Raw genomic sequence first — 97,167 nt, forward strand, 5'->3', positions numbered from 1 at the left:
TCCCACATACTCCTTCTCGAAAATTGAGAAGGGAATCGGGATCTGTCCTCTTTGCACCGCCCATTTCACACAGACAGTCGCCGGATGACAGCAGTGCGCCTCTGCGATTTCCTTCAGTTCCGGCAGTTCAAAGGTCACCACATCCCCCTCTTCCGTGTCACGCTCAGGCCTGCAGGGCGATCCCATCGGACTGAATGCGATCAGCTGGATATCATGAGCCTTGCAGTATTCAAACAGCTTCGGCTGCTGAAATGTCGGGTTGATCTCCACCTCCAGCACCGTCGGCTTAATCCGGCAAAGAGGCAGCACCTGCTCTAATTTCGTGATGGTCATATTGGACATGCCAATGCTTCTTACCAGCCCCAGATCTACCAGACGCTCCATCTGCCACCAGGTCGTCATATATTCTTCCAGCGAAAAAGGCACTGCATCCGGATTTCTTCCCTCCAGATGCGCTCCCGGCGCATGGTAATTAGGGAACGGCCAGTGTACCATATAAACATCCAGATATGAAAGCCTAAGATCACGAAGAGTCCTGGCACAGGCAACCAGCACATCGCCTTTCCCATGCATATCATTCCAGACCTTTGACATAATCGTCAGCTCCTGACGCTGAACAATCCCCTCTGCAAAAGCCTTTGCGAATACTTTCCCTATCTCGGCTTCATTTCCGTAGGAAGCCGCACAGTCAAACAGGCGGTAGCCGGCCTCAATGGCTCCATAAACCGCATCCGACACCTCCTCAGAGGTATAGCGGTCATTCCCAAAGGTTCCCATACCAATCCCCGGAATCACCATTCCGTTTGACAATTTTCTTTGCGGTACAATCTCCGGGCTTACTCGTTCCATGCTTCACCCTCTCCTTTCATACATGCTTTATACTCTCCCTTTACGGGTATGATCCTTGCTTTCCAGCTCTGACGCTCCTGTCGCTGACGCTCCAGGCTCTGATAGATCCTGCGGGCCGCACCGCCAAGATCCTGGTTATAGACCGCCACCGGGAATCGTCCGGAACCCTCAAAATCATCAATAGCCGCCAGTGCGATCCTTAAGCCCGTCCTCTTTTCCGGCGTCCCGGCCCCTCCCGGCCCCCAGATCACTTCCGCAGTCTGCTGTGCCAGCTCTCCTGTTCCGCAAAGAACCATGCCGTCCTTCATCTTCTGTGTGATCTTACGGATCTCTTCTTTGGAAAACTCCGCCATCCTCCGGTCTCTTCTCCAGGGCACATGATATACCTGCCCCCGGGGGCAGAATTTCTGGAAGCTTTCCTCCCTTTTCCGGATATTTCCTATCTCCAGATTATCCCAGCCAATATATAAATATTCCCCGTATTCTCTCTCCTGTCTTTCCAAAAGCGTGCGGATTGCATCCACATTATCTATAAATACACTATCCGCATAGGGTCCGGCCACGTCCGTATCAAAAAATACCAGATTCATGCCGATGCTCCTGAGACGCAAAAGCTTTTCCTGATCCACGCTCCGGTCATCCGGCCATACGACAGCATTGCGGATATTTTTGCTGTAAAGCCGGTACAGGCAATCCTCCAGCGTCGTATGCTCCGGCGCCTCCACATACAAAAGCAAAGCGTCATGCTCCCAGACACAGCGCTGGAACTCAGCAATAAAATGTGCAAAAAACGGGTTTCTGGACGGCGCCACCAGTGCGATCATATCTGTTGCCGTCTCATTTCCATGATTTTTCAGTGTCACGGTGGTTCCATTGCCCACCTCTCTTACGATCAGCTCCTCCTCTTCCAGAAGCTCCAGTGCCTTTCGCACGGTAATCCTGCTGACCTCGTAGTCTGCCGCCATCTGCCGTTCCGAAGGGATTTTTTCTCCATCCTGGTACACCCCTTCATAAATCTGCCGGCAAATATAATTTTTCAAATCTACATAGCGAAGTTCCGTCGATTCCAAAGGCGTCCCTCCTCATCTTAAATTTTCTTATTGGTATTGTAACATAGTACCATTTGGAAGTCAAAGAATTTTATCCCTTTGCCGTACTAAAATATTGCCTGTCCGCCGCAAGCATAGTACAATGAATTTATAACTGTAGGCGTGATATCTTTGAGGGGAGGATTTCATGATGCTAAAGAAATTGTTGGGAACGATCCTGTGTATTCTGGTTATGGTTCTTGGGGTTATATGCTATATGGAGTTTAAATCCCCGGCGTCCGGGGAACGAATCGATGATTATCTGCTTTCTGCCGGAAACGGGACCTACTGCGGCGGCACAAAAACCGGCTCCGTAGAGCTAAATATCGAGATCAAAGGCTCCGGCTTTCAGAAAATGTTTCCTACTTCCGATGATATCACGAAAAACGGCAATCATCTGATCGTGGATGACCGTTATCTCCTGCGGGTCTTCCGTGGAAAGCATCAGCTGGCAAGCGCCGCTTACGAACAGGACAGTATGCATGACCGGCAGAGCCTGAAGGTTTATTTTACAACAGCGGACGATCCCGCCCCCTCTGACCCTATCGAGATTGTTATTTCAAAAGACTCTGAAAAAAATGTAAAGGCCCGGATCGAATGTGATCTGGAAAACGATTCCAAACTTGCAGAATTTGGTACTACAACTGGTTCTGCCGTTGCCCGCGTTTCATCCTCCGGCGTTTATCTGGATCTTCAGAACTCCTATTTTGGTATCTCTGACTTTCAATCGGTCGGTTCTCTTAAGCTTGGAACCAAAGAAGAGGCAGTTGTCATGCCTCTGAACAATAATGTAGATCCCACAAAAGCTAAGGAATACGGCATGATTCTTCCTGCCGTCATTTCCCAGAGCAGCGAAAAAACCGGCACCTATGCCTATGCTGCTGATCTGCCTGACTGGCAGGATATCAGCTACCTGGCTCTAAAAAGCGCCCAGGCCGGCACCACCTGGATGGTACGCAAGGACCTTCTTTCTGACCTTACATATGTCTCCGGCTACGTAGTATATCAGGAGGACGGTGTCCTTTCCATCGTCCATGACAATGCCCTGTACAAAGCCCCGATTCCTGAGTCCCAGAAGGACACTGATTTTGAGCTTGGGACATCCGTCGATATTTTCTATGGTGATAAGATCAAACAGGATTATGGATATGACCTGGTGGATGTGACGGCTATTGCCGGGTAGGTATGATCCATCCGGCATTTTTACTAAATTTCTCCTCCGCTATTTTGGGTAAAAACTACTTTTGAAATGAACGAATCCCTTTTGTTATAATAGGAATAGAAACCGTTGCCCGCGACAAAAGGAGGAGATAGTATGCCCCAAATCAATGATTATGTAAACTTCAGCACCCATGGAATCTGTAAGATCGAAGACCAGCACTGACAGCATCGGCAGCTATATCCGCAGGAAATTAGGCATTTTCTAATATTTCCATAAACTCTTCCCCTGTAATCGTTTCTTTTCCTCAAAATCCCGAAACTGTCCTTACATTCTTCTTGATTTATAAGGACATATTAAAGACATTATCAGTAGCCGAATCCTTCCCGTCCGGTTACTATAGACATAGCAGCACCACTCGCATCAGTGGTGGCAATCACGACAACAACGAAGGGGAACATTTATCTATGAGCACGATCACACTACTTGCTACACTCGGCCAGGCATACCTGCCAAGGCTGCAGGTCCTGCTTACTTCCATTGCCGTAAATCAGACGGATACCTCTGTAGAGCTTTATCTCCTGCACAGCCGGATTCCGGAAAAAAACCTGACACCTGTCGCAAGACAGTGTCAGATTCTTGGCTTTTCCTTTTTCCCGATCCAGATTCCTGAGTCCTCCTTTGCAGACGCCCCTGTCACCAGAACCTATCCCAAAGAAATGTATTACCGCCTGCTGGCCCCCCATCTTCTCCCCGGCCATGTACACAGGATCCTGTACCTGGATCCGGATACCCTGGTAATCAATCCACTGCGCCCACTCTGGGACATGGATCTCAATGGAAACCTTTTTGCCGCTGCCGCTCATACAGGAAAGACGGAGCTGGCCAATAGTATTAACCAGCTCCGTCTTGGTACGGATCACAATTATTTTAATTCCGGAGTCCTTTTAATGGACCTGGATTCAGGGCACCGTGAAATCATCCCCGAAGACATCTTTCGTTTCGTCCGGGAACACGGAAAAGAACTCCTGCTCCCAGACCAGGATATCCTGAACTGCCTGTACGGAAACCGGATCCTGGAGCTTGACGATGCTGTCTGGAATTACGATGCCCGAAACTACAACAACTACCTGATCAGAAGCTCCGGCACCTGCACCATGGACTGGGTCATGAGCACCACCTCTATCCTGCATTTCTGCGGGAAAAGCAAGCCATGGCATTCCGGCTATATCCATCGCTTCGGCATCCTCTACAAACACTACATGCAGCTTACCCGGAGACTCGGTTTTTCTCCGGAATAATAAACTACTGAGGAGGATCCTGCTTTCCAGGCACCAGCCGTCCTGTCAGGATCCTCCTGATCTGTTCGATCAGTTTTTCTTCGCTCAGCTGCGGATTATCGGCATAATGAATCAGAATTCCCATCATTCCGCAGGCAAAAAAGCGGAGCATGACTTCCATATCGTCATAGTCAATCTTTATCTCCGGAGATTTATACCTTTCGGTCACTCCCCGGAGATACTGGATCAAAGCATCAATCAATATTCTGACCGCCCGGTCCCGTTTCCTGGACTCCATAAATTTTCTCATCTGTACGGCATTTCTCTTGAAAAAGGACACAAACACTCTGAGCGCCTTTTCCGGCTCCTCTGCCTGTATGCTCTGTTCCAGCATTTGTTTGCTCTTTTCCAGGATTGTCCATTCCAGTACTTCATCCATATCCTGAAAATGATAATAAAAGGTCTGCCTGGAGATATGACATTCTCCGATCAGCATGGTGACTGTGATCTTGTCTACATCCTGGGTCTTTACTAATTCAGAAAAAGTGTCTGATATCAGCCGCCTCATCTCGCCTTTCATAATTTACCCCATTTCCGCTCCTTATCAGAATCAAAACGCTTTTCCCCCTCATGCCAGCGTTAAATATATCATATTACACTTTTCAAGAATCCGCAAACAGGAATTTGTACTTTTATCACCACCGCCGGAGTCCCGCCGTCTCCTGTTCCATCTAAACAGGCACGACTACCGGACAGAATCCCTTAAGGCCGATCACCATCACCGGACGTCCCTGTGCGATCTCTCCCTTTTTCGCACATACCTTCATCTCCTTCTGTCCGATCATAGCCTTTCCTTTGTGTGTATAAATCGGCGTACTCGCTTCTCCTATCTCCCACAAAAGCCGCTCTTCTTTCCTGCACTGGCACCGGGCGATCAGGTATCGTTCGGCCATCTGAAGAAGACCAAACACAATGACCATGAGAAGAATGTCTTTCACATCCGACGCCAGGAAAGCCAGGCCAATACCTATGATAAGGCCGCTGTTGGTAACTCCGCCGCCGTTCCAGTTGTTCGCCCATGCATAGAAGAGATCCATATCGTGATATTTTTCCACCGCAGACCAGATAAATCCCCATACCACGAAGACCACTCCCACCGTAGTCCAGATCAATAGTCCGGTCTCATTTTTCAACTCTTCCCCATAATATGCTGTCCGCATAAACAGGACAAAGAAGCCGGTCAGAAGTCCGCATGCTGCCATCCAGACAGCCATCTTCCAATCTACATTCGTCCGGTAGATATGGTCCATCTGACATCCGGCTTTCACCGGATCCCCCATCTGCCGCACTGCTTCTGCCCTTGCCTCTTCCAGGCTCATTCCTTTCTTCTGCAGTGCTTCCATACAGTCTGCAAGATGCGCGGCATACTCTTCCCGCACCTCTCCCCGCACCTCCGGATCGTGAATACATTTCGTCAGTTTATCCAGATATTTCTTCTCGTCCATAACCTACCCTCCAATCAACTCATAGACCGCCCCGGCGTATGTCTGCCACTCTTTGATGATCCTGGCAAGATGCTTCTTTCCCTTTTCGGTAATATGGTAATACTTGCGAAGCTTGCCGTTCACTTCCTCACTGTAAGTCTCAAGATACTCCTCCTGCACCAGTCCGTGAAGCAGCGGATACAGCGTTCCCACCTTCAGGTCAAACACGTGATTAGACCGTTCTCCCAGGGTTTCTATCATCTCGTATCCATACATATCCTTTTCCGTCAGCAGCTTCAGGATCAGCATCGTACTGCTGCCGCTTCCTTTCGACCAATTTCCTGCCATAATACCCTCCTTCCTATTGAAATACGATCTATATCTTTATCTTATATATATTGTAACTCGATATATATTTTTGTCAATATATTTCCCGAAAAAAGTGCGGCATTTAGCCGCACCGTCTCCGTTTCATTTTCTCTGTACTTTTTACGCACAATCCTGACTTTTTATACTTACTTTCCTATTATCCACTTCCATCTCCGGAAGCCCTGCGAAATACCATTTTTTCTTTCGCGGAGAGTACTGGACCAATACCGGGATTCTTGCATCCTCCACAGAAAGATACACATATTGTCCTGGAAATATAAACCAATTTTTCCTGGACTCATGATCTACAAATATCAGTCTGGACTCATTATTTTTCCCTTTGATCTTTAATGTTCCCACCATATTTATCACACTCCCTTTACTGCAATCGGATATATCTCCTGGTTACTGTATTCATCTTAAAGGAAAATTGTGAATTTATCTTGACGATAACATTAAATTATTGCAAATATTTCCTTTTTTACTGCTTCCACATCTCCGGTAAAGACGATTCCGTCCATCCCGGCAGCTCTTCCGGCCTCCACATTTGCCGGCTTATCATCCAGAAAGAAGCAGGTCTCCGGTTTTAGGTCAAAATGCTCAAACAGATACCTGTAAATCCTGGCATCCGGTTTCGCCATCCGGACCGGGGCCGAAAACACTACACCGTCAAACTCCCGGACAATCTCGTAATAATCTGCATGCTCAGCAAAATATGTGGGAGCATTGGACAGAATATAGCACTTAAATCCGGTCTTCTTTAATTCCCGAACCAGCTCCCAGGTTTGAGGGATCGGCGTCAGATACCGGTACCAGTCCTGAAAGAAATGATTCACTGCCTCCTTCCAGTCCTCCGGCGCCTTCTTTATTGCCTCCTGCCGTGCGGCTTCATAATCTGCCTTTCCGGCATCCAGAGCTTCCCAGTGTTCCATTACGAGTCCGGCAAACTCCTTCCTCATCCTTTCATCTTTACAGAACTTTGATGTAATATATGCGCCATCAAAACGTCCTAGTACATTTCCAAAGTCAAAGATAATATTCTGATACTTCATGCTCTACACCTTAAAACGGTATCCCACTCCCCAGATTGTCTCAATATACTGGGGGTTGGAAGTGTCAAGTTCAACTTTTTCTCTGATCTTTTTGATGTGCACCGTAACCGTGGCAATATCCCCGATAGATTCCATATCCCAGATTTCCCGGAACAATTCCTCCTTCGTATATACATGATTCGGATGACTTGCCAGAAATGTCAGCAGATCAAATTCTTTTGTAGTAAACGTCTTTTCTTCCCCGTTGACCCACACTCTCCGGGCCGTGGTGTCTATCTTAAGGCCGCGGATCTCAATGATCTTGTTCGCCTCCATAGCACTGCCGGTCAGCCGGTCATAACGGGCCAGATGCGCCTTGACACGGGCCACCAGTTCACTGGGGCTAAAGGGTTTGGTCATATAATCGTCTGCTCCAAGACCCAGGCCCCTGATTTTATCAATATCATCCTTCTTTGCCGAAACCATAATGATCGGAGTGTTTTTCTCATTACGGATCTGACGGCAGATATCAAATCCATCCACTCCCGGCAGCATCAGATCCAGAATATACAGATCAAACTCTCCTTCCATAGCCCGTTTCAGTCCTGTTTCACCATCCGTTGCCACTTCCACCTGAAAACCGCTCAGTTCCAGATAATCTTTTTCCAGATCCGCAATGGCTTCTTCATCTTCCACGATCAATATCTTACTCATAAATCGGTACCTCCTGGTATTTTCTAAGCACGAAACACATGGTCGTTCCCGTCTCTTCTCTGCTGGTCGCCCAGATCTTGCCTCCGTGCTCCTCAATAATCTTCTTTACAATCGACAACCCAATGCCGCTGCCGCCTTTCGATGAATTTCTCGACGCATCGGTCCGATAGAACCGGTCAAAAATATTGGGCAGATCCTTGGCCGCGATCCCCTTTCCATTATCCTCCAGTTCTACCTGCACAAAATCGCCTACGTCTTTTACCCGCAGATTGATCTTTGCCTTGGGTTTATCCATATATTTCAGTGAATTATTGACAATATTGTGTATTACCCTCTTAATCTGCTCTGCATCCGCAATTACTTTTACATCCTTTTCTACATAATTGAAATATCCGAATTCTACATTTTTTGCTTCCAGCTCCAGCGACAGATCCTCCGCACAATCCTCGAAATAATCATTGACAGACAGAGTATTAAAATTATAAGGGATACGGTTGGTGTCTATCTTGGAATAAAACGTCAGCTCATTGATCAGAGTGTTCATCTCATCGGCCTTGTTATAGATTGTCCGGATATATTTTTGCATTTTTTCCGGGGTGTCCGCCACACCGTCCATGATTCCCTCCGCATAACCCTTTATGGCCGTCACCGGCGTCTTCAGATCATGAGAGATATTACTGATCAGTTCTTTACTTTCCTTATCATACCGAAGCTTTTCCTCTGCATTGTCCCGCAGTCGGACCCTCATTTCCTCCAGATCCTGGCTAAGCCGTCCCATCTCGTCATCAGCCACCGGCTTCAGTTCAAAGTCCAGATTGCCCTCCTTGATATTTTTGGCTGCTATCTGCATCTTCCGCAGTGGCTGCATGACAGACCGGTAAATCCAGAAGGTCATGACTGCCGCCGTAAAAATCAGGATAAATCCCACACAGAACAATACATCTATCAAAAATTCTCCGATCTCCGGGATTGTCTTGCGGATATCAGATACAATAAACGCACTGCCCTCACCTCCGTCCGGGAACAGGAAATCCACCTGTTTTACCAGTGCCTGTGCATCTCCGCCCAGGTAAATCCCATTTTCAGAAGTAGTTTCCGCCCCTCCGTATTCCGGCAGCTCAGAAATCACATTTCCCGCTTCTTTCATATCTGTCCCCACGTAAATGACCGTGTCACTCTTCCGTACCAGCAGATATGCATTTTTCTCCTGAAGTATCTGGTTAAATCCGTCCAGCGCCGTGGCATCGCCCATTTCCTCCGGCTGATTTGCCGCCATAGCCACTAAATCATGATATGGCTCCTCCGTCAGACTGGACAGGGTCTGCATAGAGTTTGACAGGCTCTCTACGGTAGTCCCTGAAATCTGATATGTCTTTTCTATCGCACTGATCTGATAACTTCCCACCAGATAGATCATGGCAGAGCCAAGAATAATGGGAAGCAAAAGAACTGTTAAAAATGCTATGATCAATTTTGTCCTTAGCTTCATAGGCTACATCCTCCGACAAAAGTATAGCATGAAAACGGGCGCTTCTTAACAAAGCGCCCATAAACTTTTATAAAATTTTTATAAATAGACACGGTCTTCATCTATTTTCCGAATTATATATACTTTTTCAGGACTTCCACCTTGTCCAGTTTCTCCCAGGGAAGATCAACATCTGTCCGTCCAAAGTGACCGTACGCTGCTGTTTGTTTGTAGATTGGCCTTCTCAAATCCAGCATTTTGATGATTCCTGCCGGACGCAGGTCAAAGTTTTCACGGATAATCTCTACCAGTTTCTTATCGCTAAGCTTTCCTGTCCCAAAGGTATCTACCATGATAGATGTGGGATGCGCTACGCCGATGGCATAGGAGAGCTGGATCTCACATTTCTTTGCCAGTCCTGCCGCCACCATATTTTTTGCCACGTACCGAGCCGCATATGCTGCAGAACGATCCACCTTCGTGCAGTCTTTGCCCGAGAAGGCTCCGCCGCCGTGGCGCGCCATGCCGCCATAGGTGTCCACGATCAGCTTCCGCCCGGTCAGCCCGCTGTCGCCATGCGGTCCGCCAATAACAAACCGGCCGGTTGGGTTTATGAAAAATTTGGTGTTCTCATCAGTCATACCTTCCGGGATCACAGCGTCAAACACATGCTTTTTAATATCCTCATGGATCTGCTCCTGGGAAATTTCCGGATTGTGCTGTGTAGAGAGCACTACGGCATCCAGACGGAAGGGAACTCCGCTTTCATCGTATTCTACCGTCACCTGAGTCTTACCGTCCGGACGCAGATATGGCAGCGTGCCGTTTTTGCGCACCTCTGTCAGCCTGCGTGACAGCTTGTGGGCCAGCGCGATCGGATATGGCATATACTCTGGCGTCTCATCAGATGCATAGCCAAACATCATTCCCTGGTCCCCGGCTCCAATCTCATCAAGATCAGCCTCGGACATCTGGTTCTCCTTTGCTTCCAGAGCCTTATCCACACCCATGGCAATATCTGAAGACTGCTCGTCAATAGCAGTGATCACGCCACAGGTGTCTGCATCAAATCCGAACTTACCTCTGGTATAGCCGATTTCCCTGACCGTATCACGCACAATCTTCTGGATATCCACATATGCGTTTGTGGTAATCTCACCCATAACCATTACAAGCCCTGTGGTGGTACAGGTTTCGCAGGCCACACGGCTCATCGGATCCTGCTCCATCAATGCGTCCAGGATCGCATCTGAAATCTGATCACACATTTTGTCCGGATGTCCCTCTGTTACAGATTCTGAAGTAAATAAACGTCTTTCCATAGTTTTCTTCTCCTTTTTGTCCGTCTTTCTTACGGCATCCTTTCTCCTGAATTGAGTCCTCTCCCCGGCATCGCGGCTTTCTGTCCCGACTGCTCCCGGAAGAGATACATGGCAACGAAAAAACAGCCCGCATAAGCGGACTGTTTTATATCTTCATAAACCAATCCTCTTATTGTTCGATTGCTCGCTCAGGTTGGCACCTTCCCGGATCACGGGGGTTGCCGCAGCTTCACAGATCCTTTGTATCTCCACTGCTCTGAATAAGAGAAAGTCTGCAATATGTTAAATTGTGTACGAGTAAGACTTTACACTTTTTTGCAGATATTGTCAAGATGGGGACGTACACTTTTTGCAAAAGTGTACGTCCCCATCTGCGTTTCCCCCTGTCCCTTTTTGTAATATCCCCTGTCCCCTTTAGATCTTTTTCGTGGCGACCAGACCTCCAACACAGCAGATTCCTGCGATCAGAAGTGAAGTTTCCTGTCCTGCCGCGGCAAGCAGCACGGGACAGAGCACAGATGCGATCCCGTACCCGATCATGACTGCGCCGAAGTTTGCGCCTTGATGTTTCATTCCAAAATAATCGGATACCAGCACCGGGAATACACTCACCACCCCGCCGTATACCATGCAGATAAATGCGCACAGCATCACAAATACAGCGCCTCCGGCCACGATCAACCCAAGGGAGGACAACATGGCCATCAAAAACAGCAGGTAGACCACTGCTTTCCGTCCTATCTTATCAGACAATGCCGGAGCCACTACACGTCCGATAATATTTGCAACAGATGCGATGGTCACCCCGGCCAGTGCCTGGGCCCCGGTAAGTCCCCGTTCCATACCTAGTGATTTCATCAGCGGATTAACCAGCACATACGCAGGCACCGCAAGTGCCATGGCAAGGCTGAGCCAATAATATGTCCTGGTCCGCATCATTTCACGGGCTGTATACTGACGCTGCGAAGCGCTCTGCATCTGCTCGCCGTTCTCCAGATGCTCATTCGCTCCGCTCTTCCTTTCCTGAATCTCTTCCGGCGCTTCCTCCAGGAAAAACGCACCCAGACACAGCACCGCATAGATCACAGTCACTGCCAGCATGGCAAAATGAAATCCCCGCTTCGCAAGAATCCAATCACACAGCGGATTCATAATAACCCCCGAGATCCCGATCACACCAATGGTGATACCTGTAACCAGGCCCCGCTTATCCGGAAACCATCCCTGCGGGACTGCCACCAGCATGCTGAACGCACATCCGGATCCCAGACCGCCGATGATTCCATACCCCAGCGAAACCACCCACGGCGCGTCAATCGGCGCCAGCGCCGCCATCAAAAATCCCGCACACATAAACGCACTTCCCGCAAGGATCGTCTTCTTCGCGCCGATCTTATGCTGCAGCCACCCGCCGATCATATTTCCAAAAGCAAACACGGCAATAATCAGCGTAAAGGGCAGACTCGACACCGCCGTCGAAACATCAAACTCTTTTTTCATATACGGCTGGAACACTGTCCAGATGTACGGATTGCCATGGACAAAATTCACAGCCGCCGCCATCACCAAAATAAAATACCGATTACTTTTCCACTCTTTCCCCATAAGTTACCCACATCTCATCCACATTTTCCACAGAAAACCTAATTGGGGACGGGGGATTTCCGAAAATCCCCCGTCCCCAATTAGGTTTAACTTACCTTTAATTTGAATTTCTGAATTTCTTTTTCTGTCGATACTTTCTCGATGATTCCGCCGATCGAGCGCAGCTTTTCTTCGAATCTTTCATATCCTCTCTGAATATATACGATATCATCCACAATCGTAATGCCATCTGTTGCCAGCCCCGCAATACACAGTGCCGCCCCGGCGCGAAGATCCGGCGCACTGACTCTTGCACCGCTGAAATGTTCTACGCCTTCGATGGTTGCGGAATTTCCTTCTATCTTGATGTTGGCTCCCATTCTTGCCAGCTCATCCAGATATTTAAACCGATTTTCAAAGATGCTTTCTGTTATGATACTTGTCCCCTTGCACAAAGCCAGCGTTACGCCAATCTGCGGCTGCATGTCTGTCGGGAATCCCGGGTATGGAAGCGTCTTAACGTGAGTGCTCTTTAAATTCCCCTTTGATACTACACGGACTGCATCATCAAACTCTTCCACTTCGCAGCCGATCTCCACCAATTTGGCAATCGTGGCTTCCAAATGCTTCGGAATTACATTCAGCACGGTCACATCGCCCCTTGTCGCTGCTGCCGCAAACATAAATGTTCCCGCCTCGATCTGATCCGGAATAACAGAATACTCTGTACCGTGCAGCTTCTGTACGCCGCGGATCTTAATCACATCGGTCCCCGCACCGCGGATATTTGCTCCCATACTGTTCAGGAAATTGGCTACATCAACTACATGCGGCTCCTTCGCCACATTTTCCAGAATCGTCATTCCCTCTGCCATTGCGGCTGCCATCATCACATTGATGGTCGCGCCAACACTGACCACGTCAAAGTAGATATGCTTCCCTATCAGGCGCTCTGCTTCTGTCATGATCTTGCCGTATTCAATCTCCACATCTGCTCCTAAAGCACGGAATCCTTTGATATGCTGGTCAATCGGACGGCTTCCGATATTACATCCTCCCGGAAGCGCCACCTCCGCATGCTTATATTTCCCAAGCAGGGCCCCGAGCAGATAATAGGAAGCGCGGATTTTTTTGATATAATCATATTCAATAGAAATATCGTGAATATTTTTTCCATTAATTTTCACCGTATGTCTGTCCACACGATGAACCATTGCACCAATTCCTTCAATTGCGTCCAGCAGTACATTAATATCATTCACATCCGGAAGATTGTCGATCAACACTGTATCATCTGTCATAATCGCAGCTGACAGAATCGCAAGCGCAGCATTCTTCGCACCGCCAATCTCTACTTCTCCGACCAGCGGATGTCCGCCCTTAATAATATACTGTTCCATAACACACCTCAATTAAATACTATCTATATTTTACTCTCATTTCTAAATTTTCAAATTCATATTCCACGCTATTATATCATAGAATCCACGTTTGTAAAACATTTTTTACATTTTGTAACTTATTTGTAATATCTTTCTTGATATTATTTATCTTTTTCCAGCGCATCCAGTACGGCCTGAATCGTTTCCTCCAGCCCCAGTCCATCCTCGCAGATGGTGATATCCGCATATTTTTCAAACAGTTTTACCCGCTCCTCATAAAGTGCTTTCAGGGACTGGCCATCTTTTAATACTACGCCTCGGTTTTTCGCATTATTCAATCTTCTACTTATTGTTTCGTAAGACGCCTGCAAATATACGATGCTTCCAATCTCTTTGTAATGCTCCATCGCATTTTTACAGTACACGACACTTCCTCCCGGCGAAATGACCGAATGCTCCGCACGGACTCCGGCATTGATGCGGTCTTCAATTTCCAAGAATCCCCCAATCCCGTTTTCGCGAATGATTTCTCTCAAAAGCTTTCCTTCTGTTTCCTGGATGAGAATATCCACGTCCAAAAAACGGTACCCCAGTCTTTTTGCAACAACCACTCCCACAGTACTCTTCCCTACAGCGGGCATGCCGATAAATATCACATTATCCATGCGGGTATGCTCCTTTCTGTCCTTTGCTTCGTGTATTTTATCACATCTTTTTCCTTTCGTCCATTCCAAATCCCCGTAAGCGCTAAAAGGAGTCAGGCTCTTTGTATTCTGGCCCGGCTCCTTCCTTTTGTGAGCTTTCGCTGTCTTTTTAATAAAATTTCCGCCTTCTGCTCCGGTGTTCACTTCTCCTCCTTAGGATCTCCTGGTAGGTCATCACCTGAATCAGATCCCGCATCCACGCTCCTGGCTTCTCCTCACCCTCCGAAGCCCGCTCAAAAACTCTCCGGCAGGCAAGACGCAGCTGAAGCGGATCCGGGTATTCATCATAGATCATACTCCCTTCGTACATCAACCTGTCACATTCCTCTTCCACATAAGGCGCAAGCCTCTTTGCTGTCTCCGGGTACAGGCTTTTCATATATTCCAGATCTCTTCTCGCCTGCCTCTCATCGCCATCCATGAAAGGCATAGGATATACCATATAATAGGGAAGCTTCTGTTCCATGCCGGCACACTCCTAAAATCAGTATCTACCTTAGTGTATGCCGCAATCCCTAAAGTGTGTGTTCTCCCCTGCAGTAATAAAATTTGCATATTTTTTCATGCTATGTTTAAATAAAAGAAATTATTAAAAAAAACAAGAATTCGGAGGTGCTTTATGGCACGCAGATTTCAATCATCTCCCCTTAATATTTTATATGAAGACGACCAGATCATCGTCTGTGTCAAGCCCCACGGCATCGCCACCCAGTCCCGCTCCGTAGCGGTTCCCGATATGGAACGGCTGATCAAAAATCACCTCTGCCGCTCCGCCCCGGGAAATGCCGCCTCCGCCGGCAAAGAGCCCTATCTGGCTGTGATCCACCGACTGGATCAGCCGGTCGCCGGTATCCTGGTATTCGCCAAGACCAAATCCGCCGCCAGAGAACTTTCCCGACAGCTCACCGATCCCAAGAAAGCCGCTTTCGGGAAATACTACCGGGCACTTGTAGAAAAACGCCCGGACACAGACAGCGGTATCCTGGAAGATTACCTGTGCAAAGACCCGCGGACCAACACTTCCCGTGTCTGCAGCCAGAACACCCCCGGCGCCAGGCTGGCCCGCCTGGAATTCCACATCGCTGTGGATAACTTCTTCCATTGGGGACGGGGGATTTCTGAAAATCCCCCGTCCCCAATGGAGCCGACCGAGCTACTTATCCACATTTTCACCGGCCGCCACCACCAGATCCGGGTACAGCTGGCGAATATGGGCTGTCCGATCCTCGGCGACACCAAATATAATCCACACTCTATGTGGAATATGGGGAAAAACGGCTGGCAGCAAATTTATCTTTGTGCCTACAAGCTGACCTTCCGGCACCCCACGACCGGCAAGCCGATGACTTTTGAACTGAAAGACGCCAGGGACTGCGGGTTTTAACTTCCCGCAGCCCCTGGCTTTCGTTTCATATCATATTCTTTTTATATTCTTTGCAAATCTTCTGCTATATTCTTTTGCTATACTGTCTTTTTCCCCACACGGTACTCCATCTTTTTAGCGTACAGGACGATCCTGGACACCACATCTACGATCAGGAATCCAAGTGCGATAGCCAGGCAGGTCTCCAGCAGCAGATCCATCTCCCGACCGGCCATAGCAGAATCCGCGCTCACCCAGCCGTACATCATATAGTAAAGGTTTGGTCCGGGAATCAGTGGGAAGGCAGATGCGGTCAGGAAAATGGTTGCCGGCGCCTTATTGACCCTGGACATGATAAACGCGTAAGCGGCCACGAAGATCGCCCCTGCCATGGTAGCTCCAAAATTGCTGGGCCACACCTCATAGACCACCAGATAGATCGCCCAGGTAAAAAACGCCCCGATCCCGGAGTAGATCACCTGTTTTCCCTTGATCTTGAACCACAGCGCAAATCCCACGCAGGCCACCGTACAGGAGATCAGCTGGATCCCTACGTTATGGTTCAAAACATAACCGTCAGAATCTCCTCCGCCCAGAAGCCGCATGGCGATCGCAATACCAAACGCGATGCCGGCCGCTCCCAGGATCGAGTTCATAATATTGATCAGCCCGGAAATAAAATCTCTCTGCAGCATTTCCCGGATCCCGTTGGTGGTACTGAGCGCACTGATCAGCAGCATGACGATTCCGATCATGATCCGGTCCTGATGCGTGCCGATTCCCAGAAAATCCATCCCGATGATCACTACTTCTGCCAGAAACGCCAGGATAAGGTTATAGATCAGAAGATTGCTCTCCCGTTTTCCCAGCCAGTTCCCCACAAACACGATCATCAAGGACACCAGCGCCGCTACCAGAGCGTCCATAAGCCCACAGCCAAAGAACACCGCAAACCCGGTGCCGCCCATGATCCCGGCCGCATAGGTCAGAATAAGCGGCTGCTCCTCCCGGTTCATGACCTCCAGAAACTTCTCATGAAGCTCATCCGCGTCCGGTGTATTCTGACAGACATACCGGGCCAGATTATTCAGATAATCCAGGCGGTCGTAATTGATCCCCGTCGATTCAATATGCCGGATCTGGGTCAGGAATTCTCCATCCGGCGTCTTCACTGTAATCTGAATATTACTGGGAATCGCAAACACATCATATCTCTCGAATTCGTAGCTTTTACACATACGGTACAGCGTATCATCCAGGCGGAAATTCTCCGCTCCGCTGCACAGCATAGCTTCACCGATGTCAAGAATCCCTTCCAAAATCCGTTCGTAATTCATTTCTACATCCATCCTCCAGTCTGACTTTGCCTGGTTCTACTTAGATAACACACCAGAAATATTGCATATCAAAGCCCATTTTAGAGAACAACCGGAAGAAATGCAAGAGCAATTCAAAAAAAACAGGCAGACCATTAACAACAGTCTGCCTGCATCCGCCACTCTTTTCTACAATTCTTTCATCTTCACCAGGATCTTCTGGTAAAACTCCTCCTGATCCCCTTCCTTTTTCAAATCCTCCAGGATCACACCATCCTTCAGGAGAATCAGACGGCTGCAATAGCTGGCCATCTTCGGATCATGGGTAACCATGACGATGGTCTTACCGAGTTCCTTGTTGATCTCGGTCATGGTAGAGATCACTACGTCACCGGACTTAGAATCCAGGTTTCCGGTCGGCTCGTCGGCCAGGATCAGCTCCGGGTCATTGATCAGCGCCCGGCAGATCGCCACTCTTTGCTTCTCACCGCCGGACAGCTCATAGGGCTTTTTATCCAGCAGGTGCCGGATGCCGAACTGCTCTGCGCTCTCTTCTGCCTTCTGGATGCAGTCCTTTGCCGTTCCCTTGTCCAGGATCTTCGGCAGCATGATATTTTCCCGGACCGTCAGGCTGTCCATCAGATAAAAATCCTGGAACACAAAACCAATGTCCCGGCGCCGGATGTCCGCCAGCTCGTCCTTCCACAACTCTTCCGTGTCGCTGCCTTTAAAATACAGCTTTCCGTCCGTCTGTCTGTCGATCATCCCCAATATCTTAAGGAGCGTCGTCTTTCCGCAGCCGGAACGCCCCATGATTCCTACAAACTCCTGGCGGTCCACCTGGAAATTCAGGCCCTTTAACACCTTGATCTCATCTTTTCCCTTCTGCTCCCCGGTCTTGGTATAGTTGCGGATCAGACCTTCCGCCGCCAGTACCAGTTCTCCCTGTTTTTCATCATATTTTTCATTCATCTTCTTTTTGCCCCTCCCTGACTTTTTCATCTATATTTCATTTCTATTTTTTATTCCTTCCAGTTTTTGTTCCTTCCAGATCTCTGACCAGGCTTCTCTGCATCAGCTTCAGATTCACCGCCTGTGCCAGAATATATCCTCCCCACAACAGGATACCATATTTCAGATAATTTTGAACATCCTTTATTTCATACATCCTAAGACCAAATACAGTCCCTGTCAATACAAGAGAAATCACGCCTGCCAGGATCAGCGGCACCCATACATACCGGGAAACCTCACGTTTCATAAGCCTGATCCTCTCGGCGCTGCTCATCCCAAATACCTCAAAGAACCGGTAATCCCTCCGAAGCTCCGGGAGATCCATCTTCATTTTCATCCGAAGCAGGAAGATTTCCACCGCCAGCAGCATCAGCAGCACGATACCGTTTACAATGGTTTCCATCTGCCGTTCCGTCTCTCTTTGGTGCCGGGCGTCTGCACTGATATAGGCACTCTTAACCAGCGGATCAAACGCCTCGTCGAAGGCATGGCTTTTTCGGAACTCACCCAGGATTTCATCCGCCCGTTCCTGATATTTCTCTGGAACATTGACCAGCATTAACCGGGTAGGCCACTCGTGGATGGTCACATCCGGCACCGCCTCTTCCTCAGACACCGGTTCTCCGGTCAGAAGATCCGTGGTCTTCCAGCAATCCTTTACGGATTCAAAATAGGTGTCCGAGAACACGATCAGATTCTCATACCGCCCCTGCCGGTAAGCACCGGTCAGCGCTTCCCGCTCTTCGCTTACAATCTCCCTTGGGGGATATGTCTGTTCCCTGGTGATATAATTATGTCCCATCAATGCCTGCCCGATATGTACATACGGCCTGCTGCTGCAAAGATACCAGTCCAGGGGTCTTGCCTTAGAAGCCTGATCCTGCTGGTATACCACGTGGATCTTTTCTCCCGCTTCATCCAGCATAAGATCCCGCGGCTTCTCTCCTGCCAGTTTTTTCAGTTCCCGGTAAGTACTCTCGGAGATACCGGTATTCTGTCCCTGCTGTACTACAATCACCCGGTAATCCTCCTCCGGCTGTTCTGTCGCATCCAGAGTGGTCGCACGCACCATGGGAAAGCTAAGGACCTCTGCCTCACATTCCTGCTGCAGCGCCTCAAAATAAGCCTCATCCTGGCTGTTGGCCAGATAAACATAGTCATACGGATATAAGGCTTCCGGCTCATCCGCAATCTGGCTGGATATAAATTTCACCGAAAATACCATCATCACAAATACATTCAAAAACATCAGCATGGACATGTACCGGATCATGGTACGGAACCGGCAGCGTATCCTAAATTCCTTCGTAAGCTTTGGCAGAAATGCCTCCTGGCGCTTCTGCCTCATCCTAAGCCAGATTCCCCACAGGCTCCTTATCATCAGCATTACACACAAAAGAATCCCGCAGACCAGAAGGAGTTTCTCTCCCATCCTCCTCTGTCCATAAAAAGCAAAACAAGCTGCCCCTGCAGCCACAGAGATTAGCACCGTTACCCAGGCAGATCTTCCCACTGGTTTTTCCCAGCGGACCGCCGCGCCCCGGGTATCTGTCGAGCCATACCCCTTTCCCAGCTCCATACAGGTCAGATATGCCACAAAGCAGACCAGCGCCAGCACCACCAGGGACCATCCGGCCACAAAAAAGCTGACAAATCCGGCATTTTCATACTCCGGCATCCAGGCAGCAAACCCATTTCTCAAGAAAAACAAAAGAACCGTTCCCACCATCGCCGCACAAAGATACGCTGCAGCAAAGCATCCCAGCAGTTCTGCCAGCGAAGACCAGAAAAAGGTTTTCTTCCTGATCCCCAGGGTCTTGATCAGTCCGGAGCCGGCCAGTTTCCTCTTCTGGTAAAAAGACAGAGCCGCTATGATCAAAAACAGGCCAAGAAATGCTATCGCTACCAGAAAATCCCTCATGATCTCCACCAGGCCCAGTCCCAGAAGTCCGCCGTCCTCCCCATAGTTCCCGGAAAACATCTGGTATATTCCAAAGCCCAGGAACAAAAACAATCCGGACAGCCAGACAGATAAAAACAGAAACATCATATCTTTAAACCGGTATTTCAGATCCTTCCACAGAATCTGGTAATAAAGCCGGGAATACCGGCCCGGAAAATACAGTCTCCGTCTGCGCTCCTGACGGTAAGCTTTGCGTTCCTCCCGGTCCTTATGCATCCGCCTGGTCCCTTCATCCCAGGCCTCCACCGCTCGAAGAACCAGGAAAAAAATCCCAGCTGCCACCACCAGAAAGTAGGGATAAATATATGGCAGATCCGAAAGGATCTCCCGGTTCCCAATAAAAACCCCATCCGGCGCCACCGGATTGGCGATGATCATACAGCAGGCCCCGCCCAGGACCAGCGCTATGGTGGATCCCAGCTTAAAAAGCCTTCCGGAAAAAACCGCCAGTATCGTCGCGACCGTCAACAGCTGAGCGATTGTCACAGCAAGCACGATCCCTGTAAACTGCAGTGCAAATGCCCCCGCATTTCCACCCAGCTCCTGACTTAACGGAAACTCCCGCGCCACAAGCTCTGCCGCACCGCCTTCCCGAAAGACTGCCGACAGCCAGGTAAGTCCTGTATAGGTATGCTCACCTCCCCGGATCCATGGGTAACAGTAATAGATCTGCGTTAAAAGCCCGGTCATGATAATAACAATACTCCCTTTGCTTCCACGCTTCATGATAAATCCGCCTCCACTTCCCGTACCACATTTCTCTGGATCAGCTTCATATTCATGATCTGTATCAAAATATAAGCGCCCCATACCAGGAGTCCCCATTTCAGATAGTCCGTCATATCCGACGTCTGATAGAGCCGAAGCTTCCACAAGATCCCTGTCAGCACCAGGGAAACGCCTGCCCCCAGCAGAAGAGGTATCCGTACGTACCGGGAAATCTCACGCTTCAAAAGCCCGGTCCGCTCCTTCTCTCCCATGCCAAAGGTTTCCATAAACCGGTAATCCTTCCGAAGCTCCGGCAGATCCATCTTTACCTTCATCCGAAGCAGGAAAATCCCCACCGCCAGCAACATCAGAAGCACAATGCCATTGACCAGTGTTTCCATTTGCCGCTCCATCTCTCTTTGGTGCCGGCCTTCGCCTCCGATATAGGCGCTCTTTACCAGCGGATCAAACCCCTCGTCAAAGGCATGGGCTTTTCGGAATTCACCCAGGATTTCATCCGCCCGTTCCTGATATTCCTCCGGAACGTTAACCAGTGTTAACTGAGTAGGCCACTCGTGGATGGTAACATCCGGCACCGCCTCTTCCGCTGCTACCGGCTCCCCGGTCAGAAGATCGGTGGTCTTCCAGGAATCCTTTACGGATTGAAAATAAGCGTCCGAAAACACGATCAGGTTCTCATATTTTCCCTGGCGGAAAGCTCCGATCAGTGCTTCCCGCTCCTCGCTTATGATCTCTCTTGGCGGATACGTCTCTCTTCTCGTATTCGGATTTTGAGCCATCAGTGCCTGTCCGATATGCACATAAGGTTCATCCGTCCACAGGTACCAGTCCAGCGGCTTGGCCTTCGACGCCTGATCCTGCTGGTACACCACATGGATCTGTCTTCCCGCATCGTCCAGTGTAAGATCCTCCCACGGCTCTCCCGCCAGTTCTTTCAGCTCCCGGTAGGTACTCTCAGAGATACCGATATTCTGGCCCTGCTGAACTACAATATCCGTAAACTGATTCGGCATTTCCGTATTATCCAGGGTCGTGGCCCGCACCATGGGAAAACTGTAAATCTTTGCCTGACATTCTCTCTCAAGCCGATCAAAATACTGGCCGTCCTGGCTGTTTGCCAGATAGACATAGTCATAGGGATACATGTCCTCCGGATCATCGGCGATCCGGGTGGAAATAAACTTGATGGAAAACAGGCTCAGCGCAAACACATGCACCACCATCAAAAGCGAAAGATACCTGGCCGTGGTCCGGAACCGGTAGCGCAGTCGGTAAATCCTTGGCAGTACCGGTAAAGTTTCCTTGATATTCCGCTGTATCTTCGCAAGCCTCATCCCCCACACGCCCCGGAAGGCAAGTGCTGCACACAACAGCAGGGCACAGGCCAGGATGATGCTCTCTGCCATTCTTCTTTGCTGGTAAAAATACAGAAAGATGATCCCCAGGATCCCGGCTGTCGCCGTCGACACTTTCGGAAACCTTCCCGTCAGGGGCTCCCACTTCACTACCGTGTTCCTGGTATCCGTGGATCCGCTGCTCCCACGCATCTCCAGGGAAACCGCATAGGCACATAATCCAAGAAACGCCATTCCCACAAATGTCCAGATATATACGCCGGCCCCGGCCATGCCACTGCTTTCATATCCCGGAAGCCATCTTGCAATCCCCCTGCACAGGAAGAATAGCAACACGCTTCCTGCCGCATACGCTCCCAGCACCGATGCCACCAGACAGCCCAGCAGCTCTCCGATCCTGGTCGCAAAAAGCGTACCGCTTCGAATCCCCATGGTTTCGATCAGTCCGGTACTGGCAAGCTTCCGTTTCTGATAGAAAGACAGGGTCGAAGAGACCAGGAAAAGTCCGACAAACACGATCGCCGCCAGAAAGTCCCGCATGATCTCCACCAGGCCTAAGCCCAGCATACCACCGTCCTCTCCGTAGCTTCCGGAAAAGTTTTGATAGATCCCAAGCCCCAGGAAGAGAAACAGGGCAGACAAAAACGCCGACAGGAAGAGAAACGCCATATCCTTCCAGCGGTATTTCAGATCCTTCCACAGGATCCGGTAAAACAGCCCGGAATAATGCCCCGGAAACCGGAGTCTGCGCTTCCTCTCCTTTCGGTAGGCCCGTCTCGCCTCCCGCTCCGCTTCGACTCTTCTTGCAGACTCGTCCCAGACCTCCAAAGCCCGGATCACCAGATATAAAATCCCTGCGGCGATCACCGCAAAATAAGGATAATAACAGGTAAGTGTCCCAAGAATTTCCCGATTCCCTACAAATACATCATTCGGCGCCACAATATTCCCGGCAAGGTACATCAGCGCGCCGCCGATCACGCCGGGAACCGCCGAACATATCTTAAAGCGGAAACCTGTCACACCGCCGATCACAGCGATGACAGAAAGCAGCTGCGCCACCGTCATAAGCCCCGCGATTAATGCAAACTGTACGGCGAACACCGTCAGATTGCCGCCCAGTTCAAGGCTCACCGGAAACTCCTGCTTCATAAGCTCCGTCACGCCGCCTTCCCGGAATACCGCCAAAAGATAGGTGATGCTGTTGTAGGTATGCTCCGCTCCACGGATCCAGGGATATAGATAGTAGATCTGCACCAGGATCCCTGTAAGGATAAGGATCACCGGAATTCCAAACTTTTTCCATTTTGAATTTGTCTGAGTCCTTTTTGATTTCACGGCAGATTCCCCCCTCGCTGATCTCTTACCAGCAATATACTCTCCCACTGCCTGCAGCATCAACGATTTGTCCGTGACATGCTCATTTTCTGTCTGTAACTTTTTCTCTTCCTCGGAAAAAAACAACAGCCTTACGCAGAAGCACTCTCCTCTTGCCCCGGCGTTCATCTCCCCGCCATGCTGCTCCACGATCTGGCGGATACTTTTCAGTCCATACCCGTGAAGGCCGGTCCTGCTTTTGGATGGCTTCTCCTCCCCGGCCCTGTTCCCTCTGATACTGTTTTCTATCTTTATCATAAGCAGCTGATGACTTTTTCGGATCGTCAGACGGATCCACCTGTTTTCTTCTTTCAGCGTTTCACAGGCCTCGATGGCATTGTCCAGAAGATTGCCAAACAAGGCCATCTGCTCCTGTGGCTGCAGAGGGATCCTCTCAAGCTCGGGTGTGTCTACTGTCATCTGAATCCCTTCTGTTTCCGCCCTTTTTTTCTTCTGGCTCAGCAAAAAATCCAGATCCCGTATTCCCGTAAAATGGGAAATGCCTTCATCCAGCAGCTCCCGGCTGATCTCTCCCAGATATTGCGTCAGCTCTTCCCACTCTTTTTCCTTTGCATATTTACGCAGAAGCAGAACATGCTGCTTCATGTCGTGGACCGTCCTTCTGCTCTCCTGCATTTTTTGAAACTGTTCCGCCCAGAGCTTATGCTGGAGCGCCAAAAGTTCCCTTTCCTGCTCCAGGAAACGCCACCGCAGGAATACTGCCGCCAAGGCCCCAAGTCCGCATAGGATCAACAGAATCGACATTCCTTCCAGGATCCCCCACACACTTTCCGGATCGGACTCTAACCTTGTCAGAGCAGTCTCATACCGAAACAATAGCAAGGTCAGAATTCCCCAGAGCACCAGCAAAAGATTCCGGCAGGAGACCAGCTTCTCTCTCACATCCTCCCACATGTCTGCAGCCAATATCATTATGATCACGATCCAAAGACGGGTCAGCGTATAGAGAAGAAGATTCCAGGCGATCTCCTTCTCCGGTTCCAAAGAGGACATAAAAAGGCCTTCCCGCCAGTTCCGGTAAAGCAGTGCCAGGGCTAAATCTAGAAGCGCCACGAAGCTGAAATAAATGCCTGATGCCCCCAGAACCACCCTCCATCCGGTCTTTGTCAGCTGCCCAAGCCCGGCCGAGATCACAGCCGCACAGACCAGGAGCGCGGCTACAGAAAGAAATGCCCGTTCCCTTGCCATTCCAAGCAGCACGCCCAGGCCCAGCACACAGCCCCACTGGATCACAATTTCTCTTTTCTTTCCGCTGCGTCTGGCACCTGTTATCCTGCTCAGGATGATCCATCCCATCCAGACCTCCCACGCAGACAGCAGCCACAGCAGAAAACCTACGATTTCCCCGCTCATTACAGTCCCTCCATATAACATGCGATCCGTTCCTTTATATGAGAATACTGGATCCTGCTGACCGAAAAGCGGTGGCCTCCCAAAAGATAAACCCAGCCTCTCTCCAGCTTCTCAATATGCTGTACATTCAATACATGCCCGCGGTCCAGCAGGATAAATCTTTCATCGCCTATTTCTTCCAACAGTCTGCCGATCGATATCCTTTCCCTGTAAATCTTTTCTCCCGTCACATACTCTGCGTACTTTCCGCCTTTTTTGTCTTTCTGTATATAAAGGATATCTCTGTAATAAAGCTTCTCTTTTCCACAGCCGTCTCCCACGATCCGGTAATCCTTCTTCTCCTCCAGAAGAGAGGAGATGAGCCTGTGCAAAATTTCCGGGAAACGCTCCTCCATCTGTTCCTTCAGCACATACTGCCAGGCTTCGATCACATAACTTTCCGCCGCATACTGCGGATATGCCGTCAGAAAGACCACAGCCGTATCGTCCCCGTTTTTCCGCAGCCTGTGTCCCAGCTCTATCCCGCTGATTCCCGGAAGATCTATATCTAGGATCAGAATGTCATATCTTTCTTTTACCTGTAAAAAATCCTCCCCGCAGCAGTATGTCCTGGTTTGGATCTCCGGGAACTCCTCCTTCGCTTTTTCTATGTACCCGCAGACCACTCTCTGCATACGGGGATGGTCTTCAACCACTGCAATCCTCAGCATCTTCTCTCTCCTGTAATAGTCCTTTGACTCCCCAACTATCTCTTTAAATAAAGAAACAACGCTTCTACTTCTCTGCAAAAGCGTTGTTCCTTTCCCTCATTTCTTAGTTTGCTTTATGCCTGTACTTCGTCGTCATCTGTTTCCAGCGCCTCCTGGTATTTCTCCAGGATCATGGTCTGGATCCGCTCTCTTGTTGCGGAATTGATCGGGTGTGCAATATCCCGGTACTCACCGTCCAACGCCTTCTTGCTTGGCATTGCTATGAAAAGTCCCTTCTCGCCTTCAATTACCTTGATGTCATGTACCACAAACTCTTCATCCATGGTGATAGAAACCACTGCTTTCAGTTTCCCTTCTTTTGCTACTTTTCTTACTCGTACATCTGTAATCTGCATCCTTGCTGCCCCTTTCCATCTGCGCCGAATCAGTTCCTACAGCGCATATCTCTCGTTCTTTTCTACAACTACTTTCACACCATTTTCCCCGACATAACGTGTATTTGCCCTGATGGTGTCTCTGCTCTCGACAATACAGTTTTCAATATAGCTGTTGTCTCCCAGATAGACATCATTCAGAATAATGGAATTCTTGATCACACAATTATTTCCGACAAACGTTTTCTTGAAAAGAATCGAATTTTCCACGGTTCCATTGATAATGCTTCCGCTCGCCACCAGGCTGTTCTTTACAACAGATCCCGGATTGTATTTTGCGGGAGGCAGATCGCTGACTTTGGAATAAATCTCCGGGCGCTGTTTGAAGAAATATTCCCTGACTTCGGGTCTGAGGAAATCCATGTTTGTCCGATAGTACGCATCCACCGTCGATATGTTGCTCCAGTAATCTTTTATTTTATAACCGTAAATCTTTTTCAGATTTTTATATCTGATCAGAATATCGGTTACAAAATCATATCTGTCTTCCTCTGCACAGTGCTCGATCAGGTCGATCAGGAGCCGTCTCCTGACTACATAGATCCCGGTCGATATCGTGTGCGAGTGTGCCACCATTGGCTTCTCTTCAAATTCTTCGATCCTCATGGAATCATCCATCTTGATCGTTCCAAACCGGCTGGCATCTTCTGAATCATCCAGCTCTTTGCAGACTACAGTAATATCTGCCTTCTTTGCAATATGGTATTCCAATACCTTATTATAATCCATCTTATAGACCGCGTCCCCGGATGTGATGATCACATAGGGCTCATGGCTTCTTTTTAAAAAATCCAGGTTCTGATAGATCGCATCTGCCGTCCCTCTGTACCAGTAGCCATTATCAGCCGTGATGGTAGGAGTGAATACATATAATCCTCCCTGCTTTCTTCCAAAATCCCACCACTTTGATGAATTCAGGTGTTCGTTGAGTGAACGGGCATTGTACTGTGTCAGCACCGCCACTTTCTGGATATGTGAATTGCTCATATTACTCAGCGTAAAATCAATGGCCCGATAGCTTCCGGCGATAGGCATCGCCGCAACAGCCCGCCTGCTGGTCAGTTCCCTCATCTTGTGATTGTTTCCGCCTGCCAATATGATCCCCAGTGCTCTCATACGCGCTCACCTGCCTTTATCAAAGTCTCACCGCTCTCCAGCACACCGTTCGGATAATCCTCCTTCACCGTGGCTCCGCTCAAAGCAGTGTTCTTTCCAACCTGTACCCCCGGCGGCACTATCGTATTTTCACCGATGGTCACCAGACCGAAGGAATAAATAGCCGGTTTTAATTTATTGGGAACATCGCTGCCGATACCAAGTGTGACATTTTCACCGATCTCACAGTTTTCCGCTATGATCGCCTTATCTACCACGCAGCCCTTTCCGATCACGGTATCCTTCATAATAATAGAATCCCGTACCACAGCGCCTTCTCCGATCACAACACCGGATCCGATCACACAGTTCTTCACTTCCCCGTATATTTCCGATCCGTTGCCAATGATACTCCGCTCGATCACTGCCTGTCCGGAGATATACTGAGGAGGCAGTATCCCGCTGTTGGTGTAAATCTTCCAGTATTCCTCATACAGATTAAACTCCGGCACAATATCGATCAGCTCCATGTTTGCTTCCCAATATGAGCCAAGCGTCCCCACGTCCTTCCAGTAGCCGTTATATTCATATGCAAACAGCCGCTGTCCCTTCTCATGGCAGTATGGAATAATATGTTTTCCGAAATCACAGCCCGGCTCATTCTTCAGTGCCACCAGCGCTTCCTTTAATACCGGCCAGCTGAAGATATAGATTCCCATAGACGCCAGGTTGCTTTTTGGCTCCGGCGGCTTTTCCTGGAATTCAGAAATCTGTCCGTCTTCTTCTGCTACCACCACGCCAAAACGGCTCGCTTCTTCTATCGGCACAGGCATGGCCGCAATCGTGACATCTGCCTTATGCTCTTTGTGATAATCCAGCATAACCTCATAATCCATCTTATAAATATGATCTCCGGAAAGAATCAACACATAATCCGGATGATAAGTCTCTATATAATCCAGATTCTGATAGATCGCATTCGCAGTTCCTGTATACCATTCGCTGTTGCTGCTTTTCTCATACGGCGGCAGGATCGTTACTCCCCCGAAATTACGATCCAGATCCCAGGAAATTCCGATACCGATATGTGTGTTCAGACGCAGCGGCTGATACTGTGTCAAAACGCCGACGGTGTCGATCCCAGAATTGATGCAGTTACTGAGCGGAAAATCAATAATACGGTATTTTCCGCCGAATGCAACGGCCGGTTTCGCAACCTTTGCTGTAAGGACTCCAAGTCTGCTGCCCTGTCCTCCAGCAAGCAGCATTGCAATCATCTCTTTCTTCCGCATGTCATCACCCCTTTTCAGTAATTTATTGCATCTATTATACCATAGAAATGAAAATCAGTGAACAATATTTACAAATAAATTGTTCTTTTCCTAAACTTTTTATGGAAATATCACAAAAACTTACAGCTTGGTTTTTTCTCCATATCTGTATATAATAATATGGAGAGAATATATTTTTATGACTACTACTTTTGGAAAGGTATGAAGGCTTATGTATCAGATTAATTTCAGCAAACCTGTACACATACATTTTATCGGCATCGGCGGCATCAGTATGAGCGGGCTGGCCGAGATCCTGTTAAAAGAAGGATTTACGGTCTCCGGCTCTGACAGCAAAGAATCCCCGCTGACCGACCGTCTGGAGGGCCTGGGCGCAAGGGTCTTCTATGGACAGAGGGCTTCCAACATCATCCCCGGCATAGACGCCGTTGTCTATACCGCTGCCATCCATGAAGATAATGAAGAATTTAAGGCAGCCGCGGATGCCGGGCTCCCTATGCTGAGCAGAGCTGAGCTTTTAGGGCAGTTGATGAAGAATTACGAAACACCGATCGCTGTTTCAGGCACTCACGGCAAGACCACCACCACATCCATGCTCTCCCACATCCTTCTTGCGGGAGATCTGGATCCTACCATTTCCGTAGGAGGTATCCTGAAAGCCATCGGCGGCAACATCCGGGTGGGTGATTCGGGGCTCTTTGTCACGGAAGCCTGTGAATACACCAACAGCTTCCTGCATTTCTTCCCGAAGATCGGCATCATCCTGAATATTGATGCGGATCACCTGGACTTTTTCAAAGATCTTGATGATATCCGCCGCTCCTTCCGGAAATTCGCCGAGCTTCTTCCAGAAGACGGCGCTTTGATCATCAATGCGGACATTCCGGACCTTGATGCATTTACCGAAGGTCTGAAGTGCAAAGTCATCCGTTATGGAAATGACAGCTCGCTGGATTACAGCGCCACCAATATTTTGCATGACAATGTAGGAGACGCGTCTTTCGATCTGGTAAAATCCGGTATCTTTATGGACCGCATCTCTTTGTCTGTCAACGGCGACCATAACGTGTCGAATGCGCTGGCGGCCATTGCTGCCTGCGATATCTTAGGCGTGCCTGTAGAAACCATCAAGCAGGGCTTAAAAGCATTCACCGGCACAAAGCGGCGTTTTGAATATAAGGGAGAGATAAACGGCATCACTGTCATTGACGACTATGCCCACCACCCGACAGAGATCCGGGCGGCGCTTGAAGCAGCCAGACATTATCCTCATCAGGAGATCTGGTGTGTCTTCCAGCCCCATACCTATACCCGGACAAAAGCCTTGTTCGCAGATTTCGTATCGGCACTTTCCACTACCGATCATGTAATCCTGGCAGATATTTATGCAGCCCGCGAGACAGATACGCTGGGGATCTCTTCCGGGGATATCGCGTCGGCTCTGAAAGAACAGGGTTGTGATGCCTACTACTTTTCTTCTTTCGAAGAAATCGAAAGCTTCTGTCTAAGACAATGCAAAAAAGGAGACCTGTTGATAACTATGGGTGCAGGAGACGTTGTAAATATTGGGGAGGCGCTTCTGAATCACTAGTTATCCACATTTTCCACAGGATTTTATCCACAAAAAACCTGTTTTTTGAAGCAGAAATTTCTTTTTAGAACGCCCTCCCGGTGCTATAATAGACTCCACAAAGTTTAGAAGGAGCGGCGTAAGAATTATGACGAAATTAACACTTAGAAATTGTGCACAGGATAATATTACTGTGTTGGAAAATGAATTTATCGACCATTACATGCTAAAGGCCAACGGAGAGTATGTAAAGGTTTATCTTCTCGTCCTGCGCCACCTGGGTGAGTCTTCTGGAAAGCTGTCTATTTCAGAAATGGCGGATGTCCTGGAATATACGGAAAAAGACGTGCTGCGGGCACTGAAATACTGGAAAAAGCAGGGAATCCTGGATTACAGCGAGGCCTACAGCGAAAGCAGCCACGAGGACAGCCGGGACAGCATCCCAAAAGAAGCCCCTTCTCCCCAGCGGGAGACTATGCGCCGTCCTTCCAGAGATGACAAGGACTTTAAAGAGCTGCTGTTTGTGGCCGAGCAGTATCTTGGCAAAACATTGTCGGCCACGGATGTGGACACGATCACTTACTTTTTTGATTCCCTGGAGATGTCTGCGGACCTGATCGAATATCTGATCGAATACTGTGTGGAGAACGGCCATAAAAGCATGCACTATATCCGGGCCGTAGCCCTTTCCTGGGATTCCCAGAATATACGGACCGTGGAAGAAGCCAAGGCAAACACTGTCCAGTATCATAAGAACTATTACTCTGTATTAAAGGCCTACGGCATCGGCGGACGGGCTCCCGCCTCCTCGGAGATTGCCTATATCCGCAAGTGGAGCGAAGAATACGGCTTCTCTCTGGACATTATTCTGGAAGCATGCTCGCGTACGATGAGTGCGATTCATCAGCCAAATTTTGAATACACGGATTCTATCCTGAAGAACTGGCAGGCGAAAAATGTACGTCATTTAAAGGATATTGAAGCCGTCGACGCAGATTTTCAGAAGGCCAAAGAGCAGCGGGCTGTTTCCCGGGAAAAGTCGGTAAAGGTAAACCGCCCCAATAAATTCAACAACTTCAGCGGCCGCTCCTATGACATGGACGACCTGGAGCGCCGGCTGATCCAGCAATAGAGAAGGAGAATATTCTCAATATGGCTTTAACCAATTCTCAATATGACCAATTAATGCGCATATACGAACAGCGTCAGATCGATGACGAACACCGGCTTCGGGATCATTATCAGAAAGCCTATTCCATGATCCCTGCATTAAAGGAGCTGGATCAGTCCATTTCTTCGCTGAGCGTAGAAAAGGCACGCCGTCTTCTGGACGGTGATTCCACGGCACTTTCTTCTCTGAAAGAGGATCTTCACCAGCTAATCCAAAGGAAAAAGAGCCTCCTTGAAGATCACGGGCTTTCAGAAGATTATCTGGAACTTTCTTATACCTGTCCGGACTGTAAGGATACCGGCTATATCGGCACCGAAAAATGTCACTGCTTTAAAAAGGCTATCACGGATCTTTTATACTTACAGTCAAATCTGCAGGAAATCCTGGACAAAGAGAATTTCTCTACCTTTTCTCTTGATTATTATTCCAGCAATCATATAGACCCGGTGACCGGGCGGTCTGCACTGGAAGCGGTACAGACTGCCTTAAAGGCATGCCAGGATTTTACCGTGCATTTTTCAGAGGATTTCCAGAACATCCTGCTGTATGGAGACACCGGTGTGGGAAAAACTTTTCTCTCCCACTGCATCGCAAAAGAAGTGATGGATGCAGGTTTTTCCGTAATTTACTTTACAGCAGCCGGATTATTTGATATATTTGCAAAGTGCGTGTTCGGCAGACATTCCGACGAAGAGGATGAGACGATGGATCATATCTATGGCTGTGATCTTCTGATCATTGACGATCTGGGAACGGAGCTTTCCAATTCCTTCACCACGTCACAGCTTTTTATCTGCCTGAACGAGCGCATTTTACGACAGAAACCGACGATCATATCCACCAATCTGGCACTGGAGGATATCAAAAGCATTTATTCGGAGCGGACATTCTCCCGCATCAGCAGCAATTATACGCTGCTTCGGCTTACCGGAGACGATATCCGCATCCAAAAAAAATTATTAAACCTGGGAGGTACAAAGGATGCTGCGACGCAATGATCGAAACCTGGACAACATTCCAATCGGAGCTTTAGGGCTCATTTCACTGGAAGGCTGCGAGGAAATGGGAGACAAGGTCAATGATTACCTTGTGAAATGGAGAAGAGAGGACGGACATATCCACAAAAACGATGTGGCTTTCAGCGGATATGAACGTGACACTTATCTGGTTAATGCCGGTGTTCCGCGTTTTGGCTCGGGGGAAGCCAAGGGTATCATCAAGGAATCTGTCCGCGGAATGGATCTTTACCTGATGGTAGATGTGTGTAATTACAGCCTGACCTACTCTTTGACCGGGCATACCAATCATATGTCACCGGATGACCATTATCAAAATCTGAAGCGTGTCATCGCTGCTGTCGGCGGAAAAGCCCGCCGCCTCAACGTGATCATGCCTTTCTTATATGAGAGCCGCCAGCACCGCAGAAGCAGCCGCGAGTCTCTGGACTGTGCACTGGCTCTGCAGGAACTTGTCCGCATGGGCGTAGACAACATCATTACGTTCGACGCTCACGATCCGCGTGTGCAGAATGCGATCCCGCTGAACGGCTTTGAAACAGTACGCCCGACCTATCAGTTTGTCAAAGGCCTGCTGCGCCGTTTTGACGACCTGAAGATCGACAGTCAGCACATGATGGCTATCAGCCCGGACGAGGGTGCTACCGAACGTGCAGTCTACCTGGCTAACGTACTGAACCTGGATATGGGAATGTTCTATAAGCGCCGGGATTACACCCGCATGGTCGGAGGACGTAATCCGATCGTAGCCCATGAATTCCTGGGCTCATCCGTAGAAGGCAAGGATGTGATCATTCTGGACGACATGATCTCTTCCGGAGACAGTATTCTGGATGTTGCCCGCCAGCTAAAACAGCGGAAGGCAAAACGAATCTTCGCCGCCGCTACTTTCGGCCTGTTTACCAACGGTATGGACAAGTTCGACAAAGCTTATGAAGAGGGCATCATCGATGCCATCCTGACTACCAACCTGATCTATCAGACACCGGAGCTTCTTGCGCGTCCTTATTATATCAACTGTGATATGAGCAAATATATCGCACTGATGATCGACACTCTGAACCATGACGGCTCCATCAGCAGCATCCTGTCGCCAAATGAGAGGATCCAGGAAGCCGTGGCACGGTATAACCGCGGCGAAGAAGTTTAGAAACAGCTTCCTGCCCATTAAATATCCAAGGCGCGTCACCCTGCGGGATTCATCTCGCATGGGACGCGCCTTTTTCATATCTTTCTCTATTTACTTCTATATCTCGGTCAGATGGTATGAAATCCCCATCTCATCCAGAAGCTTCATCTCCCGTTTCTGACAGGTAAAGATAAACACCTGCTTCTTATGCTCATCCAGCCATCCAAGAGTACTTTTTAGTCTCTCGTCATCGTAGTTGCCAAAAGCATCATCCAGGATCACCGGCATCTCCTCTTCCTGCAGGATACCGGCCGCCGCCATCCGAAGCGCAAACCAGATCTGCTCGGCTGTGCCCTGGCTTACCTGCTCCATAGCGATCCGCTTTCCTTCTTTTACAAGGAACATATGCAGATTATCCTCTACCCGGATCCTTTGATATGCCTGATTTGTGATCTGGCATACGATCCTGGCAGCTTCCTCATTCAGCTGTTTCTCCAGACGGAGCTTAAGTTCCTCAGACAGCTCATTCATCTTATCAATAGCCATCTGTACAGCCTGGCGCTTTTTCTCCAGCACCTGGTCTTTTTCCCCCACTACATCCATCTCCGCCAGCTGCTCCTGAAGATTTTCATACTGGATCTGCTTATCCTTCTGCTCCCGGACAGTGCGTTCCAGCTCCCATCCTAATTTTTCCACAGAGGCCCGTTCTTCCTCTGGAAGGATCTCCTCCATAATTTCCTCCGGCGACACCTGGTTCTTATCCTTGCCTACCTTCATGCGGTTCCACACATATACCGTGCAGGCAAGAAAAACCACGATCACCACGAAATAATTAAGCGGTCTTTGAAACAAAAAAATTGCCGCCACAATGGCAATAAGAAAAATGACGATCTCCAGCGGATGGATCCTCCATTTTGCCGGACGGATCTCGTCCACCAGGCGCTTATGCTCGCCCTGTTCCCGCCTGGTCCGCTCTGCCTGCCGGATCCGCTCACGAATCTGTTCTTCTTCTTCCTCCAGGCGGTGGATCTCTCTCCAGACAAAGGACGCCTCCTGTTCCACAGTTTCCCGCTGCCGCTGTCTTTCATACAGCGCCTCCCGGATTTCTTTGTCTATCGTCTTTTTTTGTTCCTCCAGACGCTGGATTGCCTGCTCGGGCCTGAGGTCTCCGTTGCCGGAGGCGCAGCAGCTGGTGGCATATTCTTTAAGCGCTGCCGCCAGGGACTGATCCGGCCGGGTCTTCAGCTGTCCGACGGATATGGTGTTGTCATACCCCGACAGATCCATCCCGCCCAGCAAAAGCTCCAGGTCCCCGTTTTCAATACTTAGGTTTTCGCCGTCATCCTCACAGACCAGCTCTGCTTTTTTATTCTGTTTATCAAAATTCCTGTCAATCCGGAATGTCTTCCCGCCACTTTCAAACCGAAGGATCCCTGAATAATATCCGGGATTTTCCCAGGGCTCGTAGATACTGTAAGTGTCGTAGACAGAAGCCCTTCCCCGGCCCCGTCCGATGCCGAACAGCATCCCCTTGATAAAAGTATGGATCGTGGACTTCCCGGACTCATTTTCCCCATAGATTATATTGATCCCGCTTTCAAAGCGAAGCTTCTGATTCTGAAATTTCCCAAAATTCCGAAGCAGCAGTCCTAGAATCTTCATATCTGTCCTCGTCCTTTGCTATTCTCTATTCCGCCCTTGTATCGATCAGCGCACGCACGCCCAGGCACAAAGCCTGATACTCCACACTGTTTTCTTCCGCTCCCAGAAAACTTTTGATGTAGCTGCCCAGAAGATTTTCTTCATTCTGCATCAGCAGCTTTTCAAATGCATATGCCGGCTTTGTCTCGTCTGACATCTCTACGATATTTCCGTAGACATCCATACCTCTAAGATCAAATCTGATCTCCGGATCCCGATACCCTGTTATCCGTACTTTATATATGTTCTGGGTACCGCCGGCTTCTATCTCGCGGCAGATCTGCTCTCTTAACTGAAAGCCGGTCATGGCTTTGTCCACCGCAATCCGGATCTGCCGGTATTCTCTCCCTGCCGAAGAGACAAACTCTGTCCTGCACCCTTTTTCATCCAGCTCTCCCTTCACATAGCCATGAGGGCCACAGTCTGCTGTATCTACCGGCTCCAGCGCTCCCGCATAGATCATCCGGTTTTCTTCCAGTACCTGCGGCTTATGGATATGTCCAAGCGCAACATAATCATATCCCTGGGCCAGAAGGGCGGCTTTATGAATAGGAATATGATTTTCATCTCCGCCGTGGGCCAGAAGGATCTCGTATTTCTGCCTCCGGCGGGGACGCTCCTGCTCGTACCTGGCTTCCCGTATCTCTCTGGAATGATAGCTCAGACCGTATACCGCCAGGTTGAGCTCCGGAAATTCCGCACACTCAAGCTTCTCTTCCTTCAGCATCGTAACGTTGCTGCTCCAGTGAAAAGTGCGGTAGTAGGAATCCTGACGGATATAGTCATGGTTCCCGGCGATCAGCACCACCTTTGTCTTTTCCAGAGAGGCGAACATCCCGCCCACCTCTTTGAGCTCTCTAAGGAGCGGCTGCCGGTGGAACAGATCCCCGGCCACCAGTAAAAGTTCTGTCTCTTCTCTTCTGCAGGTCCGGACCACCTCTGCCAGTGCGTCCCAAAGCTCACCGCTTCTCTTTTTGCTGTATGCGCTTCCTGCGTCCGGACTTGCCCCCAAATGTACGTCTGCGATGTGTATGAATCTCATCTGCGTGTTCCTCTTCCTTTTCCGTCTTGCTAGGCAGTGTTACGATAAACTGTGTCTTCAGATCATCACTCCTTGCCATAATCCTGCCGCCATGAAGCTCCACGATCTCCTTTGCGATGGCAAGCCCAAGCCCTGCGCCTCCGGTGCCGCTGGACCTGGAGCCGTCTACCCGGTAAAACTTCTCAAAGATCGTCTGCAGCATATCACCTGGTATCCGGTCTCCCCGGTTCGTAAACACGATCTCTACCTTTCCGCCCTTTTCCTGGGCCTCGATCTCGATCCTGGTATTTTCATAGCAGTAAGCGATCGCATTTCTCAAAATATTGTCAAAAACCCGGGCAAGCTTGTCCGGATCTCCATAAACCACCAGATTTTCCTCCACATTAACCTGGCAGCTTAAATGCTTTTCCTGCAGAACGCCATAGAGCTCGTCCGCCAGCTGTTCCAGCATGAAGGAAAGATTGATCTCAATGGGCTCCAGCTCAATCTGCTGAAGATTATATCTGGTAATATCAAAAAATTCATTGATCAGTTCCCCCAGCCGGATGGATTTTTCCAGGGCGATATGCGTATATTTCGCCCGCTCCTCTTCCGGCATGTCGGGATGGCTGTCCAGCATGCTAAGGTACGCCACGATAGAAGTCAGCGGCGTTTTTAAGTCATGTGCCAGAAATATGACCAGATCATTCTTTTTCTTCTCTCCTTCTTCTGCCTCTAATTCCTGACGGCGGATGGTTGCTTTGATCTCATTTAAGCGGATTTCAATCGGCTTCAGTTCCGTGATCAAATGAATCGGCTCATTGGAATCGGAGACGATGTTTTCAATCCCGTCTCCGATCTGATCTACGTATCTGGTCATTTTCGTCAGTGCGATATAGAAAAAAGCCGCAAAGAGCAGCAGGAAACCAACGATCATGTAGAACGTCTTATTATCCCCGATCAGTCTCCAGTACCAGTCAATGGCAGTCTGCTCATCCACATGCAGAGCCATCATGACATCAACAAAGATGTTGGCAAAGCTGTCGTTATAAATGCCGTCGATCACATAATTCAGCAGAAAGCCGCCTACCAGCACAGTCAAAGCCGTTACCAAAAGCGTCTGCAAAAGCATGCTGAACTTGAGTTTGCGATAATTATTCTTCAACCTTATAACCTACTCCCCATACTGTCTTGATAAAGTCTGATTTTCCGGTAGGCGCACTCATCTTCTCCCGCAGATGCCGGATGTGCACCATCACCGTATTGTTGCTGTTTTTATAATATTTTTCGTTCCACACTTTCTCAAACAACTCCTCGGAGCTGATCACCTTCCCCCGGTTCTCACACAAAAGCCAGAGGATGTCAAACTCGATCGGCGTCAATGTCAGCGGGACTTCGTTGTAAACACACTCATGGGATGTCCGGTTCAGGAATAGGCCTCCAAAGTCGATGATCTCTCCTTCTTCCTTGCCGCCGTCATTATACTGGGTATAACGTCTGAGCTGGGCTTTGACCCGGGCTACCAGCTCCAGCGGATTAAATGGCTTGGGGATATAATCATCTGCCCCCAAAGTAAGGCCTGTGATCTTATCCATATACTCCGTCTTGGCTGTCAGCATAATTACCGGAAATTTATATTTCTCCCGGATCTGTTTTAAAATCTGAAATCCGTCGATATCCGGCAGCATGATGTCCAGGATGGCCAGATCAATCTTCATGCTGTGGATACAGTCGAGCGCATCCTGACCCGTATAAAATTTGTATACATTATACTGGTCATTCTGCAGATACAGTTCAATGACGTCAGCAATCTCCTTTTCGTCATCTACTACTAAAATATTCATACTCATGTGAACCTCCTTATCCGCCCCCCGCGGGGAGAAATAATGATGTCCCCCATTTCATTCCTTTTATTATGGTCTATAAATCGCAGTTATTCACTGTACGCGGGAACGGAATCACGTCGCGGATGTTGCTCATTCCCGTCAGATACATAATGCAGCGTTCAAATCCCAGACCAAAGCCTGCATGTCTGGTCGAGCCGTATTTGCGCAGATCCAGGTAAAATCCATACTCTTCTTCCTTCATTCCCAGCTCCCTCATCCGGGTCAGAAGCTTGTCGTAATCGTCTTCCCTCTGGCTGCCGCCGATAATCTCACCGATTCCAGGCACCAGACAGTCTACTGCAGCCACAGTCTTTCCGTCATCATTTTGTTTCATATAGAATGATTTTATTTCTTTCGGGTAATCTATCACAAATACCGGTTTTTTGAACACTTCCTCTGTCAGATACCGTTCATGCTCTGTCTGCAAGTCTGCTCCCCAGGACACCTTATACTCAAACCTGTCATTTTCTTTTTCCAGGATTTCAATAGCTTCGGTGTAAGTGATCTTTGCAAACTCAGAAGACACTACATTGTTCAGCCGGTCCAGAAGACCTTTGTCCACAAAGGAATTAAAGAAATTCATTTCTTCCGGCGCATGCTCAAGCACATAGCTGATCACATATTTCAGCATGGACTCTGCCAGCATCATATCGTCCTCCAGATCCGCAAAGGCCATCTCCGGCTCGATCATCCAGAACTCTGCCGCATGTCTGGTCGTGTTAGAATTCTCTGCACGGAAGGTCGGCCCGAAGGTATAAACATTGCGGAAAGCCTGTGCATATGCTTCTGCATTCAGCTGACCGCTGACCGTCAGGCTGGTCTCTTTCCCGAAGAAGTCCTGGCTGTAATCCACCGCTCCTTCTTCTGTCTTCGGAACATTTTCCATGTCCAGTGTAGTAACCCGGAACATCTCGCCGGCCCCTTCACAGTCGCTTCCGGTGATCAGCGGTGTGTGCACATACACAAACCCTCTGTCCTGGAAAAATTTGTGAAGCGCATAAGCGGTCAGAGACCGGATGCGGAACACTGCCTGGAAGGTATTGGTCCTGGGCCGCAAATGAGAGATCGTGCGGAGAAATTCAAAGCTGTGGCGCTTTTTCTGCAGCGGATAATCCGGAGATGATGCTCCCTCCACCTCCACGCTGTCCGCCTGTATCTCAAATGGCTGTTTTGCCTGAGGCGTAGCCACCAGAGTTCCGGTCACGATAACCGCCGTTCCTACATTCAGCTTGGAAACCTCTGCAAAGTTGTCCATTTTATCGTGATAGACTACCTGCAGCGGTTCAAAAAATGTCCCGTCATTAACAACAATAAATCCAAAGGTTTTTGAATCCCGGATACTCCGGATCCATCCTCCTACCGTAACTTTCTGATCCAGGTAGGCTTCCCTGTTTTTATATAATTCTCTGATCTCTGTGAAATTCATGATTTGATCTGCTCCTTTACTTTCAAGATACTTTTCGCCCATTATAACATATTGTCCCCGATTTTTAAAGCTTGGCACGCACCATATATGAGCCCTCTTATCATTCTTTCTCCGGTTTTGTCTATTTCTCCACAATAATCTGTTAATTTTTATCAAAAGCACGCTTATTAGTCTTATTGACATTCTTTTTATTGTTTTATATAATTATTTTGTAGTTTTTTTTAATTTTTCAGATAAGGAGAAGTGTTTATGGCAAAAACAGCAATCATCACTGGCGGTTCAAGAGGAATTGGACGGGCTCTATCTTTAAAATTAGGCGAGCTCGGATATAATGTCGTAATCAATTACCGCAGCGAATCTTCAAAGGCAAAATCCGACGAGGTCGCAAAGGAACTGGAAGACACTTATCATGTAGAAACTCTGGTCGTGCGGGCAGATGTAAGCAAATATGAACAATGTGAAGCCCTGGTAAAAGCCGCGGTAGAGCGTTTTGGCGACAGGATCGACGCCCTGGTGAACAACGCCGGCATTACAAACAACTGCAATTGGATCGACATCAAACCGGAGGCTTATGAGAGCGTGATCGCCACCAACCTTATGAGTTTCCTCCACATGACCCATCTGGTTCTGCCATATATGGTAAATCACAGCAGCAAAGACGAGCAATGTGTAATCTGCAACACTTCTTCTGTCGGCGGACTGACCGGCGTGATCAATCAGGCTGATTACTGTGCTGCAAAGTCCGGCGTCATTGGCCTGACGCGCGCACTGGCACTTGAATATGCGGCAAAAGGAATCCGCGTAAATGCCATTGCCCCCGGAATGATCATGACCGACATGCTGCGCGGGGTAAATCAGGATGAACTGAATGCCCTGGCCGCCACGATTCCTGAAGGATATATCGGAGATGTCTCTGACATCGCCGGCGCTTTGGAATACATCTTTACTGCCCCATACCTGACCGGACAGATCATCTCGCCAAATGGAGGCTTCGTACTGCAGTAGACGTCCTGCCCCGTATGGAAGAGCCGTCCTTATGCCAGGAGGCTCTTCCATATTTACATTTTCCTTGATTTCCGGCTGCTGCCGTGCTATACTAACAGACGTTGCAAAGCCCATAAAAACCAAGGTCTATACGGGCTTGCCGGCGGTCACCGCCGTAAAATGTGCCGAGTGTTCGAGACCTTCCACTCGTAAAACAAAACTAAAGGAGAGAAAAAATGAAAAACAAAAACATTACTTTCATGACACAGGCAGCCATGATTGCTGCCATCTACGTGGTGCTCACTTATGTATTCGCACCCTTCTCATTTGGTGAGGTTCAGATCCGCATTGCGGAAGCCCTCACGATCCTTCCGGCATTTACACCGGCTGCAATCCCAGGACTATTTGTAGGCTGTTTCATTGGCAATACGCTTGGCGGCGCCATTCTTCCCGATATCATCTGCGGAAGCCTGGCTACCCTGATCGGCGCCTGCTTCACCTACCGGCTGCGGGAAAAAACATTTTTCCTGATGCCTCTGCCGCCCGTCATTGCCAACATGCTGATCGTACCCTTTGTTCTGCGGTACGCTTACGGCGTGGCACTGCCAATTCCGTTCATGATGCTTACCGTAGGGATCGGCGAAGTCATTTCCTGCGGCGTGTTAGGCTTCGTACTGTACAGCGCATTGAAAAAATACAAAAACAGCATCTTCCCGACCGCCGGCTGTCAGGCATAACCCGTGTGGGGACAGGGGGAAACGCAAATGGGGACGTACACTTCGTGCAAAAGTGTACGTCCCCATTTGCGTTATCCGATATATGTGCTGCCGCTGCCTGCGGTCATCTGATCCATCTCTGTATAGCTGACGCTGCTGCGCTCCCCGCTGCTTACGTTTACATAGATCACGCTTGCATCTGTATATCCCACCAGGATTACCGCATTCTGTGCATCCAGCATTGCGATTACCGGCCGGTCCTGATTGATCACATACAAGAGTTCTTCCGTGGTGCAGCCTGTCAGATCCAGGCTTTCTCCCATGACTTCTTCCATGATGGTCACCGGCGCCTCTCCCTGTGACAGACGGCTCCGGATATTTTCGATCACATCGTCTTTTCCGCTGATCGTATACTGCAGATCCCGGTTTCCACGCTCCCAGATATACTGCTGGTCCTCGGACACGACCACGCCATTGATCTCATTGGCGGCCCGGATCGCTTCTCCGGCGCTTTCATAGCTGTCCTGCAGCTCGCCATAGCCGTACACGTCGTACCGTTCGGTTTTTTCTCCGGATTCAAATGAGATCTCCTTTGGATTTTCAAACAAAATCTGTTTAGGCTTTAATACCTTAGGTTCCTTATCGGAAATGCCGTCCTCATAGGTCAGACGCATCTGCGTCCCTTTCAGTTCCGTACTGTAGGATTCCAGGTAAATGTTGCTTTCTTCCCGCTCTGTATTGTTGGTAATATAATCCGGTGAGATATTGGTATATATTTCTCCATTTTTCGACACTCTGTTCAAAGTGATCATATTATCCTCAATGGATATTCCCAGCACATACGCACCATCCGTTTGATAGGTCTCTTTTACAGTTCCCTTGCTGTCCTGAATTTCTACCTTATACATCGGTACGACAGCCTCTCCGGAAACGGTCCTTCCGGTATCAGAGGTACTGACCACTCCATATACCACATCGTCATTCATAAATCCCAGAGGGCGGATACATTCATTTTCGCCGCAGGTAACTTCCCATTCTTTACCTGTCTCCAGGTTCAGCACCTTCACGGTCCTTGCCGTATCGATATCCCCGTCTACCTGATATCCCACCAGACGACCGTCTGCAGACACGGCATACTGGTCTTCTTCCAGCCCCTCTACTACAGCCTCATTCCAGTCTTTTTCCACATCGTACTCGTACAGAGTCCCTCCTACCATGGTATACAAAACATTTCGGTCCGCACTGTAATACATAACCTTTCCCAGTTCATTTTCTGCATGCGCATAGGACTGGTCGATAGCGACAAATACTTTTTCTTCCACAGAGTTCTGCTCAATGTCATAATAATATACCGCAGCCCCTACCTGTCCTTCATGCTCGCCCCGGTTCATGTAGCCGTATACCGCAAACATGGTATTTCCCGCATCATCTATTTCCAGCAGCCATATCTTATGCTGGCGCACCAGATTCCTGGGATCTGTATTCTCCGCAGACATAAAACTGGAAACCAGAGATGCCTCATCTGTATTTTTGTTATAGTTCCACAGCTCGTTTGCCGTCACAAAGGACACAACCGACCCGTCTCCGTTTACCAGATAGGGCGTATCCGAATCCGCAATCCCCAGAAGGACCCCATTTTCGCTAAGCACCTGCTTTGTGGGATCAAAGATCTGTTCCATCGTACGGTCATAGTCCAGCAGATAAGTGGAACCGCTGTCTGCCACATGCCGTACCCGGAAATATTCCTTCGTCTGATAAAGATCCGTCTCATTTTCCTCTCCGGTGCACCGTGCCAGGAACTGGATTTCCACGGAAATAGATACGCTGTTGATCTCCTTGATCATCCAGCGTTCTCCCTGCTCCACCTGCGGATTAAGATTTCCCCAGGTCACATGGTCATAATCCGAGTGGATCGTCACATGCTGGTAGGTGGAGTTATCACTTTCCTCCCCCGGCTCCAGCGCTGATTCGATTCCTGCCGAGCTGTCCTTTGACAGTGCCCCTTCGTGAAATGTCTGGATATAGTTAAGGTTTTCCAGAATATCTTTTCCGGAGGCATCCGTCACTCTCGTATAATAGTATATATCCTCCTCACTTTCCGTAGTAAGGACGATCTCCAGCACACCTTCCCGGTCAGTCAGCCTGGATGGATCGATTTCCAGCGATACATTCTCCGCCGGATCACTCTCCTCTCCGTTTAGAAGTTCCTCCGTACCGTCCAGAGAGTAAACACACCATTTAAGCCCGGTGACTTTATTCTCATAGGCCTCGATCGCAAGATCTATTTTCCCGTTTTCAATAGGAGTGATAGTATCTCTCATAGACGGGATATCCATGCTTCCGGAATATCCGGATAATGTATTTAAGCTATAGCCCTGATAAGAAAAGGACACCTGCGGATATGTGGCTCCTCCCATATCTGCCGTCATATTATCGTTTCCGCGGTTGGTAATATATGCAAATATGATCACCGCAAGCAGAAAAACACCCGTCAGTATCCCTGCATGCTTCAGTCTTTGTTTCCACTTCATTTATACTTCCCCTTTATGATCCAGAAGACGTTTCAGCGTCGGCGACACATGCAGAAATTCTTCACATTTTTTTATGGACTCCTGATTCTCCCCGCATTTTCCGTTCTGCACCGCCCGGATCAGTATATTCTTTGGCGTGTGTTCCATGTCAATAAATTCCAGGATCTGGACATCATAGCCCTCCCGCTCCAGATACTCCGCCCGCAGCGCATCTGTTACAAGAGCCGCCATCCGTTCCCTGATCAGCCCGTATTTCAGCACCGGAGCAAGCACATCGCTTTGAATCTGCCTGTTCAACTCATGCTGACAGCAGGGCACAGACAGAATGACTTTCGCATTCCATCCCACAGCTTTTGCAAGAGCGAAATCCGTAGCCGTGTCACAGGCATGGAGCGTTACCACCATATCAACCCGATCCACGCCGGTATAATCCGCAATGTCGCCCACCAGAAATTTCAGCTTCTGGTAACCGTATTTCTCTGCCAGCTCATTGCAGTGGATAATAACCTCCCGCTTCAGGTCCAGCCCGATGATCCGGATGTCATAGCCTTTCAGCTCATGCAGATAATAGTACATGGCAAAGGTAAGATAGGACTTGCCGCACCCGAAATCCAGGATCGTCAGCTCTCTTCCCCTCTCCAGCCTGGGAAGGATATCCTCGATAAATTCCAGGAACCGGTTGATCTGGCGAAATTTATCATATCTGGCGTGCACGATCTTCCCTTCCTTTGTCATCACGCCCAGATCCACCAGAAACGGCACCACAGTTCCTTCCTCTAAGATGTAATGTTTCTTCCGGTCATGAGAAAGCTCTGCCGGTCTGATTTTGCCGGTTTGTGCTTTCTTTTTGACCGTCACCTTTCCCTTCTTGCTTACAAGTACCGTATAAAGATTTTTCTGCGTTTCCAGCTGCATCTGCTTCATATTCTCCATCTGCCGGGCCAGCGCCTCGCAGGCCTGCGGCGCCGTCAGGTTCTCATGAAAAGCCTGCCGGTTCCGGAACGTCTCAACCTGAAAGAAAAGCGTCCCCTTCTTCAGAAGCGGGCGCACCTTGACCTTCTCTGTGCCATCCTTAATCCGCGGATTGCTGAGTACCGCTGATAAAAACTCTGTATTTAGATTTTCCTGTAATAAAACTCTTAATTCATCCATATCAATCCTTATTGTAATGTTTTTTCCAGATAATCGCAATAGGGACAGGGCATTTTGCAAAAAGGGACAGGGGGAAACGCAGTTGGGGACACCCACTTTTGCAAATGGGGACGTACACTTTTGCAAAAAGTGTACGTCCCCATTTCGCCCGTCAGAACGTGATCGTCACACGGAACAGATCTCCGTCCAGATACAGCTCGAATTTTCCTCCCTGCATCTCTGTCAGAGTTTTTGCAATGGACAATCCCAGCCCGCTTCCCTCCGTGCTTCTGGAGATGTCTCCTCTGATGAAGCGCTCGGTAAGTTCATCGGCTGAAATGTTCAGCGGCTGCTGCGATATATTTTTCAGACTGAACACCGCCTTACCGTCTACGACTTTCAGATCAGCATAGACCCGGGTGCCTTCCATGGCATATTTTGCCGCATTATTATAAATATTTTCAAGCACACGCCACATCCGTCTTCCGTCTACCCGGATGATGACTTCTTCCTCCGGCAGCGTCAGTACTTCCGTCAGATTCCTGGCCTTAAATTTTTCCTCAAATTCCCCGCTGGTCTGCTGGATCATCTCCACAAAATTAATGTTCATGAATTCCAGTGTAATATTTCCGGAGCTTACCTTAGACGCCTCCACCACATCTTCTGTCAGAGTCTTCAGCCGCTGGGACTTTGCCTCCAGTATCTCAATATACCGCTGTATCTTAGGATCCTGGAAGTTTTCCTGCTTCAGAAGCTCTACATAATTGATGATGGAAGTCAGTGGTGTCTTGATATCATGGGATACATTGGTGATCAGATCGGTTTTCAGCCGTTCGCTCTTAATGCTCTTTTCCAGCGCCCGGTCCAGTCCCTCTCCGATCGAATTGATGTTTTCCGCAATATCCTTCTGTTCTTCCGAAAGCCCTGCGATATCGATCTTATAGTCCACCTGCCCGCCGGCAATCTGCTCAATCCCTTTCTGGATCTTATGCTTCCCGATAGCATCCCGGATCAGATATATGAATACCAATATTTCCGCCAGCACCATCAGTCCGAAGAAAAAGATATTTCCATAGCTGAAGAACGCCATCCAGTGGAAGAGTACTATGACAGCAAATATCAGAATCCGTTTCCACACAATGTGCATGTTCCGGAATATTGTCTTCAGGAAATGCCCCAGACTGCGGATCAGACTGTTCTTCCACAAAATTTTCGCCTTGATCCTGCGTACCAGACTTAAGTACCCGGTCAGGAACAGTGCACATGTATAGAGTGCCAACAGACCGATCATGATCATATTTCCTGTCGAAATATACGGTCCGATCTGGCTTCCTCCTGTCTGTATCATATTCCCGTATTCATCGTAGGATACCACAGATGAAACCGATATATTTGTCCCCACTAAAATGACCGGAACAAACCATGCCAGGAATATCAAGCATGCGGATATCTCTGTTTTCCAATGATCAAATGCCATCAGATGCAGCTCCTCATCCCTTCTGTTGTACCCCGCTCCTGCCGTCAGGATCACCAAGCCCAGAACAAACAGGAGAAGTGCAGCGCCGCCAGCGGCAAACACCCACACAGCTCTTCCCCCGTACTCCTCATACAGCTGGCTTTCCGTATAGAAAGAATCCTGCACCGGGTAAGACGTATCCACACTCAAAGCAAATACATAGGCATCGTCATTTCCCTGCACCTGCAGCGTACTGCGCCATTCTTCAGCGTTTACATTCTTCATATTCGTCTCAAAATCCGCAAGCCGCGGATAGATGATAGCATACTTCCCGCTTTCCCGGATTTTATTAAGAGTCGTCTCCAGATCCTCTCCCATCTGGTACTCTTCTCTGTTAGATATAATCTGCTTCGCAGTCTGATCTACGTATAAGTAAGTAAAATTAGTATCTCCTTCCTGATAGGATTCCAGAATACTCCGATACTGATCCACTTCCCAGTATATAGACAGCACCGCCGATTCTACCGTATCAAAGGCATCGCTCAAATGTCCATTCCAGGCTTCATCTTCATTAGCCACCTCCAGGATGCTTTTCCCTTCAACTGTCTTATACTCTTCCTTGCACCAGTATCCGTCATAGTTCCAGCAGTCCACATACAAAATCCTGTTATCTTTATCCTGCACGCCCTTAAAGGTATCTGTCCCTTCCGTTGAAAATGTACGTTCCTTGAGAGATAAAAGAATGTCCTCCTGCGTCATGCCACTTTCATCTGATGCCATTACAAAAGAAAGATCTCCGTTTTGAATCAGCTCTTGAAATTCGGAATAGTAATAATAATGATAAGTCCCGTCTGCCCGCCGGCAGACAACAATATTGTCCTCATAAGAGTCCTGCTCTTCCGATCCGCTGCCAGCAGTCTTGCCCCAGGAGACCAAATCTCCCAGCCGGTAGGAAAGACTTCCCGGATTTTCTGCATCTGTGCTCTCTCCCTGATTATAGTTTCCTACATTTATAATCTTTTCCGGATCATATGCTCCGTCTGTCTCAAACACTTCCCTGCGGCCAAGTGCGCTGCTGATCCCTTGCCCTGTATGCAGGACCTGATCTGCAAAAGTCTTTGTGTCTTCATATTTCTCTGCATGAGTCCCGCTAAACATCTCGCTTCGCAGGACTGGATAAGACATTAAACACATAAAACAGCATACCATGATCAGCAAAAATGCATGTTCCGCTATAATAAGGATCCCTTTCGCAATTGTTGTCTGATACCACTTCTGTTTCATAGCGTCCCCTTTCTACAACTTTTCCACTTTATATCCGACTCCCCATACAACCTTCAGATATCTGGGCTCCTTCGGATTGATCTCTATCTTTTCCCGGATGTGCCGGATATGCACAGCCACGGTATTATCTACCCCTATTGCATCTTCATTCCAGATTTTCTCATAAATCTGATCAATAGAAAAAACTTTTCCCTGATTCTTCACCAGAAACAGTAAAATATTGTATTCAATAGGAGTCAGCTTTACCGGCTCCCCGTCGACAGTTACCTCTTTTAAATCGTCATTGATAGACAGACCTCCCGTCGAATATACCGCCTTGCCCTCGTCCATTCTCGTACTGCCAAGCTGCGTATATCTGCGCATCTGGGACTTTACTCTTGCCACTAATTCCAAAGGATTAAACGGCTTTGTCACATAATCATCTGCCCCTACATTTAATCCTAATATCTTATCAGCATCTTCTGATTTTGCCGATAAAATGATAATGGGAATATTATTCTCTTCCCGGATCTTAAGTGTCGCCCGGATTCCATCCAGCCGCGGCATCATTACATCAATGATCAAAAGATCTATTTCCTCTTCTTTTAAAATCTTTAAAGCCTCTTCGCCGTCATAGGCTTTTCTGACCGTGTAGCCTTCCTGTGTCAGATATATATCAATTGCCTCCACGATCTCTTTATCATCATCACATACTAATATTTTCGACATCTCAACCACCTCCTTGTTTACTATACAAGAATAACAGGGAATTTTTAAGAGCCACACAGGAAAATTATTAAGAAATTCTGAAAATATCTCCTTCTCATTTATGTCGCAGAATGTCGTATTCTATCGAACAATTTCCTATTCTGTCTAAATTTCTTTTTCCTATATTATTTTTGGATATAATGAACAAAATGGCATGCTATCACTTTGGAATGAACAGAGAAATTACATATTTTTGAGGAGAAGCGACATGAATGAAAAAGAAATCGAACACCTTTTGCGTTCTCTGGGAATAGGCGCCACCTATCGGGGTTACCGTTATCTAAACTACGGAATCAGACTATGCCTGATCGACGAAGATTATCTTTTATCTGTCAGCAAGCTTCTATATCCGCAGATTGCAAAATACTTTCATACTACCAGCTGCAGTGTGGAGCGTGACATACGCACTGCTGTCAAGGTGTGCTGGGAACGTGGAAATATAAGCCTTCTGCAGGAGATTGCTCTGCGTCCTATCCGTATTCGCCCCACTTCCAGTGAATTTCTGGATATATTAACGGCCCATTTAAGGAAATAGTCTGAAAACAAAGCTTTTGCCCCCTCCTTCTCTGTTTCTTAAGGGCGGCTTAAGAAATTTTCTTTTTCTTTTATAGTTTTAACATACTTTAGACATATTTATCACTTATACTAAAACACAGATAGTTAAAGAAACTATCTCCCCCTCATTAAAGTACAATACCGCAGATGAATTTTTCAGCGGCATATACTTTACTCTCATTCCTTTAGATAGCTATAACAACAACGAAACCCGTTAGCCGTGATGGTTAACGGGTTTTCGCTGTATTCTACAGCCTATAAGCGTAACAGGATCCTTGTTTGAAACCTTTAGGCCGCTATCCCGGCAGCCAGTATCATCCGAAAATTTGCACAATAAAAGGACGCCGTCTGCGTCCTTTTATTTATCCAAACTTTCTATCTAAATTCTGCTGGTTTTCAAATCCTCTCTTCCATCCACTTCCAGATATCTTCATACACCTGCTGCCGGTCCTGCTCATTCAGGATCTCATGCCGGTCTCCCTCATAGAGCTTAAGAGTCACGTCTTTGATCCCGGCTTCCCTGTACTGCCCGTAGATCTTCTCCACAGTCTTCCCAAAATCACCTACCGGATCTTCCTTCCCTGATGCAAGAAGAATGGGCAAAGTCCGGGGGATTCTGATTGCTCCCTTTTTCCCGGTGATCTTTTTCATTCCCTCAAACATCTGGTAATAGCCATTAACCGTAAAAGTAAAGCTGCAAAGAGGATCCGCCTCATATACCGCACGGATCTGCGTGTCTGAGGTCACCCACTCTTTTTTGCTCTCACTGGGCTCAAACTTTCGGTTATAGCTTCCAAGCCCCATCCGGTCGATCATACGGCTCCTGTAATGCCAGCCCTTCACCAGCGCAAAAGCCCTGCACAGCAGCTGTCCGGCAGACAGCAGCAGATAGCTCTTGTCACCGGTTCCCATGATAACGGCTCCTGAAAGCCCTCTTCCATGTGAAAGAATATACTGGCGCAGAAGAAACGAACCCATACTGTGCCCCAGCATAAAATAAGGAACGCCCGGATACCGTTGTTCCGTGCGCTCCCGAAGCTTCTGAATGTCACCTGTCACGCACCGGTTGCCATCCGGCTCATGGAAAAATCCATAATTTTCTTCAGAAAGAACCGATTTTCCATGACCCAGATGATCATTCCCCGTTACATACCATCCCTTTTCCGAAAGCCATGCGGCAAATCCGTCATATCTATCGATATATTCCACCATCCCGTGACAGATCTGCAGCACTGCCTTCACTTCCTGCTCCGGCACCCATTCTACTGCATGGATGCTGGTCTCCCCGTCCGAAGAGGGGTAATAAAATTCCTGTTTCATCTACCGTTCTTCCATCCTTACATAATCCCGGTACGGTGCCAGCGGCTTGTATGCCGGACGGATAATCTTATCTACATTGATCAGCTCTTCCAGTCTGTGGGCGCTCCATCCTACGATACGGGCAGCCGCAAAGATTGGTGTGTACAGAGCTGACGGAATTCCCAGCATACTGTAAACCAGGCCGCTGTAGAAGTCTACGTTGGCATTTACACCTTTATAGATCTTTCTCTTTTCAGCAATGACCTCCGGCGCCATGTTCTCTACCATCTCATAAAGGGCGTATTCCTTTTCATAGCCTTTTTCTTTCGCCAGCTTCTGAACAAATTCCTTGAAGATATCCGCTCTTGGGTCAGATACAGAATAGATCGCATGTCCCATTCCATAGATCAGGCCCTTCTTGTCAAATGCCTGTTTCTCCAGCAGCTGTACCAGGTAATTGCGTACTTCATCTCTGTCTTCCCAGTCATGTACCTTTTCTTTCATATCCTCGAACATCTGGGTTACTTTGATATTCGCACCGCCGTGCTTCGGTCCCTTTAAGGACGCCATCGCCGCGGCGATCGTAGAATATGTATCGGTACCGGAGGATGTTACCACGTGTGTCGTGAACGTGGAGTTATTTCCTCCGCCGTGATCCATATGAAGCACCAGAGCCATATCCAGGATCCTGGCCTCCAGCTTCGTATATTGACGGTCTTCTCTCAACATCATCAGGATATTTTCCGCCGTGGACAGCTCCGGTGACGGCGCATAGATAAACAAGTCATCGCCCAGACGGTAGTTATATGCATGATACCCGTAAACCATCAGCATCGGGAACTGGCTGATCAGGTTCAGGCACTGGCGCAGCACGTTGGGGATCGATGTGTCATCCGCCTTGGCATCATAAGAATACAGGCTTAAGATCGACCTGGACAGGCTGTTCATCATATCCCGGCTTGGCGCCTTCATGATCACGTCTCTGACAAAGGTAGGCGGCAGCGTCCGGCGTTCTACCAGAGTCTTGTGGAAAGTAGCAAGCTCCTCTTCATTTGGAAGCTCTCCGAAAAGCAGAAGGTAGGAGATCTCCTCAAATCCGTAATGGTCTTCCTGAAGGAACCCTTTGACCAGGTCTTTGATATTATAGCCACGGTAATACAGATTTCCTGCACAAGGCACTTCTTTCCCATCCACAACTTTAGTGGCACATACGTCGGAAATATTGGTCAGTCCTGCAAGCACACCTTTTCCGTTCAGGTCACGCAGTCCCCGCTTCACCTCGTACTTCGTATACAGCTCTTTATTTATGGCATTTTTTTCTTCACATACCTTAGCAAAGTGCTCGATCTCTGGTGTCACCTCAAATAATGAATACTCTTTTAATGAAAAATCTTTGTTCGCCATTTGCTTCACCCTTTCCTTTTTTCTTTATATCTTAAGGGCCTGATCCCTCCTGGATCTGTTCCCATAGATAGTCTGCAAGCTTTGCAAATTCCTCCAGCTTAAGCGCCTCTCCCCGTACGCCCGCACCTTTCCCGAGGCGCTCGATACCTTCTGTGATCTTATCTTTTGGGAGGGAAAACTGGCCGGAATTATTGAGACCATTTGCCAGCGTTTTTCTTCTCTGATTGAAAGAAGCTCTGATGATATGAAACAAGAACTTTTCGTTTTTCACACTCACCGGCGGATGCTCATGCTTTCTCAGCTGAATAACAGCAGAGCCCACTTTGGGCCGGGGCATGAAACAGTTGGGCGGAACATTTGCTACAATATAGGGGCTTGCATAATACTGAACCGCCAGCGATAACGCGCCGTAGTCTTTGCTCCCTGGTCCGCTCTGCATCCGGTCTGCTACTTCTTTTTGCACCATCACTGTGATACTCTCCATCGGGACATGCTCCTCGAACAGTCCCATGATAATCGGTGTCGTAATATAATAGGGAAGATTCGCCACGATCTTAATAGGCCTTCCCCCATTCTCACGCTCTGTAAGAGCACGAATATCCAGTTTTAAAACGTCTTCATTTATAACCTGAACATTCTCATATTCTCCCAGTGTATCTGCCAGTATCGGAATCAGATTCTTATCTATCTCTACCGCAATTACTTTTCCCGCAGCTTCCGCAAGATACTGCGTCATCGTACCAATCCCCGGACCAATCTCCAGCACGAGATCATCTTTTGTAATATTGGCTGCTTTTATAATCTTGTCTAATACATGGGTATCAATCAGGAAATTCTGACCGAACTTTTTTTGAAATGAGAAGTTGTATTTTTGCAGGATTTCTATCGTATTCTTTGGATTTCCCAGTGTTGGACCGCTCATCATTACACTCCAGTATAAAAAGTATATTAGTAATTATACAATATTTTAGAGCTTTATGATATAGCAAAAAGTAAAAATAATAATTAAGAATAAATGAATTTTTTGAAAACAATTTAGAATTTCTGTGATTTCATGATGGTTTCTGATCAGATTCCGGTGTTCAGACATCCTTTTCCTCTTCGCTCTCCAGCTTCAGGATATCTTCAACTCCACATTCCAGGCAGTCACAAATCTTGGCAAGTGTATGCAGATCAACTCTTACCACTTTATTTTTGCAGTAATTATTCAGCTGTGTCCTCTGGAGTCTGCAGGTATAGCACAGTTGTGTCTTACTGACTCCCTTTTCGGCTAAAACGCGCTCCAGGTCAATCCTTATCTTGCTCATAATCATCCCACCATACCGTTTCTTCTGTTAAGTATACCCATATTTTTGTTGAAAAAATAGATATATTAACATACACTGTAATTAGATACACTGTATTCTTTAACGCAGATATCAGAGAGGTTTTATATGAAGCGAAATAAAAAACGGTACCTGACCGGAGTTCTCCTTCTGATCCTGGCTACATTTATATATATAGAAGCACAGCCATATGAAGTCGTTTCTTCCTCTGTCTTTTCCTCCTCTGATCTGACAGAAACCCGGCTGTATGTGATCATGAATACGCTGCTTCCGGCAGAGGAAGCGTCATTTGCGAAGAACGTCATCTCGGATTACCAAAAAATAAATGGCCCCCGTGGAAAAGCCAGCTATGAGTTACGGCTCTACCGCACGGAGGTCCATTATAAACTTCATATTGAATATACTGTTATTGTCTGTGATGCAGACGGACAGGTATTATAGCCATCCTCTTCCCTGCCTACATCACACCAGGCCATACAGATCTTTGGCATTTCGTTCAGTCTGCGATACAACCTCCTCGAAGCTGACCTGCTTAAGCGCAGCGATTTCTTCCGCTACATAAGGAAGATAAAGAGAAGAATTCCGTTTTCCCCGGTAAGGCACCGGAGCCAGATACGGGCAGTCCGTCTCAAGCACGATGGAGGTCAGCGGGATTTCCTCTACTGTCTCTTTTAGCTTTCTTGCATTTTTAAACGTGACGACACCGCCGACTCCGATATAGTATCCCATCTTTACATATTCTTTTGCCATTTCAGCAGAGTAGGAGTAACAGTGGATGACTCCCTTCAGTCCTTTTCCGTACCCCTTCATCACTTCCATCGTATCCGCGGCCGCCTCCCGGCTGTGGATCAGTACCGGCAGCCCCAGCTTTCTTGCGAGCTCCAGCTGACGGATGAACCAGTGGCGCTGCTCTTCCCGGGCTTCTTTATCCCAGTAATAGTCAAGCCCGATCTCTCCTATGGCCACCACCTTGGGATCTTCGCAGAGTTTCCGCATTTCTTCCAGCCGTTCTTCATTCAGCGCTCCTACCTCATCCGGATGGACGCCCACCGCCGCATACATAAACGGGTACGCCTGAACCATATCCACCACCCGCCGGCATGAATCGTAAGATGCGCTGACATTCACGATCGTGCCGATGCCGCCGGCGGCCATGGAGCGTAAGATCTCGTCCCTGTCCTGGTCGAATTGCTCGTCATCATAATGCGCGTGTGTTTCGAAAATCATAATAACTCTGCTCTCTGCTGCTCTGGGGTTTTCATGGACAGCAGTGCAGGCGCGATATCAAATACGGTTTTTGCGCCATTTTCTCCCGCCTTAGAAAGCCGATACGCCGCTCTTGCGTAACATACCAGAACACTTGCCGTAAATTCCGGGTTGGAATCCAGCTTTAAGGAATACTCGATGATATGCTTGCTTCCTTCTGTCCCTGTCTCACCGCTTCTGATCACAAATCCCCCGTGCGGCATACTGCTGTGCTGCTCTTTTAATTCTTCCTCTGTAATAAAGGTTACGGTAGTATCATATTCGTCAAAGTAATTCGGCATGGTCTTGATCGCCTCTTCGATGGCTTTAAGATCCGCTCCCTCTTCCGGTACTACATAGCACTCCCGCAGATGCTTTTCGCGAGTCGTAAGCTCCGGCTCACTTCCGCTTCTGACACGGTCTACTGCTGCCTCGATCGGAACAGTATACTGGATCGCGTTTTTCACTCCCTCGATCCGGCGGATCGCATCAGAGTGTCCCTGGCTGACGCCTTTTCCCCAGAAGGTATAGGTGCTTCCCTGTACCAGGATGGATTCTGCATACAGACGGTTCAAAGAGAACATTCCCGGATCCCAGCCTACGGAAATGATTCCCACATTTCCACCAGCCTTTGCCGCTTTATCCACATTTTCAAAATACTCCGGAATTCTTGCGTGGGTATCAAAGCTGTCGATGGTATTGAAATCTGCAGCGATCTGCGGTCCCATCACCGGAAGATCTGTAGCGGATCCGCCGCAGAGTACCATAACATCAATCTCACCCTTCATAGATTTCATATCTTCCATTGTCTTTACAACAGCTGTCTCTGTCGCAATCTTCACAGAAGCCGGATCTCTCCTGGTAAATACTGCTGCAAGCTCCATATCCTCATTACGTGCAATGGCTTTTTCCACACCTTTTCCAATATTTCCATATCCTACAATACCAATTCTGATTTTATCCACAATGTTTTCCTCCTTTTATCCACATTGGTCTTTTGTTATCCACATTATTTTGCATTGGGGACGGGGGATTTTCAAAAATCCCCCGTCCCCAATGGATTAGCAAATTTCCGCACCTGCGGGCATATCCCTTTCCGGGGTCATGAGCGCCAGATTACCGTCGGCATCTTCCGCACACAGCAGCATGCCTTCAGACAGCACTCCTGCCAGCTTCGCCGGCTTTAAGTTTACCAGCACCATAACTTTCTTTCCAACCATCTCTTCGGCTGTATAATGTGCCTTGATACCGGACACGATCTGCTTCACCTGGCTTCCGATCTTAACCTGGGAGCAGAGAAGCTTTCTGGACTTCTTCACTTCCTCGCAGGCGATGATCTCGCCTACCTGGAACTGCATTTTGCCAAAGTCCTCGAAGGTAATCTCCGGCTTCGCTTCGATATCAATTACCTCGGCGGCATCTCCGGCCTCCTCGCCTGCCTCATCCCCGGCTGCTTCTTCTACCGGCGGATGCAGCTCTTCTACTTTCTTCATGACCTCATCAATATCCAGTCTTGCAAAAAGGATCTCCGGCTTCTCACATACCTTGCCGTCACCCAGCTGTGCTTCGATCTTATCGGCAGTCTCCGGCATGAATGGCCGCAGTTCCTCCGCACCGACTTTGATGGTTTCGATCAGGTTTGCAAGCACTGTCTCCAGACGGTCTTTTTTCGCCTCGTCTTTTGCCAGCACCCATGGTGTGGTTTCGTCAATATATTTATTGCAGCGCTTAAACAGATTGAAAATCTCTGTAATCGCATCTGCCACACGGAGGTTGTCCATCTTTGCATCTACCTTTGCGGAAAGCTCTCCTGCCATTCTTGCCAGGTCGTCGTCAAATACCTTTTCCGCCTCATCGGCCACGCCTTTGTTCGTCACCGTGCCGCCAAAATATTTATTGGTCATTGAGATCGTCCGGTTCACCAGGTTGCCCAGGGTATTGGCCAGATCCGCATTCATTCTCTCTACCATCAGCTCCCAGGTGATCACACCGTCATTATCAAACGGCATCTCATGCAGTACGAAATAACGCACGGCATCCACGCCGAAGAAATCCACAAGCTCATCTGCATACAGCACATTTCCCTTGGACTTGCTCATCTTGCCGTCGCCCTGCAGCAGCCACGGATGCCCGAATACCTGCTTTGGCAGCGGCAGATCCAGCGCCATCAGGAAGATCGGCCAGTAAATCGTATGGAAACGGATGATATCCTTACCGATCAGGTGCAGGTCTGCCGGCCAGTTTTTCTTGAACATCTCGGAGCTTTCCCCATCGCACTCATAGCCGATTCCGGTGATATAGTTCGTCAGCGCATCCAGCCATACATACACCACATGCTTCGGATCAAAATCCACCGGAATTCCCCACTTAAATGAGGTTCTGGATACACACAGATCCTGAAGTCCCGGAAGCAGGAAGTTGTTCATCATCTCATTTTTCCGGGATACCGGCTGGATAAACTCCGGATGCTTATTGATATGATCGATCAGCCGGTCCGCATATTTGCTCATACGGAAAAAATACGCCTCTTCCTTCGCCGGCTTTACCTCGCGCCCGCAGTCCGGACATTTGCCGTCCACCAGCTGGGACTCGGTCCAGAAGGATTCACAGGGCGTACAGTAGAGTCCCTCATAGGATCCTTTGTAAATATCTCCCTGATCGTACAGCTTCTTAAAAATCTTCTGTACCTGCTTTTCATGATCCTCATCCGTAGTCCGGATAAATTTATCATAGGATGTATTCATCAGATCCCAGATATTTTTGATCTCCCCGGCCACCTGGTCTACAAATTCCTTTGGCGTTACTCCGGCTTCCGCAGCCTTCAGCTCGATCTTCTGCCCGTGCTCGTCAGTTCCGGTCTGGAAGAATACATCGAACCCCCGGCTCCTTTTGTACCTGGCGATCGCATCTGCCAGCACCGCCTCATAAGTATTTCCGATGTGCGGCTTTCCAGATGTGTAGGCAATCGCTGTCGTAATGTAATACTTCTGCTTTTCCATTGATACACTCTCCTTCAATTGTTCCATAAAATAAAAAAACCCTGGCCTCTCTATCGGAATAGAAAAGTCAGAGAAGACGGGAAAACCCGTGTTACCACTTCTGTTCACCTCCGCCTCACGGCGAAAGGCCTTCGCAGGTGCCTTTTGCAGCACCCTCCGCTTTAAAGGGCGGATCCCTTTGCAGGCTTACAATCCCGGATAAGACGTCCATGTCCGTAACCGCTCATTGCTCACCCGCACCGCTCAAAAGCCATCTTCCGTCAGCTTCTGACCTGCTCCTTCTCAGCTTACCGGAGCATCTCTGTAAAGTCTCTACAGACGTACTCTCTTTTTCAACGCGTTTCCATGATTTGTTTAAAATCCTAGCATATCCGAAGACCGGCTGTCAAGCATTTCCCCGTAAAATTCCAGTACGTCCTGTCTGCCGCACCCTTAGATTCCCCGGAAGATCTCCCGCGTAAACCTGCCCTGCCGGATGGCTTCTGCCAGCTCCTGTCCGTCCTCTGGCAGCTTTTCAAATCCTACGCAGCAGCTGGCCAGATCCTGCACTTGATGGAAATCCGAGCCTGCAGTACCGGGAAGCCCTGCCTGTTCTCCCAGCGCCCGGGCCAGATCATTGTGGGAATCATGGCGTGGATTGCCGTTAAAAATCTCGATGCCGTGAAGGCATTCCGGATCCGCCGGAAAACATACGGATCTGAAAGGGTGAGCCTGTATAATGGTCAGCCCTTCTTTTTCGGCAATCTGATACAAATCAGGAAGCTCTTTTTCATAAATCCAGGGATATTTCTGAAAAAATTCTTCCGTCATGCCATATACCAGAAAATCATTTTCATCATGAGGAAAGCGGATCTCCATTCCTAAATATACCTGGAATCCGCTCCCGGCACTTTCTGCCGTCTCCTTTGCCAGCCGCCATCCTTCCAGGAAACGGCTGCAGATATCCTCCCACGGCCCTTCTTTCCCGCAGGCATATTCGCTGAAATGATCGGTGACCGCAAGACCTGCATAGCCTTGCTCTATATACATCCGCACGCCGTCTTTCGCGGGCACCTTCCCGCACCGGCTGGACTCGTCTGTATGAAAATGCAGCTCTACTTTTTTCATTTCCATGATTCCTCGCATAATTTAAAGAAAATTTTATCTGTTTTTTTCATTTTTATGGTACTATAATATCACGCAAAAAGGCTTTGTAAAGAAGGTATTTGTTATGAATGATTTTTTTTCATCAAAGGCTCCCTCTGAATTTACCAAAACAGAACGCCGGATTATGAACTATATTCTGGAAAACCCGGCAGACTTTATCCACATGTCTATCGGCGAAGCCGCAAGGCGGGTAGGTACTTCTGAACCCACCATTTCCCGTTTTGCCAGACACTGCGGATATTCCGATTTTAAAGAGCTGAAAACTGCTCTCCTTGAAAGACAGGAGGAAATCCATTCTCCGGCCCGGAAGCTGGCTTCCTCCATGGAACGTCCCGACACCTCTTCGCTGGAAGGGATGCTGCGGTATCAGCAGTTCTGCATCGAAAAAACTCTTTCATTTTTGAATACAAAAGACGTAGAAGACGCCATAAGTGCTATCATAAAAGCAAGACGGATCTACATCCATGCCAAAGGAGCCGCTCTTTCCATGGCCCAGCTCCTGAAATTCCGGCTGACCAGGTTCGGCCTTTCACTTACCATCCTGCCACCAGGAAGCTCAGAGCTTTTTGAAGAAATGAACTTTATCACCCCGGAAGACCTGCTTATTCTCTTTGGATTCCAAAACATTCCAAGAGAAGCCAGAGTTCTTCTGGATTACCGGGAAAAAACCGGCTGTCCTGCTATTCTCTTCACCAGCCGGATCTGTGACTCTGCCTCCGGGGACGGGATCATTCCTCTTTATATTTACCGGGGAGAGCCCACAGAATATCATTCCATGGCCGCTCCGTCCGCACTGCTGGATGCTCTGGTCCTCCTGACCGGCCAGCGTCTGGGCAGCCGTTCCAAAGAAACCTTAGATGAAATCTTCCGGCTGAAAGAGCACTATAAAGCCGACATCCCCCGGTAGATTTCCTGCCATTCCTTCTTATATTAAAGATATTTGCCTTGTCTATGCGCCCTTGAGCAGGACCTCTAAGTAGTCCCCGCCCAGGGCGTGTATTGCCTTTAGGGAACGTTTCAGAGTTCCGGCCGTTTCCACCTGGAATTCCAATGTATCCGAAGTTTCAATCCGGTAATGCCCTGCCTGGATCTGAGAAGACAGCCCCTCCACCGTACGCACAGTCTGATCGAACACATTATATACACAGCCGTATTGAAAGGCCTGATGCGTATCGCTTCCGGCGGTCAGCGGTTTCTGAAGCACCTTCGAAAGTTCCTTCATCCGCAAGGACATTCCTTCATAGTCCGCCGCCAGATCCTTTCCGTTCAGATCCAGAAAATCAAACTGTTTCAATTCACTCTCCGTAAGCTCCGGGATATGTCCGCCCTCACGGTACGGGTGCGCGGCTCCAAACAGAACAGGGTATTCCTTCACTATTTCCGCCCATTTCGCGAAGGGAAGGAATTTCCCTTTCTCTTTGTACGGCGAAAGTCTCCTGTTCATCTCCAGGATCACATGCATGTTTCCGATCACCAGAGTATGCCCTCCTTCCGCAATATCCACTTCCATCCCCGGAAAGATCCGAAGCCCCTCCCGTGTAAGGAACGTATCCCTCTCCTCCTCATAATTCTCTGAAATATACTGATAAACTTCTGCAAAACCCAGCGTATTGAAATGTTCTGTCAGACATAAAGCATCCAATCCCGCCTCATTTGCCTCTCTGAACAGCCAGTCTGTATATTCCGGGGAAAAAGGCAGCTTCTTTGCCAGTTTCCCATGTGTATGCATGTCTAATTTCACGTTTTTCTTCTCCTCTCTGCAAACCCTGATTTTCATCAGATCCAGATAACTTCTCCTGCGCTTTTACGCAATCGCTGCTGATGCAGCCACACTGCATGCAGCCCAGATCACTGAGATTACTATGAAGATCCCGTCATTCCTTGTCACCTTTAACATGGCAAGTCTCATCTTCTTTACCCCCGGATTCTTCAGTGCATACCGGTAGCCTTTCAGCTCCAGCGCCTCCACCGTTGTCCGCGAGCGCTTTGCCGTATTCAGCATCAGCGGATAAAAAGCCTGTATGATCAGCTTTACCTGATAACCAAGATATCTGATCTTACCTATAAGTCCCTGCTTTTTCGGCGGATTTCCCCGAAGACGGTAGGATAACAGAATATTTTGAAATTCCTCCATCAGGACCGGAAGGATCCGGTAAGCAAAGGAAATGCTAAAAGACAGCTGATCCGGGCATCCAAACCACAGAAGGCCGCTGGCAAGCCGATCCGGATCCAACCCTGAAAATACAGTGACCGATGCAAGAGATACCACCGCCACCTTCAAAGTCATTACCAGAAGAGGCGCCACCAAAGAAGAGTCTCCTCCAAAAAACAATGCCATGACCAAAAGATATCCTGTCTGAGTAAAAACGCCCACGCAAAACAGAAACAGTACCAGCGGTGCAATCCTGGCAGCTCTCGTTGTCAGTACCACAAAGAGAAAAAGTCCGAGGAGCAGCACCACATCATTGATAAACCACGGCACCAGCCCGAAAAACAAATACCAGATCAGAAGCACCCTGGGATCAAGTCCTGCAATAACGGTATCATCATTGCCATAAGCATTTTTCAACACCTGGTTTCTTAAAAAATCCATAGAAAATTTATCCAGGATGCTGTCAGTTAATTTATGCATAACATTCACCTCTGAAACAGTCTAAAAATTCATCAATGGTAAAACACGGATTTTCAATCCCTATCAGCCGCCCCATATCATAGATCTGGGGCGGACGGATCCCAACCTGGTTCCTGACGTACAGATCTGCAAAAATCTGTTCCTTCGTACCGTCCGCGATCACCCTGCCGCCTGACAGTACAATGATCCGCTCTGCCCAGTCGCAGACCAGCTGCATATCGTGAGTGGCAATAATCACCGTATCCGTGATCCCTTTTAGCATCCTCAGGGTTTCCATCACCTCCCGGCGGGTAGCGATATCCAGATTTGCCGTAGGCTCGTCCAGAAGCAGGATCTCCGGATTCAGCGCCACACCGATGGCAAGGGAGGCTCTTCGCATCTGTCCCCCGGACAATAGTCTCCCATCCCGCCCGGAAAGGTTTCCCAGGCGGAACATCTCAAGCAGATCATCCGTGCGCTTTTCATATTCCGGTATTTTACGCACTCTCATCGCATAAGAAATATCCTCCCGGATCGAATCCTTAATAAACATCTCCTCCGGATTCTGATAAACCAGGGATATTATCTCCCCTATCTCTTCTTTGGAAAGTGCTCTCACCGGTCTCCCTTTTAAAAGAACGCTTCCTATTTCCGGCTGTATCAGCCCCATCATCATTTTCAGGATTGTGGATTTCCCCGCTCCGTTAGAGCCGATCAGCGCCACCTTTTCTCCTTTCTGGATTGTCAGGTTGAAATGATCCAGTATCTTAGGAGCTTTTCCCTTTACTGCCCGGTATTTTACCGAAACATTTTCAAAAGCTGCCATCTGCTCTCCTTCTGTCGGTACGAAAGACTGCCTCATGCATCCTGTCCTGTTTTTCAGATATCCCTCAAACAGATTCTTTCCTTCCTCCAGATTTACCGGAAGAGTTGTATCTTCTGGCAGCATCCCCTCCTGTACCATGCGTCCGGCCGCTATCGTCACCTGCGGCGGAAATATATTGCTCCCGCGAAGCTCCTCTGTCCGCCGCATGGCCTCCCGGGCGGGAAGCTTCCAGGCCGCCTTTCCGTCTTTCAAAAGCAGAACGTGCTTACAGTATTTTGCAATATATTCTGTATGATGCTCGATCACGATAATCGTTTTATGATACGTCTCGTTCCACGCCTTCAGCACTTCATAAATCTGATCCGCATGGGCCGGGTCAAGCTGGGCGATGGGTTCGTCCAGAATAAGGATATCCGGACTTAGCGCCGCAGCCCCCGCAAGTGCCAGAAGATGTTTTTGTCCGCCGGACAGCTGCCATACATAGTCTGAAATCTTTGAAGACAGCCCACAGATTCTGAGCGCTTCTTTTCCCCTTGCTTCATAATCCTTTACAGCGTAATTCAGGCAGGCATAAGAGGCATCCTCCAGCACGGTAGGACACACGATCTGATTTTCAAAGTCCTGATATACATATCCTGCCTTCTTCGCCAGGCTGCCGATCTCCTGCTCCCGTGTATCCACACCGTCTATCTTTACCATCCCCTCCATATCTCCGACGATAAAATGCGGAATCAGCCCGTTCAGTGTTTTACACAAGGTAGATTTCCCACACCCGTTATTTCCTACGACCGCAAGAAAATCTCCGTCCTCTACTGTAAGAGACAGATCCTTAAGCGTCGGCTCTTTCGCCCCGGGATAGGTAAATGTCAAATGATCGATCTCGATTTTATTCACAGGTTTCACCTCTTATCCCTTTTAAAAGTTGCGATACTCTGCCGAAGCTTTTCTGCCTGCCCGGCTGCGGATCAGGCCTGCCGCCACAGCCGTCACTGCCAGCGCCACGATAATCCCTACGATAATAGATGTGGAATTTCCTGCCCAGTCTGCCTCCCAGTCGATCAGCTCATACCCGCCGGAGGCCAGAAGCTCCGCCCCAATGGCCGCTGCAAATCCTGCCAGTATCAGAGCGATATTTTTCGGAGTGAAGACACCGCCTTCCAGCTGCGTCTCTTTATCTCTTGGCTTGACGCCTAAAAGAGGCTCAATCTTGCCGTAGAGTCTTGGCACCAGATACATCGCCGGAAGCATGCAGAACAGGATACCTGAAAACAGGATGTCATTAAGACATGCAAATCCTTCGGTAAAGAACACACTCTCCGGGAGTCCCGCTACCGCCTCAAAATCCTCCACCGCAAACTGTACCTTCAGAATATCTACCACGCATCCCATCAGCTGCTGCACCGTTACGCCAATGATAGAGGCTGCAGCAACAACCCTGCGGTTCCTGGGATCCTTCACGATCCGCCCCGCAATATAAACACCGATCGTTACTGTCAGAAATTTTTCCAGCTCTCCAAGGCCTCCGAACTGTCCCAGCATGATCTCGCTGAACACCAGCTCTCCGGTTGCCGCCCCCAAAGCCGCGCTTAACGGGTCAAACAGCATGGCCAGCGTCAACGGAATGAATAAAAAGTATTCTACAGAAAATTCCACGATCCCTATTTGAAAAGATGGGATCAGTTCTGTAAACAAGGTCGCCAGCCCATACAAGGACATGCTTAAGACAAATACCATCATTTTCTGCGACTGCGTCATTCTTGATTTTACATCCATAATAAAACTCCTCCATAATCACTCTCATTACATCGTCTTGATTTCTTACGAGAGTCATTATAGAGGAGCTATTTTAAATCTAACAGCGCACTGCCATAAAATGTAAGTAAAATTTTCGTAAATTAGTTTTTGTAATTAAATTTTCATTTTAACCTGCATTGCTGGCAGCAATCTTTACGCGGCTCCACAGATCACTGATGATCTTTTTGGTGTCTTCATTATAAACAAACACCTCATCGTTCTCATTATCTGTCCGCGGAATGTATGCGTTGATGCCTTCATAATCTCCGCCTTCTCCGGACAGTGTATCCATAACCTCCTGGTTTGCAGAGGTATATCCCACGTAGCTGGAGTTATCGTAAGCGCCGTCATAATCAGAAGCATAGTTGATAAACGCATGCGCCAGATCCGGATTCTTGGCATTTTTCGGGATGACCATGGCGTCTGACCACAGATTGGTTCCTGTCTCAGGCATAAAATATCCCATATCTTCATTTTCTGCCATAACATAGGATGCATCTCCGGAGTAAATCAGTCCCAGCGCCTTTCTTCCCTGCGCCATGTTGTCGATGATCTCATCGGTCACGATTTCCGTATCCATGGTTTCCACACACTGTACCAGCCATTCATAGGCCTCCTGCAGCTCCTGCTCATTTTCCGTATTCATGGAATATCCCAGGGCTTTCAGCGCCATCATGAAGGAGTCTCTCTCGGAATCATAAAGATACACATCTCCTTTGTATTTCTCATCCAGGAAAATATTATATCCTTCTCTTTCCAGATCCTCGATGTCTACCTTATTTTTATCATATACGATTCCCACGGTTCCCCAGAAATATGGAACGGAATAATCATTATTCGGATCATAAGGCAGTCCCTTCACCGCATCTGCCAGCTTATCCATACAGGTGAGCTTGGATTTATCCAGCTTCTGCAAAAGATCCTCTTCGATCAGACGCTGGATCATATAATCACTTGGCACCAGCAGGTCATAGGATTCCCCGTTTGCCACCTTGATGTACATCTGCTCATTGGAATCAAAGTTTTCCATGACTACCGTAGCGCCGGTCTCTTCCTCAAAGTCGCCGATGATATTTTCGCCGGTATACTCGCCCCAGTTATAGATGTGGAGCGTCTGCCCTTCAAACGGACGGTCCGAGCTTCCGCCGCCGAAATTCACCGCGCAGATTCCCACTGCTGCCGCACAGAGAACCGCTGCCGCTGCAGGCACCAGGCGTCTTCTCTTTCCGATCGTATCCGACTTCCTGCTCCTGGCGGCCACGATCGGCGCCAGATTAATGATCAAAAGCACAATCGTTATGATCACAACCACAAGCGTTGATACCGCATTGATACTGGGGTTGACACGCTTGCTCATGGTGTAGACCACGATACTTAAGTTCTTAACACCTCTGCCGGTTACAAAATAGGAAATGATGAAATCATCCACCGACATAGTAAATGCGATCAGCGCTCCCGATACGATCCCCGGTGTGATCTGGGGTACGATTACCTTACGAAGCGCCTGCCAGGGAGTAGCGCCCAGATCCATGGCCGCATCCGCAAGATTAGGATCCAGTGAGCGGATCTTTGGCATAACCGACAGGATCACATAGGGTATGCAAAAGGCAATATGGGCCAGCAGCATGGTCATGTAGCCTTTTTCTACATTAAAGGTAATGAACAGCAGCATAAACCCGATGGCTGTCACGATCTCCGGGTTCATCATCGGCAGATTATTAACCTGATCCATGATGTTACGGATTACCTTCTTGGACTTGCTTAATCCTATGGCAGAAATTGTTCCCACTACCGTAGAGATAAAGGTGGCCAGGATCGCAATACTGAAGGTGGTGTACAGAGCTTCCATCATATCCTGGGATTCCAGCATATGCTGATACCAGCGCAGCGAAAAGCCGGTAAAGCTGGTCAGGGATTTTCCTTCATTGAAGGAGAAAATCACCATATATACAATGGGAAGATAGAAGAAGGCGATCATCAGGATCATCAAAATCTTCCCAAAAGGACGTTTTTTCTTGTTCATCCTGATCACTCCTCCTTTCCGCCCTGGTTACGGATCTCAATCTTCCGCACTGCCATCATCAGAAGCATCATGATCACTGCCATGATCATGGAAATGGCGCTTCCGAAATTCCACTCACCCACGGTGATAAACTGGTTCTCGATCATATTTCCGATCAGGAAATACTGTCCGCCTCCCAAAAGCTTCGGGATGAAGAAGGAACTGACTGCCGGAAGAAATACCAGCGTAATGCCATTAATGACGCCGGGCAGCGACAGTGGAAAGGTTACCCGCCGGAAGGTCTGCACCGGATTCGCTCCCAGATCGGCACTTGCCTCAACAAGGGAATGATCCATCTTGCTTAAGGATGTCTGGATCTGAAGAATCATAAATGGCAGAAAGTTATACACCATTCCAAGCAAAACGGCGCCTTCCGTATACAAAAGTTCCTGATCTCCAAGCCCGAATATGCTTAAAATTTGCTGGATCAGCCCGCCTTCACTCAAGAGCCCGATCCAGGCATAGGTCCGGACCAGCATGTTGATCCACATCGGGATCGTCACACATAAGATTAAAATGTTCTGTGTTTTTTCCTTGCTGCGGGCAATAAAATAAGCTGCCGGATAGCCCAGGAAAAAGCAGATAATCGTTGTCTTAACCGCAATTACGAGCGAACGCCAAAGGATTAACAGGAAATCCTGGTCGGTAAAAAATTTGGCGTAATGCTCCAGTGTGAAGGAAAACGAAATGATGCTGTTTCCCTGCTCCATAAAGGAGTATGCGGCGATCAGCGCCATGGGTAACACCAGCATCAGCGCCGCCCACACAATATACGGCCATGCCAGCTGAGAAAATCGTTTCATCTTTTAATACCCCGTCCTGGACATCACATGGATATCCTCCGGGAAGAATGTCAGGCCGACCTCCTGACCCTCTTCCGAGTAGTCTGTGGTGTGGATCTTGAACTCCCGTCCTGTCGTCCAGAATGTGATCGGATATACTCCCTCCGTCACCTTTTCCGGATCAAATTCATAATCCACGCTGATATCCACACTCTGTTCCTCATCGCTTAACTTCCAGCCCTGTGCGTTGGCCCAGGTCTTAAGATCTGTGTCCAGCGCCTGAGACTCTGTGATCTCATCTACTGTTTTTACAAAATTAAATGCCATGATTCCTTCATTTGCCTTTTCGTTCTTCACGAATGGCTGGTCTACCACGAAGATCGTCCTCTCAACCTTCGTGCCGTTTGAAGTGGCAAATACCACAGGATACTGGCCTTCTTCTTTAGCCACCTCGTACTCTATCTTCGCAATGGATATGTATTCGTCGCTTTCCGGATCCCAGGCCTGTGCATTGGCGCGGGCAATGACTTCCTTGTCGTCCAGATCCTCTACATCGTCAATATCTACATAGAAGTTGTTGGCACTGATTTTTTCTTTTCCATCCTCGCTGGTCACGTCCTGGTTCTTGATCACACGCATATTGACCGTCACACTGGTACCCGGCACTGTCTCCACGATAATCTCATAGTGTACCCCTTTAAATAAAACACTTAAGACCTCGCCTGTCATTTTGCCGTCCTTCACATCCACGATGTCGATATCCTCCGGACGGATCACCACATCCACCGGTTCATTTTCTTTGAATCCGAAGTCCACACAGTCAAAGGTAATATCGTCAAAACGCACCTTATAATCCTCCAGCATCACGCCGGGCAGGATGTTGCTCTCTCCGATAAAGTTTGCGACAAACCGGTTCACCGGCTCATTGTAAATATCCTGCGGTGAGCCCACCTGCTGGATCTCTCCGTGGTTCATGACCACGATCTTATCTGACATGGTAAGGGCTTCTTCCTGATCGTGGGTTACAAAGATAAAGGTAATCCCTACCTCCTGCTGGATTCTCTTCAGCTCGTACTGCATCTCTTTTCTGAGCTTTAAGTCCAGCGCTGCCAACGGCTCATCCAGAAGCAGCACCTTCGGCTCATTGACCAGCGCTCTTGCAATAGCTACCCGCTGCTGCTGCCCGCCGGACAAAAGGGTCGTATTCTTATCCTCAAACCCTTCCAGTCCGATCAGCCTTAGCATTTTCATGACCTTCTGGTCGATAACGTCCTTACTCATCTTTTTGATCTTCAGACCAAAAGCAATATTTTCGTACACGCTCAGATGGGGAAACAGCGCATACTTTTGAAATACTGTATTCAGTTCCCTCTCATAAGGCGGTTTTTTGCTGATCTCTTCCCCGTCAAAGATCACGCTTCCTTCATCCGCATCCAGAAATCCGCCCAGGATCCTGAGCAGCGTAGTCTTTCCGCAGCCGCTGGGTCCTAATAGCGTTACAAATTCATTTTCATAAATGTCCAGATTGATCCCTTTCAGAACGATCTGGCCGTCAAAACTCTTTACGATATTCCGAAACTCGATCAGCTTCTTCTCTTCCATCTTGTCTCTCCCTCCTGCTAAAACATCGGCGGTGTGGTGACCCACAGCACCTTTGCATCACTGTTCCCGTGATTGTAAAGGTAATGGCTCTTTGTTCCGTCCATGTAGAAGGTCTCTTTTGCCTTTACCTTGTATTTTTTGCCGCCCTGCACGATCGTGACAGCACCTTTTAGCACATAGCCAAACTCCTGGCCCTGATAGGCAGACATCACCTGGCTTTTCTTCCGCGGATGCAGCGTCAGAAGGATGGGCTCCATCTCGTTTTTCTGAGCGTTCGGGATCACCCATTCGATCTGATAGTCTTCCTGCTCATCCACAAAAAAGTCCTGTGTCTGAAATACGATCTGTGTTTCTTCTTCCTCGCGGAAGAACTCTGACAAGTTGCTTCCCAGCGCCTCCAGGATATCCTGAAGTGTGGCAATGCTCGGTGTCGTCAAGTTACGCTCCACCTGAGAAAGGAAGCCTTTGGTAAGTTCGCTCCTGGATGCAAGATCCCCCAGTGTCAGGTCGTTCTGCAGGCGCAGTTCCTTTAGTTTCTTCCCAATATCCACACTTTCACCTCCGGTTTTCTAATACTATACTTTTAGTTAAAAATTAGCGAACCAAGGAACATTATACACAGATGGGAAAATATTGCAATAGATTTTTGCATATTTTTACAAAAATACCGTTCCCCGGATTCTCCGTTGACTTTCAAGAATAATCGTCCTTACATTTCCAGGTGCAGGACGATTATTTTTTATGCTTGTCATAGAAACTCTTTATGGTAAAAACCCCTTACACGAATGTTTACCATCCGTGCAAGGGGAAAAATCCATACTTATATACATTTTTCCGTTTTAAAAAACATACTTATCCATCCGGTCAAATGCTTCTTTTACCCGCTCAAACGGAAGCGCCAGATTGACCCGAAGGGCATATTCTCCATGGAACATCTTTCCGTCCTGCCATGCCACACCGACATCCCATCCGGCCTTTTCCAGCTCTTCCAATGACTTCCCATGTTTCTTACACCATTTCCCGCAGTCCAGGAACAGCATATAAGTCCCTTCCGGCCTGCTGACCTCCACGCCTTCAAAATGCTCCTGAATATAATTGCAGGCATAATCCACATTCTTTCCTATAACGGCACACAACTCATCTACCCATTCCTGCCCCTCCTTTTTATAGGCTCCGATCAAGGCATGCATGGAAAAAACGTTCATACTGTTATAGTGACATTTCTCGCTTTTTGACGTGATCCGGTCCCGAAGGTATTTGTTATAAATGATATGATAACTGCCGATCAAACCCGCAAGGTTGAATGTCTTACTTGGCGCATAGAGAGCCACCGTACGATTTCTGGCATCTTCACTGACAGACTGCGTCGGGATGTGTTTATGACCATCCAGAATAATATCTGACCATATCTCATCCGAAATCACCAGACAGTCATTTTCTTTATAAATTTCCATGGCCTTTTCAATTTCCCATCTTTCCCACACTCTTCCACATGGATTATGGGGGCTGCAGAAAATAGCCACATGGATCTTTTCCTCTTTCAGCTTCCTGTCCATATCTTCGTAATCCATCCGCCATACGCCATTGTCATCCTTCTTCAGCGGACTGTGCACGATTTTATAGCCATTGCCTTCCAGGCTCCTGGTAAAACCGATATAGGTAGGACTGTGTACCAGCACACCGTCTCCCGGCGCCGCAAACGAAGTCAGGGCAGAAACCACACCTCCCAGCACGCCGTTTTCATAACCGATATCATCCTTTGTCAGATTCGTCACATTGTTCCTGGCCTTCTGCCATTCAATGATCGACTGAAAATATTCTTCACGGGGATTAAAATATCCAAACAATGCATGATTAGCTCTTTTAATCACTTCCTCCGGCACTGTCGGCACCGTCGCAAAATTCATATCCGCAACCCACATAGGGATTACATCAAAGCCCTCTTTCGGCTTGTCCGGCGCAAAGCCCGGATTCTCTCCAACTCCGTCAACCGCCAGGGCATCTTTTCCCTGACGGTCGATGATAGATGTAAAATCATATTTCATTTTCGTTAGTCTCCTTTCTTTGGGGACGTACACCTTTGCAAATGGGGACAGGGGCAAATGCAAAAAGGGACACCCGCTAATGCGAATGGGGACGTACACTTTTGCAAAAAGTGTACGTCCCCATTCGCTACATTTTTTTCTTACAGATATCCTCAAGACAGCACTGATCGCAGTGAGGTTTTGTCCTTGCCGTACACACATCTCTTCCATGATATACCAGCCGGTGGCAGAAGTCACTGCCTTCCTCCGGCGGAATGATCTTCCACAGCTCCATCTCCACTTTTTTCGGTTCTTTGATGCCGTCCACCAGGCCCATCCTGTTCACCAGGCGGATGCAGTGGGTATCGGTAACGATAGCCGGCTTTCCGAACACGTCTCCCATGATCAGGTTGGCGCTTTTTCTTCCCACGCCGGGGAGCTTCAAAAGTGCATCAAAGTCATCCGGCACTTTATCTCCGTATTCCTCATGCAGGATCTTCATGCAGGCGCTGATATCCCGCGCCTTACTCTTTCCCAGTCCGCAGGGCCTTACAATCTCTTCGATGTCATTCACATCTGCTGCCGCCAGTGCCGCTACGCTCGGATATTTTTCATACAACCCTTCTACCACCACATTGACTCTGGCGTCTGTACACTGAGCTGCCAGTCTTACGCTGACTAAAAGCTTCCAGGCCTGGTCGTAATCCAGTGTACATCCGGCATCCGGATATTCCTGTTTTAATCTTTCAATGATCTCCAAAGCCAGCGCTTTCTTTGCCTTCTGTGTCATAGTATCTCCTCTTTTGCTTATCATTTTTTTCTTTACTATTTCTTTCCGTCGCTCAAGGTCACCTTGATATAATCATGGTGGACCGCTTCCAGATATTTCCCGAACACATCCTCTGTCTTCAGTTTGATGCTGGATGTATTTACACAGGGGTGACAGGCATACCAGGGACTTTCCAGGATTTCCTCGTCCACCAGCAGCTGCACACGGTTCTCCGGATCAAAGATCAGGCCCATGATGGTGGCTGATCCCGGCGTTACATTAAGGAGCCGCTCCATATCATCCCCGGATGCAAAGGACAGCCGGGACGTCGGGATCTGCTTCGACAGTTCCTTGGTCTGAAGTGATTTCCCGCCGGGCAGCACCAGGAGATAAAATGCTGTTTTCTGCCGGTTGCAAAGAAACAGATTCTTGCAGATTTCAATCTCCAGCGCCTCGTCTACTTCTTTGCACGCCTCGATAGTCATCACCGCCTCATGGTCTGCCCGAACATAATCAATATCCAGACTGTCCAGAAGGTCGTAGACCTTCATCTCCTTTTTCTCTCTGCCCTCTGCTGTTTTCGGTCTTCCCTGATATAACTTCATCCTCTGACTCTCCTCCAATGTCTCTTCCTCATATCTCTTTTAAACACATGCCGGATTTATGTATCTTCGACATCCGTACGTCCCATTCTTTAGATCTCAATCAGCTCATATTCCTGGGTGCCGATCCCGATCTTCTCTGCATGTTCCAGGCAGCTCTTCCAGTTCGTCGCAGGCGCCGAATCTGTAAAATGATCGTGGTGCACATGAGGCATCCGGTCCAGCTGGCTTTCTGCAATCACCGGCTGACGGTTCACCGCATCTGCACAGGCCCGGTCCAGCGCCACCGGATCAAAGGAGGCAAACATCCCCACATCCGGAACGATCGGAATATCATTTTCCGCATGACAGTCACAATTCGGAGACACGTCAATGACAAGACTCACATGAAAATGAGGCCGGTCCTTCAGTACCGCCAGGCTGTATTCTGCAATTTTCTTATTCAGGATATCATTTGACTCATCGTTAGACGCACATACCGCATCCTTTGGACAGACACCTATGCATCGGCCACAGCCCACACATTTATCCTGGTCGATCACAGCCTTCCGCTCCGTAATAGACGGTGCGTCATGGGCACAGATCTTTACACAGTTCCCGCATCCGATACAATTTTCCTGTTCCACATACGGCTTTCCGGCACTGTGCATCTCCATTTTCCCTGCCCGTGACCCGCAGCCCATACCGATATTTTTAAGCGCTCCACCAAATCCTGTTGCTTCATGTCCTTTAAAATGATTTAACGTCAAAAACACGTCCGCATCCATAACGGCCCGTCCGATCTTTGCTTCCTTTACATACTCTCCATCAATAGGCACCAATTCCTCATCCGTTCCCTTCAGCCCGTCGGCAATGATCACATGACAGCCGGTAGAAAACGGAGAAAACCCGTTTTTGTATGCCGAATCCAGATGATCCAGCGCATTTTTCCGCCCGCCTACATACAGGGTATTGCAGTCCGTAAGGAATGGCTTTCCTCCCAGCTCCTTTACCAGCTCTACCATAACCGCCGCATAATTGGGCCGGAGGAATGCAAGATTCCCCGGCTCCCCAAAATGCATCTTAATCGCGGTATACTTATTGTCAAAATCAATTTCTCCCATGCCCGCCGTCTTCATGAGACGTTTCAGTTTCTGCGGAAGATTCTCCTGAAAGGTCGCCTTCATACTTGTAAAATATACCTTTGATTTTTCCATGTTGTCTCCTTTTCTTACTTTTTACTTATTAATCTCTTTCTTCGCTCCATTCCAGAATCGTTCCGGAATTCGCGTCGATTTCAAAATCGTATTCCACACCGTTGTAGATAATGTCTCCTTCATATTTGTAAACTCCGTCATCATGATCCAGACTGATCCGGATATCCTGCTCCGTAGCCCCGGATACTCTGGAGAGCGCCGTTTCGATTGCCTGCTCCTGGGTAACCGCTACATTTGCGCTGTTTGCAGTCCCTGTTCCCTGGGAAGTATTGTTCTGTGCGTTCTCTCCATTATTCTGGGCAGTTCCCTGATCGTCGTCCTGTGTCCCGTTCTGGACATTCCCCTGCGCCTGAGTGCCGTCATCCTGATTTTCAATATCGGAACTTAAAATCGATCCATCCGCTGCCGCAACCTCGTATTCATATCCGGTATTATCCACATCAAAACGGATCTCATATACCTTCTGTCCATCGTCTCTGTCTTCCGAAACCTGAAGCCTTGTCGTGTCGGATTCACTGACTCCTGCATCGTTAAGCGCCGCTTCCAGGGCTGCGTCTCTTCCGATATCCTTTCCTCCGCATCCTGCGACTGTTCCTACAACTGCTACTGTTAAAATTGCTGCTGCCAATAATCTTTTCATACCTTTGTTCTCCCTTCATTTTCATTTATTTATATAGTTGTTTTGTTCTTGTTGATGTTACTATATACCACAAAGATTAAAAAAAGATTAAAGGATCAGATTTTTTTATTTTTCTGTCCGGGGCAATTCAAAAATAAACCGGCTGCCTTCTCCTTTCCGGCTCTCTGCCCGGATTTTCCCGCCATGCATTTCCACAATCCATCTGACCATAGATAACCCAAGCCCGGAATGACTGCCCTTAGTCCTGGCTGCATCCTCCCGGTAGAACCTTTCCCAAATGTGGGGAAGCGCATCTTCCCGGATCCCGATTCCGTTATCCTCCACCACACCGATAATGCATTGATCCTTCTCCGTCAGAGAAACATGGATCTTTGACTGCCCCTCCGGTTTCCGGTAAGCCACGGCATTGGAGATCAGATTTCCCAGCATCCGGATATATAAAGTCTCGTCCGCCCTTCTTTTGATCCCCGGCTCCACCTCTGACGTCAACAGGACAGGAAGCCCCTGCTCCCTGATCAGGAACTTACGCTCCTCTACCACCATTTCCGTCAGCTCGCTCAAATCCAGCTCTTCCATCTCCAGAGGCTGCCTCCCCTGATCTGCCCTGGACAGAAACAGAAGCTGGCTGATCATCTCTGCCATCTCTTTTGCCTTCTTTTCAATCAGACAAATCTGCTCTCTTTGTTCCTCTGTCAGAGTCTCATCCGTAAGGCAGGCCCCGCACTGTGCAATGATCACGCTGACCGGCGTGCGAAGCTCATGGGACACATCCGAGGTAAACTGTTTTTCTCTCCGGAAAACCTCATCCAGCTGCGAAAGCATCTCATCAAAGGTTTCCGCCAGATGGTAAATCTCGTCCCTGTTTTTCCCTCCGCTTTCAGGAAGTCCGATCCGCCTGGAAAGATCCGCGTCTGCCCGGATCTCCTGAACCGTATCCGTAATCCTCCTGACCGGAAGCAATGTCCTTCTGGTAAATCGATAGCCGATAAATGCCGTTGCCAGAGTAAGTCCCGGAAGCAGGATCAGCGCAAACCGCATCGTTACCCGATAACTTGTTTTCGCATCTGTTACAGACGTAATCCCCCGGATATATACCGTCTGGTCAGCGGACAGACGAAATGACATATCATATACATACCACTGTGTATTTCCCTCCCGGAGCTTACGGATCTGACCGTCTTTGATCTCCGGCTCGGAATCAAATCCATGTGGGATCCTTCCCATCAGGAAATACCCGGTCTCGTCATAGAGAGACAGATAGACATCCGACTCCACCGAATAAAAATCCGTCTCCACCGCCGGAACATTATCCCGCAGTATAACCGCGTCCGCACTATTCTGGACCCGGTGGGTAAGCCTATCCTGGACCGTTGCCAGCAGTTCCCGGTTACTCAAAGAAAAAAGGATCGCCAACGCCGCACAGGTCACCAGAAGCATAAAAAAAGTATACAAAAGTGTCAGCTTAAGCTTTAATGTCAACCGCTTCATAGATCTTCCCTCAAAACATATCCGGCGCCCCGCACGGTATGGATCAGCTTTTTCTCCTGCCCGTCATCAATCTTTCTCCTGAGATACCGGATATAGACATCGATTACATTGGATCCTCCCGAATAATCGAAATTCCACAGATGCTCCTCAAGCCTCTCTCTGGAAAGTACGATTCCCTCATTCTGTACCATATACCGGAGAAGTGCAAACTCTTTTCCCGACAGGGAAATCTCTTTTTCGCCCCTTAAAACCTGGTGCGTATCCATGTGCACCTCCAGATCACCTACTCTGTAGCAGGTCTTCGGCGCTTCCTCCGGTTTCCTTAAAAGAACCCTTATCCTTGCCAGCAGTTCCTCATATGCAAAGGGCTTGATCAGATAATCATTCGCTCCGGCATCCAGACCTGTCACCCGGTCCTCCACGCTGTCCCTGGCAGTCAGAAGCAGCACCGGCGTCTGATTTTTCTCTCTCCGTATTGTCCTTAACACGGTAATCCCATCCTTCTTCGGCATCATGATATCCAGCACCACCGCATCATACTGTGCGCTCCTTAAATACTCCAGGGCCTCTTCCCCGTCAAAACAGGAATCCACGCTGTAATGCTCTGCCTTTAACCGGGCACTGATAATTTTATTCAAATCCTTCTCATCTTCCGCGATCAAAATCCTCATGATCCTCATCACCTCATTGTTTTTAGTATAGTAGAACCGGTCTGAATTGTAAAGTTCCGCATATATATGTAAAAAACAAGGAATCTTTCTCATGTCAAAAAAACGTATTGCACTGATCCTGTCCTCCCTGCTTGGGATTTTTCTGATTTCCGCCTGTATTCTCTGGCACTGTTCGCAAAGCGAGGACAAACGTTTTGAAGCTTTTCTTTCTTCTTTTTTCTGCCAGGAATTATCCGGCAACAGTCTGACGCTCCACTATACCCTGAAGGATCCTTCCGCCTACGGCCTGGAAGACGTCCCCCCTTCTCTGGGAAGCTTTAGCAGCGACAGCACAGAATATGGCCTTTCTCTGGAAAACACCATAAAAAGAGTTTCTTCTTTTGACAGGAGCCGCCTCTCTTCTGAAAACCAGCTGACCTATGACGTGCTCCTGGATTATCTGAATACCTCTCTGAAAGGCGCCCCTTACTTATTGTATAACGAACCTCTGACGCCTCTGACCGGTATACAGTCCCAGCTGCCTATCCTTCTGTCGGAATACCCCTTCTATGACAGACAGGATGTAGATTCCTATCTTGCTCTTCTTTCCTGCATACCGGATTATTTCAATGAACTTCTTGTATTCGAACAGAAAAAATCTGACGCCGGCTTCTTCATGTCCTCCTCCTGTCTGGATAGTATCCTGGAGGAATGTCAGACCTTTCTCTCGCTGGGAGACAACTGCTACCTCTACGACACCTTCCAGGAGCGTCTGAAAACCCTTAACCTTTCCGATTCCGACCGCAAGGCATATATTAAGGCCCATCAAAAAGTCATGGAAGCCTCTGTTTTTCCTGCCTTTCATCTCCTGGAAGAAAATCTGCCGGCCCTGAAAGGCTCTGACCATGAATCCGGAGGCTTGTGCCATCTTCCCGGGGGCAAGGATTATTACCAGACTCTTGTTCTTTCTGAGACAGGAAGCGGGCGTACCATTCCGGAGCTAAAGGAACTGACCGTCCGCCAGATGAATGAGGATCTTCTGGCTATCCAGGATATTTATGCCTCCATGCCCGAGAACCCGTCGGTTTCTTCGGATCTTTTGAAGGGACAGGGATATTCCTTCGAGGAGTCCAACCCGGCGGCGATCCTGGCCGGTCTGGAACAGAAGCTCTCCGATAATTTTCCGGCTCCCCCTGATGTTTCCATCCAGATCAAATATGTCCAGGAATCTATGGAGGAAAACTTAAGTCCCGCTTTTTATATGATCCCGCCTGTCGATCACTCCTCGGAAAATGTGATCTACATTAACCGGGGACACATGCCGGATGATCTGACGCTTTTTACCACTCTGGCTCATGAGGGCTATCCCGGCCATCTGTACCAAACCACTTACTATGCCTCCTTAGATCCTGACCCTGTCCGCAGTTTGCTGAACTACGGCGGATATACGGAAGGATGGGCTACTTACAGCGAAATGATCAGCTACTACTATGCCCCTCTCCCAAAAGAAACGGCCACACTGCTGCAAAAAAACAGTTCACTGATACTGGGGCTTTATGCCCTTGCAGACATAGGCATTCATTTTGAGGGATGGGCCCTTACAGATACCGTGGCCTTCTTTCAAAGCTACGGCATCACCGACGTGGCCACTATCCGGGATATTTACGAACTGATCGTGGCCGATCCTGCCAACTACCTGAAATATTACATTGGCTATACCGAATTCCTGGATCTGAAAAGGGACGCTGTCAGTCTCTGGGGAGAAGCTTTCTCTCAAAAACGTTTCCACCAGGAAATTCTGGAACTCGGCCCCGCATCCTTTGACCTGCTCCGGGAATATATGCTCTAAGCATGCACAGACAACAGGAAACGCCTGCAGGCGCCGCCTTACTGGGGCATCATGGTATCTGCGATTTTCTGCATATCAGCATCGCTGATCCCATAAGCCCCGCTGGCGTCCTGTGCTACAGTAATTTCTACGGTTTCTTCTTCTGCATAGGAAACGCCGTCAATGGCTCTTCGCATGCTTTCCGTCAGCACCCTGGTAAATCCTTCGGCCGTAGAAGGATCTTCTCCCTGGCTCAGCATTTCCTGCGTCACGTCTGAAGAGTGCTGTTCCAGAGTCTGATAAATATTGACCGGTTCAATAGTCACCGGAACCTGATAGCTCTCATCCTTGTTTTCTTCGGCCTGTCCCACCTCATAGCGCATCAGCTTGTCCATTTCCGCAAGAAGCGCCCGGTACTCATCCTTTCCTTCCTCTGTCATCCCATCGATATCGGAAAGCTCCGCCTCCACCTGTGCGTCCACACTTTCTTCAATTTCCTCTTTAGCGTCTTCTACAGATATATCCCTGTATCCGGCATATTCCTCATACTCTCCATGATAATTGGCATCCAGTACACTTTCCACATACCCGGACGCATCAAAGGGTTCGGCTTTGCCGCATCCGCCAGACATCAGCCCTGCTGCCAGGAGCATAACCGGCCAGACCATATTTTTTCTAAATGTTTTATCCATAGGCTCTCCTCCTTTTTTCAATCATATCACGTATCTTTGGTTCCCCGCTACATCTTTCCAGCCAGTACCACACTGGCAGCCAGACCGGCGATAGTCGCAAGGAGGGCTCCCGGCAGTGTATACCGGGTCTTTGTGATCTTTGCCGTCATAAAATACACGCTCATGGTGTAAAAAATAGTCTCTGTACAAGACATGCTGATAGATGCCGCCAGTCCGATAAAGGAATCCGTACCAAATTTTTTATAGAGATCCAAAAGGAGGCCTGTTGCCGCAGATGAGGAAAACATTTTTACCAGAGACAACGGGACCAGCTCACCAGGAAATCCTATCCCCGCAGTTACCCTTCCAATCCCTTCTGCCAGAAAATCCAGAAAACCGGAGGCTCTTAAAATTCCCACTGCCACCATAAGGCCGATCAGAGTCGGCATGATCCGGATCACAGTCAGAAAGCCCTCTCTTGCTCCCTGTATAAAAGTATCATAAACCTTCACGCCTTTTGCAACTCCGTAAGCCACAATGCCAAGGATCATAAATGGTACGATCAGGTCTGTTATATATAGGAATATTTTCACGTATAGATCCCTCTGTTCTAAAAGTATCCGTTATATGATTTATATGAGAGATCCGCCTCCCTTATGATTGAAAATCTTCCGGGAAAGGAATATACTGCTAATGAGAACTTTTAGATATTGTGGTGATTTTTCATGGAGCATACATCAACAGAAAAGCGGGACTTCGGAGTCGGAAGCGTTTCCGCCGCCATCTTAAGGCTGGCAATACCTATGACGTTTGCACAGCTTATCAATGTATTGTACAGCGTGGTAGACCGTATCTACATCGGACACCTTCCCCATACCTCTACAGAAGCACTGACAGGTATCGGCCTGACTCTTCCTGTTATCACTATCGTTACCGCTTTTGCTAATCTGTTCGGGATGGGCGGAGCTCCTCTTTTTTCTATGGAAAGAGGACGAGAAAATACTGACAAGGCCCGGACGATCATGGGAAATTCTTTTGCCCTGATCCTTATTTTCGGTCTGCTTCTCTCCTTGCTTTGCTATCTCTTCAAAGAACCGCTTTTATATTTATTCGGCGCCAGCGATACGACCTATCCTTATGCGGACGCATATCTTTCTATTTACCTCCTGGGGACTATATTCGTCATGATCAGCCTTGGCATGAACAATTTTATCAATGCCCAGGGCTTTGGTGTGATGGGGATGCTGACTGTATCCATCGGCGCTGTTTTAAACCTGATCCTGGATCCTGTATTTATTTTCATATTTGGCCTGGGAATCCGGGGCGCCGCTGTGGCTACCGTTATTTCTCAGATGATTTCCGCCCTCTGGGTCTTAAAATTTCTTACCGGCAAAAAGGCACTGATCACCCTGAGCAGAAGATCCATGCGGATCAAAAGGCGTCTGGTCAGGGACATTACCACCCTGGGACTGTCCGGATTTATCATGTCCATTACGAACGGTGCCGTACAGATCATCTGCAATGCTACTTTGCAGAATTACGGCGGCGATCTGTATATAGGGATCATGACCGTCATCAATTCAGTACGGGAGATCGTAAATATCCCTGTAAACGGATTCACTAACAGTGCTCAGCCTGTAATGAGCTTTAATTATGGCGCCCAAAAATATGGACGTGTAAAATCCGCGATCCGGTTTATGACTATTTTTTGCATCGTGTTTACTTTGATTGTCTGGGCTCTGATCTTTTTCTTCCCCCACTTTTTTATCCAGGTTTTCAATAGTGACCCGGCTCTTCTGGATAACGGGATCCCGGCGCTGCATGTTTATTTCTTTGGCATTTTTATGATGGCTTTGCAGTTTTCCGGACAGTCTACCTTTGTGGCTCTTGGCTATTCCAGGCATGCCATTTTCTTTTCCCTTTTGAGAAAGGCTGTCATCGTGATCCCTCTGACCATATGGCTTCCTACAGTGGGAAATCTTGGCACTACGGGCGTTTTCCTGGCAGAGCCTATCTCAAACTTTATAGGCGGTACCGCCTGCTTTGTGACAATGATGTTCACTGTATGGAGAAAGCTGGATGCATGATCCGGTTCCAGACCGCATATCCTGTAAGAAAAGACAGGAGTCTTTTTCTATGCTGAATTATCTCTGGGCCGGCATGATCCTCATAGGAATCGTCTATGCCTCTTTTGCCGGACGTATCCCCGATATCACAAACGCAGCCATTGATTCGTCAAAGGAAGCCGTCTCTTTATGCATTACTATGATGGGTGTTCTCTCTATGTGGATGGGACTGATGAAGATTGCCGAAAAAGGAGGGATCATCGCCCAGGCCTCCCTGAAGCTTAAGCCGCTCATCCGCTTTCTCTTCCCGAACCTTCCCTCCGGACATTCTTCAGAAGAATACATCGTTACCAATTTTATCGCTAATTTCCTTGGACTTGGCTGGGCAGCCACTCCAGCCGGACTAAAAGCCATGGAAGAGCTGGGAAAGCTGGAGGATGACCGCAGGAAGGCACGCCTTCCCGGTCCTGTTCGCAGCCTGGGCATTGCCAGCAATGAAATGTGTACTTTCCTCATTATCAACATCTCTTCTCTGCAGCTTATTCCCGTAAATGTTATCGCCTATCGCAGCCAGTACGGCAGCGTAAACCCGGCTGCCATCGTAGGAGCAGGGATATTAGCTACAACAGTAAGTACTGGCGCCGCGGTACTGTTCTGTAAAATAATGGACCGAAAACAGCGATAAAAAATCCCCTGCACCTCTTAGGCGCAGGGGATTTCTGGTTATATCTTTAAAAAATTACTCAATGTCATCTGGTTCCATCTTCTTCTGCTTCAGCTTCAGATATACCACTTCCCGGAACAGAGCATATACCACAGACACGATCGGGATAAAGATCAGCATCCCCACAACACCCATCAGGCTGCCGCCGATGCTGACCGCCGCCAATACCCAGATAGACGGAAGACCTACAGATCCTCCTACTACGTGAGGATAGATCAGATTCCCTTCTATCTGCTGCAGCACCAGGAATAGTACAACGAATCCCAGCGCCTGCACCGGATTGACCATAAAGATCAGAAATGCTCCGATCACGCAGCCAATAAATGCTCCGAAGATGGGGATCAGTGCGGTAAATGCGATCACTACGCCTACCAGAAGCGCATAGGGAAGACGGAAGACCGTCATTGCAACCACAAACATACTTCCCAGGATCACCGCTTCCACACACTGTCCGGTCAGGAAACTGGAAAAGGTCTTGTAGGTCAGGGATAAAACCTCCAGCGTCGCTTCTGCCTTTCCTTTTTTCATAAAGGCAAACATCACGCGTTTACACTGCCTTGTCAGCTTTTCTTTCTGAAGCAGGATATAAATGGCAAACACAAAAGCAATGAAGAAAGTCGTAAGTCCGCTGACAATGCTTCTTGCCGCCGTGATCGTAGAATTTAAAACATCTCCGGCTCCGCGTGTAAAAAAGCTGAGTCCCGTATCCATAATCTTATTCCAGTTAAATTCCAGCCCATTGATCCAGGAAACAATATCCGGATTGTCCCGGAATATGCTGGTGGCCCACTCTTGAAGCCTGGGGATAAATGCCTGGATATTTCTTCCAAGATTGACAAATGTATCTCCCAGCTGCGGGATCAATACCAGCATGACCAGTGCGATCACTCCGATTACTGAACACAGTGCCAGCAGCATGCTCACCGGACGCGCCATCTTTTTCAGATACTTATGTCCTTTGATCCTGTCCGGATTGAAGAGGTGTCTCTGAAAAAAATTCATTGGCACATTCAATACAAAAGCAATCGCTCCGCCCAAAATAAACGGATAGATCACATGGATCACGAAATTGATGCCGTCCAGTACAATATCATACCGCCAGAAGCACAGCACCACCAGTGCCGCAAATACGATCAATCCTCTGATTCTTTTTACTGTTTCCTGATTAAATTCCATATATCATCATCCTATTTTATATGTTCTCTGATCCATTTCATCAGCTGAATGATCGGAAGATTCAGAAGCGCCAGTCCATATACGATCAGGAGATGGCTTCCGTCCAGAGTCTGTACACTGAACAGATTGTGCAGTCCCGGTATCATCAGTACGCCTGTGATCAGCAGCAGTCCCAGTACGAACGCACCGATCAGATAAACATTATTGAAAAATCTGTTTGTAAAGATAACTGGTTTGTTGGATTTACAGTTAAATCCATGTACCAGCCTGGATGTACATAATGTACCAAAGGCCAGTGTGCTTCCAAGAAGGCTTCCGCTTTCGTTCAGACCGATCAGGAATGCGATCGTCGTCATAGCTCCAATACATAAACCTTCTGTTCCGATCCGCAGCAGATAATCCTTGGTCAGGATAGATTCGTTCATCGGACGCGGTTTCTCTGACATTACATCCTTTGAATGTGGCTCAAGTCCCAGTGCGATCGCCGGAAGACTGTCTGTCAGAAGGTTGATAAACAGCAGATGTACCGGTGCAAATGGAACCGGAAGACCTACGATAGATGCAAACAATACCGTAAGGATCGCTCCAAAGTTTCCTGACAGCAGGAACTGAATGGAATACTTAATATTTCTATACAAGTTACGTCCGTTTTCTACTGCCTTTACAATAGTTGCAAAGTTATCATCTGTCAAGACCATAGCTGCCGCATCTTTGGAAACCTCTGTTCCCGTGATTCCCATTGCCACGCCAATATTCGCCTGTTTCAGAGCCGGGGCATCGTTTACTCCGTCACCTGTCATAGCCACGATATTGCCGCGCTCCTGCCATGCCCGCACGATACGGATCTTATGCTCCGGTGAAACACGGGCATATACAGAAATCTTCGGAACAAATTCCTGCAGTTCCTCATCAGACATGTCTTCGATCACTGCGCCCTCACAGGCCTCAGACTCATCTTTCAGGATACCGATACGTTTTGCGATCGCCGCCGCTGTTACCTTGTGGTCGCCGGTGATCATGATCGGCTTGATACCCGCCTCAATACACTCTGCAACCGCTGCCTTTGATTCCTCTCTCGGCGGATCCATCATAGCTACAAGGCCAAGGAAGGTCAGATCATTTTCGTCTTCGAGCGTAATAGCTCTGTCATCTTCCATTTCTTTATAGGCAAATGCCAGCACACGCAGGCCGTCTCTGGAGAACTCCATGTTCTGCGCCTCGATCTGCGCTTTCTTTTCCTCCGTCATCGGCTCTACCGTTTCGCCGGTACGGATTCTGGTCATCCTGGTCAGAAGGACGTCTACAGCTCCTTTGACCACCATGGTATGTTTGCCTTCCAGGATATGAGCAGTGGACATCAGTTTTCTGTCACTGTCAAAAGGAATTTCTGATTTTCTCTCATATACGTCACGGACTTCCAGCGCTTCTCTTCCTAATTTACTTCCAAGATTGATAAGCGCTGTCTCCGTCGGATCTCCGATCTCCTGTCCATTTGTATTGGTGGAATCGTTACACAGGATACTGAAATTTAAAAGCCTTTCCTGATTTGCATCATTCAGATCGATATTAGCAGCCGGGATTCTTTTTCCGTCTACATAGTAATCTTCTACAGTCATCTTGTTCTGTGTCAGCGTTCCTGTCTTATCAGAACAGATGATAGATACACTTCCCAGACCTTCTACAGCCTGGAGCTTACGGATGATCGCATGCTCCTTTGCCATTTTCTGTGTTCCAAAGGACAGCACGATAGTCACGATAGAGCTTAACGCCTCCGGAATAGCTGCAACCGCAAGAGCTACTGCAAACAGGAATGCGTCTCCCGGCTGATCTCCTCTGAAGATACTGATACCGAACAGGATCGCACAGAAAACGATGATCAGAATAGAAAGCTTCTTTCCAAAGTCGTCCAGATTGATCTGAAGCGGAGTTCTCTTTTCCGAGGTACTTTTTAACAGACTTGCAATCTTTCCTACCTCTGTTCCCATACCGATCGCCGTAACCTCATATGCCGCACGGCCATATGTGACAAAGCTTCCGGAAAACACCCGGTTGGTCTGATCTCCAAGCGCGGCTCCCTCCGGTACCTCATCCAGGGATTTTTCTACAGATAAGCTCTCTCCGGTAAGAGCGCTTTCATCCACCTTCAGGCTGGCACATTCTATCAGTTTACCGTCTGCCGGAACACAGTCACCTGCCTCTAACAGCACCCGGTCGCCAATCGTCACTTCTCTGGAAGGAATCTGTTTTACAACGCCGTCACGGATAACCTTTGCTTCCGGCGCGGACATCTGCTTCAGGGCGTCCAGCGACTGCTCCGCCTTCAGTGTCTGCACGGTTCCGAGGATCGCGTTCATCGTGATCACGACAAGAATTACGATCGCACTCTCAAAGTCGCCAAGGAATCCGGATACGATTGCCGCAATGATCAGTATAATAACAAGAAAATCTTTATACTGTTCCAGAAATATCTGCAGCGTGCTTTTCTTTTTTCCTTCTACCAGCTCATTAAAACCATATTTTTCCTGGTTTTGTCTGGCCTGTTCACTTGTTAACATGTTTTCTTCTCCTCTCCTTCTTGCAATAGGATAAAAAAAAGACCCCTATTGCACAATTTTTTCATGCAATAAAAGTCTCACCTTTTCATTGCGATACGGATGACGGATCATCGTATTGACGTATTCGCAAACGTCAGAAACATATATCATGTCTGACGCAAGTTACTCCCTTTTATCTTTAACTACTATACAAGAAAATATTTGCGCTGTCAATCACAAATTCTCAATAATCACAAGCATAAGATTTATTATAGGATTGCCAGTAAACTAATTTTCTAATCATCTTTATAATATCAAAACTCTCTATTAAATAAATGGTGCGGGAGCAGCTACTTTATGCCCCCGCACAAAAGGAAGACGTCTATATCCATTAAATATGATATAGCATTTTTGCATTTTCACGAAAAATTTTTTCAGACAATTCTTTGCCTTCCTGAACCGTTAAAAAATCGTCTTCAATCAAGTCAGATAAAGCCTTTGCCACAGCATGCCGCCCAGCCAGATATGCCCCAAAACTTTCTATAATTGTCCAGGAATCACATCCCCATGTGATAGCATCTGCTTTCCCTGTTTCTAATAATTGTTTAATAAAATATACTGCTGTGCTGGTAGAGATGCTTGGAAGCCAGCATATATCTGCATATATATTCGGAAAGTTATGAATCAATGCCAATGCATCATCTGTCCATGGAAAGCTTCCATGAAACAAAATAAATTGTGTGTCTGGATTTTTGCTAATTACTTCTTTTAGTAACATGGCATTACTTCCTTCTAAGTTTCCAAGACCGGTATGATTTTGAAAAGGAATATTATACTTAGCAGCTATTTTACATATGTGAAAATAGATATAATCCTGAAAAGCAATAATATCTTCTACTTTTGCATTGGGATTTTGATACCCTTTTTCCGCTTCCTCATATGTACGTTCTTTAAAACAAATAGATCGATCATACGGAAGCGATGATTTCAATGCTACACAGCCAGCTTCCTTTTTTTCTACTATTTTCTCTTCTATTTTCCCCAAATATCCCTTAAAATCAAGATCCTTGGGCCAATTATAATTTAAAAATGGATTATTTCCATTATCGTCTACCGTATCTATCTGATATCCAAATAGAAACTGATTAATACGGAATGTCGGGGTGAATAAATCCGGATCTCCTAAATCTGTACCAGGATTCCAGTATCCATCCAGTATAATTTTGTCGTAATGGCATACATTCCGTAAAAAGCCATTATCTGAAGATACCTTTTGCGATAATTCTTTAATTTTTTCATCGAACCAAGGATAATTCTCCTCGTCAAAGCGCTTTTGCGTATTAAAAATAGTCTGGAGACTTTTTTCAATCCAAAAAAAGTAAGAGTTATGCCTTAAACTTCTTATAAAATTTGTCGCCTTTTCTTTTGTTCCATCCCATTCCTTATGACACCAGCCCAGATAAGAATGCTCGATCAAATCTTTGATACTTGCTGGAAATCCTTGCTTCTGCGGAAGCTTATGGCAATGTGTATTGATAATAGATATTGTATCAATATATTGTATTAGTTCAGAATATGCGGACACTTTTATCCCTCCTGTCATCAGGTATTCCAAAATAATCCATCTTTACCTTTGAATGAATTCGATTGCTATGTTCATTGCTTCAAAACTCTTGCCGTAAGTCTGATTTAAAAACCCATGAACCATCCCTTTCATAATATGATACTCTACTTCCACATTAGAGTCTTCCAACTTCGCCGCATACTGGAGTCCCTGATCTAATAGCGGGTCACATTCTGCAGAAATGAAACATGCTCTTGGAAGACTTGACAGATTTTCGGAAAGCAAAGGTGATGCAAGAGGATCACGTTTTTCTTCCTCTTCATTAAAATAAGCTCCCATGGGATTATTCATGCAATTATATTCTAAAAAATATCCCGTTTGATAATATCGTTCCGAATCTGTTATCTCATCTTCTATATTTGTCGTTAATGGATAAAATAAAATCTGGTTCCTGATTTTAGGCCCTCTCTGGTCTCTCGCCATCATAGATACAACTGTTGCAAAGTTTCCTCCAGAGCTATCTCCGCATACACTTATATTGTTAGAATCCCCATGATATTTTTCAATATTTGCTGCTGTCCATATCAGAGCATCATATGCTTCCATAAGACCTTTCGGAAATTTGTATTCTGGGGCCAGATCATAATCAGGGGACACAATTACTAAGTTTCCATAGGCTGACAGATATCTACATACATATTCATAGACTTCTATATTGTTCATAGAAAATGCTCCTCCATGATAAAAGACTACCACGGGGTTTTTTTCTCCATTCGCCGGCATATATATTTTTGTGCGTATATTTCGTTCTGATAGCTGACACCAAACCTCCTCTGTCTTTACTTGCATAATCTTTTTATAGCAGCTGCACTTTTGATATGCAGCTGTCATACCTGCCAGGGATTCATAATTATTTTTTACTCTCCACTCTTTTGGATTTTCCATATCTAAGATCTGTGGTGGTAAAATCTCTACTTCTGGGGCAACCTCTCCATAATCAGGAATCAAAAATTTTCGATATCTTTTCATAAAATTATGCCGCCTTCTTTCTTCCTGTTAAACTTTTTTGGATTCCATCCAGGCAGACTGCTCCTAAGAAAATACACCCACGGATAATCAGCTGATAATATTCACTAACATTTAAAATTGTCATGCCATTTGTCAAAACACCAATTATCAATACGCCACATACAGCCGTCGATATTTTTCCTTCTCCTCCAGTCAGACTAACTCCTCCAATAACCGCAGCCGTCAGACAATCCATTTCATAGTTCTTTCCTGCTGTTGGCTGGCCGGAACTAATTCTTGCTAACATAATAATTCCTGCTAATCCTGATAAAAATCCACCAATTGCATAAGTTGTAATTTTTAATTTTGCTGTATTGATTCCTGAAAGTCTTGCTGCCTCTTCATTACTTCCTATTGCATAAAAATGCCTTCCTATATAAGTTCTATTCAGTGTCACTGCTGCAATAATAATTACAATCACAAATACAATAACCGGCCACGGAACTGGACCCACATATCCTTGTCCTATGATCTTTGCCTCAGAAGGCAAATTCGATACAGGCATTCCTCCGCAGATCAAATATGCAACGCCTTGTAAAATAATCTGCATTGCAAGAGTTCCTATCATCGGAAATATTCCTGTTTTAACAATAACGGCACCAGTTAATGTTCCGATCAATGTTGTCACACAAAGTCCAAATACATATGCCTGAAATAATCCCCATCCAAAACTGGTCAAAAGCACTGCGACCAAAACAGACTGCAACGAAATAACAGAACTAAGCGACAGATCAATTCCTCCTGCAACCATAACAAATAGTAATCCTATTGTTGCAATTCCCATAATGGATGACTGACGTACAATAGTAAACATATTTGACATTGTTAAGAATGAATCGGGACTTAATATACCAAATAATATAATCAAAAATAGTAAAATCACTAACACAAAATATTGTTTAATAAAACTTTTTACCCTGCTCATACTCTCTCCTCCTATGCTGTAATATTCGATGCATACCGCATGATCTTGTCTTGTGAAAATTCTTCTTTTGACAATTCTCCTACAACTTTTCCTTCTGCCATAACTAACATTCGATCAGACATACCCATAATTTCCTCCATCTCTGATGAAATCATCAATATCCCTAATCCTTCTTTCGTTAACTGATTTATCAGTTCGTAGATTTCTTGTTTTGCTCCGACATCAATTCCCCTTGTCGGTTCATCTAAGATTAAAACTTTTGATTCACTTGCCAACCACTTTGCAACTGCTACTTTCTGTTGATTTCCCCCTGATAAATTTCCTACCAGTTGATTTATAGAAGGTGTCTTTATATGAAGAGCATCTTTATATTTCTCTACACAAGCGTTCTCTTTTTTTCTATCAATAAATAAAAAATGAGACAATCTTTTCAAGATCGGTAATGTAATGTTCCAGCGTATGGACATTTTTAGTAATACACCCTGATTTTTCCGGTCTTCGGAGACATATGCTATGCCTTGCTCTATTGCATCTTTAGGAGAATGTATCTCTACTTTTTTCCCTTTTATGAAAATCTCTCCTGAAAATTTTTTGTCCGCTCCTATGATCAGTCTGGCAATTTCTGTTCTTCCCGCCCCTACTAATCCTGCTAATCCTACAATTTCTCCTTTATGTACACAAAATGAGGTTTTTTGATTGGATGGCCCACATAAATCTTTAATTTCTAAAATTTTTTCTCCACATTCTACTTCCCTTACTGGATATGTCTCTGTTAATTCTCGGCCAACCATATCATAAATTAATTGGTTCTTCGTGATATCTTTTGCTGGTACCGTTTTTATTACTTCTCCATCCCGCATAACAGTAATAGTGTCTGACAGTTCAAAAATCTCGTCCATTCGATGGGATATATATATAATCGAGACCCCTTTTTCTTTCAATTTTCTAACCAGCTTAAATAATACATCTACTTCATTTTCTGTTAATGGCGCTGTTGGTTCATCCATGATCAGTAACTTAACATTTTTGGCTAATGCCTTTGATATTTCTACCAACTGCATATATGCAACAGTTAAATCTTTAATTCTTGTTCCCGGTCTAATATCTGTATTTAATGATTTTAAAATTTCCAATGTACTATCGGTCAGCTTCTTTTTATCTATAAATATCCCTTTATTTACCTTTGTGCCCATATAGATATTTTCTTCTACCGTTAATTCTGGCGCCAGGTTAAATTCCTGGTAAATTGCTTCTATTCCAATTTCGCTAGATAAAATAGGGTTCAATTCTGTATATTTTTTCCCAAGGTATATAATCTCTCCTTCATCTGGAGTAATTGCTCCTGTTATGGCCTTTATTAGCGTAGATTTCCCAGCCCCATTTTCCCCTACTAAAGCGTGCACTTCTCCTTCTTTTACCGAAAAAGAAACTTTATCGAGCGCCACTACACCCGGATATCTTTTTGTCACATTTTTTATTTCTAATATGTTACCCATACGTTTGTCACCGTCCTAATTTATATTAAGGAAAAACGAGTGGTATAGCATTGCTGATCTATACCACTCGTTTTCGTTAAACTATTCCTGCTCTGCTATAATTTCTTCAACATTATCCTTCGTGACAGCTTTCATTGGGAAATAAAGTTCTCTTTCTTCAACTTCTCCTTTTTCAGCAAGTTCTACAGCCATATCAATAAAACTATGAGCATTTGGAAGCATCTCTGTACTTACAGTTCCTCTGAAAGTTCCTCCCGCCTGTAATGCAGCTAACGCATCTTCTACAGCATCTCCTCCAAACATTCCAAGGTCATCTCCTGTAATACCTGCTGCATTAAAAGTTTCATATACTCCCAGAACTCCCGCATCATTAATGCCGACAACAACATTCAAATCTGGGTTTGACTGTACCCATGCATCTCCTACATCCACACCTTCTGGCGTATAGCCTGCTTTTGCAGAAACTACAACTTCTGCATTAGGTGCTAATTCATCTAATGCTGCAAGAATTCCTTCCTCTCTTGTAACCAAGAATGGATAATCTGGATAATTACATACACCTACTTGTACAGTTTCCGACTCATCAAAATTTTCATTAATCCATTCACATGCATTTTTTCCGATTTCATATCCGTATTTGTAATTATCGACCCCAATAAATCCGGATGTTCCTTCTATGTCTGAATCATACGAAATAAACTTAACACCCGCTTCTTCTGCACTTAAAGCCGCATCCTTTAATGCATCGGCATCTGTTACATGGCAAATAATAGTATCACAATTAGACTGAACAAAATTTTCAATTCCAGTAATTTTATCGCCAATCTCTGGACACTCTGTTGCAGTAAATGTAACACCTATTTCTTCTGAATACTCTTCGAGTTCTTGAACTAGATGTGCAAAAAAAGCATCTGACATGTCACTGATAACAAACCCAACTTTTACATCTTTTTCTCCACTCTCACTGCTATCTGTCTCTTCTTCGCTTCCGCCAGAACTACCACATGCTGCCAAAGAGACTGTCATCATACCGATAAGACCTATTGATAACAATTTTTTTACCGTTTCCTTTTTCATCCCATTTCCTCCTTACATTGTAACTGCATGTGTTCTTGAATTAAATTTATTATAGCAACATGGCGATACAGCAACAATGTATCAAATTTTGGAAAAAGTGTACTTTTATTGGAATACTTTCAAAAATGACGCTCTCTCTACTTCCTGATAAATTCTGTTTTTTTCTACAACTAAAATACGGTCACATAATAAAATCAAGTCGGATACGCTTGCACTACTCAATATCATTCCAGTTCCTTGACTACTAAATTTCAATAAAATCTCACATAATTGTTTTCTTGAAATTGGATCCAGTCGAAGAAAAGGCTGAAAACAGAACAATATCTTAGGCTTCGCAAATCCTAATCTATAATAGACAACCCTCATTGCATCTCTTCTGCTTATCTCTCTCATACTTTTATAAGTTACATTATTCTCAAACAGTTCTTCTCCCATTCTATTCACATATTTTTGCACTCTTCTATTAATAAAATATTTCCCTTTCGCAGTTTTCTGATAAGCAGATATTTCCAGATTCTCTTGAAGAGACAAATCAGGGAATATAGACAACTGATATGCGTTTCCGTCTACTACTGCAATTTTACTCTTTAACAGCTTATATTCTGCATCTGTTTTTATTTCTTCATCTTCTATAATAAATTTCCCTTGATATTTCTTTTTACCAAGTAATATTTTTTTTAATTCTCGGCTGAATTTATTTTGAATATCATAGATACCAAGAATTTCACCCTTTTTACATTCAAAGGATAGTTCATTAAAATAATTATTTTTTATATTTTGAATCGAGATTGCATTTTCTTTTCTTACAGAGGTAACTCCTTCATAATTCTCAAGATATTGTTTTCCTGTTGTTAGACTTCTTTTGATTTTTTCTTTTTCGTAGTCCTCCTTATAAAACAGCATTCCATTTTTCCCGTTTCGAATAACAACTATCTTATCTGCTGCTTCCGTAATGCTATCTGGATAATTATTAATCCATAATATAGAAATTCCTTCTTTTTTAAAAAGGTTCAATATTTCTAATATCTGATGAATTTTATCTAAGGAATAATCATCCAGGATATCGTCTACAACTATCAATTTTGCTCGTTTCACATATGCCCTCGTAAATCGTAAAATACAGCGTTCATATGGTGTAAGATTTTTTGCCTTTTTCCTAGGATCAATTTTTACATTAAATTGATCAAATATTTTCTTTGTTTGTTGTTCCATTTTCTTTTTAGATACACTAAATTGAAAATAGTTTATTTTTTCAATAATATATATATTTTCTGCGACCGTAAGATCAGGAATAATCAAATCATAGTTTCCAATTAAAAAAATTCCATTTACTCTTTCTACTGGCAGAGACTCTTTTCCAATTTTATACTGCTTTCCGTTGAACCAAACATCTCCGGAATCAATAAATTCCTTTCCTGATAAAATTGCATAAAGCTCCTCTTTTCCGCTTCCTTCCAAGCCGATTAAATTTATGATTTCCCCACTCAAGATTTCCAAAGAAAATTGATTTAAAATCAAATTTCCCATTTTCTCTTTTTTTATTTTCCTTAACGACAGTATTGATCTTTTCATTTTTAATTCATATAGTCCTCTTTTTGATACAGGAGTGGCATCTGAATAAGAACCTGAGTTCCTTCTCCTATTTCACTAGTTACCAATATGTATGCTCGTTTTCCCCAATATAATTTCAGTCTCTTTTTTATATTTTGTATTGCTACTCCATTATGTTTTTTTGATACATCGTCATTTTCAAAATCATAATCACTATTTAGTTCATCTACCTTTTCCTGTGTCATTCCTAACCCATCATCTACCACATGTATTATTAAGCTTTCTTCTGATTCTGTAATATGAATCTTAATAGTTCCAGGTCCCATTTTCAATTCTAGGCCGTGATAGATAGCATTTTCTATGATAGGCTGAAGAATCAGTTTCGGGATATAACAATTTCCTACTTTATCTTTCTCAGTATCATGATATACGATTTCGCAAAAAATTTTATCACCAAATCTGTTTTTTTGAATGTTAAAGTAATTCATACAATTTTTGAGTTCATCTTTTAAAAACACGAATGCTTCTTTCCGGCTAATATTGTATCGAAAATAATTTGCTAGAGATGCCGTCATTTCTGCGATTTTTTTATCACCTTTAATTAAGGCTTCTCCCCTTATAACCTCTAAAGTATTATATAAAAAATGCGGATTGATTTGATCCTGCAGATTATTAATTTCTGCATTTTTCATCAGAATCTCAGCATTTTTTTGTTTTATGGCCATTGTATCTAGAGATAAAATAATTTCTTGTATTTCTTGTATTAGATCTTCCTTGCTTCCACTCCGATAATTTAACTTTAATTCTTCATTTTTTCTATATTCTTCTACCAATTTTTGGAGTTCCAAATTAGGCAGATAAATATTTATATATATTAAATAAAAATAAGCAATCAATCCTGCCAAAACGATTCCAGTCATCCCTATCTTTATTAAAAGATTATGGCTGGTATATATCATTATCGCAAATATCATATCTGTTATGATCAAGGCAATTCCATAAAACATATATTTTTTTATTTTTCCTACTGAATAATTCCGCATTTTTATAATATCCTTTACGAGTACAGTTTTCTATATTCTGATGGCTTCAAACCGATTTGTTTTGCAAATTGTTTACTAAAGTATCTTGAATCCTGATATCCTGACTGTAATGCTACATCATTAATACTCATATTCGTTTCAACAAGCATTTTACATGCTTTTTCTATCCTACAACATACTAAATATTCCGAATACGTCATTCCTGTTTCTTTTTTAAAGATAGAACTTAAATATGAGGAATTCATGTCTACAAGCTGTGCAAGCTGTCCAAGGTTTATTTCTTGCATAAAATTTTCTTCAATATACTTTTTTACAATACGAATCGGTTTAATATCTTTTTCTTTCTTTTCTTCTATAATATGTAAAACTGCAAAATTAATAAAATTTTTGGTTTCATCTATCAACATTTTTTCAGAATACCCATTATCAATTTTTGTATTCCACTGCTTCAACCCTTCTACATATTTTTCGTCATAAAAATTCTTCTTTTTGCAATAATCTGTAAGTGTTTCCACATATGAAATTAAGATATCAAAAAAAAGAACTGGTGAATACTGTTTACTGTCAAATCTTATTTCTCTTATTGCTGTAGATAAACAGTCCTTTGCAGCATCGATATCTTCAGCTTCAATTTTTGATAAATAGTTTTGCTTCTTTGCTGGAGTAATTATTTTATCAATTTCATAGGGAGCAAACTTATAACTTTCATAATAAATAATACCCGTAGTTGGAATACTGATTCTATATTTAATTGCATCTACAGCAGTCTGCAGGCAAATTCTGGCATCCAAAAATCTATTGCTTTTTTTACCTACTCCTAAAAAGACAAAAAATTCTTTAAATTTATCCACATCCCTTTTTATATCATCATATAACTCTTCTATTTTTTGCTTTATTACTACTTCCTGATCTACTTGATAATTCATTAATACTATAATTCCAGAATGAACTCTTGTAGTAATATACTCTTCACATACCTCCTCTAATAAGGTGACCTTTTTTTCAATTTTATCAATAATAGAATTATTCCCGTCTTCTACCTCTTTTTCGGTATCTAATTTTACAAATACGGCCTGAAAGATTCCTTCTTTAAAACTCGTATTATACTCTGTATTAATTGTTTGATGATCCGCTGTTCCCTCTGTTTCAAAGTTTTGTTGAGACAGTATTGAAGTTAAAAAACGTTTTTTCATTTTATCTCTAGCTTCTTTTACCTCTAATTTCAACTCTTTTTCATAAATATCATGTGCTTTCTTTTTTTGTATAGTTTCTTTAATTTCCTGAATAATTTCTAATAATTTCTCTTCTTCGATAGGTTTAAGTAAATAATATTTTACTCCATATTTCATGGCATTTTGGGCATATTCAAACTGCTTAAATCCACTAATCATAACAAACTCGGCTTCTATACCTGCCTCTTTGATACGCTTAATTAATTCCAATCCATCATATCCCGGCATACGTATATCTGATATAACAATGTCTGGTTCCTTTGTAATGATCATCTCAAATGCATCTATTCCTGTATATGCCATTCCAACAATCTCTATATCCAAAGCTTTCCAATCTAATAATTGTGAAATAAGAGAACAAATCATCTTTTCATCATCTGCGATTACTACCTTTAACATATCTACTCCTGACCTTTCTTAAATTGCCTTTTATTATATCATTATCTTTTTATCTTTCATAGGAGCAAAAAAATACCATTCTGACAAATGAATGGTATATATAATGATGTATTCAATTTTCAATATCATTTTTATCCTTCACAATACTCAGTCCCTTCACCTCAAAGCAGGTGATCCATGGATATTCCACATAGTTGACAGATACCGTTTCTGCCCGTGAGACACCTTCTGCCGGATAGTACACGTTCCCCAGTTCACTCTGGTCCGCGGTATATCCCTTTTCCCGCATTACGTCCTCTTCCTCGTCGGTAAAGCTTACCGATACCTCCAGCCTCGGAGGCGCACATCAACTGGTAATCTCTTCGACGTTCAGAACCACATGGCGCCAGCCATACTTCTCCATGTATTCCTTGGCATTATCATTTAAATAGATCATAATACGGCCACCTTTCTAACTACAAACGCCATTACTCTTGAAGTATACCACTTTACAATGTTTTTGAAAACTGTATAAGCTATTCCAGCCTACTGTTCTCCCAGCACAGATTCAAACCGCTCCACTCCTTATATCAATTATGAATTATTTTTAGATATCTATGGCGATACATTTAATCAGATGAATGGCTTTCTCCTTAATTATTCACTATATTCGGGAAATCAGCATTTGTTTCAGCTCCTAAAATGGGTATAAAAATATCTCTCAGTTCTAAAAATGAATGGTATTAGTATTTCAATCCCTGTGGGATTTCTTTATCTGTTTTTAACCCTTCTGGAACTTCCATCCGTGATATGTGATATCCTCTCATACAATCGTTGCACCAAATCATCATATGTCCCAGTCTCTTTTCCGGTATAACTATAGTGCAATTATAATCCGTATTTTCACTTCCGCAATATGGACACTTACCAGGACTTTTCCCTTTTGCTATATTTTCAATATTTTTTCCCCATTTCATAGGTCATACCTTCTTTCTAGTTATATTATACCAGAAATCTTTGAATTTAAATGCCACTTTCTCCATCTCATTGAAATCAAGAAATACTAGCGAAAGAGAATCCTTAACGCAAATGCATATTACTGGATACTTGTAAGGAAACTGGCAAAGGTACTTGGCATGAGTAATTCTGAAATATTCAACTGTAGTCTGGGAACCGTTACAGGTTTATGTGGAATGAACTGTTGCCATTGGTGTGAACCATTTATCAAAGACATATCTGTTCGGAAGTATATGAATGAATTCAAAGTTTTTTATGGATTGCAGCGAAGGCAGGGAGATTGAAACCGATGAAATATCCGGTGAGGATATATCTGGCTGGCTGATTCCGATGAGCCAGGTCCTTGAATTTGAAAAAGAGTGGAGAAAGGAAGAATCTAAATTGGATGCTTGGGATGATCGGCTTCGCATTGCCGAATGGAACAAATCCGGAGCTAAGATTACCATAAACTTTTCCAGATACTAATACCATTCATTCTTCGGAGTGAGTGGTATTTTTATATCCGTTTTTAGGAGATAATGTTCGAAAAGGAGTATTATGGAAAAGATGCAGAAGTTACGATGACGAAATCAGAATTAGAAAGTATGCTTGTTAAAATGGAAGAATATAGATAGGACAGAGGTACGGAATAAAGCAAAAATGAATCAGAGATTAATCACATTAAGTGAACTGATAAAGCTTTTAACAGATAAATTGAAAAACGGTGATGCTGGTAGGGATTCTAAATAAGATAATGTTGAACGTTTATAAGCATATTGCCATTAAAAAAGCAACATCAGCAATAGACTACGCCTCATGATACGAAAATGACACAAATAAAACGGGCTACTTGGGGGCTCTTAACTGGATTCATATAAAACAAAAATGGCTAAACCTCTTGTAAGTACTGAGTTTGAGCCACTTTCAAAAACTGAGCGTGCGGGGATTCGAACCCCGGACAACTTGATTAAAAGTCAAGTGCTCTACCACCTGAGCTACACGCCCAAAATAAACTATTTTCTAGGTAAAGAAAATGCCCAGAGCCGGAATCGAACCAGCGACACGAGGATTTTCAGTCCTCTGCTCTACCAACTGAGCTATCTGGGCGAAATTGCGGGGGCAGGATTTGAACCTACGACCTTCGGGTTATGAGCCCGACGAGCTTCCAGACTGCTCCACCCCGCGATATTTAATTTTTGTCTTTTTCAAGACAAAGCCGATGATCGGACTCGAACCGATAACCTGCTGATTACAAATCAGCTGCTCTGCCAATTGAGCCACATCGGCCTACTAGAGATCTAACGGCTAATGGATGGAGAAGGATTCGAACCTTCGAAGGCGTTGCCAACAGATTTACAGTCTGCCCCCTTTGGCCACTCGGGAATCCATCCATATTGTATGGGGCCTATAGGGCTCGAACCTATGACCCTCTGCTTGTAAGGCAGATGCTCTCCCAGCTGAGCTAAGACCCCATAAACGACCCAGAAGAGACTCGAACTCTCGACCTCCGCCGTGACAGGGCGGCGCTCTAACCAACTGAGCCACTGGGCCATTTCAGAAGATATCAATGTATCTTCAAAACTGCATATAAGAA

The 97,167-nt window shown here is 46.6% G+C and carries 83 protein-coding genes, 7 tRNA genes, 1 pseudogene and 1 riboswitch (1 of these 92 cut by a window edge); of the genes and pseudogenes, 16 read left to right on the top strand and 75 right to left on the bottom strand.

The features are described from left to right. Together BKD12_RS12140 and BKD12_RS12145 are read right to left on the bottom strand one after the other, a co-directional pair. Positions 1 to 849, bottom strand: the 5' portion of a protein-coding gene (locus BKD12_RS12140) for an aldo/keto reductase (protein WP_070089606.1). It extends 165 nt beyond the left edge of the window; only the first 849 of its 1,014 coding nucleotides appear in the window; its start codon is at positions 847 to 849; its stop codon lies beyond the left edge, outside the window. Further along, the gene (locus BKD12_RS12145) at positions 837 to 1,919 is read right to left on the bottom strand and encodes a GntR family transcriptional regulator (protein WP_070089607.1); all 1,083 of its coding nucleotides are present in this window, start codon (positions 1,917 to 1,919) and stop codon (positions 837 to 839) included. The genes BKD12_RS12140 and BKD12_RS12145 overlap by 13 nt, the downstream gene beginning before the upstream one ends. A 166-nt stretch (positions 1,920 to 2,085) precedes the next feature. Between BKD12_RS12145 and BKD12_RS12150 the strand changes: the two genes are divergently transcribed. Next, complete coding sequence (locus BKD12_RS12150) at positions 2,086 to 3,120, top strand: hypothetical protein (protein ID WP_141736947.1); 1,035 nt, start codon at positions 2,086 to 2,088, stop codon at positions 3,118 to 3,120. A 443-nt stretch (positions 3,121 to 3,563) separates the two neighbouring features. Beyond that, positions 3,564 to 4,397, top strand: a complete 834-nt coding sequence (locus BKD12_RS12155) for a glycosyltransferase family 8 protein (protein ID WP_070089609.1) — start codon at positions 3,564 to 3,566, stop codon at positions 4,395 to 4,397. Positions 4,398 to 4,401: 4 nt separating this feature from the next. On the opposite strand, the gene BKD12_RS12160 is transcribed toward BKD12_RS12155, so the two are convergent. The 12 genes from BKD12_RS12160 to BKD12_RS12215 all read right to left on the bottom strand — a co-directional run bounded on the left by BKD12_RS12160 (position 4,402) and on the right by BKD12_RS12215 (position 14,900). Then, positions 4,402 to 4,944 (bottom strand): TetR/AcrR family transcriptional regulator C-terminal domain-containing protein, encoded by a 543-nt coding sequence (locus BKD12_RS12160; RefSeq protein ID WP_176730962.1) that lies wholly within the window; start codon positions 4,942 to 4,944, stop codon positions 4,402 to 4,404. A 163-nt stretch (positions 4,945 to 5,107) separates the two neighbouring features. After that, positions 5,108 to 5,881, bottom strand: coding sequence for an NfeD family protein (locus tag BKD12_RS12165; RefSeq protein WP_070089611.1), 774 nt, complete (start codon positions 5,879 to 5,881; stop codon positions 5,108 to 5,110). Between the two features lie 3 nt (positions 5,882 to 5,884). Further along, a complete protein-coding gene (locus tag BKD12_RS12170; RefSeq protein ID WP_070089612.1) occupies positions 5,885 to 6,208 on the bottom strand; it encodes a PadR family transcriptional regulator in 324 nt (107 codons plus the stop codon). 141 nt (positions 6,209 to 6,349) lie between these two features. Further along, on the bottom strand, positions 6,350 to 6,592 hold the full coding sequence (locus BKD12_RS12175; RefSeq protein ID WP_070089613.1) for a hypothetical protein: 243 nt from the start codon (positions 6,590 to 6,592) through the stop codon (positions 6,350 to 6,352). A gap of 92 nt (positions 6,593 to 6,684) precedes the next feature. Further along, positions 6,685 to 7,281, bottom strand: coding sequence for an HAD family hydrolase (locus BKD12_RS12180; protein ID WP_070089614.1), 597 nt, complete (start codon positions 7,279 to 7,281; stop codon positions 6,685 to 6,687). A gap of 3 nt (positions 7,282 to 7,284) precedes the next feature. Next, positions 7,285 to 7,974 (bottom strand): response regulator transcription factor, encoded by a 690-nt coding sequence (locus BKD12_RS12185; protein WP_070089615.1) that lies wholly within the window; start codon positions 7,972 to 7,974, stop codon positions 7,285 to 7,287. Continuing rightward, complete coding sequence (locus BKD12_RS12190) at positions 7,967 to 9,463, bottom strand: sensor histidine kinase (RefSeq protein WP_070089616.1); 1,497 nt, start codon at positions 9,461 to 9,463, stop codon at positions 7,967 to 7,969. Before BKD12_RS12190 ends, BKD12_RS12185 begins: the two co-directional genes overlap by 8 nt. 113 nt (positions 9,464 to 9,576) lie before the next feature. Continuing rightward, positions 9,577 to 10,764, bottom strand: coding sequence for a methionine adenosyltransferase (metK, locus tag BKD12_RS12195; RefSeq protein ID WP_070089617.1), 1,188 nt, complete (start codon positions 10,762 to 10,764; stop codon positions 9,577 to 9,579). A gap of 166 nt (positions 10,765 to 10,930) precedes the next feature. Then, positions 10,931 to 11,031: riboswitch (SAM riboswitch) on the bottom strand. A gap of 147 nt (positions 11,032 to 11,178) precedes the next feature. Further along, positions 11,179 to 12,369, bottom strand: a complete 1,191-nt coding sequence (locus BKD12_RS12200; RefSeq protein WP_070089618.1) for an MFS transporter — start codon at positions 12,367 to 12,369, stop codon at positions 11,179 to 11,181. An 86-nt stretch (positions 12,370 to 12,455) separates the two neighbouring features. After that, positions 12,456 to 13,748, bottom strand: a complete 1,293-nt coding sequence (locus BKD12_RS12205; protein WP_070089619.1) for a UDP-N-acetylglucosamine 1-carboxyvinyltransferase — start codon at positions 13,746 to 13,748, stop codon at positions 12,456 to 12,458. Positions 13,749 to 13,891: 143 nt separating this feature from the next. Then, positions 13,892 to 14,395 carry a shikimate kinase gene (locus tag BKD12_RS12210; RefSeq protein ID WP_070089690.1) on the bottom strand — a complete coding sequence of 168 codons (504 nt, stop codon included), beginning with the start codon at positions 14,393 to 14,395 and terminating at the stop codon, positions 13,892 to 13,894. Positions 14,396 to 14,543: 148 nt separating this feature from the next. After that, on the bottom strand, positions 14,544 to 14,900 hold the full coding sequence (locus tag BKD12_RS12215) for a hypothetical protein (RefSeq protein WP_070089620.1): 357 nt from the start codon (positions 14,898 to 14,900) through the stop codon (positions 14,544 to 14,546). Positions 14,901 to 15,053: 153 nt separating this feature from the next. Here BKD12_RS12215 and BKD12_RS12220 point away from each other — a divergent pair, with 153 nt between their 5' ends. Continuing rightward, positions 15,054 to 15,818, top strand: coding sequence for an RluA family pseudouridine synthase (locus BKD12_RS12220; protein WP_070089621.1), 765 nt, complete (start codon positions 15,054 to 15,056; stop codon positions 15,816 to 15,818). 77 nt (positions 15,819 to 15,895) lie between these two features. On the opposite strand, the gene BKD12_RS12225 is transcribed toward BKD12_RS12220, so the two are convergent. From BKD12_RS12225 to BKD12_RS12260, 8 genes are all read right to left on the bottom strand, one after another. Beyond that, a complete protein-coding gene (locus BKD12_RS12225) occupies positions 15,896 to 17,134 on the bottom strand; it encodes a threonine/serine exporter family protein (protein ID WP_070089691.1) in 1,239 nt (412 codons plus the stop codon). A gap of 168 nt (positions 17,135 to 17,302) precedes the next feature. Beyond that, positions 17,303 to 18,085, bottom strand: coding sequence for an ABC transporter ATP-binding protein (locus tag BKD12_RS12230; RefSeq protein ID WP_070089622.1), 783 nt, complete (start codon positions 18,083 to 18,085; stop codon positions 17,303 to 17,305). Between the two features lie 43 nt (positions 18,086 to 18,128). Next, positions 18,129 to 20,900 (bottom strand): ABC transporter permease family protein, encoded by a 2,772-nt coding sequence (locus BKD12_RS12235; RefSeq protein WP_141736948.1) that lies wholly within the window; start codon positions 20,898 to 20,900, stop codon positions 18,129 to 18,131. Continuing rightward, complete coding sequence (locus tag BKD12_RS12240) at positions 20,813 to 24,925, bottom strand: sensor histidine kinase (RefSeq protein ID WP_070089624.1); 4,113 nt, start codon at positions 24,923 to 24,925, stop codon at positions 20,813 to 20,815. The genes BKD12_RS12235 and BKD12_RS12240 overlap by 88 nt, the downstream gene beginning before the upstream one ends. Then, entirely contained in the window at positions 24,925 to 25,635 is a 711-nt protein-coding gene (locus BKD12_RS12245; RefSeq protein WP_070089625.1) for a LytR/AlgR family response regulator transcription factor, read from the bottom strand. The genes BKD12_RS12240 and BKD12_RS12245 overlap by 1 nt, the downstream gene beginning before the upstream one ends. 113 nt (positions 25,636 to 25,748) lie before the next feature. Further along, a complete protein-coding gene (gene spoVG, locus BKD12_RS12250) occupies positions 25,749 to 26,030 on the bottom strand; it encodes a septation regulator SpoVG (protein WP_070089626.1) in 282 nt (93 codons plus the stop codon). Positions 26,031 to 26,066: 36 nt separating this feature from the next. Next, positions 26,067 to 27,185: a glucose-1-phosphate adenylyltransferase subunit GlgD gene (gene glgD, locus BKD12_RS12255; protein ID WP_070089627.1), complete on the bottom strand. Its 1,119-nt coding sequence runs from the start codon at positions 27,183 to 27,185 to the stop codon at positions 26,067 to 26,069. Next, on the bottom strand, positions 27,182 to 28,456 hold the full coding sequence (locus BKD12_RS12260; protein WP_070089628.1) for a glucose-1-phosphate adenylyltransferase: 1,275 nt from the start codon (positions 28,454 to 28,456) through the stop codon (positions 27,182 to 27,184). Before BKD12_RS12260 ends, glgD begins: the two co-directional genes overlap by 4 nt. A gap of 211 nt (positions 28,457 to 28,667) precedes the next feature. On the opposite strand from BKD12_RS12260, the gene murC reads away from it, so the two are divergent. The 4 genes from murC to BKD12_RS12280 all read left to right on the top strand — a co-directional run bounded on the left by murC (position 28,668) and on the right by BKD12_RS12280 (position 33,363). Next, entirely contained in the window at positions 28,668 to 30,047 is a 1,380-nt protein-coding gene (gene murC, locus BKD12_RS12265; RefSeq protein WP_070089629.1) for a UDP-N-acetylmuramate--L-alanine ligase, read from the top strand. A gap of 127 nt (positions 30,048 to 30,174) precedes the next feature. After that, a complete protein-coding gene (locus BKD12_RS12270; protein ID WP_070089630.1) occupies positions 30,175 to 31,158 on the top strand; it encodes a DnaD domain protein in 984 nt (327 codons plus the stop codon). Between the two features lie 20 nt (positions 31,159 to 31,178). Beyond that, on the top strand, positions 31,179 to 32,195 hold the full coding sequence (locus BKD12_RS12275) for an ATP-binding protein (RefSeq protein WP_070089631.1): 1,017 nt from the start codon (positions 31,179 to 31,181) through the stop codon (positions 32,193 to 32,195). Continuing rightward, entirely contained in the window at positions 32,179 to 33,363 is a 1,185-nt protein-coding gene (locus tag BKD12_RS12280) for a ribose-phosphate pyrophosphokinase (protein ID WP_070089632.1), read from the top strand. The genes BKD12_RS12275 and BKD12_RS12280 overlap by 17 nt, the downstream gene beginning before the upstream one ends. Before the next feature lie 96 nt (positions 33,364 to 33,459). Here BKD12_RS12280 and BKD12_RS12285 read toward each other — a convergent pair whose 3' ends face one another. The 5 genes from BKD12_RS12285 to asnS all read right to left on the bottom strand — a co-directional run bounded on the left by BKD12_RS12285 (position 33,460) and on the right by asnS (position 39,376). Then, positions 33,460 to 35,004 carry an ATP-binding protein gene (locus BKD12_RS12285; protein WP_070089633.1) on the bottom strand — a complete coding sequence of 515 codons (1,545 nt, stop codon included), beginning with the start codon at positions 35,002 to 35,004 and terminating at the stop codon, positions 33,460 to 33,462. Positions 35,005 to 35,029: 25 nt separating this feature from the next. Beyond that, positions 35,030 to 36,085 (bottom strand): metallophosphoesterase family protein, encoded by a 1,056-nt coding sequence (locus tag BKD12_RS12290; protein ID WP_070089634.1) that lies wholly within the window; start codon positions 36,083 to 36,085, stop codon positions 35,030 to 35,032. After that, positions 36,003 to 37,229 (bottom strand): sensor histidine kinase, encoded by a 1,227-nt coding sequence (locus BKD12_RS12295; RefSeq protein WP_070089635.1) that lies wholly within the window; start codon positions 37,227 to 37,229, stop codon positions 36,003 to 36,005. The genes BKD12_RS12290 and BKD12_RS12295 overlap by 83 nt, the downstream gene beginning before the upstream one ends. Then, positions 37,219 to 37,914, bottom strand: coding sequence for a VanR-ABDEGLN family response regulator transcription factor (gene vanR / locus BKD12_RS12300; RefSeq protein WP_070089636.1), 696 nt, complete (start codon positions 37,912 to 37,914; stop codon positions 37,219 to 37,221). The genes BKD12_RS12295 and vanR overlap by 11 nt, the downstream gene beginning before the upstream one ends. 70 nt (positions 37,915 to 37,984) lie before the next feature. Further along, positions 37,985 to 39,376 (bottom strand): asparagine--tRNA ligase, encoded by a 1,392-nt coding sequence (gene asnS / locus BKD12_RS12305; protein ID WP_070089692.1) that lies wholly within the window; start codon positions 39,374 to 39,376, stop codon positions 37,985 to 37,987. 249 nt (positions 39,377 to 39,625) lie between these two features. On the opposite strand from asnS, the gene BKD12_RS12310 reads away from it, so the two are divergent. Continuing rightward, positions 39,626 to 40,381 carry an SDR family NAD(P)-dependent oxidoreductase gene (locus BKD12_RS12310; protein ID WP_070089637.1) on the top strand — a complete coding sequence of 252 codons (756 nt, stop codon included), beginning with the start codon at positions 39,626 to 39,628 and terminating at the stop codon, positions 40,379 to 40,381. Positions 40,382 to 40,596: 215 nt separating this feature from the next. Beyond that, on the top strand, positions 40,597 to 41,097 hold the full coding sequence (locus BKD12_RS12315) for a QueT transporter family protein (RefSeq protein ID WP_070089638.1): 501 nt from the start codon (positions 40,597 to 40,599) through the stop codon (positions 41,095 to 41,097). Between the two features lie 71 nt (positions 41,098 to 41,168). Here the strand turns inward: BKD12_RS12315 and BKD12_RS12320 are convergent, their stop codons facing one another. The 4 genes from BKD12_RS12320 to BKD12_RS12335 all read right to left on the bottom strand — a co-directional run bounded on the left by BKD12_RS12320 (position 41,169) and on the right by BKD12_RS12335 (position 48,186). After that, positions 41,169 to 43,607 (bottom strand): hypothetical protein, encoded by a 2,439-nt coding sequence (locus tag BKD12_RS12320; protein ID WP_070089639.1) that lies wholly within the window; start codon positions 43,605 to 43,607, stop codon positions 41,169 to 41,171. Beyond that, positions 43,608 to 44,759, bottom strand: coding sequence for a class I SAM-dependent methyltransferase (locus BKD12_RS12325; RefSeq protein ID WP_070089640.1), 1,152 nt, complete (start codon positions 44,757 to 44,759; stop codon positions 43,608 to 43,610). A gap of 151 nt (positions 44,760 to 44,910) precedes the next feature. Next, on the bottom strand, positions 44,911 to 47,478 hold the full coding sequence (locus BKD12_RS12330; protein WP_070089641.1) for a sensor histidine kinase: 2,568 nt from the start codon (positions 47,476 to 47,478) through the stop codon (positions 44,911 to 44,913). Between the two features lie 12 nt (positions 47,479 to 47,490). Further along, a complete protein-coding gene (locus tag BKD12_RS12335; RefSeq protein WP_070089642.1) occupies positions 47,491 to 48,186 on the bottom strand; it encodes a response regulator transcription factor in 696 nt (231 codons plus the stop codon). A 247-nt stretch (positions 48,187 to 48,433) separates the two neighbouring features. Between BKD12_RS12335 and BKD12_RS12340 the strand changes: the two genes are divergently transcribed. After that, complete coding sequence (locus BKD12_RS12340; protein WP_070089643.1) at positions 48,434 to 48,760, top strand: sporulation initiation factor Spo0A C-terminal domain-containing protein; 327 nt, start codon at positions 48,434 to 48,436, stop codon at positions 48,758 to 48,760. A 416-nt stretch (positions 48,761 to 49,176) separates the two neighbouring features. Here BKD12_RS12340 and BKD12_RS12345 read toward each other — a convergent pair whose 3' ends face one another. From BKD12_RS12345 to BKD12_RS12360, 4 genes are all read right to left on the bottom strand, one after another. Continuing rightward, the gene (locus BKD12_RS12345) at positions 49,177 to 50,100 is read right to left on the bottom strand and encodes an alpha/beta fold hydrolase (protein WP_070089644.1); all 924 of its coding nucleotides are present in this window, start codon (positions 50,098 to 50,100) and stop codon (positions 49,177 to 49,179) included. Continuing rightward, the gene (locus tag BKD12_RS12350) at positions 50,101 to 51,483 is read right to left on the bottom strand and encodes a citrate/2-methylcitrate synthase (protein WP_070089645.1); all 1,383 of its coding nucleotides are present in this window, start codon (positions 51,481 to 51,483) and stop codon (positions 50,101 to 50,103) included. A 31-nt stretch (positions 51,484 to 51,514) separates the two neighbouring features. Then, on the bottom strand, positions 51,515 to 52,405 hold the full coding sequence (gene rsmA, locus BKD12_RS12355) for a 16S rRNA (adenine(1518)-N(6)/adenine(1519)-N(6))-dimethyltransferase RsmA (protein WP_070089646.1): 891 nt from the start codon (positions 52,403 to 52,405) through the stop codon (positions 51,515 to 51,517). 160 nt (positions 52,406 to 52,565) lie between these two features. Beyond that, positions 52,566 to 52,790, bottom strand: coding sequence for a helix-turn-helix domain-containing protein (locus BKD12_RS12360; protein ID WP_070089647.1), 225 nt, complete (start codon positions 52,788 to 52,790; stop codon positions 52,566 to 52,568). Between the two features lie 126 nt (positions 52,791 to 52,916). Between BKD12_RS12360 and BKD12_RS12365 the strand changes: the two genes are divergently transcribed. Beyond that, positions 52,917 to 53,249, top strand: a complete 333-nt coding sequence (locus BKD12_RS12365) for a hypothetical protein (protein WP_070089648.1) — start codon at positions 52,917 to 52,919, stop codon at positions 53,247 to 53,249. 21 nt (positions 53,250 to 53,270) lie between these two features. Here BKD12_RS12365 and BKD12_RS12370 read toward each other — a convergent pair whose 3' ends face one another. From BKD12_RS12370 to BKD12_RS12385, 4 genes are all read right to left on the bottom strand, one after another. Next, positions 53,271 to 54,035 (bottom strand): TatD family hydrolase, encoded by a 765-nt coding sequence (locus BKD12_RS12370; RefSeq protein WP_070089649.1) that lies wholly within the window; start codon positions 54,033 to 54,035, stop codon positions 53,271 to 53,273. After that, positions 54,032 to 55,018: a diaminopimelate dehydrogenase gene (locus tag BKD12_RS12375; RefSeq protein ID WP_070089650.1), complete on the bottom strand. Its 987-nt coding sequence runs from the start codon at positions 55,016 to 55,018 to the stop codon at positions 54,032 to 54,034. Before BKD12_RS12375 ends, BKD12_RS12370 begins: the two co-directional genes overlap by 4 nt. Before the next feature lie 96 nt (positions 55,019 to 55,114). Beyond that, entirely contained in the window at positions 55,115 to 57,052 is a 1,938-nt protein-coding gene (gene metG / locus BKD12_RS12380; protein WP_070089651.1) for a methionine--tRNA ligase, read from the bottom strand. A gap of 432 nt (positions 57,053 to 57,484) precedes the next feature. Further along, positions 57,485 to 58,165 (bottom strand): PHP-associated domain-containing protein, encoded by a 681-nt coding sequence (locus BKD12_RS12385; protein WP_070089652.1) that lies wholly within the window; start codon positions 58,163 to 58,165, stop codon positions 57,485 to 57,487. A 97-nt stretch (positions 58,166 to 58,262) separates the two neighbouring features. Between BKD12_RS12385 and BKD12_RS12390 the strand changes: the two genes are divergently transcribed. Continuing rightward, positions 58,263 to 59,105, top strand: coding sequence for a MurR/RpiR family transcriptional regulator (locus tag BKD12_RS12390; RefSeq protein WP_070089653.1), 843 nt, complete (start codon positions 58,263 to 58,265; stop codon positions 59,103 to 59,105). A 42-nt stretch (positions 59,106 to 59,147) separates the two neighbouring features. On the opposite strand, the gene BKD12_RS12395 is transcribed toward BKD12_RS12390, so the two are convergent. From BKD12_RS12395 to BKD12_RS12465, 15 genes and pseudogenes are all read right to left on the bottom strand, one after another. Continuing rightward, positions 59,148 to 59,939, bottom strand: coding sequence for a PHP domain-containing protein (locus tag BKD12_RS12395; protein ID WP_070089693.1), 792 nt, complete (start codon positions 59,937 to 59,939; stop codon positions 59,148 to 59,150). 63 nt (positions 59,940 to 60,002) lie between these two features. Then, positions 60,003 to 60,830: an energy-coupling factor transporter transmembrane component T family protein gene (locus BKD12_RS12400; RefSeq protein WP_070089654.1), complete on the bottom strand. Its 828-nt coding sequence runs from the start codon at positions 60,828 to 60,830 to the stop codon at positions 60,003 to 60,005. Then, complete coding sequence (locus BKD12_RS12405; protein WP_070089655.1) at positions 60,823 to 62,529, bottom strand: ABC transporter ATP-binding protein; 1,707 nt, start codon at positions 62,527 to 62,529, stop codon at positions 60,823 to 60,825. Before BKD12_RS12405 ends, BKD12_RS12400 begins: the two co-directional genes overlap by 8 nt. A 21-nt stretch (positions 62,530 to 62,550) precedes the next feature. Beyond that, positions 62,551 to 63,408, bottom strand: coding sequence for a DUF8171 family membrane protein (locus BKD12_RS12410; protein ID WP_070089656.1), 858 nt, complete (start codon positions 63,406 to 63,408; stop codon positions 62,551 to 62,553). A 148-nt stretch (positions 63,409 to 63,556) separates the two neighbouring features. Next, positions 63,557 to 65,452, bottom strand: coding sequence for an extracellular solute-binding protein (locus tag BKD12_RS12415; RefSeq protein ID WP_070089657.1), 1,896 nt, complete (start codon positions 65,450 to 65,452; stop codon positions 63,557 to 63,559). Positions 65,453 to 65,457: 5 nt separating this feature from the next. Further along, positions 65,458 to 66,294 carry an ABC transporter permease gene (locus BKD12_RS12420; protein ID WP_070089658.1) on the bottom strand — a complete coding sequence of 279 codons (837 nt, stop codon included), beginning with the start codon at positions 66,292 to 66,294 and terminating at the stop codon, positions 65,458 to 65,460. 501 nt (positions 66,295 to 66,795) lie between these two features. Continuing rightward, positions 66,796 to 67,875 (bottom strand): annotated as a pseudogene (locus BKD12_RS17510) (ABC transporter ATP-binding protein); the annotation flags it as partial. A 17-nt stretch (positions 67,876 to 67,892) separates the two neighbouring features. Then, positions 67,893 to 68,426, bottom strand: a complete 534-nt coding sequence (locus BKD12_RS12430; RefSeq protein WP_070089660.1) for a helix-turn-helix domain-containing protein — start codon at positions 68,424 to 68,426, stop codon at positions 67,893 to 67,895. Between the two features lie 288 nt (positions 68,427 to 68,714). After that, positions 68,715 to 69,920, bottom strand: a complete 1,206-nt coding sequence (locus BKD12_RS12435; RefSeq protein ID WP_070089661.1) for a MalY/PatB family protein — start codon at positions 69,918 to 69,920, stop codon at positions 68,715 to 68,717. Between the two features lie 127 nt (positions 69,921 to 70,047). Further along, positions 70,048 to 70,689, bottom strand: a complete 642-nt coding sequence (locus BKD12_RS12440; protein WP_070089662.1) for an endonuclease III domain-containing protein — start codon at positions 70,687 to 70,689, stop codon at positions 70,048 to 70,050. 35 nt (positions 70,690 to 70,724) lie between these two features. Then, positions 70,725 to 71,273 (bottom strand): prolyl-tRNA synthetase associated domain-containing protein, encoded by a 549-nt coding sequence (locus BKD12_RS12445; RefSeq protein WP_070089663.1) that lies wholly within the window; start codon positions 71,271 to 71,273, stop codon positions 70,725 to 70,727. 89 nt (positions 71,274 to 71,362) lie between these two features. Continuing rightward, positions 71,363 to 72,466 carry a DUF362 domain-containing protein gene (locus BKD12_RS12450; RefSeq protein WP_070089664.1) on the bottom strand — a complete coding sequence of 368 codons (1,104 nt, stop codon included), beginning with the start codon at positions 72,464 to 72,466 and terminating at the stop codon, positions 71,363 to 71,365. Between the two features lie 28 nt (positions 72,467 to 72,494). Beyond that, positions 72,495 to 73,106, bottom strand: a complete 612-nt coding sequence (locus tag BKD12_RS12455; RefSeq protein WP_070089665.1) for a PepSY domain-containing protein — start codon at positions 73,104 to 73,106, stop codon at positions 72,495 to 72,497. A gap of 105 nt (positions 73,107 to 73,211) precedes the next feature. Further along, a complete protein-coding gene (locus BKD12_RS12460; protein WP_070089666.1) occupies positions 73,212 to 74,594 on the bottom strand; it encodes a sensor histidine kinase in 1,383 nt (460 codons plus the stop codon). Beyond that, positions 74,591 to 75,265: a response regulator transcription factor gene (locus BKD12_RS12465; protein ID WP_070089694.1), complete on the bottom strand. Its 675-nt coding sequence runs from the start codon at positions 75,263 to 75,265 to the stop codon at positions 74,591 to 74,593. The genes BKD12_RS12460 and BKD12_RS12465 overlap by 4 nt, the downstream gene beginning before the upstream one ends. Positions 75,266 to 75,356: 91 nt before the next feature. Between BKD12_RS12465 and BKD12_RS12470 the strand changes: the two genes are divergently transcribed. Continuing rightward, positions 75,357 to 77,093, top strand: a complete 1,737-nt coding sequence (locus tag BKD12_RS12470; RefSeq protein WP_070089667.1) for a DUF885 domain-containing protein — start codon at positions 75,357 to 75,359, stop codon at positions 77,091 to 77,093. Positions 77,094 to 77,131: 38 nt separating this feature from the next. Here BKD12_RS12470 and BKD12_RS12475 read toward each other — a convergent pair whose 3' ends face one another. Then, positions 77,132 to 77,764, bottom strand: a complete 633-nt coding sequence (locus BKD12_RS12475) for a hypothetical protein (protein ID WP_070089668.1) — start codon at positions 77,762 to 77,764, stop codon at positions 77,132 to 77,134. A gap of 47 nt (positions 77,765 to 77,811) precedes the next feature. Then, positions 77,812 to 78,336, bottom strand: coding sequence for a spore maturation protein (locus BKD12_RS12480; protein ID WP_070089669.1), 525 nt, complete (start codon positions 78,334 to 78,336; stop codon positions 77,812 to 77,814). Between the two features lie 132 nt (positions 78,337 to 78,468). Here BKD12_RS12480 and BKD12_RS12485 point away from each other — a divergent pair, with 132 nt between their 5' ends. After that, entirely contained in the window at positions 78,469 to 79,830 is a 1,362-nt protein-coding gene (locus BKD12_RS12485) for an MATE family efflux transporter (RefSeq protein WP_070089670.1), read from the top strand. A 49-nt stretch (positions 79,831 to 79,879) separates the two neighbouring features. After that, positions 79,880 to 80,494 carry a nucleoside recognition protein gene (locus tag BKD12_RS12490; RefSeq protein ID WP_070089695.1) on the top strand — a complete coding sequence of 205 codons (615 nt, stop codon included), beginning with the start codon at positions 79,880 to 79,882 and terminating at the stop codon, positions 80,492 to 80,494. 54 nt (positions 80,495 to 80,548) lie between these two features. Here BKD12_RS12490 and BKD12_RS12495 read toward each other — a convergent pair whose 3' ends face one another. The 12 genes from BKD12_RS12495 to BKD12_RS12545 form a co-directional block, all read right to left on the bottom strand. Continuing rightward, on the bottom strand, positions 80,549 to 81,709 hold the full coding sequence (locus tag BKD12_RS12495) for an AI-2E family transporter (RefSeq protein ID WP_070089671.1): 1,161 nt from the start codon (positions 81,707 to 81,709) through the stop codon (positions 80,549 to 80,551). A gap of 11 nt (positions 81,710 to 81,720) precedes the next feature. Then, positions 81,721 to 84,264 carry a cation-translocating P-type ATPase gene (locus BKD12_RS12500; RefSeq protein WP_070089672.1) on the bottom strand — a complete coding sequence of 848 codons (2,544 nt, stop codon included), beginning with the start codon at positions 84,262 to 84,264 and terminating at the stop codon, positions 81,721 to 81,723. A 370-nt stretch (positions 84,265 to 84,634) separates the two neighbouring features. After that, on the bottom strand, positions 84,635 to 85,828 hold the full coding sequence (locus tag BKD12_RS12505; protein WP_070089673.1) for an amidohydrolase family protein: 1,194 nt from the start codon (positions 85,826 to 85,828) through the stop codon (positions 84,635 to 84,637). A gap of 42 nt (positions 85,829 to 85,870) precedes the next feature. Beyond that, complete coding sequence (locus BKD12_RS12510) at positions 85,871 to 86,836, bottom strand: alpha/beta hydrolase (RefSeq protein WP_070089674.1); 966 nt, start codon at positions 86,834 to 86,836, stop codon at positions 85,871 to 85,873. A gap of 4 nt (positions 86,837 to 86,840) precedes the next feature. Then, on the bottom strand, positions 86,841 to 87,800 hold the full coding sequence (locus BKD12_RS12515) for an ABC transporter permease (protein WP_070089675.1): 960 nt from the start codon (positions 87,798 to 87,800) through the stop codon (positions 86,841 to 86,843). Positions 87,801 to 87,811: 11 nt separating this feature from the next. Continuing rightward, positions 87,812 to 89,296, bottom strand: coding sequence for a sugar ABC transporter ATP-binding protein (locus BKD12_RS12520; RefSeq protein ID WP_070089676.1), 1,485 nt, complete (start codon positions 89,294 to 89,296; stop codon positions 87,812 to 87,814). An 81-nt stretch (positions 89,297 to 89,377) separates the two neighbouring features. Further along, on the bottom strand, positions 89,378 to 90,373 hold the full coding sequence (locus BKD12_RS12525; protein WP_070089677.1) for a sugar ABC transporter substrate-binding protein: 996 nt from the start codon (positions 90,371 to 90,373) through the stop codon (positions 89,378 to 89,380). 105 nt (positions 90,374 to 90,478) lie between these two features. Then, the gene (locus tag BKD12_RS12530; protein WP_176730963.1) at positions 90,479 to 91,900 is read right to left on the bottom strand and encodes an ATP-binding cassette domain-containing protein; all 1,422 of its coding nucleotides are present in this window, start codon (positions 91,898 to 91,900) and stop codon (positions 90,479 to 90,481) included. A 47-nt stretch (positions 91,901 to 91,947) separates the two neighbouring features. Next, positions 91,948 to 92,931, bottom strand: coding sequence for a sensor histidine kinase (locus BKD12_RS12535; RefSeq protein WP_176730964.1), 984 nt, complete (start codon positions 92,929 to 92,931; stop codon positions 91,948 to 91,950). Between the two features lie 50 nt (positions 92,932 to 92,981). Next, positions 92,982 to 94,598 (bottom strand): response regulator transcription factor, encoded by a 1,617-nt coding sequence (locus BKD12_RS12540; protein WP_070089680.1) that lies wholly within the window; start codon positions 94,596 to 94,598, stop codon positions 92,982 to 92,984. A 112-nt stretch (positions 94,599 to 94,710) separates the two neighbouring features. Further along, the gene (locus BKD12_RS16985; RefSeq protein ID WP_176730965.1) at positions 94,711 to 94,887 is read right to left on the bottom strand and encodes a hypothetical protein; all 177 of its coding nucleotides are present in this window, start codon (positions 94,885 to 94,887) and stop codon (positions 94,711 to 94,713) included. Between the two features lie 433 nt (positions 94,888 to 95,320). Further along, positions 95,321 to 95,554 (bottom strand): hypothetical protein, encoded by a 234-nt coding sequence (locus BKD12_RS12545; protein ID WP_070089681.1) that lies wholly within the window; start codon positions 95,552 to 95,554, stop codon positions 95,321 to 95,323. 277 nt (positions 95,555 to 95,831) lie between these two features. Between BKD12_RS12545 and BKD12_RS12550 the strand changes: the two genes are divergently transcribed. Next, a complete protein-coding gene (locus BKD12_RS12550) occupies positions 95,832 to 96,059 on the top strand; it encodes a hypothetical protein (protein ID WP_070089682.1) in 228 nt (75 codons plus the stop codon). A gap of 446 nt (positions 96,060 to 96,505) precedes the next feature. Here BKD12_RS12550 and BKD12_RS12555 read toward each other — a convergent pair. The 7 genes from BKD12_RS12555 to BKD12_RS12585 all read right to left on the bottom strand — a co-directional run bounded on the left by BKD12_RS12555 (position 96,506) and on the right by BKD12_RS12585 (position 97,124). After that, positions 96,506 to 96,578, bottom strand: a tRNA-Lys gene (locus tag BKD12_RS12555). Between the two features lie 29 nt (positions 96,579 to 96,607). After that, positions 96,608 to 96,680 (bottom strand) — tRNA-Phe (locus BKD12_RS12560). Positions 96,681 to 96,684: 4 nt separating this feature from the next. Continuing rightward, a tRNA-Met gene (locus BKD12_RS12565) sits at positions 96,685 to 96,758 on the bottom strand. 29 nt (positions 96,759 to 96,787) lie between these two features. Further along, positions 96,788 to 96,860: transfer RNA gene (locus tag BKD12_RS12570), tRNA-Thr, on the bottom strand. Positions 96,861 to 96,882: 22 nt separating this feature from the next. After that, positions 96,883 to 96,964: transfer RNA gene (locus tag BKD12_RS12575), tRNA-Tyr, on the bottom strand. A gap of 8 nt (positions 96,965 to 96,972) precedes the next feature. Next, positions 96,973 to 97,045, bottom strand: a tRNA-Val gene (locus BKD12_RS12580). 5 nt (positions 97,046 to 97,050) lie between these two features. Beyond that, positions 97,051 to 97,124: transfer RNA gene (locus BKD12_RS12585), tRNA-Asp, on the bottom strand. Positions 97,125 to 97,167 lie beyond the last annotated feature (43 nt).

It is taken from the genome of Merdimonas faecis, from assembly GCF_001754075.1.
Taxonomy (GTDB): domain Bacteria; phylum Bacillota; class Clostridia; order Lachnospirales; family Lachnospiraceae; genus Merdimonas; species Merdimonas faecis.

Excerpts from the sequence above, each read along its gene's own strand:
- BKD12_RS12475 (WP_070089668.1), bottom strand. The coding sequence starts at position 77,764 with ATGGATAAAACATTTAGAAAAAATATGGTCTGGCCGGTTATGCTCCTG.
- BKD12_RS12220 (WP_070089621.1), top strand. The coding sequence starts at position 15,054 with ATGGCACGCAGATTTCAATCATCTCCCCTTAATATTTTATATGAAGAC.
- BKD12_RS12540 (WP_070089680.1), bottom strand. The coding sequence starts at position 94,598 with ATGTTAAAGGTAGTAATCGCAGATGATGAAAAGATGATTTGTTCTCTT.
- BKD12_RS12275 (WP_070089631.1), top strand. The coding sequence starts at position 31,179 with ATGGCTTTAACCAATTCTCAATATGACCAATTAATGCGCATATACGAA.
- BKD12_RS12465 (WP_070089694.1), bottom strand. The coding sequence starts at position 75,265 with ATGAGGATTTTGATCGCGGAAGATGAGAAGGATTTGAATAAAATTATC.
- BKD12_RS12370 (WP_070089649.1), bottom strand. The coding sequence starts at position 54,035 with ATGATTTTCGAAACACACGCGCATTATGATGACGAGCAATTCGACCAG.
- BKD12_RS12310 (WP_070089637.1), top strand. The coding sequence starts at position 39,626 with ATGGCAAAAACAGCAATCATCACTGGCGGTTCAAGAGGAATTGGACGG.
- BKD12_RS12330 (WP_070089641.1), bottom strand. The coding sequence starts at position 47,478 with ATGAAACAGAAGTGGTATCAGACAACAATTGCGAAAGGGATCCTTATT.
- BKD12_RS12515 (WP_070089675.1), bottom strand. The coding sequence starts at position 87,800 with ATGAGCAGGGTAAAAAGTTTTATTAAACAATATTTTGTGTTAGTGATT.
- BKD12_RS12165 (WP_070089611.1), bottom strand. The coding sequence starts at position 5,881 with ATGGACGAGAAGAAATATCTGGATAAACTGACGAAATGTATTCACGAT.
- BKD12_RS12495 (WP_070089671.1), bottom strand. The coding sequence starts at position 81,709 with ATGGAATTTAATCAGGAAACAGTAAAAAGAATCAGAGGATTGATCGTA.
- BKD12_RS12340 (WP_070089643.1), top strand. The coding sequence starts at position 48,434 with ATGAATGAAAAAGAAATCGAACACCTTTTGCGTTCTCTGGGAATAGGC.
- BKD12_RS12245 (WP_070089625.1), bottom strand. The coding sequence starts at position 25,635 with ATGCTGAGGATTGCAGTGGTTGAAGACCATCCCCGTATGCAGAGAGTG.
- BKD12_RS12170 (WP_070089612.1), bottom strand. The coding sequence starts at position 6,208 with ATGGCAGGAAATTGGTCGAAAGGAAGCGGCAGCAGTACGATGCTGATC.
- BKD12_RS12490 (WP_070089695.1), top strand. The coding sequence starts at position 79,880 with ATGCTGAATTATCTCTGGGCCGGCATGATCCTCATAGGAATCGTCTAT.
- BKD12_RS12215 (WP_070089620.1), bottom strand. The coding sequence starts at position 14,900 with ATGGAACAGAAGCTTCCCTATTATATGGTATATCCTATGCCTTTCATG.
- BKD12_RS12520 (WP_070089676.1), bottom strand. The coding sequence starts at position 89,296 with ATGGGTAACATATTAGAAATAAAAAATGTGACAAAAAGATATCCGGGT.
- BKD12_RS12230 (WP_070089622.1), bottom strand. The coding sequence starts at position 18,085 with ATGAATGAAAAATATGATGAAAAACAGGGAGAACTGGTACTGGCGGCG.
- BKD12_RS12360 (WP_070089647.1), bottom strand. The coding sequence starts at position 52,790 with ATGAGCAAGATAAGGATTGACCTGGAGCGCGTTTTAGCCGAAAAGGGA.
- BKD12_RS12235 (WP_141736948.1), bottom strand. The coding sequence starts at position 20,900 with ATGGGGCGCTTATATTTTGATACAGATCATGAATATGAAGCTGATCCA.
- BKD12_RS12225 (WP_070089691.1), bottom strand. The coding sequence starts at position 17,134 with ATGAATTACGAACGGATTTTGGAAGGGATTCTTGACATCGGTGAAGCT.
- BKD12_RS12470 (WP_070089667.1), top strand. The coding sequence starts at position 75,357 with ATGTCAAAAAAACGTATTGCACTGATCCTGTCCTCCCTGCTTGGGATT.
- spoVG (WP_070089626.1), bottom strand. The coding sequence starts at position 26,030 with ATGCAGATTACAGATGTACGAGTAAGAAAAGTAGCAAAAGAAGGGAAA.
- BKD12_RS12285 (WP_070089633.1), bottom strand. The coding sequence starts at position 35,004 with ATGAAGATTCTAGGACTGCTGCTTCGGAATTTTGGGAAATTTCAGAAT.
- BKD12_RS12205 (WP_070089619.1), bottom strand. The coding sequence starts at position 13,748 with ATGGAACAGTATATTATTAAGGGCGGACATCCGCTGGTCGGAGAAGTA.
- BKD12_RS12335 (WP_070089642.1), bottom strand. The coding sequence starts at position 48,186 with ATGTCGAAAATATTAGTATGTGATGATGATAAAGAGATCGTGGAGGCA.
- BKD12_RS12185 (WP_070089615.1), bottom strand. The coding sequence starts at position 7,974 with ATGAGTAAGATATTGATCGTGGAAGATGAAGAAGCCATTGCGGATCTG.
- BKD12_RS12350 (WP_070089645.1), bottom strand. The coding sequence starts at position 51,483 with ATGGCGAACAAAGATTTTTCATTAAAAGAGTATTCATTATTTGAGGTG.
- BKD12_RS12260 (WP_070089628.1), bottom strand. The coding sequence starts at position 28,456 with ATGCGGAAGAAAGAGATGATTGCAATGCTGCTTGCTGGAGGACAGGGC.
- BKD12_RS12440 (WP_070089662.1), bottom strand. The coding sequence starts at position 70,689 with ATGACACAGAAGGCAAAGAAAGCGCTGGCTTTGGAGATCATTGAAAGA.
- BKD12_RS12365 (WP_070089648.1), top strand. The coding sequence starts at position 52,917 with ATGAAGCGAAATAAAAAACGGTACCTGACCGGAGTTCTCCTTCTGATC.
- asnS (WP_070089692.1), bottom strand. The coding sequence starts at position 39,376 with ATGAATTTCACAGAGATCAGAGAATTATATAAAAACAGGGAAGCCTAC.
- BKD12_RS12280 (WP_070089632.1), top strand. The coding sequence starts at position 32,179 with ATGCTGCGACGCAATGATCGAAACCTGGACAACATTCCAATCGGAGCT.
- BKD12_RS12190 (WP_070089616.1), bottom strand. The coding sequence starts at position 9,463 with ATGAAGCTAAGGACAAAATTGATCATAGCATTTTTAACAGTTCTTTTG.
- rsmA (WP_070089646.1), bottom strand. The coding sequence starts at position 52,405 with ATGAGCGGTCCAACACTGGGAAATCCAAAGAATACGATAGAAATCCTG.
- BKD12_RS12450 (WP_070089664.1), bottom strand. The coding sequence starts at position 72,466 with ATGGAAAAATCAAAGGTATATTTTACAAGTATGAAGGCGACCTTTCAG.
- BKD12_RS12510 (WP_070089674.1), bottom strand. The coding sequence starts at position 86,836 with ATGAAAAGATATCGAAAATTTTTGATTCCTGATTATGGAGAGGTTGCC.
- BKD12_RS12315 (WP_070089638.1), top strand. The coding sequence starts at position 40,597 with ATGAAAAACAAAAACATTACTTTCATGACACAGGCAGCCATGATTGCT.
- BKD12_RS12445 (WP_070089663.1), bottom strand. The coding sequence starts at position 71,273 with ATGAAGTTATATCAGGGAAGACCGAAAACAGCAGAGGGCAGAGAGAAA.
- BKD12_RS12240 (WP_070089624.1), bottom strand. The coding sequence starts at position 24,925 with ATGAGCGGGGAAATCGTAGGTTTTCTGCTGTGGCTGCTGTCTGCGTGG.
- BKD12_RS12150 (WP_141736947.1), top strand. The coding sequence starts at position 2,086 with ATGATGCTAAAGAAATTGTTGGGAACGATCCTGTGTATTCTGGTTATG.
- BKD12_RS12155 (WP_070089609.1), top strand. The coding sequence starts at position 3,564 with ATGAGCACGATCACACTACTTGCTACACTCGGCCAGGCATACCTGCCA.
- BKD12_RS12175 (WP_070089613.1), bottom strand. The coding sequence starts at position 6,592 with ATGGTGGGAACATTAAAGATCAAAGGGAAAAATAATGAGTCCAGACTG.
- BKD12_RS12390 (WP_070089653.1), top strand. The coding sequence starts at position 58,263 with ATGAATGATTTTTTTTCATCAAAGGCTCCCTCTGAATTTACCAAAACA.
- BKD12_RS12530 (WP_176730963.1), bottom strand. The coding sequence starts at position 91,900 with ATGGGAAATTTGATTTTAAATCAATTTTCTTTGGAAATCTTGAGTGGG.
- BKD12_RS16985 (WP_176730965.1), bottom strand. The coding sequence starts at position 94,887 with ATGCGGGAAAAGGGATATACCGCGGACCAGAGTGAACTGGGGAACGTG.
- vanR (WP_070089636.1), bottom strand. The coding sequence starts at position 37,914 with ATGAGTATGAATATTTTAGTAGTAGATGACGAAAAGGAGATTGCTGAC.
- BKD12_RS12400 (WP_070089654.1), bottom strand. The coding sequence starts at position 60,830 with ATGCATAAATTAACTGACAGCATCCTGGATAAATTTTCTATGGATTTT.
- BKD12_RS12270 (WP_070089630.1), top strand. The coding sequence starts at position 30,175 with ATGACGAAATTAACACTTAGAAATTGTGCACAGGATAATATTACTGTG.
- BKD12_RS12420 (WP_070089658.1), bottom strand. The coding sequence starts at position 66,294 with ATGAAACGATTTTCTCAGCTGGCATGGCCGTATATTGTGTGGGCGGCG.
- BKD12_RS12435 (WP_070089661.1), bottom strand. The coding sequence starts at position 69,920 with ATGAAATATGATTTTACATCTATCATCGACCGTCAGGGAAAAGATGCC.
- BKD12_RS12160 (WP_176730962.1), bottom strand. The coding sequence starts at position 4,944 with ATGAGGCGGCTGATATCAGACACTTTTTCTGAATTAGTAAAGACCCAG.
- BKD12_RS12535 (WP_176730964.1), bottom strand. The coding sequence starts at position 92,931 with ATGTTTTATGGAATTGCCTTGATCATAACAGATATGATATTTGCGATA.
- BKD12_RS12455 (WP_070089665.1), bottom strand. The coding sequence starts at position 73,106 with ATGAAAAGATTATTGGCAGCAGCAATTTTAACAGTAGCAGTTGTAGGA.
- metG (WP_070089651.1), bottom strand. The coding sequence starts at position 57,052 with ATGGAAAAGCAGAAGTATTACATTACGACAGCGATTGCCTACACATCT.
- BKD12_RS12410 (WP_070089656.1), bottom strand. The coding sequence starts at position 63,408 with ATGGATGTAAAATCAAGAATGACGCAGTCGCAGAAAATGATGGTATTT.
- BKD12_RS12325 (WP_070089640.1), bottom strand. The coding sequence starts at position 44,759 with ATGGATGAATTAAGAGTTTTATTACAGGAAAATCTAAATACAGAGTTT.
- BKD12_RS12210 (WP_070089690.1), bottom strand. The coding sequence starts at position 14,395 with ATGGATAATGTGATATTTATCGGCATGCCCGCTGTAGGGAAGAGTACT.
- murC (WP_070089629.1), top strand. The coding sequence starts at position 28,668 with ATGTATCAGATTAATTTCAGCAAACCTGTACACATACATTTTATCGGC.
- BKD12_RS12500 (WP_070089672.1), bottom strand. The coding sequence starts at position 84,264 with ATGTTAACAAGTGAACAGGCCAGACAAAACCAGGAAAAATATGGTTTT.
- BKD12_RS12345 (WP_070089644.1), bottom strand. The coding sequence starts at position 50,100 with ATGAAACAGGAATTTTATTACCCCTCTTCGGACGGGGAGACCAGCATC.
- BKD12_RS12385 (WP_070089652.1), bottom strand. The coding sequence starts at position 58,165 with ATGGAAATGAAAAAAGTAGAGCTGCATTTTCATACAGACGAGTCCAGC.
- BKD12_RS12290 (WP_070089634.1), bottom strand. The coding sequence starts at position 36,085 with ATGAGATTCATACACATCGCAGACGTACATTTGGGGGCAAGTCCGGAC.
- BKD12_RS12550 (WP_070089682.1), top strand. The coding sequence starts at position 95,832 with ATGAATTCAAAGTTTTTTATGGATTGCAGCGAAGGCAGGGAGATTGAA.
- BKD12_RS12460 (WP_070089666.1), bottom strand. The coding sequence starts at position 74,594 with ATGAAGCGGTTGACATTAAAGCTTAAGCTGACACTTTTGTATACTTTT.
- BKD12_RS12485 (WP_070089670.1), top strand. The coding sequence starts at position 78,469 with ATGGAGCATACATCAACAGAAAAGCGGGACTTCGGAGTCGGAAGCGTT.
- glgD (WP_070089627.1), bottom strand. The coding sequence starts at position 27,185 with ATGAGAGCACTGGGGATCATATTGGCAGGCGGAAACAATCACAAGATG.
- BKD12_RS12200 (WP_070089618.1), bottom strand. The coding sequence starts at position 12,369 with ATGGGGAAAGAGTGGAAAAGTAATCGGTATTTTATTTTGGTGATGGCG.
- BKD12_RS12525 (WP_070089677.1), bottom strand. The coding sequence starts at position 90,373 with ATGAAAAAGGAAACGGTAAAAAAATTGTTATCAATAGGTCTTATCGGT.
- BKD12_RS12320 (WP_070089639.1), bottom strand. The coding sequence starts at position 43,607 with ATGAAGTGGAAACAAAGACTGAAGCATGCAGGGATACTGACGGGTGTT.
- metK (WP_070089617.1), bottom strand. The coding sequence starts at position 10,764 with ATGGAAAGACGTTTATTTACTTCAGAATCTGTAACAGAGGGACATCCG.
- BKD12_RS12545 (WP_070089681.1), bottom strand. The coding sequence starts at position 95,554 with ATGAAATGGGGAAAAAATATTGAAAATATAGCAAAAGGGAAAAGTCCT.
- BKD12_RS12180 (WP_070089614.1), bottom strand. The coding sequence starts at position 7,281 with ATGAAGTATCAGAATATTATCTTTGACTTTGGAAATGTACTAGGACGT.
- BKD12_RS12415 (WP_070089657.1), bottom strand. The coding sequence starts at position 65,452 with ATGAACAAGAAAAAACGTCCTTTTGGGAAGATTTTGATGATCCTGATG.